The sequence below is a fragment of the Pseudoalteromonas maricaloris genome (genome assembly GCF_024746855.1).
Taxonomy (GTDB): Bacteria; Pseudomonadota; Gammaproteobacteria; order Enterobacterales; family Alteromonadaceae; genus Pseudoalteromonas; species Pseudoalteromonas maricaloris.
In genome coordinates this window covers 2,519,117-2,634,459 of the sequence record NZ_CP024625.1, presented here as the reverse complement: position 1 = coordinate 2,634,459, position 115,343 = coordinate 2,519,117, and the positions used below count along the sequence as shown (strand labels likewise).

The window sequence follows — 115,343 nt, the reverse complement described above, 5'->3', positions numbered from 1 at the left end:
GTTACAATTCTATTGGTAAACCTTGGCTAAAGCCCTTCATTGAGCAGTTCTTTAAAACAATCAATGATATGTTGCTTTCGCCATTTCCGGGTAAAACATTCTCAAACATGCTTGCCAAGTATGAATACAACCCAAAAAAAGACGCTATATTGCGTTTCAAAACTTTTAATATGCTGTTTCATAAATGGATTGTAGATGTTTATCATCAATCAGCAGATGCAAGGTTTAGATATATACCTTACCTTGATTGGAGGAAAGGTTACACTGAGCTACCTCCAACTAAACTGGTAGACGAAGATCTTGATAAATTAGATGTAGTTATGTGTATGGCGAAAAGGGTTACTTTGCGTAAAGGCGGAATTATCTATCTCCATATTAGATATGATAGTAATGAACTATCCTTATATCGTAAACAATATAGCCCTAAGAAAAGTATCAAGATAAAGGCAAAAATTAACCAAGATGACCTGTCTTATGTTTACCTCTATCTAGATTCACTAGAGCATTATATTAAAGTGCCAAGCGTTGACCCAGAAGGTTATACGACTGGCTTGTCCCTTATCAGGCATAAAATTCATCTTAAGTTTCTCAAAATGTATGTGAAAGGTAAGGTGGATTTAGTTGGGTTAGCCAAGGCGCGGCAATTTATTGATGAGCGAGTGAAAGAAGAAGCGCGACAGCTTAAAAACGTAGGGTCAAAAAGCAAAGTCACTGGCACCAAAGCAATTGCTCGGGCGCAGGGCGTAGATAATACTCAAGTCAAATCCATTGCTAAAACGTCTGAAACAAAGCAAGCTGAACCAATCCCCGCTGAAACTAAGCCTAAACAAGACGATGATAGTTGGGATGATTTTGTCTCAGATCTTGAGGCGTTTTAGTTATGCTGACCGAGGCTAAAAAGGCAAAACTCAATCAATTCAAAGCGGTGTTTATTGAATACACCATACCAAAGACCATCATAAATGATTTCGACAAACTGCGTTTGCATCACGACCTTGCAGGTGAAAAGCCATGCATGATGCTAAGTGGTGATACTGGCTGTGGTAAATCGGCATTGATTAAACATTATTACGATAACAATCCACCGCACTTTGCGGATGGTCGGCGAAAAGTCCCTGTACTGCTGAGCCGAATACCGAGTAACCCATCAATTGAATCCACCTTAAAGCAGTTGCTACACGACCTTGGACAGTTAGGTGCTAAATCTAGCAAGCGAGTTAGAAATGGTAATGAGATAGCGCTGGCTGAAAGTTTAGTTGAGCAATTAAAGCGCTCTGGTACAGAGTTAATTATTATTGATGAGTTTCAAGAGCTTGTTGAAAACAATCTCGGTAAAAAGCGCCGAGACATTGCGAATCAGTTTAAATACATCAATGAAAAAGCGGGGATCTCCATTGTATTAGTCGGTATGCCTTGGATAGATCAAATAGCCGATGAGCCTCAGTGGTCATCACGTATTTTTATTCGCCGCTTTATTCCTTACTTTAAAATTTCAAAAAAAGAAGAGCTTCAACTTTTTATTCGTGTGCTTAAAGGGTTTGCAAATCGATTGCCATTTTCAGACAAACCCCGCTTTGAGGATTTGGATATTGCATTATCACTTTTTGCCATTTCAAATGGCTGCCTTCGAAAGCTGAAAAACTTCTTAGACTCAGCACTTACCGAAGCGCTAATATGCGATGCTGTAACACTAAACAAGCAATGTTTAAGTTCTGCGTTTAAGGCTTGGCGGCCAGAACTCGACAATGTATTTGAGATGAGTGTTAATGAAATTGAGGGATGTGAGGTGGAACAGTATTCCACGTTTAAACCTGATGGGCCTCAAGATGAAGACCCATTTATAGATACCCAGTTTTGTAAGAAAGTACCGTTGGTGCAGTTGTTGAAGAAGTGAATTAAGTTTGAGAGGTAGTACTACAGAATATAACCTTGTCAACTTGACCCTTTTTGTTTTCTTAGCTGTTTTTTGAGTAATAAGCTACATTGTTTTGAATTAAAACTATACTAATCTGGTATTTCTAGAAGTATATAAGGGGCCTCTCAAGCTTTTAGCGCTACCAAAAGGAACTAAGTTGAATATTTGGGATGAGAATAAACTACTAATTTTTATAGCATTTGTAGTACCTGGGTTTGTTGCTATGAAGGCTTATGGGCTGCTATCACAAGCAAAACAACTTGACACTTCAAAGCAAATTGTCGATGCGATAGCGTACAGCTGTATAAACTATGCTCTGTTATTTTTTCCAATAAGTCTGGTTGAAAACGCTGGATTAGCTAAAAAGTGCCCGAGTTTATATGCTCTTTTTTATTTTTTTGTACTTCTTTTATTTCCAATTATTACTGTTCTGACTTGGTGGAAAGCTAGACAAAGTGAAGTTATACAAAGGTTTATACCTCACCCTGTTGATAAGCCATGGGATTTTGTATTTTCACAAAAGAAGACTAGTTGGATTATTGTTACTCTGAAAAATGGTGAAAAAATAGCGGGTATGTATGGGCTTAATTCTTTCGCGTCTAGCGCTCCAGCTGAAGAACAAATCTATTTAGAGGAGCAGTGGCTATTAAATGAGGAAGGGGGTTTTGAAAGAAGAGTGGCTCAAAGCTCTGGAGTAATTATTTTATCTTCAGAAATATTATCAGTTGAATTTATGCACAGTGGAGAAAATCAAGATGAGTGATAATAACAGTAAAAGCGATAATAGTAGGGGCTATGTACCCGTAGAAAAAGGCTACCAACCAGGGAAAGAAGATGCTCAGAATGGGCATAAACCTGAACGTTTAGAGTTACAGCCGACGAACCCGCCAAATAAAAGGTAGTTTATTCAAAAAGAAAAATAATAATGGTTCGTCATGCTATTCAGCTTGGCGAATCTGCGTTAATAATGTGAATAAGTCCCAAGTTGATTTGCCAGAGTCGATTGATAGGTATTCATCGAATTTGAAAATTACTCATGTACCACTTTCGGATATGATACTTAACTCGTTCATGCTCCGTTTCTAGTTGTGAATGCACAAATCACACTTGTTAAAGTTACTGATAGCTTAGGCTTTGCGTGATAGAATTTGATAAGTTATTAACCTAGTTCACTTTTGGCGAACTCGTTAACAAGGATTTTTAGAGGGCGATGAAGGTATTAGACGATATTTTTTCTGCAATTTCAGGACCTGCAAAAACACGAGTCTCTGACCCGATTGTAGGTACATTTATATGTTCATGGCTAATATGTAATTGGAACTACCTTGCTCTACTCGCTTGGGGAGAAGGTAATGTAACGGAAAGAGTGAGTGCTTTTTATATCTACCTATCACACACTTCGATCTTTGCGTGGAATAGTCTTTTTACTTTCCCATTTATCATTACTCTGTTTTACTTGTTTGTTTTTCCTTGGTTATCTCTTATTGTTAAATTTATTCAAAAATCGGTGAATGAGATGCTTCATCAACAGGCTGTCGATGTTGATTTAACTAGAATAACTCAGCAAGAACAGCTTAATAAAGCAAAGCTTAGAGCCAATCCAGATAAACAATTTTTGGAGCAAGTTGTTCAGCAAGATATCGATAAAAAGAATGAAATATTACAGCATATTCGTCAACGTACGATAAGACTTGAATCAAAAGCTAATGAAGCTCTAAGCCAAGAAAAAGAGCAAGAGGCTAAAACAAAAGAAGCTGAAAACAAAGCCAAAATAGCAAAGGTGGAGTCAGATAAAAAGGCACATCAGTCAGAGCTGGACAAGCTTAAATTTGAAAGCAACAGTGCAAAAGCTAGAGCTTCACTAGCATCACATCGTTTTCCATCGGCTTATTTTTTTATGACTCAGGTGGAAGAAAGCTTGAAACAAGACGGTGTCCAACTTTCTATAAAAGCGTATGGAGAAATCATTGCATTGCTATTTGGTTATGAAAGTTTTGAAGGGCTTCTTGCTGATGAAGACTTTAGTAATGAGATATTAGCTGAAGTTAAGTATGTGTACTACGATGCTGGCTTGGCAAGCGGCTTAGAGAAAATTGTTTTAGAGGAAGATTCAGAAAATGAAGACCTTACAGCAGACCTTATTTTTGATCACCTACAAATGCTTTTTGAAGGCGAGCCATTTGAGCTAGTTACGATAGATAGTCTTGAAGAATATAGTAAAGGCGAAATAGAGAACGACCCTTATGGTCTTCTAAGCGGAGATGGAACATCGGGCGCTATTGCAGAATCAGACACAATTTTTGAGGATATCGATGACATCCATGTGGAAAGTTCAAATTTTGATAATGGTTTTACTGCGAAGATTGGGGCATCAGCCAGTGGAAGCCATCGAAGGGAAAGTGATGTGCCAGGACGTACGATGAGCCTATCTATTGAAATGAAAAGTAATGTTGTAGTTGGGAGATATGGATTAAGTTCGATAGAGAAAGGTGAAGTTACGGCAGAATTAGACGAATATTATTAACTTTAGTAGCAATACGCTTGAAGCCATAAAAATATTACTAGAATAGTATTAAGCAATGTTATCTGGCTAAGCTACTACAAATAACGAATGCTGGGTCTAACTAGATAGTTGGCTGTACATGTATTCTCAGGTTGTAGTTGCGACTTAACTCTATTTTGTTTGAGTAAATAGCACCTTTAGCGGTGAAAGAATTTAACGTGCCATATATTATTTCTATTGGGTCCATCAGCCTTTTGACCTCGTCGAGTAAGCCTACAGATTCAGCTAGATTACGAAGCTCATAATACTCGTTAGTCAATGGGTACTTAGCTACGAGTTTTTCAAAAACCCAATTTGGGTTTATTGGGCTTCCAATATTTGTTTGGTCAACTATCTCCGCTATTTCGGCTAGTAGTAATATATGCCAACGACCAAAACACCACAGCTGGCATTGTGCCCCGAAGCTATTAGATAGTGATTTATATTTTGGGTAAGCCGTGACATCTAAACTAGGTGAGAGAACATTCTTGTTTTTACGTAACCAACTTTGCCATTGCGTGTAATCTTGATACGAGTAACCGGACCTAGCATGATTAGCGTAGTAGCTAGCTGCTAATTCAATTCTAGCTTTCACTTCATGTTTGCTGAATTCTTGCAGCTGTAGCTTAATCGCTTCATGTTCTGCCCAGTCATTTCGATGTTCATCAGTAGGTACGGATAGCCACTCATAGTCGAACGTAATCTCATTAGGCTTGGCCCAGATAGCTTTTTCATGAGTTTTCAGCTTTATTCTGGGTTTTTTAGAAGTTAGGCTGAATATTATGCTGAATTCTCTCGTTTCGTTGTTCTTTTTTATCAGATCACAGTTAGCTCTTACATAGGTCTTTGCTATCTTAGAGACTCGAATATTTTGCACTCTCGCGAACTTACCCTCATAAGGGACTGCTTTTAAAGTAAAACGTTGTCCATTGATTGAAGCTTTAAACATATATGAATAGCTTGGAAGCTTAATATGGCCGTGTAACTCAGTCGTTTTGAGGTTGTTTTCAATTGCATGAATAAGTTTATCGCGGCGGTCCTTACACTCTTGTTCATCACGTTTTTTTCTTTCTTCTGCGGCTTTGAGTGCTGTGGCAGCTTCTTGCTCTTGTTTGAGGCGCTCAGCCCTTCTTTGGCGTTCTTCGGCTTCTTTTTGTGCTTCTATGGCTTTAAGTGTCGCTCTTACAAACTCGGTATCGATCCAAGGGTAAATCCACTCAGCAATTGTTTCAGGGGTTAATAAAGCTTCTTCTACCACCTCAAAACTGGTGCCAATGTATGGAGCTAAATCATACTCCATTGACATCAGTCCATTTGATTTGAAGAAGTTTAGTTTTTCTTCGGTGCAGGGACTTTTCACTTTAACTTCGATGTAAATTGGGCCAATTTCAGTGAATAAGGCAACATCAATTCTAAATTTATCTAAGCTCAGCTCTATTTCGGCGCTGTTTACTTTGATGCTTTTAGGTGGTTGTATAAATTTTTGATTTTGAATAACAACTTCGTGACTAGGTAGAAGAATTGATGACTGCGCTTTAACAAACCGTTGAGCAAACAGGTGCAGAGCCGTCATACGGCATTCTCTTGTTTCTAATTCCTTAACTTCATGAGCAAAAGAATGCGCTTTTACACGTCCTGCATTACGGGCAATAAGATTGTTTTCGCACTCAGGGCATACACAATTACAAGCCTTGCCATTTTTCACATCACTAATATGGACCAACTGTTTATTTTCGTTGAGTGCATATACGAGCATTATTCATTCCTTGTGCCCACTATAATTTGATGAAAAATATAGCAAAAAAAGTATATGAAAGTACATGAGCTAAAACTAAGTATTCCTTAGTACCAAAGTGGGCGCTATACTAAGAGAATCTTAGCTATTGAAGTTAGTAGCTAAGGTACTCATGGAATCACCAACGCCTTTACGCCTAAAAGAAGCCCGCAAAGCAGCTGGCTACACACAACAGCAGCTAGGCATTGCTTTAGGTATGGAGCCCAACACGGCCAGCGCAAGAATGAACCAGTACGAAAAAGGTAAGCATGCACCAGACTTTACTACGATGAAGCGTATTGCTGATGAGTTGGGCGTGCCTGTGGCTTATTTTTATTGTGAAGAAGATGATTTGGCTGAATTGATTATCAAATTTAGCCAATTAGAAAAGCGCGATAGAGATGCTATTATTGAGCACCTAGAAAAGATACGCTCAACGGCATAGGGAAACATAAAACTTAAATTCATATTCGTTTTAAAAGTTGGGATTAAAGGAAATGAGTAGTCAGGAAAACTTATTGGATAGCTTATATGCTCTTCGCGAAGATGCATTTACACAAGATATTTTGATGCCCATATTTAAAGCGTTGGGATATACATATGTTAGTTTTAATGGCGGGCCATATGAATTTGGTGTAGATCTTGTAGCGGCTAAAAAAGATGACTTATTTGGTAAGTACGAGCTAACAGTAATACAGTCCAAAAAGCTAAACTCTGACAAAGGAACAAAAGAAAAAGTTGATATTAACAATTTACTACTGCAACTAAGTCAGTGTAAACATCGAGAATTGGAAATACCTGAAGCCGGTAGGAAAAGACCTGACAAAGTAATATTAGCTACACCAGGGCAATTAAATAGCCGTTTGAGGGAAGAGATACAGCAAGTTGCGCAAGGCCATGGGGTTGATATTCTGGAAGGCCCTCAAATTATCAAGCTATTAATGTCTCATTGTCCACATTTGATAAAGAACCTAAACGGTATTGAATGCATTATTACCGACAATACAAGAGCTGAACAGGGGAATGCAGCTCTAAAAAAAGCTCTCTTTATAAACAAAACTCAAGCATTGTCGGATTATGCGTGTGATCTTGAATTCTTTTTTGGTTCGCGAAAAGAAAATTCATTGCTCCTCTCTAATTTGGATTTTCTAGTAAGAGATTTGACGTTTACAGAAGGAACGTTCGAGAACTTTAAGTCTTTTAACGATTGTATGGAAAAAAAGTTAGGGTTTAGTCTTGCTGAACAAAACCTTTCAGCCTATTACAAAGCTTATTTGAATCAACAGCAGCTTTATCTATCTCCAGAAAATCAAGATTTGATGAAAGACCTTAAAAAGAGTCAGCAGGAGTTAGCTGAATTAATAGAAGATATATTTGATGCAAGTAATGATGCTTACTACTCAAAAAGAATTGATTCTGAGACGCGGGATGAAATCCAAAGTATTTTAAATCGTTCCGACTTTGCTAATGCGAATAATTTGTGGAGCGTTGAGATAGATGAGCTGTTACGGAAATCATCATCGAAGAACTTGCCGCCTAAACTTAGTACATTGATAGCCAAAAAGTTCAATGAGGTTGCTTCTACTGAGCATAAGACTGTCAGCAAGCCTGAAATAAAAATTGCCATATCAAAAGAGATAATAGAAGAAAGAGTGACGTATCCCATTTCGCAGTATAAATCTGCGCTTGAATCGGTTAATGAAGGTGGTACAGATGACTTTAAGGTTCGAGAGTTACTTGTTCAAGCGAAAAAAGTCGGGTTAATACAAAAAGTTCTTTTTGGCCAGGGCAGCCCTTTCACTCAGGTTGCAGAAAACAGACGGCTTGCTGAAAGAGAAGGTACTATTTCGATCTCTCCGTCAGTAGTTATCGACTCTGGTGAAAACATTGCAATATTTGGTGGTGCTGGGTTTGGAAAGACCACTTTATTGCAGTTGTATGCTAGCAAATGTGAAACACTACAGGCTAAGAAATGTATTCTTATAGAACTAGCAGAAAACGTAAATATATTAAAAAAACACCTTAAAAAAGATTTCAGTGATGAAGAATTAGCTGAAGGATTGTTAAAAGCAATTCTTGAGTACAAAGGTGTAATTTCTTCTGTTGAGAATATTAAGATTCTAAAGACATTTCTTAATGATAGGGCACCTTTATTGTTAGATGGACTTGATGAAGTTTATAGCGAAGTACCAGTACTCATCAAATCAATAAAAGCCTTCTCAAGTGTTTATTCTCGTTTTCAAATAGTAGTTACGAGTAGACCCAATATGAGCTACTTAGATGAGATTGAATTTATAGGAATTAGCCTTTTACCATTTACGAAAGAACAGTTATATCAGTTCTTTAGATCATGGTGTTCAGATCGGAAAATAGCGGATAAATTAATAAAAAAGGTTGAGTCAAGTAGTTCACTTCAATCTACAGTTACTAATCCTTTGTTAGCCACAATTGTGTGTCATTTGGCTGAAAGCGGGATAAACATACCACAAAGCGAAAGTAAAATTTATGAAGAGCGCATTAAGTTACTAACAGGTACTTATGATCAAGCTAAAGGTATTAGCAGACAACAAAATTTACCTGATAACTTAATGTTAGTGGCTGAAAAGCTAGCTTTTCTTTTTCATGTACATTCAACGAGGCAGTTGGGGTTTCAACAGGCTTTAGCTGGGTTAGTAAAGGAGTTGAATCATTACCTCAATACCAAAACACTCCAATCTTGCTTGGAAGAGTTAATTGAGCCTTGTGATATTTTACAATTTAATACTGCCACGGAAGAGTTAACATTTGGGCATTTTAGGTTTCAAGAAAGTCTAGTAGCGCAGCATTTAAGAAGATTAAATCACTATCAGTTCATGGAGTATTTAGGCCTTGACTTTTGGAAAGGAGCTTTTGGTTTATTTGCTGAGCAAAATGACATTAATGCTTTTTTTGATATTTTTGCGCGTTCGGAGGATATGTTCAAACCAACATACTACTCGACTCTTGAGGCTATGATAGATATCAATACGACTGACCGTGAGAAACGACAAGGAATGAAGCAGCTTTTACAAATGACGGCAATGGCAGTTGAAACCATTGGGTTCAATGACAATATTGATTATGACTACTGATTTTATTTTTTCTCTTCTTTTTTGACTGATGAAGCTTCGTCAACTAAACCTAAACTAAGTTTTCCTTAGTTTGGGTTTTAAATGCAATTCCTTTCTCAAACAACTCCTTACCCAGATGAAACCATTGAAAGCTATTTGCTTCGTTTGTCACAAGACAATGGGTACCTTAGCTTTGCTGATATGGCTGATATTTTGTGGGATTGGCTGGCAACGCAAGATCATGAGCTTGAAGGAGCTTTTCCAAACGAGTTGCAATCGGTTGATGTGTATAAGGCATCGCAATCGAGTAACTTTCGGGTTCGGGCGTTGCGGTTGGTTGCGCAGTTAGCTGGGGTTGAAGCGTCAGAGCTGCTTAACTTATGTTGGCTTCGCAGTAATACACAGTTTGGTGCTATCACGGCGGTTTCTCGTGGTGAGTTATTGGTGCCTCGTCAGTTGCTTCGCAAGTCTGGGATTCCTGTTTGCACGGAATGTTTAAATCAAGATGCGTACATACCTTATCTTTGGCATTTAAGAGCCTATAAAGCCTGTCATAAGCATAATCAGCAGTTAACTAGAATATGTGGGCAATGTAATACTGAAATTGATTACAGAGCGCCTGAGGCGTTTTTAGAGTGTGGATGTGGTGCTGCAATCAAGCCAGCAGCAAAGGCAAATCAAGCAGATTTAAAATTGGCAAATGCCCTTGCAACAAATGCCCTTGCAAAACTTGTCGGGCTTCTGGCTTGGTTTAGCCAGTGGCGAGCTATCAGCTATGATGACCATGAGTTTAGCGAGTTGTTTGTCAACTACTTTTCTAACTGGCCCAGCGGATTTGAGGATGAACTAAGTAACACCGCTGAACTTGCGAAAGTAAAGCAGCTTAGGCCGTTTAACCACACACCATTTAATGATGTATTTGGTTGCTTGCTTAAAGACAGCAAATTGGCCTGCGCTGGCTCGCAAGGCTACAACACGGTGCAGTTGGCCATCATTACATTTTTAACCAAGCTCGTTGAGCAAAACCCAAAGAAAAAACACCCAAACTTAGGTGATCTACTACTCTCTATGCTCGATGCCGCAGTCATTCTTGGCACAAGTACTGAGCAAGTATTTAGGTTGTACGAAGAGGGCTTTTTGGCTGCTGCTCAGCTACCTAAAAAGAATACGTTTTTAAAGCCTAGCGATAACGTGTTTTACCTCAGACAGGTCATTGAACTACAACAGTCTTTTGCACCGAGCATGCCTAATAATCAACAACAATTTGTACCACCATGGTGATCAATGGAACTGCACACTCTACTTCAAAATACCTCAAGCAAAGAGCTTACCCAAACGCTACGAGCCGCATTTGCACCGTACTCTGAACATGTTGATATTACAGGGAATGAACCTCAAGCATTGGTGATTTTAATTAACCTCACCTACAAGCGAAAAGACATCAAAGACTTAACGAGCGTGAGTGCCGCCAAAGCCGCGCTACGCGATGAGCAACACCTTAAAACCTGTATCGATGAAGTGAAGTGGTATCACACCCATAATTTAAAATACCCTGATATTCGAGTCAGCCACCAAAGGCTATTGGCGCAAGTAGTTGATGATGGGCATAGGGTAATCAGTAGTGCCAGTTACCCAGCGCAATTTGGCTGGTCGCACGACAGCGCTAAGATCAATCATGCTAAGTTGTTTTTAACAGGCTTTGTTTGGCGTGGTGAATATGTGTGTTTGGCACAGCTGCTTGCAAAGCAAGAGGTTTTTTGGGTAGCACAGTTTAGAGAGCTAGGATTACTAAAAAGAGATGTGATTGCAGTGTGTGAGCAAATAGCTGCGCAGCTCCCAAGTGAAGACTTGCCCGAGCAAATTAGTAATTACACCCCTCAGTTACTTATTCCAATAGAGCAAGACTATTTGAGTGTATCGCCCGTTGTGAGCCATGCCGTTTTAGCTGCGCTGCAAATGGCAACGCGCAGCGGTTTGCTTAAACGCGGGATCATTGAGCACAATCGCCCTGCAAATGTGGGAGAATTGCCTAGCGCACTGGGCGGCAGAGTGAACGTGCTTAAGTATTTCGCCAAAACTTACAGTGCGACAACCGTTAACGACTACTACAGCCAAGATGAGCAACGGCTTTTTAATGTGGCGGCATTAAATAGCAAAACAGTGAGTGAGGCTTTGCTGGTGCTATCAAAGTCAAAGCCATTTAATACGCTTAGGCAAAAGCGTTTGGCACGTATTGCGGCAACTAAGGCGTTACGAACAGCGCTTTACGGATGGTTAGAAAAGCTTATCAAACTAGCGCAAAACGAAGCGATAAATGAATCAGACCCTGAGCCAGTAAAGCTTTTAGCCACGCAAGAATACAAGCAATTAGAACTTGTTTTAAGCCAAGAGTTAAACAGGCAAATGAGTGGGCTTAAATACTTGAAGCGTTACGCTTATCACCCAGAACTAATGCCTATCTTAAAAGCACAACTTAGCTATGTGCTATCGCATCAAAGTAACCAAGAGGATGAATTTGAGGCGGAGCACATTCAATACGTGCATTGTCAGAATCTGCGAGTCTATAACGCCGAGGCAATGCCGAATGCTTACTTAATGGGTATGCCGTCAATCACCGCGCTTGAAGGTTTGGGGCATCAATTTCAACGCAAGCTGCAAAAGTTGTTAGGCGGTGGCGTAAATGTGATTGGTGTGGCTGTGTATGTTCGCTCGTACCAATTGCACAACAATAAGCAGTTGCCAGAGCCCAACAAACTCAAAAAAGACGGTCAAAAGCGTGTGCCGCTGCGTTCGGCAATTATGCAAGTACCTAAGTGCGATATATGTTTTGATTTGGTGTTTAGGGTGCAAACCAACAATCAAGCCGTTGCTAACGACTTGTCTGAAAACCTGCTAAAAGCGTCATTTCCATCACGCTATGCGGGCGGCACGCTCCATCCACCATCGTTATATGATCAAGTTGATTGGTGCCAAGTCTATGCAAAACCACAGGCATTGTTTGAGCGTATCCGCTCGTTGCCTAAAGGTGGTTCGTGGCTTTATCCAACCTCGGTCGAGGTAAGCAGTTTTGAGGAACTGGCTGAGCAGTTAACGCTGCGACCCACTATGCGGCCAGCTGCACTGGGTTACTTAGCCCTTGAAGAACCAAAGCCAAGGCAAGGCTCAATTACCCAGTTACATTGCTATGTTGAGCCTGCTATTGGGTTGCTTGAATGTGTAGATGCAGTCACAGTTCGGCTATCTGGCGCTCGGCATTTTTTTAATCAAGGGTTTTGGGCCATGCATTGCAAAAAAGCATCTATGCTTATGAAAAAAGCCAAGTTTGAGTACGACTAATGAAACTCCCGCGCCAGCTCTCATACACCCGCTCGCTCTCGCCTGGTAAGGCGGTATTTTTTTATAAAACGACTGAAAGCGATTTTGAACCATTACAAATTGAACGACAAAAGATCCGTGGTCAAAAGTCAGGGTTCGCCGAAGCCTACAAAAATGAAGCCACCCCTAAAGAGCTTGCTCCGCAAGACTTAGCCTTTGGTAATCCGCACACCATAGAGCTTTGCTATGTGCCACCCACAGTGCAAAAACTCTATTGCCGGTTTTCACTCAGAGTAGAAGCAAACAGCCTAGAACCAAATGTATGTGGTGAACCAAAAGTAAGTTATTGGCTCACACGTTTTATGAACACCTACAAGCAGCATGGTGGCTTTGGGGAGCTGGCAAAGCGCTATGCTAAAAATATTCTCATGTGCGAGTGGTTATGGCGAAACAAAACATCACCCAATGTGGATTTAGAGATAATTGGCGAAGGGTTTGATCCTATCAGCATCAGCAAAGCCAACCGTTTACGCTGGGATGGCAAATGGCGCGAGGCTGAAGACGCGTTGTATACACTCACAGAAGTGATCCATACAGGTCTAGAAGACCCATATAGCTTTTGCTTTTTAGAAGTAACCGCCAAGCTCGACACCTACTTTGGGCAAGAGATTTACCCAAGCCAATCATTTACAGAAAACGATGACGTAGCAAGAACTTATGCCTACACCCAAGTAGCGGGTAAAGACGCAGCCTGCTTTCATTCTCAAAAGGTAGGGGCTGCCATTCAAATGATTGACGACTGGCACGATGAAGACGCAAACAAGCGGTTAAGAATTCACGAATACGGCGCAGACTACAAAAACGTGATTGCCAGACGCGCACCAAGCAACCGACTAGACTTTTATTCACTGCTACAAAAAGTGGCGCTATACGTAAAAGAAATGGAGCAAAACGGCCTAAAAAACCAAGAGCAAGCCAGCCATATTCACTACATAGCGGCAGTTCTAATCAAAGGCGGGTTATTCCAAAGGACCAAAGAATGAGCCGAGCATATTTTACCATTACTTACCTACCAACAAATTGTGATGTAACCCTATTAGCAGGCCGCTGCATTGGCATATTGCACGGTTTTATGAACAAACGAAGTTGCAACCACATTGGCGTAAGCTTCCCTAAATGGACCGACAAACACCTAGGCAATCAGATAGCTTTTGTGAGTGACGATAGAGCCGCACTTAAAAACCTAAGTAAGCAAAACTACTTTGCAATGATGGCCCACGACAAACTATTTGAAATATCGGTCATAAAACCAGTACCAGTCGATGCCACTGAAGTACGCATTATCCGCGACCAAAGCTTAGGTAAGTTATCTATGGGTGAAAAACGCCGAAGGATGGAACGCGCAAAACGCAGAGCCGAAGCTCGCTGTGAAGAATACATCCCACAGTACGTGCCGACCGACACAGAAATTAGCGCATTTCATAAAATCCCCATCGCCAGTAAAAGCAATCAAAACGACTTTGTACTGCACTTAAGGTTAGAGCCAACAGACTCAATACAAAACACCTATAACAGCTATGGCTTTGCAACAAATGAAGAGCACAAAGGCAGTGTTCCGTTATTAGCCTTTTAAATCTGTATAGCTTTAGGAATGCTGTATATCAAAGGGTTGCAGAGGGGGATGTAAGAAAAGATTATTTGCCGAAAGTAGGTTTAATGGTATGGAATTTATAGAGTTTAAAGCTAACTTTAATAGTGACCTGCCGAATAGGCAGCTGGAAATGGATGAATTCTTAGACCTTGTTGAACGGGTTGGTGATCTGCCGAATAGGCAGTTGGAAATATCGATAAGGCAGTTGAGTTGGCACTGTCAGTGTGACCTGCCGCATAGGTAGCTAAAAATCTATGAAATTTGGTCAACAGATTGTTGACCTATTAACCTGCCGAATAGGCAGCTGAAATTAGGCCAGGAAGTAAACAACCACATCGTATGACATATAACTGCCGAAAAGGCAGAGGCCAATTCAAAAGCCCCAGAGTTTACTGGGGCTTTTTACCAAACAGCCTCGACGCAGCCAAGCACATCTGATAAACAATATTTAATGTGTAGGGTTTTTATACTTCGTTCAATGCTCTAGAATAAAAATCGTGCGCTACAGTATTGAATTGCATTACCTTTTCAGGTGTTTTCAACAGTTAGCTTCAATACTACGGAAAATAGATTATGCGTTACGTTTCAGAAAACATCGGTGAAATAAGTAGGCTATTAAGAGAACATAAAGTTGAACGTAAATCGGCTTATATCTCAAACTTCGACGCAACTGTTAAAGATAAAGCGATAGCTGAACTGCTCATTAACGCACAATTGGCTACTCCTGAACTTACCAAAAAAAATGTGGTTAAGTTGTTATCTGGCCAGTTATCTTGGCCAAAATGCAATGATGAAACCTACCAAAAAGTGATTAATGTTGACTTGTCAACACTGGAAAAGTTGGGACTTGTCACTTTCTATGGAAACTATTGCCAAATAAATGCTTATAGCATCCCTGATAAAGATGAACTTCATGAGTCTTGTCACTCTTTACATGAAGCTTTTGAATTACTCAAAAATATCGTCAGCGGAAGAGAAGGTTTTGTTAAACCTTACTTTAAAATAGATAAAGAGGTGGCAAAATCAGTTTTAAAGGCAAAGTCACTGCCTTTTATAATATCAGAGTTTACTGATGAACGCGGCTTTTATCATTTACAAGCACTTAAATTTGAATTAGATAGCTTAATTGCAGAGTTCTTATGGAATGCAGCGGTAGATAAACTTGGCTTTAAAGAAAGTAAAACCGATCCCTATAAACTAGATTTTGAACATGATGAAATAGAACCACTAGAAAAGTGGTTTTTAATCAGTAATGTATATTCTAGTGGGCACTTCGTGAACATAAATTTTCAATTTGTGAATGACTTCAACCAGCAAGTCTACACGGCTTTTTTGGGACATATGATCTCTAAGGATGAACAGCTAAAGCAACCCCAGTATGTTCTTGTTAATAAGTGGGCCTGTGAGTTAGATGTACGAGGCCTTTTTTTAAATATTCAGGGTACAAGTTATATCCAGATCAATATTTCCGATGCATCAAGAGATCAAAGCTCATATAAAGAAGTGATAAAGAAAAGGTCTATCGAAGAAATAGAAAGCTTGTTCTTTACTGTGTCAGGTCTTACCGCCTCGACTGGGTGCAGCATTTTTTTTGAACCACTTTTGAGACAAAGCTCGTTTCGTGGGCGCCCAAACTATTATTTTTCAGCCTTAAAAATAATTATTGAGGCGGATATTTATACAGACACAATAACAATTGATAGTCGTGGGCAACTAGAACAGCTATTTGAAGCTTCAAAAAGCAGTTATGAGCTTCGAGATATGCTGATGAAAGACATGGTCGATTTTTGCTCGGTGGAATACTTATTGTATCTTTTATCTCAAAAAGAAACGGCTACTTCTGCTTTATATATTTTTTCAAAATATCCACGGCTTCAAGCATTAGACCTAAGTCATGATGAGAGAGCGCGCTATCACCTAAAGTACTTTCCGGTTGTTTGTAACGAGTTCTTAAATATGCATCACAAAACATATTTCAATATTAACTCTGAACACGAAAGTATTGGGAAAGGTTATGTGGTTGAACTGCTCACTTTAATGGCAAAACGTTTTATTAACCTAAATTACAGAGGTGAGCCAAATGCAGGAAAAGACTGCCTAGATATCTTGTTAAATAAAATGACATTGGAGCAGGTTTCATTAATTTCAGAACCACTTATTGATGACATTGAAGAAGACGGGGAGAGTGACCTATACAAGCAAGCGTGGAAATATTATTTGCTTTTTTGGTTATTAGAAAAGGCCGAAAATTATAACTTTCCAAACAGAAAGCAAATTGTAACTAGGTCACAGAAGCTAATATTGGCGCTTTATTGCAAGCAATTTAATTCGTCAGTTGACAATAAAGACCATAGCTTTAACGCGTATATGTTTTTTGACCTACTTCCTTGGTGGCGTATTCAGGATTGTTATGTTGCAGAATATTTAGATCTTGTGGGCCAACCGCACAGGTGGTTCACTAAATTGGTCGTAACGAATGATTTCTGTTGGCAAAACAAAAGTTTATTGAGAGGGTACTATCAGCTATTGATGGCCTTGTATTCTGAAAACAGAGAGCAAGCTTTAAACAATAGCATCATATCAAAAATTCTAGCTTTACTTGAGACTTTTGGATTTGCAGATGAACCCAGGGAAATATACAGTATTTTTGACGATGACTGGAATGACGATTACAGACTATGGCGAAAGTTTAGCACATTTGTTGAAAATCTAAATGATTATGAGTTTAGTAGAGTAATAGAAACACTTAGGGCGGGAGCACCACCCCTAAAAACGCTAGAGTTGTGCCACCAGTTGAATCGAAAATCTCGTAAGACAACTTTGCTAGAATTTATTAAGGATTTATCAACTAAAGAAGCCTTTGGTAATCAGGGTATTAATGATTTAGAAGCTTCACTGGATTACGCTTGTAGAGTTGGCTTAGTTGACACTGCAGAGCATATATTGAAGCAAGGGTTGCTACTACTGAATGATAAGAAAAGTTATATAAATCAGCGACTTCCTGAGATGGAAATCTTGCATGTTAGAAACAAATGGGAAGTTTATAAATATAAAATTAGTTTGCTACTTATTTATAACGATGAACAGCTATGTGATAAAGCGAAGCTGAAAAAGGTTCAAGAGCTTAGCACGCCCTTTGATGGAGAAGTCATCTCTCATAACAAACAAGATTTAATAACAGATTGTGATTGCTTTAGAAGGAATATATGCGCACTTATTTTTTTCAATGAAGAGCCAGAAACCGCGTACAATTACTTTGATGGTTTGTATAAACAATTGAGGCATCTCAGTTACGCAGGCAATAGGTTCAGTTCTAAATTAAATTACTTAGAGCGTCGAGATGCTTCAATTAGTGAGTACAGAGCGGCGTTAGATGAGTGGTTAGACTCTATTCAAGGAGCTGATATACAAAAAATTGAATCAGTAATAATCTCCAGGTGGTTTAATTGCTTGTGTAAAGTTGCTGATTACAAAGAGGCTGACTCCGTTTGGGCGAAGCTATCAACAAATCAATGCAAGAATATTGCTATCGTAACTTCATATTGCAATCTGCTTAAGGAGCGAGGAGAGCACTATTCCGCACAAACTATTTTCGAAGACCTTAGAAGGTATCACAAGGTATCTTCATTAGGAGAAGATGCCGATGAGCAACTGCGAGAATTAGAACAACTGATTATTGGTGATATGGAACCCAAACAGATTTTGGCTCTGACCAAGAATACGACCTATTCAATAGTCAATAGGCCTAAATCTGTCGACGAACTACGACGCGCGCTTCATGAAATACAAAGCAAAGACTTACCAGATCTAGCAAGTATAATAGGAGAGCCCAATTCAACACCTGAATTGTTTTTATATAATCAGATCAGCAAAATAATTGGTGAGCTGCTTGTGAGGAAAAACAACTTAAACGTAAAACTCGGCGAAAAATCAAACAAATCACATCGAATCGTAAAAGAAGACTTAATTAATGATTGGGTTACTTCATTATTCGATCACAGAATGTCATATTTGGGTTTAAGTTGTAGAGATCAAAAGCGGGGTGGTCGTTCTAGCCGCCAAAATAGTGATGGCGTTGGTGAAATAGACTTTTTCTTATGTGATAAGAACAATGAGCGTATTGCCATAATGGAAGCATTTAGGCTCTTTTCGCACAATACGACGGTTATAGACGAGCATTTAAATAAAATTGCAGGTTATGATCAAGAGTGCTTGAGTCCTGTATTTATTCTCGCATATTGTGATGTGGCTGGATTCTCAGAGCTTTGTGACAAATATTATGAGAGAAATAAAAATCGAGACTATCTTGGGTTTAACAAGTCACGTTTGCAAAATGAGCAAATCGAAAATACTAAAAGTGATAGCTCTGTAAGTTTCTATAAAGAAATACGGTATCGAGATAAAAAACCAGTAGTTATCTACCATATGATGGTTAATTTAAGGTTTGATAGTTAGCTTTTGTGTAAGTTATTACTTAGAAGAACATTTGATTATTGGTCGCAGAAATCAACTGCATTAGCAGCGCTAGCAAAGCAGTACAGGGATAATATGAAGTACAAAAAGAAGATGAAAGCAAAAGATGTTGGTATCGTAGATAATGATGTATATAAATTTACTTGGCGACAGCATTTTCTACCGTACTCATCCATGAGGCGCTTTTCAGGCGAGAATGAGCGGCTATACGTTGTAAATAAGCTGAATTTAAAAGTTAATTTCAGAAAGCTAGACCGCTATGAGCCTGGTGCAGTGGTGGCTAGAGCGTGGACTCAAAAAGCGGAAAAACAATTTTTCCCCCGTATTGAAACTTCGTTCTTTGACCTGTCAGAGAGAATATGCAATGGGCAAGACAATCTAACTCACACAGATCATCAAACATTGACGAATTATATTAGTCTTTGGGACGCGAGATTCAGATTCAGAATTAATGATATGAAAAAGGAGAGCTTAAACGGTATTCCCGATCCCCAACTTACTCAACATCAAGTACAAAATTTAGAGCAAATCGGCGCATCGGGAGGTGGTGTTGTCCGAGCGCATGAATCCAACAGTTTCCAAGTTCAACGTATGTACGATTACAGCAGGGCAATGCTCAAGAATATAGAATGGCAAGTTTACCGTTTAATAATTTTAGATTGTATTCTTCCCGACACGATTAATAGACAGCTAATTATACCAATTGCACCTAACGTAGTGGTTTTGCCTAAAGGCTCAGATTTAGACATAATGTCTAAGGAATCAGTTTCTTCACTAAACTTAAAGCTAATATCGGGATGTGAGGAATATTATTATGCCAGAGATATATCGCGCATAATTTACTGCTGATGAAGCATTTAAAAGTGTAATATTACTATGCGAAAGTCAAATATTTAATCGAACTAGTCTGAATAAAACCTATAAAGTAAACGTCACGCGTTAACTTTTGGTCACTTTTTGCATACTTTCACTTCACTTTTATGCCAAGTTATACTTCCATCAAAATGCTAAGTCATTGAAGTAACGATGACGTCTTTATGCAAACTTATACTACAAACTCCACATATTTGTTGTTTGAAGTGTAAGTCTTATTAATAGTATTCAAAACTATACTAATTCCTTTATAAATCCAACTAAATGCTAGATCTCAGTTAACTAGATCAAATGGTACTTTCTCTACTAATCTTCTAAAACTCATACGTACAAGTTGCTTTTGCTATCGCGAAGTGTACCACGTAGAGAGAAGCTCATCGATCGCTCAAGTTTTAATAAAGAAGATAGTTGGCCATTACCTGATTATTAGTACTTCAACTAACGGGTTTGATAGCTTTTGTTGGAGCAAATATCTCCGCTATTTTTACTGAACTATATTCAATGATCACTTCTTGCTCATTGTCAGAAGCATCAAAATAGATAACTTTGTTTCTTGGAACAATCGCTTTAACAACTATGCCTTGAATCTTATCTTTATATATTTCATGAGCAAATCGTCTAGCTGTTTCATAGTCTATAGTCCAAGACTGTGCGAAATTTTTACTTTCAAACTCGTCGGGTGATAAACCACGGTATATAGTTACTTCATCTTCAAGTTGCTCAATATCTGAGTTCGTTGGTACGTCTTCGCGTTTAATTCTGATTGGTGGTGCTCCCCACTCGACTTGCTTGGTTTTGAATAGCTCAAATACACCTCCTGAGTAAAACCGTTTTAAATTGTTAAAAAGCTCAAAAGCCCAATTACACAGTTCTGATTCTATGGGGTAAGAAGCGTATTTTTGCTGCCAAAAATCTCTAAAAGCGAATTCGGGCTGCGTTTTTGTATTGCGATTGAAGCTATCCAAAACATCTGCAAATACTCTGTAATCATCATTAAACCTTTTATATAAGCTTTCAAAGTATTCATCAGCGTCAATTCTCATTTGCTCAAGTAGGGCTTTTGATTTGTCGTTAATCATGTCGTTTGCCTTAACCTATTCTGATTAGGTGATCGCAAGATGGGCACGGTGTTTCATCAACAGAATAAGGAATATCTATACTTGAGCGTTGCCAAATATTCGTACAGTAGCCACACCTAAACCACCTTGTTTCGTATTGTTTTGGTGCGGGGTTTAGGTCAATAATATCCCTAAAAGCCCGTGTCGGTTTTCTTTTATAGCGTGGGTTTTGCTGAGATCCATAAACTGGGTCATATAACGGCTCGGTCTCTTCTGCCAATTGCTGTTGTTCCTCCCACTTACTCGTTTTTGTCCTAGAATAAGATTGTAGAGTGAATGTAAACATTGTAATAGTAATTATTTAGAGCAAATGGTAGAGGTATAAGATGGATGGAAACAAGACGATTTAAAGATAGATAATAGCCCAATAGCTCGTTGATTACGGTTGTTATGCAATCAAAAACACTTCTCAATAGTAGCTTTGGAGCTACAACAGGTGAATAGGAATTTATGGGACCATCATGAAAAAATCACTCGCAATTGTTGTTTTTATAACCGCAGTAGTTGGCATTGCTGTTTTCGTTATTGGAGATATACAAAAGAAAACATTAAAGGAAGCAATTGCCTCTGCTGTAAATGTCGAACCAAGCAAATTATTGTTAAATCTCCCTCCAAAACATGCTCGCTTTCCGGGCTCAATACTATCCCCAAGCAATTCATCATTTATGGTTTACAGCTCGGGTGATGCTGATGATGAATCTATTTTGAGAGGTGAACAATTTACTATAGAAGCAGTTGTTAACGATATGTCCAATGTTCAGGCTGGTGGAAAAAGCAGCTTGTTTAATAATGCGTTTTCTAATGATGGACAATTGGAAGTAACTCTTAATATTAAAGATGCATTTATTGCAGAATTACCAATTGGTGCATTGAAGGAGAAAATTGCAAAAAATGTTTTAGTGCAGGCGGCTATGGAAAATAATATAGAGCCAATTATTGTAAGTCGCGCGTATGTTGGTGTCGTTGAGTACGTGGTTCGCGCGCTAAATGAATCTGGTGTCAAAACGCTAGTTGATATGTCTAAAACTGGATATAAAGTTGAGAAAGCAAGACTTGGCTCATTTAACTTTTCAGATAATATTGAAGATAGAAAAGAAATATCATTTTCTATTAATTCGCCTATCGTATTTGCCTATGAAGTGATGGAAGCAAGTTATGTTGCTACTGATTTATCTGACAAAGGTGCGTTAGTATTAAATGAATTGAGCTCTAGAAGAGTGGCAGAGATCGGTAATGAAAACCCTGTTCAAGAACGAAAAACGAACAATTCATTTGGAGTGGTTACAATTGCCAATGCACATTACGCTAACTTTCGGTCATTAGATATACCGCAATCTACAGAAGCTTCTTTTTTGATGCGGCAATTCTTTGAATCTTATGACCCAGTTTTTGTAAAGCAACTGAATAGCACCAAACAAATGCCGATCAGTGATGATAAGTTATTGGATTGGACGGTGGATCTGACACTAGAGCTTCTTGAGAATCCTGTAGAGCACCTAGTGGTATATTACACAGGGCATGCCCTTTCTTTACCTAATGGAGAAATCGTACTACTTCAAGGTAATGTAAATAAAGACTACGCGGAACGAGCTGCACAGAGCTATAGCCCTTCACTTAGTGAGTCGGGAGATGGCCTTATTCTTGTAGAGCAGCTATACAATGCGCTGTCAATGGCAAACGTACCTTTCACACTAATGATCGATGCATGTTACCCAAATGATGAGATGGCTGATGCCCTTACTAGGGTTAGCATGCTATTAGGGGATAAGGAAGGAACTGAACTTTACTATATTGGTGATAGTGCGCTGATCACAAATGAGCTGTCAGATATTGGGAAGGTCATGCGGCAAATTGGGAGCAGATTTGAGTACCGCCAACAAAACAATGCTGTGATATTTTCATCGAAACCTGGTGCCAAGTCCGTATTTAAGTCTAACCCAGTTAACCCATATGGCTTTGAGTTGCCACCACTAGCTGCACGAATATTAAAATTTAGTGACTTAGTTGATTCTAATAATAGAAAAGAAAAACTATCTAAAATTGTAAGAATGAATATAGATTCATTGAATGGTGTCGGAGAAATTAGTCTAAGTGGTTCAATTACATGGAGTAATCTTGAAACCATGATGAATTCATTGTAACAAGTAAAGCATTGTCGTGGATCATTTAGCTAATATCCAATGTAAATTTAGAACTCAATGGCCCAGAGTATATAGCATTCAATGGGACTAACAGGTCGTTGTTTCGGGCAATTTTCAGTCAGCCTATTTATGTATTTCGCGTTGTGGCATTGTTGTACAAATTTGTTATACGCTTATCATTGGGTAAAAATATGGCAAATCCCATCAGTACTTTTTGTAATGCGCTGTAATGTCCTTACTCATTTTTCGTTTCTATACTTTGTGCGCAGCTTGAGGGAAGGCCTTCAAGCACAAGTTCGAAAGAAGGAGTTTGTTTATGTCCAGTCCAGCGAATGTCACAATTAAGAATAGAACAAATCAATCAATTACTACGAAAGTCACTCGAGACTCTTGGGTTGAGGGTGATGGCAGTTCAATTGATGGTAAAGTAATCCCTCGAGGTGAACATGGCGTCTTTAAGGTGGTCGCTAAAACAGGCCACCATGGTGAGTTAGATATTGACTTTATTGGCGGAGACAGCGGTAACGTACTCGGTACTTTGGAAATTTTGAGTATTAAAGATCCTCAGGAAGGTGTAAAGAGCCTTGCAGTAAATGCTAACCAAAGCGAAATAGATGTGTCAGCAATGGGATATAGAAGTTCGCCTAATGATGACGAATTACGAAGAATTAATTTCTTAATTGTCTAGCCGTTAATATTGAAAAGAGTAAGGCAGTTTTTTGTCACCAAAATCTGGTTTGTGTAGTGAAAATATCATTGCTGACCTATACCTTAACTTCCTCATTAAAGTGGCATAGAGTTAACTTTCTCTATGCCAATATGTCTTATACAATATTTTAGTCTTTTAAAAGCGGTTACAAATGTTGTTTTCTTTTCTCCTTGAGAAAATCAGCACAAATGTTAATGTTTTCTACATTAAGTTACCACTATCAAGGACTGAAACAGTGAACACCAATTCACCACTAGTTAATTCGCAGGTCAATTTAGCCAGTAACCTAACCGCTAAAAAGGTGGCTAAGGCGCATAACATCGAACCTCAAGCACCAGAGAAGGAGATGAACGCTGCGGCATTGTCAGCCGAAAATACGCCAGTATTAACTGAAGAAGAAATCCAAAAATTAAAACAAGAAACGTTTGAGATTAGTAAACAAAATTATAAAGTGATGGCAGAGACGCAAGAGGCGTTTGCAACCACCTTAAGCGAGTTTGAAAAATTTAAAAAAGAACAAAGTAGCTTAAATCCAGGAATTGATTTGAGTTCTTTAGATTTATCGCAAGAGGAAGATGGCACACTAAAGCTCGTTGGTGGAAGTGTAGACGATAAATTGCGTGAGGATCTTGAGTCTATAATTAACGAAAACAATAAGCTAAAAAATGCCTATGAACAGGTACATGAAGGACTTGCACAAATTGTTCGATTCTCTAGTGCAGATCGGCAAGGCATCGAAGCAAAGGACCTTTATGGCAATATTAGGTTGAATGAGTTAAGTAAAAGCTTCGAAAACCAATTCCATGATACGGGCTTTGGTCAGGATTATCATACACTTGAGGACAAAGTGAATAGCCACCCAATGCTGTTTGCAATGAAAATGAACGAGGCAATATATCCTAGAATTAACATAAATGTGTAATTGAGTATTGATAGCGTGGGTAAGTCTCACATTTTGCATGACGCTCAAAAGTTGAAGATAGTGATGAGCGGACGCACACTACAATACTTAAGAGTCTAAAATATCAGAGACTGCTTGTTTAAAGTCAATCGGCAAAAATTCGTTAAAATGAAATTCACTTATAAACTATGACGTTAATAAACTTTGTAGCAGAATCTAAAGCTCTATAACCATGCTTTTGCGCAGCACTAAACTTGGTTTTCTGATCAGTTTTAAGGAGATGCCAAACACCGTCATAAAAAACTTCAAGTTGACCCTCTAGAACATGAACAAGTTCTTCGGCAACATTATCATGCGGCTCTCTTAAGTGTTCATCATTTGGAATGAGAGAAATGACAAACACCTCGGTATTTTTGCACCCGTTAGATGAATAAACAGGAGCAAATATAGAGCCTTCTTGGTTGATAGAGTTATTCGAATTCTGCGGGTCGCTCGGATCAAGTAACACTGTGTACTCTATGCCAATACCCTGCGCCAACTTCCACAATAATTCAACTGTTGGACTAGACTCAAACCTTTCAATTTGTCCTAACATCGCCTTGGAGATGCCGGTCATGTTGGCCAATTTATCTAGGCTTAGGCCTCTCTCTTTTCTGATGTCTTTTAATCTAACACCTAGGTTTTTGGAAATTTCCGATTTAACTTTCATTATGTTGTGCGTTATTGCGTACAGTGATATTGTGTACACTATAACGCACAATGCAGCACTTATCTATTCAGAAGGGAATTACATGCCTAGTAAAACTTTTGTTTGCTTCGTTTATTTACTTTGTTTCATCAGCTCTGTCAGTGTAGCGTCAGAATATACGCATTTAGACAACTTTATCGTTAAAGCTAAATCCTTGACTAAGTCGGCTTCAGGCACATCCGTTGTATTGATTAAAGATGGTCAAATTACTCACGAAGTTCACGTTGGTATGGCGAATGTTGAAAAGCAGATCCCTGTCGATACAAATTCGGTTTACTATTTCGCCTCGACAACTAAAGCGATAATGGGGCTGGCGACATTACAGGCTGAAAAAGAAGGTTTGCTTTCTAAGGACTCTACTTTGAGGCAGTTATTTCCAAACGTTAAGTTTTCTTTTATCAATCCTGACAACTACTCAGTCAGAGATTTATTGTCTCATCGCTCCGGGTTAACAAATGACGCGATGACATGGACTTTTTCTTACACTGGAAACCATGACAAAAAGCAACGACTTCATTTTGTTTCCTCGCTAAAACCGCACCCGAAAATTAAAAAAGGTAAGTTTGGTTACACAAACCTTGGATACAATCTTTTAGCAATATGGTTTGATGAGAACTATGAAGGGGGATGGACAAATGCGATTAAAGAGCTAGTGCTTTTACCTGCAGGAATGAAAAATTCAACAGCAGATGTTGACCAAGCGAGATTGCAAAATTGGCCTATTCCAAGCCCATATTCATATAAATTTCGAAGTGGTCAATCTGAGATTTATATGAATAAAAACAATGCGACTTTGTATTCAGTGGGTATCTTTGCCAGACCAAATGATTGGGGTAAGTTGATAACCCACTTGCTACCAATAAATGCAGAGCGCTCAGCGTTTCCCAAGTCGGTTGTAAGAGCGTCTCAACAACTACTAGTCAGTGATATCGATAGCTATTTTTCCGGCTATGGATGGGGATGGATGCACTCAAAAGTCGCTGGTGAAAGTGTGTTAATGCACACAGGGGGATTTGATGGCGCTTCTGTTCAAGTATCTTACGCTCCCGAAAAAAACCTTGGTGTCGTTGTTGTTCATAACGAAAGTGGGCTCATTGCAAATGAGTTAAATGGCAGAATAACTGAAATCGCTTATAAAATGTTAACTAATCAAGATGTGAGTAAGCTTATTGAATTCCATCAAGAGGAGATGACTGATCTTGCTGTTTATGTCGAGAAAGCAAAGGCAGAAATTGCCGCTAAAAGAGAAGACTTGTCAAAACGCCGGAGCATATCACCTTCGCTTAAGTCATTACTTGAAGGTGTATACGAAAACACGGATGTTGGACGGTTGACCATTAAACAGAGAGACAGCGATTTACATCTTGCTTGGGGGAATTTACAGAGCAAGATTTACAGTGGACAAGCAGATAATGAATTTATAGTAGAACTTAGACCGGGTAAGTTCTACGAACTAACCGCTGATAAAAGCATGTCCGTTATCGAATTAAAGGATTGGCAATTCCAAAAAGTTAGGTAATTCAGAGGCAAGGTTGGTTGCAATCTAAATGCAAATTGGTGTGACAACGTCGAAGTTGTGTAGCGGATATGCTGACGGCCCCTTTTGGGGCTCGCATTAGCGTAACAGCAGATCCAATTTCAATTCAAAAGCTAGTCATAAAACTAGTGTATATAGTCATCAATTAGCTTGCGCCAAGCATCGGGCTTACCGTAATAGGCAGTATGCGGAAGCTTTACCTGTTTCTCATGCTTTTCAAGGATAAGGGTTGGGAAGCCAGTAACTTGAAGCTTTTGCATTAATAGACGGCTTTGCACGATTTTTGTTTGCTCAGCACCTTGATTTGCCAGCATAGCTCGTTGCCAGTGGTTTTTATCTAGCCCAAGCTCAACGGCTAGCTCCTCTATAGCCTCAGCTCGGTTAACCTGTTTGCCCTCTACATAGTGTGCGTGCTGAATAGTTTTAAGCATGTTAAGTGGCGCTATGCCCAATTGCTCAGCGGTTATGATGGCACGAGCGGTGATGTATGAGTCAAGGATCATCGACTCGTTACTATTCACCCTTTGGATGTAACCTTTGCCAAACTGCGCGCCTGTTATGCTGGCTATACGCGCATCGCTTGTGAGAATGTGGTTGCGGAACGCTTTCTCTATAGATTGATTAGCAATCATACCTCCAGGATGCAGTTCAAGCTTGAGGTCACTGTTGGCTGCAATTGCATCCAACAGTGAAGTCGCACCGTAACACCAGCCACACATGGGGTCGAAGAAGTAGTGCACTTTTACCATTTCATCTCTCCCATATGTACCTTAGCACCAATACCCAACGCCATGGGTAATCCTGCATCAGGGTAGCGTGCAGACATACTATTAATCAGTTCAGCGCTATTTTTGCTGCTGCTTTTTGCCTGACTAAAGTCGCTTAAATACTGCTGCGAGTAGCTTATGGTACTTGCATCAAGTTTGGTGCCTGCTTTCATGTGACCAGGTATTACAACCTCTGGCTTGAGTGCTTTTAACTCTTTTAATTGGCGACTCCACGCTTGTTGACTGCGTTGGGATTGCGCATCGGCCATCCATAAGTGCACATTACCGTAGACTGCAACATTGCCCAGAACCGCTTTACTTGACGGGATCCATAAGTAGGGGCGGTGTGCCAGCTCAGATTGCGTGCCGTGGATCTCTATTTTGTGTCCATCTACAAAGAGTGTATTTCCCTCTACAACTGTGGGGATGTATGGCTTAACAGGTGCATTTTCCCCCATTTTTGGTGTCCAAAATGCTAATTTACCCGCGAGCTTTTCTTCAATCACCGCTTTTACGGCCGCTGTGGTTAGGATATTAGCTTCTGGGAACAAAGTGTGTAGCACTTCCGCGCCAAAATAATAGTCCGGATCAGCTTGGCTGATAAAAATCGTCTTTAGGGTTTTGCCGCTGTCGAGTACTTTGGCTGCTATGCGTAGAGCATCCGCTTTGGTAAAACCTGTATCTACGACCATCACTTCACTCTCACCAATCACCAGTGTTGAGTTAACGTGGAAGCTGTTTTTGTCAGCGTTATAAACATCCAGTGTAAGTGGGGCGGTGTTTGCTGCCATCGCATTGCTCGCTAATAAAATCGATGCTGCTATCAACGTTAGGTATTTCATATCTTTTGCCTCAATAGGTTTAGTACGGAGCAGATGATATGAAATTGATAGGCTCAGAAAAACATGCCAAACTAAACATCATTGTTTCATAAATCGAGCAAATAAATGGATAGACTCATCGCTGCTAGGGTCTTTGCCGACGTTGCAATCACGGGTAGCTTTACCGCGACGGCTGACAGGCTAGATATGTCTCGCCCTATGGTAACTCGATACATTGAAGCAATGGAGAGCTGGCTAAACATTCGTTTATTACATCGCACCACGAGAAGAGTGTCTTTAACTACAGCTGGGGAGTCCTGCTTGGAAGAAGTGAGACAGTGGCTGAGGCAAGCCGACACCATAACCGGCTTGGCGAATACCAGCGGCAAACTGTCTGGTTCGGTTCGACTAGCAACCAGTATGTCTTTCGGCTTTTCTCAACTTGTGCCCGCTATTCAACAGTTTATGTCAGCACATCCTGACGTAAATATTGACATTGATTTGCAAGATTCTGTGGCCGATCTCACTGAAAGTCAGATAGATCTTGCTATTCGTATTGCCTCTGCACCGGACCCTTCTTTGATTGGTAAATCAATTGCAGTATGTAGCTCAGTTATCGTGGCGTCGCCGCAATACCTTGCGAATACAAGTGAAATCAAAAAGCCAGATGATCTAGCTGAGCACTTGTGCCTCGGGTATAAGAACTTTCAGCAGCATATCTGGCATTTGCGCAAAGGTAACTCACAACAGTCGGTAGCCGTAAACTGCCGTTTAACTGCGAACGAAGCAACGGCCTTATTGCACGCAGCGTTAAATGGCGCTGGTCTGGCAATTCAACCCACTTATTTGGTTAACCGCTACATCAAATCTGGCGAGCTTAAGCAGGTATTGCCTGATTGGAAGCCAAGCGATATGAATATATATGTGCTCTATTCTTCGAGAAAGTATATGTCTCCAACCGTGAGGGCATTGATAGACTATTTGTCTCACTATTTTGCCAGCACGCCATGGTGAAGTGTTGTACGGGATTACCACGGGCTTCTATATGGCAATTAACGTTGAAATAAGCACTCTCTCAAATTTGATAACGCGCTACACTGAAAACAGCGATTTGTTTCGTTTATGTGCTCTGCCATTACTCTGCTAAGATAAATTAACATTACACGGTGTTAATTGTGAGGTTTAGGAATGAGCCGAGGAAGAATTTTAGAAATATTAAACCAGCCTTTTGTACTTTGGTTTTTGTCCTCTGTAGTGATCGGTTTTGTATCTTGGCAATATGCTGAGATTCAGAAAAGTTCCGCTGAAGAAAAAGTTCAAAAGCAGACCCTGCGAAAAGCAAATCTTGAACTCAATCTACTTCTTCAAGATATTAAATTTGGTGCTGAACAAGGTGAAAATATTAACATTAGTCATTTAAGTGGAATATTACTCAAGATGCAGTACAACGCAGTTCATCCCGGTAATCAATTATATTTTCCTTCTCTGCAAAATGTGATGTTAGAGATTGATTCGAGATCAGGAACTGATGGACTGGAGAAATTCCAAGTCAGAGTGTTTGACCACCTTAAGATAATATCAAATTCAATAAATAGGATAGTGACCCCATACTTGCCGGCAAACCGACCTATTTGGTCTTCTCTCACAGATCAAGAAAAGAGTAATCTACAAAGCCTATCCTTACTCACCGAAGAAGTTGGTGTGTATTATAAAAAGGCAGCGACCACTAAGTAGCCTGAAAATGAAGAGCTTGGGACGGATGAATGAACTTAGAATATTTACTGGCTCCCCATTAGTTCAGAAAATTAAAAATCCAAGTTAAACATAACTATTATTCTGGTTATTCTCACGAGTTCAGCTTTGATGACTGTGTTCGCTATCAGTGCTCCTTGGGCATTAAAGGCTTTTATAGTTATTCGAAGCAGGAAATATGCGAATAACAATAGCTAATATTCCGATCCATAACTCTCAGTTATCGCTATTTCTCAATTACTTTTTACTTAAAACTAAGCCCAGCTAGTTGCTGGGCTTGGCATACTTAGCAGATATAAACCGTTGGGCAAAATTCAGGAGTGGTATAGCATGCGCCGTAGTCTTTACTGTAAGCGCCGGTTCCGCCTGCTATTTCTTTCGTTTGTTTAGAATCTAGCGCTTTATTTGCGTTAAGGTTTTTTAATTTTACTTTTTTCAGTTTCATGTTGTATCCAGTTATTTTTTATCTTTGATTATTCGGTAATGTAGATAAATACCTATTTCTAAGTACTTATCTGTTAAATAATCTGTTTAATTTTTCAACATATTTCAAGCGGGGATGGCAAATAACTTCAGTAGATCTTTTAGTTGTTTGTTTTTTAAGTTGTTTATTATATTGAATTTTTATCAAGTAAATAAAAATGACAGCGCTAGACTTTTGTGCATGTCAATCTTGTTGATTGTGCAACCTATATCCAATCAATTGTTGCAGCAAATAGCTGCGTACGCCTTACACATTAAAATAAGCAATGCTAGTATCCTAGTTAGGATAACAATCGAGTTGATAAAAAGTAGGGAGCTAATGGCATTATCATTTCAGACCTTAAGGTTGCATATTATAGAGGTTAACGACGATTTTCCGGCACTCGATCGTGAACGGCTGATAGAGCAAATCCCCCATATCCTGAGTTCTAATGTGGTTGAAAACCTTCCCCCTTATTTTCATGGTATTAATTCAACAAAACAGGCCGAAAACTGGTTTCAGCGTATGTGTTCAGAGAGCCGCTTACTGCAAGTTAAGCTTGGGCAGCATGAGACAATTGGCTTTTTGTTTGTTTACGTTGAAAACGAAAGTGATGCGCATATCGGTTATTTATTGGCTGAAAAATACTGGGGCAAAGGTTACGCCAGTGAATTGCTGCAAGGGTTTATCCATGCCGTTACCAATGTAGAGCTTTGGAGTACCCTCATTGCGGGAGTGGAGCAATCCAACCATGCGTCCATTCAGTTGCTCAAAAAGCTGGGGTTTTCACAGCAAGTGCATGATGAAAACAGTCCACTTTTCTTTGAATATGAGATCCATCGCGTCTGTTGACCTCAGCGGTTTGACCTTTATTTCCCTGAGTGTGCTTTGATCACAGCGCTTGATTTGTCGTTAGTCTATCAATTGATAAAAGTAAAAAATATAACAATTGTTGTTATTTTCTTGTTAATGTAAGCGCTTACATGTTAGGTTTAACATTCAACATACGATTACACCGCGCTGAAAAGTGTCTAGTAAAGCTCGTGTGTTTGAAAAGCGCTATATTTTTCAATTGTTCGGGGTTGTTATGGATTGAAATGTAAGCGCTTTCATTTCTGCGGTTTATGAAGTGATTAAAAGGATCCGTGTTTTAGTGGTTGATCACTAAAGCAGTTTTATACATTACATTTGGAGACATAAAGTGAAAACGAGTAGCAAGTTAATCGCAAAGCTCGCAAACATTAGCGTTATCAGTCTAATTGTTTGTGCGTCTTCGCAAAGTAACGCGGCTGTGGGGAATTTACTTTGGGAAGATAATTTTAATAATTTAGATACCAACACATGGAACATAGATGTCGGGGATGGTTGTGACCAAGGAATATGTGGTTGGGGTAATCAAGAATTACAGTGGTACAGTGAAAATAATGTCTATATTAGCGACATTGTAGGCGAAGCGGGAAACAAAGGCCTTGTTCTTGAAGCAAAAAATCAAGCGATAGGCGGCAAGGCATTTACCTCAGGTAAGATCCAGAGTAAGAATAAGCTTGCCGTGCAATATGGCATGATAGAGATCAGAATGAAGGTATCTGATGTCGACACGGGGCTTTGGCCTGCACTTTGGATGCTAGGGACGAGTACAGCTAGCTGGCCGGCAAAAGGCGAAATCGACATCATGGAGATGGGCCAATCTCAAGCCGCTCGTAATGATGCAGGCTTTCCCGGTGCGCCAAGCAATAACTATACAGGTTCAAACTTAATTTTTTATGCAGATGCCGCCTGCAATGAAGGTAATCCAACCTGTGCAGCAAGTGTGGCATACAAAACCGATAATGCACATTTGTCCTCAACCCCCTTAACCAATCGCTTTGTTATCTATCGTACTTATTGGACCGAAGAAACGATCCGTTTCACAGTTGAGGATAATGGGGTCGAATATGATATGTTCGATAGCCCGTTTGCTATCAGTGAAGAGTCAAATGAATTCAACGCGCCATTTTATCTATTGATGAATTTGGCTGTCGGCGGGTTATTTACGGACGCGCTTAGCAATGAACAGGTGAGCGCGCCACTTCCTGGGAAAATGGTGGTGGATTATGTGCGTATTTATGAGCTAGATGGTCAAGGTGAAGTGTTCAGCGGCAATGTCACTGCGCCCGAAGTTGGCACCTTTGGTGTTTTTAGTGAGGGGTCAAGCGATAATCAGTTAGTGCCGGGAAGCAACGCGGATATTTATGTGTGGAACCAAAACTCACTCACTCAGGGTAATACCCCTGCCTATGAAGGCAATGAAGTGATTGCATGGCAGTATTCGCCAACGCAGTGGTTTGGAGCCGGTATTCAAAGCCGTCAAGCGCGAGATATGAGCAACTTTAGGGATGGTTACTTAAATTTTAAGATTAAAATTCCTGTGGATGTGAGTTTCAGAATTGGCATTGCTGACACTTATACTAATGAGAACTGGATCACATTCCCCGCGAACACCAATCAGTATGGCCTTGTTCGTGATGGTCAATGGGGTGAAGTGCGTATTCCAATCACTGAGTTAGCGGGTAGCTTAGTGGCATTACAATCAATTAAAAATCACTTCAATATTGTCTCTGTCGCTGGGCAAGAACCTAACTATTCTTTTCAAATGGCAATTGACGATATTACCTGGACAGGGGGCGGTAGTGCGCCTGTTGATAGCGATCAAGATGGTGTTGCGGATAGCGTCGATCAGTGCCCAAATACTCAACCAAATGAAGAAGTTGATGCGAATGGCTGTCCACTGAATAATTTACCCGATGGATTGGAACAGGTCTCTCTGGATACCTTAACTTTCTATGTCAACACTACCGGTTGGGCGGATGTTCATTATCGAGTCAACGGCGGTGTGCAGCAAAATGTCCGCATGCAAGTGATTAATGGTCGCAATGAGCTGACAATATCTGGGCTAGCAGTGGGGGATGTGGTTAGTTTTTGGTTTACTTACCTACAGGAGGACGGAACGGTCGTAGATACCGCAGAGCAGGCCTATATACTTTCAGAATCCTCAGCTGGTAACGATAGCGATGGTGATGGCGTCAATGATGGTATCGATCAGTGCCCAGATACGCCTGTAGGGGATGTGGTAAACTCCGATGGATGTAGCATTTTAATCACTGAACAACTTCGTATCGAAGCGGAAGACTACAGCAACTATTTTGATAATGATGCAGGCAATACAGGTGGCGAATATCGCAATGATGATGTTGATATTGAGCTGACCAGCGACAACGGCGGTGGTTACAACGTAGGTTGGACGTCGGCGGGAGAGTGGCTCGAATATCAGGCTAATTTAGGCGCGGGAAGCTATAACTTGACTGCACGCGTTGCCTCCCAAGTTGGTAATGGAGCATATAATGTTGTTGTTAATGGTAATCTAGTTGCCAGTACCGTTGTGCCTGCTACGGGTGGCTGGCAAACCTTTATTAGTCAAAATATTGCGTCGATTACGTTAAATGAGGGCGTGCATACCGTTCGTGTTGAAATGGCGGGCGGCGAGTTAAATCTAAACTGGCTTGAGTTCAATATCGCTGGTTCATCTAACAATGATAGCGATAACGATGGTGTGCCAGATAATCTAGATCAATGTCCCAATACCCCAACGGGGCGCCAAGTTGACAGCCAAGGTTGTGAGATCAGCTTTGGCACTATTGTTCCACTTTATGATGCAACAACACCTTTAGAGCAAGCTGTGAGTTATGACCGTGGAGATGCGCTAATTACGCGTTTTGCTGATCGCGGCCGAGACCGCCATGCAAAAGAAGATCAGTTTCAAATCTATGATCACTATTTATCGCATTATTGGACGCATCGAACTGCGCAATTTGAAATCGCTGACTTTGTAGCTAAAGGCGGCTCACGTATTGAAGTGACCTTTATTACAGAATGGAAACTCGGTGCGCGCGAATTTCGTGCTTGGTATCGTGGGTTAGGCACAGTTGCTGAGTACCATGGTAATTACTTTGGTGGCGGTGCGGTCGTTGAGCTTGATAACGGTAGTTATGATACGAACTTTAATAAGATAAGTGATTCAGGTGATCAATATCGTTACAGAGTGATCATTGATGACTACAGACCGCTAAATTGGGACCCTGCGGCAGGCTTTTTGCCTCTTGAAGTTGGTCAGCGCATGGAGTTTGAAGTTAGCCAATTTCTTGATGCGCCACCAGAAGGACGAGAAAATTATTATGGTACAACGTATTTATACATGGTAGGTGAAGGGCTTGTCCCATGGCAAACCGTTGGCGACTTTGCTGATCCATCATCGCAACGCGAAGATTCTTACCCGATTGCAGAAGCGGGGTGGTTAGGAGGCAAAACCACATTGCCATACAATTACACTAATGAGCCTGATAATCACTTTATGCAAATGGCGACCAATTTATCGAGCCAAAATGGACAGGCATTTGTTCAGGGGCGACGTGTTCACCACAGTAGTTTTGTTAATGGTGAGCACGATGAACGCAACGGAGAAAATGGCGTGTTTAGTGCGGTGGTTGGAAAGTCAGGCCCACACTATATCAACGACAGTTGCGCAGCTTGCCATGTCCGCAATGGTCGAGCGGCGCCACCAGCTATTGGCGGCTCATTGGCAAAATGGGTGTTTAAAGTGGCCGATATCAATGGCAACACCCATCCCTTATTGGGGAATGTGTTACAGCCTAAAAACACAGGCATAGATACCGAGACGCAAGGCGAGGGAGATGTAACGATTGCTTCGTGGACTGAAAATAATGGTTTGCGTTCACCCAATTACCAATTTAATAAAACCACTCCAGCACGCTATTCAGCCCGTATCGCGCCTCAGCTGGTGGGCTTGGGCTTACTTGAAGCGATACCAGAGAGTGCGGTGTTAGCCTTGGCGGATGAAAACGACAGTAACGGCGACGGTATTTCGGGCAAAGTGCAGCGCGTGAACGATCCTATTACCGGTCAAACACGGTTGGGACGCTTTGGCTACAAAGCTGCGGCGGCATCAATTAAACACCAAGTCGCTAGTGCATTTAATACGGATATGGGGGTAACTAACTCGGTATTTCCAAATCCTGACTGTGGGGCATCACAATCAAGCTGCGGAGGTGGCGGTGTAGAAGTGTCTGATCAACATCTCACTGCGCTAAGCAAATATATCGCTTTATTGGGTGTAAGAGCGCAGCGTGGGCTTGACGACCCTGAGGTGCAATTAGGAAAGGCGCGCTTTACCTCAATTGGCTGTGAAGGTTGCCATACAGCAACATTTGAAACTAGTGAGTATCATCCATTTGCGGAGTTACGTGCGCAAACGATCCATCCGTATACCGATTTATTACTGCATGATATGGGCCCAGGCCTTGCGGATAACTTAGGTGAAGGCATCGCGAACGGTGCTGAGTGGCGAACAGCGCCATTATGGGGATTGGTTTGTCTGCTTGTGTGACAGGTGGTGTTGATAATGTGTTAGGTGGGCAAGGCAATGAGTTTTGTACCGCTGAGCCAAGCTATCTGCACGATGGTCGTGCGCGAACGATTGAAGAAGCCATTTTATGGCATGATGGTGAAGCGCAAGCGGCGAGGGTCGCTTACGAAAGTTTGTCGGCAAATGATAAATCAGCCGTGTTGGCATTTTTAAACTCACTGTAAATTTGTAAGTTTTCAATATCGTATATTTTGGCCAGATACAGCCACAGGCAGAATGTTGAAATCAATTAGTGCATCAAAGCTCATGAAAGTTATGAGCTTTGATGCACTTGAAGTTATTATTACAGTGCTTAGTCTTAAAGCGTGTAATGGAAACCGATGGCGATACCGTCATCTTCGGTTTGTGACATTTGTGCTTCTTGCGCGGCATCGGCGCTTGAGAAGTCACTAAAGTCCTTACGCGCTTCAATGTACAAAATGGTGTCTTCAGACATAAAGTAGTGTGCGCCTATCACGGCAAACTGACGCTTAAAAACATCATTAGGATCAGCATTAAAATTTGGTTGGATCACATAGTCATCGCCCGCATCAAATACGTTGTAAGCGATAAATGTACGCACGTCATTGTCAAAACGGTAGCTAACAAGCGACTCTAATCCAACGGCATCTTTGATTAAGCGGCCTAGGTTATCGGTATCGTGGTTTTCGTTTTTATTGATGTTTGCAGCTGCATACCAACCTGGCTTATAGAAATCGCCGTAGGTAATACCGACACCATAAATTAAATCTTTAACCGATTGATTTCGACCAGCAGCATACACAATATCAAACTCGCCGCGGTTAACACCGGCTGTGAGGGTTAAGTTTTCGGTTGCTGCATAGGTGAGTGAAGCGCCGTAGGTTGAATTAAACTCTACCATTTGTGCTGCACTATCCCCTTGATTAAATAGGGTTTCACATGAGCTGCTGGAAATATCAACGACGTCACAAGTATAAAAATCATCAGATTTTAGCTGAGCTTGTACCGCAAAGCTCAGCTTGCCAAATTGATTACGGTATTGCAGCACTTTATCACCACGACCAGTACCATTGATCGCGCCGTCGTCTTTGTTATAGGTGTAAACACCTGCGGCATTACCATCCCAAACTAAGCTGTAGTTGGTGCTGTATACCACGTCGTACCAAGCGCCCCATTGTTTTCCTAAGGTAATTTGGCCGTATTCATCGTGCTTAATACCAACATAACCTAATCGGTTATATAAAAACTCGTCTTGTATTGATTCGAAGCGGTTGCTGTAAACAATATCACTACTACCAACAGGGTTTACACCCCATTCAAGTAGTGCGAAAGCCTGCCAGTTGTTTTTCAATTGGCGTTTAAAGTCAAAGTTAATACGCGATGCGCCGTTTACCAACTCAGTCTCGCCTTGAGTGTTAATAACTCGAGCATCGATAAAGCCGCCAATCGTGACACTATTCTTTTCATCTTTGAATATCTCGATAGCGTTTACTGTTGGAATAGTAGTCACGCTAGCGATAAGAGTGGCAGCAAGTGTTCTTTTCATGAATTACCTTGTTTCAATGTTGTTGCTAAATAGGGTTAAATTAGCTAAAAAATGGAGATTATCAAAGCTAAAATACAGGCAAAAGTGAAAAAATATCAAGAAAATAACGTGGTTTTTGGTAAATTTATTCATTTCCTGTTCATTGAGTCTAAATATCAATGAGTTAGGGAAAGCTGCGTTCAGAGGTTATTGATTGATTTTACGCAATAAATGTAAGGGTTTATAGCAATATCTGCGTTTTGTGACAGTAAAATAGCACGAAACGGTGTAATTCAGCGAAAAATCAATAAAACATCATGTTTTTGGTAGATAGACTTCTGTAGTCTTCCAATTAGATACACAACTACAAAAGGGAGATTGAGTAATGCTTGTTAAAAAAATTGGTATCTCAAAACTGGCTTGTTTTTCCACCATTATGTTGTTTTTTATCCATGAAGTTCAATCATATAGCGAACCATCAACAGAGTCGTATGGTATTATATATGGTTTTAAAGACGGTAATAGCAAAGCGATTTACTTAAGTGACCAAGATGGTAAATCGCCAGTAAAGATCGTGAAAGCCACGTCAAGTGACGGCTATCCTGCTGTCTCACCATCAGGAGAAAAAGTCACCTTTTACGGTAAATACGATAACTTCAAAACATGGTCAATTCATACCGTTGATATTACTGGCCGCAATATGAAAAGATTAACCAGTAAAAAATATGTGTGGGATAGTGCACCTGCTTGGTCTTTGGATGGAATGACGATAGCGTTTGGCAGAGAATATGAAAATAAGGAAGGCGTTTGGCAAGAAGAAATTTGGTTAATGAATGCTGATGGCAGTGAACAGCGCCAAATTAAAAATCTTGAAGGTCGTGCTCCAGAATTTATGCCAGATGGTCGATTACTATATCAATCTAAAGCCAGCCCAAGCCAAATTAGCATTGCCAATTTGGATGGTAGTGAGGCTATTCAACTCACTCAAGATGGCACTGATAACATGTCTCCTCAGATTTCCCCAGATGGCAAAAAAATAGCCTATCTATCTAATAGAGATGGCAATCAGGAGGTCTATGTCATGGATATTGATGGAGCCAATAACAAGCGGCTTACTCGTAATGACATTCAAGAATGGGATCCATCTTGGTCTCCAGACGGCACAAAGGTGTATTTCGCTTCAGAGAATGTATATGGCTTTTATGATGTCTTTTCTATAAATGTGGATGGCACATCTATCAAAAAAATACTTCAAAACAGCTCGCAAGCGACAGTTGTGCCAGGTCTTGACCAAGAAACGCTACAAAAGTTAAAGAAAACAAGTGAGCGCCAGTAGACCTGTGCGCTGACCGCAGCTTAAGTTATTTACTTTTGCTGTTGTTGGAGACGACCTAAAAAAGGAAAAGAAGCATCGCGATATTGTGACTAAATCTGGTAATGTTCTACAAAATATTAATAACAACTACGACCAATTAAGAGACCGTTATAATTTTACTATATTGCTAAGATCAACGCGTTGGAATAGTGTTAATAGGCTCGGCTTCAGTAGTACGAATTTGATTAGACTAGGTCGAGTCTTAGAAGCGATAGAAGTCGCGAAACGTTACACCCAATATCAACCTAAGTCTTGGCAAGCCTATGAGTCTTTAGCAAAGGCGTTTGAGGCGAATGAGGATAACTTGCAAGCGCTGCAAAACGTCAAAATAGCCGTGCGGCTAGTTGATAATAAAGTAAATAAAAGCCTTCTATTGGCATACATTAATCAAGGCGATAGAGTAAATATGCAGCTACGTTCAGTGAAATCATTAACCCTAATTTGTTTGATGCTCTTTTTGATGGTTTTAAACGCCTGCAACAACGATAGCAAACTAGACTTTGACGCATTTGTTGAGAAAAAACTAACAGATTTTCTGATTGAGGAAAATGCACAAGTTGCCTCCATCGCCATTGTGAATGACAAGCTTAACTATCAAAAACAGTTTGGCGAGTTTCCTGATGGTACAAAGCCACACCATGACACCGTGTATGAAATTGCATCCATCACTAAAACTTATACCGGGTTGTTGCTTGCCAAGGCGGTAGTAGATAAAAAAGTACAACTAGATGAAGATATTAGGGTGTACTTGCAGGATGGTGATTATCAAAACCTGCAGCATCTAGGCAAACCTATCACTTTGCGTCACCTCGCGACTCACAGAAGTGGGTTACCGCAAGATTTTGCATATACAAGCGCAGATATAAAGTCTGGCAAGGCTTTTGAGCTGTTCTCTAACTATTCAAAAGCGAAGTTTTTTGAAGATTTAGCTCAGTACCAACTTACCTCAATGCCTGGTGAGACATTTCAATACTCCAATGTTGGCGCAAACCTGACCGGGTATATTTTGGAAAACGTGTATAACCAACCATTATCTACACTTGTTGCGCAATTGATCACGGAACAATCGGGTGAAGAACACACAAGGTTTCGTTTAGAGCCCAGTGAGATAAGTAAAATAACGAGAGGGGTAGATAGAAACGGCAAAATTGCACCGTTACTCAGTCCACACTCGTTCGCTGAAGGCGGACTGACATCCACTGCAGCTTCGATTGCCGATTATATGCAGTATTTACTCAGCACCCAAGCAGAAGAAGTGCTGTTGTCGCGCACCTTATTAACAGAAACCAGCAGTGAACATGGCCACGCATTTTTTTGGAATACATACGAGTATCACTCAGCTAATCCTATGTTCTATCACAGCGGAGGTTCTATGGGTACTTCCACTTGGCTTGCGCTTTATCCAAAGCAGAAGTTAGGAATATTTATTGCCACGAATGTTTCAGCGAACAACACGCAAGGGAAATTAAATGATATTGCCAATGCGATTGTTGAAAAGTATGAGCAAGTTGGACAGTCAAAATGACAAGCGAATGTAGTTTCAAAGTATGGCAGACCCTATTGAATTTCTTGAGCGTCGCCTTTGCAGATTTAAGCATATACTAGGAGGTATCATGAGTTGGAAATGCAAAAATTGTAGTACTGAGATTGAAGAAACAAGTTTTGAAGTTTGTTGGAACTGTGGTTGTGAGAAAGGAAAAGAGAGCTTACCAGAATTAAAAAGTCCGTCATTACAATGCCTTCGTTGTGACTCGTCTATGGTGAAATTGGGCTCCAAAGAGTTTCATGAAGGCTCACGATGGGGGGCTTTAGGTAACTTGGGTGAATTACTTGTTAGTAGACAAGCACTTGATATGTTTGCCTGTAAAGCTTGTGGTAAAGTTGAGTTTTTCATCCCGAGTGAGGAAGAAAACAAATAACCAAAATTACTATTGGTAGCTTTCGCAGTGGGTTGTGCGCTAAGTTACTGATTTTGGCCTTAGGGTTAGTAGTTGGATAAGATATGAGTTTACTCGCATGGATACTTTCTCATGTCACACTTGCGGCATTTTGGCTTTGGATTTTAAATTTTGGTGGGGCTGAAAAAATAGAAGGGTGGAAGTCGTTCTTTATCATAGGATGGTTTGCTGCGCTATGGACTGCTGAGCAGTTGCGTTTGTATGCACTGTGTATTCTCGTACTACAAGTTCCTTGGTTTATTGCAGGCCTTTTGATACCACAATGGCGCGGCTTTGCAGTGTAACATCAATTTGCTTAATTAAGTGCTCTACTTTGAGGCGAGAAAATCTTGTTGATAACAAGACAAAGATTTTGCTATTTAGTTATTCTAAATAAGAAATCTTTAACGCAGTTAGCGTCAGATTTACTCCTTCAAATTGAGCAAGTATTAAGACAAACTGGTGTCATTGTCAGGTTTTGTAAAGGTGCTTGGATTTGTCTGTTTCCTAGTGCAATTATAATTACTTGAAACTAAAGGCTCTAATAAAAGGATAGTTTATGAAGCAGATGAGCATTCTAATTGCTATGTTTTGTAGTTTAATAATTTGCGATAAAAGTTATGCCCAAAACAATTACGGTTTAGGACAAAAGCCACCGGGATTAACACCCGAATTATTTGCTCCAGGTGTCGTTTCTACGGGTGAGCACCGTGAGACTGAAGTGTTGTTTTTGCCAGATATGTCAGAGCTTTCTTTTACTCGCTCTGGTGGAGAATATCAAAAACCAACATGGATTGTGATGCAATATAAAAACAATCAATGGATTGAAAAATCAATACCTGAAGCAGATAAAAAAGCATATCAGGAGCAATTTAGCCCACCGGTTTCACACATACAAAACATCGAGCCTTTTAAAGATATTCCAATCAGAGGTTATACTACCTCAGCAAAAGGGACACACTACTTTTATGTCTTAGATTTGAAAGACGGCAGTGGGCATTTGAGTTATTCACGGCTTGTTGATGGCAAATATGAAACACCGCACAAAATGAGTAAAGCAATTAATCAAGGAAAGTACATTGCTCATCCCTACATCGCGCCAGATGAGTCTTACATTATGTGGGATGCTGAAAAGGAAGGTGAAAACACGCCTGATATCTACATTAGTTTTCGTAACCAAGATGGCACATGGACAAACGCAATAAACATGGGAGATGCGATTAATACGGCTGCGTACGAGCAACGTCCTAAAGTATCACCAGACGGAAAGTATTTATTCTTTTGGCGAGGTGACAAAAAAGTCAGAAAAGACGGCTCCAGTTACTGGGAAGGTAATCCATACTGGATGGATGCGAAGGTTATTGAAACGCTGAGACCAACACGCTAGCACTCAATTATTCTTGGTTATACGACCACTAAAAACCTAGACTAAACGGCATGCAAGCATACCTTTTTCCACGTCACTGAATTTTTTATTAATGGTCTAATAAAATTACCTTGAAAAAAGGAACAAAGGTGATTTAATAAAAAAGCATGGATACTTGCAGGGATTGCTGAGAATAGTATGGTATTTAGATAGCATGATATGGATATCGCAAAATAAATTCAAAAATCTAGTGCGTCTATTTATCTCCCTTACAACTGTCAGCATAAGCACGAACACATTCGAACCGACAATTGCGCAGTACGTCTTACTTGACTGAGGCTTAAATTTTTATGAAGGTCTTTTTAATACTGTTATTGGTAGCTGCGTTTTCGGGAAATGTTGTTGCAGACATGCCAATAGAAACTACTTTACCAAACAACTTAGCTAAGGAAATAGCAATGGACTTAAAGGATAGAACAATATACCCCATTATTAAGGCTGGAGATTGGCCTGGTATTCAATACGGTGCGGTTTATTCAGTATTAATTGGCCCAGAAGATGACCCAGAAGTCGTGATTGGTTTTGGTTATGATACGCCAGATAACTTCGTTTTTTTAACACACCAAGATGGTCAAGAGATCGATTTAAATGTGGTAGTTCCACAGGCTTTTCAAAATATTGATGCTTTAGATGTAACCTTTGTCCCGTCCGCAGTGCTAAACAACCAAGTATTAACTGCCAGCGGAGAGTCTTTTAGTAGTGAAGCGATTTTATCTCAAACGCAAATGCTGAAAGCGCACGACATGCTAGATGCCGAACAGCTACTTGTCTCAATAGCGAGACGTACCGGATTAATGGTGGTATCCAGAGACGCATCGCACGATTTATTGGATAAGTTTATTTATTTACATAGCGAAGCTTGGAACGATGATAGTTACGGCAACGCACCTATCGCAAATAGGCTCTTTTTAATCGAAAATGGCAAAATAGTTGGGTCGATGTCATTAGCAGATAAATAAGCCTGCGGATCTGTTTGGTGTGTTATCCAGAGTGTAGTGTATGGAGGTTGTGCCATGTCAGATTTGATTGACTTTGATAAGTTGAAAAGTCTCGTCAAAGATGCCGTAAAAACTACTTTTACAAACCTCCAAGGTATACACCAGCCAGGTGAGCTGCTCGGTTATGCCTTATGTACTGATGACAGTGTAATGACGCTCTATCACGTTGCCATGACACAGCAATGGCTTTCACAAGATGATAATACTGAGTTTGAGTTCTCTCCCGTTGAGTGGGATTTAAGCGATAGGGATGTGCATTTTAAAGGTGTTGCTACTTTACTCGCAGCTCGCCTTGAACTGGAAGATGCAAAGCTCTATGAAAATTATCTTGAAGAAATTATCAACCCCACTTTCAACGCTTTTGTATTGGCGCTTTTAGAGTTGAGGCAAGAAGGCGTCTTTGCCAAAAATGTTTTTCTGTCAGTGCTAAGTACAGATCCAAGCGAGCATATGTTGGAACTTGAAAGCGCAGCAAATTATAAGCTAAATAGCGCAGAGTTGCTGAACCGATTCAATGATTGGCATGCTCGGTTTGGTTGAAGGCGGATGATTTAGATATCAATGGAATTAACTCTTAGATTTAAGTGATAAGGAAGTAATTAAAATGAACTTGATGGAATGGGTACAGGCAGCATTGCCTGAGCTTATGTGTGATCTTAATCAGCCGGCGACAGCGAGTGAAATAGCAAGTCTAGAGAATAAGCTCGGTGTTGAACTGCCTGAGCGATTGAAAGCGATGTATCTCGAACATAACGGCCAGAAAGATGAGATCAATACTGGTTTATTTTACGGACTCAATTTTTTACCTTTGAACAGAGTTTATGAAGAATGGTGTTCGTGGGCTGAAATCATCGATTCACAAGGTGAAGAGGGAATGAAAGAGCTGAGCATGTTTTCAACTTCTCATGTTCCTGGGTTTATCAAAGAAGTTTATGCCCATAAAAAGTGGGTACCGTTTGCCCATGATTGGGCAGGCAACTACCTTGGTTTAGATTTTGATCCGGCCGAAAATGGCACTGTTGGACAAGTGATAAACTTTGGTCGTGATGAAGACGAAAAGTTTGTGATAGCTAAGTCGTTCTCTGAGTTTATGCAGTGGTATACCGCTGAACTTGAGTCAGGTAATTACAGTATTGTGGTTGAAGACGATGGTGGTAGAAGTTTTAATACTAAAAAGCCGCAATCTGGTCATTTTTTAGATGCAGTCAAAGTGCTATTTCGCGCAGTATAAATAACCTTCACCATACTACTTTATAGTGGGGCGAAATTATCTCAGTGTCGGGCCTCGAATGTTAGGGAGAACAAAATGCAGCAAGTGATTTATGTGCTCGAGCCTCTATTTACCATGTATGATCATGAAGTTAAACCCGCTTCAGATGAGTCTTTGGCGATTTTTACAGCGAAAGCAACAGTGCAATTAGTACCCAACGAAGTGATAGCGCAATTAGTTAGCTTCTATGCTCATCTTGCTGAAGTGCCATGTTTAGATTCCCTTGTCGTGCATCATTGTAACGACCCCATTATTTTTGAATGGTGGGACGATAAAGAGCTGTGGTTAGGCTCCAAAGATTTTTACGTTTTACGTTGGTCGGCAGAAAAAGCGTGTTTTTGTATTGGAGATGCGAGCAATGTGAGTTTCGGCGAAGACGAAGAATTCACCGATTTTAACGATGCCGTTATTTATTTGGCAGCGTTATAAACTATTAGCTTACTCTTGTTCGAACTTGTTTTCGTTATTTGCTGAGTAAGAAAAATACAGAACCGCTATTGCGAGTAAGTGAAGCGGGTTAATACAAACGGTAACATATTTAGTTTATACCAATAACAACACGTGGTAAGGAAGTTTATGATTTTTAAAGGTTTGATTGTCTCTCTGTGTATGCTTTTGCTCACATCATGCAGTGCGCTTGTCAGCCAAAATACAGGCACAAAAACCCAATCTAGCAGCTTAATGCGCTTTTTATACCCAAATGAAAGTAGCCGGACAGCGCATCAACCAGAAATACCAGTGTTAACATTGCCGGTGAAAGTTGGTGTGGCGTTTGTGCCATCTTCACAGTGGCAACATGCTGGTATCCACAACAAAGATCAGTTTGAGTTGCTCGAGAAAGTTAAGCGCGCCTTTGCTCAGTATGAATATATCGATCGTATCGAAGTGATACCGAGCAGCTACCTACAAGGAGGTGAAGGATTTACGACTCTAGAGCAAGTGGGAAGGTTGTATGACGTTGATGTCATGGCACTGATTTCGTACGATCAAGTAACCCAGTCTTTAGAAAATAATGCAGCGTTTCTCTATTGGACCATCGTGGGAATGTACATGGTGCCTGGGAATGAAAACACGATTCAAACATTTCTAGATACAGCCGTTTTCGATATAAAGAGCAAAAAGATGTTATTTAGGGCGCCTGGATTAAGCAAGCTAGAAAAAAGAACGACAGCAGTTGGAGTAGACTCGGCGATTACTGAAAAATCTTTAAAGGGCTTTAGCTTGGCCGTCGAAGATATGATACCTAACTTGGAGGCTGAGCTCTCAAACTTCAAAAAGCGAATAAAGGAAGAAAAAGTCGCCAAAGTTGAGCATAGAAATGGCAGTAGCGGCTCGATAAGTTTATTTATGCTTGCTTTATTAGTGCTCACTGTGTTCTGTAGAGCGAGACCGCACTCGTTAACTAAATAAGTCTTTGGTCGTGAGCTGTATCTAAGGCGGTGGTTTAGTAAACCTAAATTGGTTAAACGTTTTAATCGTGCATGTGCTTCATTTTTAGTGCTATCTGGCGGCAACTTACTGTTGAGTAGACAATAGCAATGCCAAAGTTAGTGACTCGCTTGACCACAAAGTGATGCTACTTCTCAATTCACTCATCTGGCCTTGCGCGTGCTTGACAATAATTAGGGCCTGTTGACCTTTGCTGTTTGACTTTTGTTCTCCTGAGTGTGTTTTGGTCGCGACGCTCGACTTGCCGCCTAGTAATCTAGGCAAAAGTTGAGCAACAATGAACAAAGCGCACTCAGGTGAACCCGAAGGGCAGCGCTTGATTGGCATTTCTACTGTGTTATCGCCTGACTCACATAGAATGACTATGCTACGCCGGCTCTGCCTTGTATAAATACCAATCAAACTGCTGCAAAAACAAACTTGAAAGATAAACAGGCCCTAATCATTGCGTGAAAGTATCGTTATGAATACAGAACTATTTCTCACAAGTACACGAATTATTACCATTCCTTAGGAGTGGTGGTTTTGTGTGCTTTTTTAATGAACCCACCAAAGTAAGGTGGGTTTTTTTGTATCTGCCTTGTGGGGCCACAGCAAGGAGGTTACATGAAGAAAGTAGCAGTTTTTGGTAAACCGGGAAGCGGCAAGTCTACGGTGAGTAAAGGACTGGCCGCGGCAATACGCATCCCGTTATATCAATTAGACTCGATGCTCTACCAAGCAAATGGCGAGTTTGTTGACAGAGCCGCTTTTGATAAAGCACATCAAAACATATTAAATACTGATGCGTGGATCATTGACGGCTTTGGTCCGTTAGATGCGTTTAAACAGCGCTTAGATGCAGCAGATACCTTAGTCTACATCGACTTACCATATCGAGTGAGTTATTGGTTTGTGATAAAACGTCTTTTAAAAAGCATGATCACTAAGCCTGAAGGCTGGCCAGATGGTAGCTCAGTGTTTAAAGGGACGATTGCCAGTATTAAAACGTTAAGGCGCTGCCCGCAATTTTGGAATGAAGAATTCTTATCGCAGTTAGAGCAAAGCACGCAAACCAAAACACTCTATGTGATTAAGTCGGTTGCGGCGCTTGATAGCTTTGTACGTCAACATGCGAAATAATATCACCTAAGGGTAAACGTGAGTAATGTATTGATTTGCAGCCTTTGGTGTTACGTCTTTTGCGCTGGACATGATGAATAATAAAACTTGTAGCGGTCTTACCCACACTAATACGGTGATAAATCATCATATAATCGTAACCATTATTTGCCTTTGTACCTTTTTTGTTGTGCTGTATACTTAGCCGGTTTGATAATTGCGCATGGAGAGGTGCATGAGAAGAGTTGTAATATTTAATAAGAAAAAGCATTTTTTTTGGCCACGACCAGACGTTAACTCACTCAACCAAGAGATTGAGCAGATAGAGCAAGATGGTTGGAAGGTGCTGTCTGTCACGGCTAACTGCGATTTTTTAGGTATTAGGGCCTGTTGATCTTTCAAGTTTGTTTTTGCAGCAGTTTGATTGGTATTTATACAAGGCAGAGTCTGCGTAGCATAGTCATTCTATGTAAGTCAGGCGATAACACAGTAGAAATGCCAATCAAGCGCTGCCCTTCGGGTTCACCTGAGTGCGCTTTGTTCATTGTTGCTCAACTTTTGCCTAGATTACTAGGCGACAAGTCGAGCGTCGCGACCAAAACACACTCAGGAGAACAAAAATCAAACAGCAAAGGTCAACAGGCCCTCGCTCTTTTACAATCTTAATTGAGTCTTAATTTGTCTGCCGTGAAGCTTGAATTAGCTTCACGGGCGTGCTAATTTGCTTTCGCTCTGGTGGACGACCTCCAGAGCTTTCTTTTACTGGCGGGGACGACCCCATTTTGGAGTTGTCATGAGCTGGTTGCTACTTGTTTTTGCAGGTTTATTGGAAGTCGTTTGGGCTATTGGTTTGAAATTTACCAACGGTTTTACGAAGCCTGTTCCCTCAATTATTACTTTAGTGGCGATGGCCGCAAGTTTCTACTTTCTCAGTGTTGCACTACGAACTTTACCGCTTAGCGTTGCTTATTCTGTCTGGGTTGGAATTGGTATGCTAGGGTCGATTATTGTTGGCTTTGTCTATTTTAAAGAGCCGTTGTCATCACTTAAGCTACTCAGTTTGCTGTTGATAGTGATTGGAATTATTGGTCTGAAATTATCCTCTCAGGGTTAAATTACAGCTATAGTTAATCGGAGCTTAGGTTAGATAATTCCACTTCAGATGAAAAGGAAATTCGATGACGATTGAACTGAATATGGCGGGCTTACAAACGCTTGTCGAGACTACCCTCACACCACTTAAAGACTATCATGGTGATTTGTTACCTTGGCACGGGGAAATAGTAGAAAGCCGTAGCTTCGCATTGGAGGGGATAACCGCAAGTGTTACCGGTGAAAGTAAGATAGAGCTTATCAACGCGAGCACAGTTATCGATGAAGACGGTATTATTGGTAAGCAAAAAGAGGTTAATGCAGATCTCGAACCTACCACAACACTTACCTATAGTGATGAGGTGTGCTGGATAAAATACAGCACACACATTGACTTTGATCTCACCGGTGCCTCCAAAGCGGAGCTGCTTGGTATCAATACAGATGGGCAGGCACAATGTAAACTAGCAGCCTACCTTTGCCATCAACCACATGAAGCTGTGGGTCTTGCCTTAGGGCGCGACGTTGCAACTATGCCGGTTATTTTCGATGTTGAGGATATTAAGTCACTTGCACCTAGCAATGCATTAATGATGGAAACGGCAGGAGCGTTAACGGTGAGCGCCAATTTTAGGTGGTCAGATATAATCGCGCAAAATCTCGATATGTTTAGTCGTTGGTTGGATCAAGGAGAATTACTTGATATTAACCTTGATTCGGCTTTGAATGCGGACCTTAATATCGAGATCCGTGGTGGCTTTCGTGTTGTCTTTTCTAAACGCTTGGATAAACCACACCATACTTTCCTCGCAATTAAAAAGTCAACATTGTCGAATACCGCTTTAACAATCACTGGGGGAGTGAACGCCAAATTTGCCGACCAAGCCGGATTTAAGCAAGCTTATTCGAGTATTTTGACAGGGATATTCAATGCACCTCTGGATAAGGTTGAAGAAGTCCTTTCACTCGTCGCAACAGAATCACCCGATGAAGCGCAAAACGACCTGATCTTAAGATTAAAAGATCGCTTACAGCTTGATCCACTAATGGACAGTTTAGAACGACTCCAAAGCGAGCTGCTGACCATTAAAAAAACGGTGTTAGCAAATATTGAAACGGCTGCAAAGCTGAAAGCCGAGTTAAGTGTTAAGTTTGAATATACGCGTTTATCCAGTCATCAATCGCTGCTTGAAGCGAAATTAACTACCAAAGGCCTAGAGCAGGTGCATCTTGATGCGCTATTTGGGCGGGTTGGTACTATCACTCAGCCTAGTTACCAAGATGAAATCGAGATAGAGCGCTTCTTCTTTCAAACCAGTACTGAAATCAAGCAAGCCTATGGGTTCAATTTAGGCTTTGGAGCTTGGTCGGCCATGAGCCGTAACAGCTATTCATTTAAAACCATTGAAACGAGAGACAAGCTAGATAGAGTGCAACTTGCTACGCTTGGAATGCGTGGTTATCAAGATGATATTAATGGCGATAAACGTCATTACTATCTCAGCTTTGATGCTCAGATGGTGGCCTTTTCAACATCAACGCCGCCTAAGCTACGCGAGTTTACGTTGGGTCTGACGCTCGTACATGAACAGCAAGAGGCGAGTGTGACCAGTAACGAGCTGGACCACTTGGTCGATGATTTATCGGTATGGGGTATGATCCCAGAGTTTGAATATGAGGATACAAAACACCGATTGAGCGAGATACTCAAAGATGCCGATAATGTGCGGATCGTTAAGTCCTTACATCTTGACCATGACGTGTTTGTTCAGTTACTACCTTTATTAGGTCAGTTTGATAGTCGAAGACTGGCCATCTCGCTTGCCGCTGCATTACCCATCAATCACAAAATACTTCCTGAGCGGGCAACTATAGAAAATCGAGTGAAATTATATGATGCGATTTTTGAGGCATTGTTAAATTCGCAACTTAACTCTCATAACGAAGTGGCTCTGGCGACATATCAATATCTCAAAGCAAAGGGATGTCGAAAACTTGCAAGTAAAGAGCGGGATTGGCGCAGGCTAGGTGCGAGCAAATTCCAAACCCTTGCAGGAATAGTCGAGTTACATCCGCGGATTTTGCAGGATATTAAAAACCTATGCGATGGCTTTGCACAACTTAACTTCGCTTATCACCAAGAAGGGGATTATTCTGTGCTTGAACAAGCATTTAATCTTTTTGATGACATGGGCGAACATGGATTCTATAACCGCTTTTTCGCTCATTATGTATTGCAATGTACGCGCACTTTTCCTCAGGCACAAAATGGTACCAAAGTGACGGTGAAGCTAGAGTTTGTTAAAGGCGGTAAAGAAATTGATGTGCTTTGGGGCAAACGCTAGGGGGTTATTGCTCTCGCTTCGCTATGAATTTGAACAGCCATCACTCTTCTTTAAGATCATTGCTTAATTTTCTCTTCAGTTTTGCTACTGCATCATGTTGGCAATCTAAGCCCATATACAAGTAACACATTGTAATTGTGGGTGACTTTTATTTTTTGGACTTACGGTCGGTTAAATAAAACGAGATCAGTCCATGTAAAGGCGGTTTGTATCCATATGAATGATGTAGTCACTGATAAAGTACGGTTTACTTTTAAAAACCATCCCCAAGGATGTGCTGAAGAATTTATTGTTGCGACGGCAGTGAGCGATAATATTTATCAAATAAAAGGCGCTCCGCTTTTTGCTTTTGGTGTTAACTACGGCGACCACGTTTTGGTTGCATCAGATAGCGAAGGTTCTTTAGAAGTTATCGAGGTTGTGGCTCGAAGTGAGTATCACTCTTTGCGGATCCGCTTTACAAACGAGTTAGAAAATGCCAAAAACATAGAGCTACTTCAAGAGCTTACTCTATCTGGCGTGGAGAGCGAGCAATTGGATGATGAGTGCTTTGCGTTGACGGTTTCACCGCAAAGAGAATACGAATCTTTTATCGATATCTTGCATTATTATCAGGAGCTTGGAGTATTGAAGTATGAACTTGCCGGCGAGCCCCACGATAACTTTGATGGTAACCGTGCGTAACTACGAGATACCTAACTAATGCATCACAAATTCAGTGGCTTAGTGTTCAGTTTTGTGTTTCACTTGGAACTTTAATAGGCACGGTAATTTACTATCGTACTTAATTTAGGATAATGGCGAAATACTAAGGAAACACAAGGATGGCTGTCAATTTTGTTGGAGGGTGTTTATGTGGACATATCCGTTTTACTGCAACCGGAGTACCTCATAACCCCCATACCTGCTCCTGTAAAATGTGCCAACGGCACAGTGGTGCACTAACCGTTGCATGGGGAGAGTTCGCAAGTGAAGAGGTTAGCTGGGATGGGCCTGGCGGTGCGCCTAAGGTGTGGCGTTCTTCGGATTATTCATCGCGCGCCTTTTGCCCTGAGTGTGGTAGCACATTAGGTGCAATAGATGACGCGCCTGTCATTGCATTAGTGCTCGGCGTTTTTGATGCCAATAGTCGTAAAACCCTAGAACCTAAATCCCATTCTTATATTTCAAGAAGGCCAAAATGGTGGTGTATAGGATGCAATTAGTCTCTGTGCTGTATGTGAGTAAATTATGACTTATTACGCTATCGAAGATGCGTCGTGGCCTGAGATCTTAACGCTACAAAATCAGGCGTATCATGATGTTGCGCCGGAAACTGTGGATATCCTAAAAAGTAAATGGATGCGTTCGCCAAAGAGTTGTTTTGTTTTTAAACAACATCGAGCTGTGGATGCCTATTTACTGGCGCACCTTGGCACGATGAAAAGCCGCCGAGTCTGTTTACATTATACCAATCTACCTAAATACTTGCTCAATTTGAAGGAGCTAATCTGACGCTAACTGTGTTAAAAATTTCTTATTTAGAACAACTAAATAGCAAAATTTTTGCCTTGTTATCGACAAGATTTTCTTGCCTCAAAATAGAGCACTTAATTCAGCAAATTGGTATTACTTCCTGAACAACCGCCTAGTTCGTCGTTGTTTCTACATGACCTAGTTGTTTCACAAGCCGTATCTGGGCAGGGAATAGGTGCCTTGATGATTAGACGTTTAGTTGAGTTGGCGACCCAAATGGGGTACTGTCGCATTCGGCTCGTGGCTGTACAAAATAGCGTGGGGTTTTGGTTGAAACTAGGGCCTGTAGACCTTTGCTGTTTGATTTTTGTTCTTCTGAGTGTGTTTTGGTCGCGGCGCTCGACTTGCCGCCTAGTAATCTAGGCAAAAGTTGAGCAACAATGAACAAAGCGCACTCAGGTGAACCCAAAGGGCAGCGCTTGATTGGCATTTCTACTGTGTTATCGCCAGACTTACATAGAGTGACTATGCTACGCAGGCTCTGCCTTGTATAAATACCAATCAAACTGCTGCAAAAACAAACTTGAAAGATCAACAGGCCCTAGGCTTTGTCCCAAAGCCAATTAAGGTATGCAAAAGTTATGGTGAAGATGCGCAGCTGATGGAAATGAAAGTGTAAGGTGCGCCAGCTAAGCTTGGAAGTTATGAAAGTAGCCATACGGTAATTTACGATGATAAAAAAAATAGTAATTATATTCTCGCTGCTGTTTGCAGCTAGTCACGGCAGTGCCGATGAGTTAAAGCCATTTACAAGTGATGGCTGTAGTGCATTTCCTGATGGTACTTTGGCGCAAAATGAACTGTGGTTGAGCTGTTGTACGGCGCACGACCTTGCCTACTGGAAAGGTGGTACCGCTATAGAGCGCGAAAATGCCGACATTGCCTTGCAAAAATGTGTTGCTGCGGTAGGCCAAAAAGAAGTGGCAACCCTGATGTTAGCGGGTGTGCGACTTGGTGGGTTGCCTTATTTACCGACGCCATTTCGTTGGGGGTACGGGTGGTCTTACCCTAGACGCTACGCCGAATTGACCGCTGAAGAGATAGAGCAAGTAAATAAGCACATGGCAAAACTAGCATTAGACAAAAAATAAATTGACGCAAAGTCAAATTCTGTATATTTTCTCCGCGATGTTTCAATGAGGGCCATACAGTCAACTCGTCAACCCAATATTAGGCAGATCCTCACACGCATTAAGTGCTTGTGATTTTAACCTTTTGTTCTGAATTTGGGAAACGGATAAGACTGCATCAGCCGCTGTTTATAGCCGACGTTGCGTCCCTTTTTTCCGCTGCTCAAATTCCTTTGATTTGGGAAATTCGCATGGCTGAGCCAAGTGCAATTAGCATCATTCCCCCAGTCGTCGTATTGACGCTTGCAATTATCTTACGTCGTCCTATCTTGTCCCTTGTTTTAGGGGCGCTTGTAGGACTCGCATTGTTAGACCCCGCCACCGTATTGGCAAATTTTGCTGATGCTTCGCTAAAAGTGATGGGCGATGAAACCATCGGCTGGCTTATTCTGGTATGTGGTACGTTTGGTGCTTTGATAGCGCTGTTGGTGCACACGGGCGGTGCCTTAGCATTTGGACGTAATGCCCTGAAAATGGCAAAAGGGCCAAAGTCGTCTTTGCTTATGACCTATTTTTTAGGTGTGATCATTTTTATTGATGATTATCTCAATGCGCTGACGGTTGGTGAGACGATGCGCCGCGTTACCGATAAGTTTAAGATTTCTAGGGAAATGCTTGCCTATGTTGTGGATTCAACCGCTGCGCCTATCTGTGTTTTAGTACCACTTTCGACTTGGGCTGTGTTCTTTGGCGGTTTGTTGGTTGATAACGGTGTCGCGGGAGAAGGACAGGGGATCAGCACGTATATTCAGGCCATTCCTTACATGCTGTATGCTTGGGTGGCTGTAATTATGGTGCCACTGGTGATATTTGGTGTTGTGCCACTATTCGGCCCAATGAAAAAAGCAGAGCTTGCAGCTAAACAAGGGCAGCCTGCGCTTGAGCAGGTTGATTTGGAAGAAGTACATACACCGGATCACTATGCTGCAAAAGCCATTGAGCAGGAATTTGAACAAGCCGACACTCAAGGCAAACTGGTTAACTTTTTGGTGCCCATTGGTTTGTTGGTGGCGTTTACGGTGTATTTTGACATTGATGTATGGAAAGGCTTGTTAGCGACTTTGGCGGTGACTATCCCATTTTATATGGTGCAAAGGTTGATGCCGCTTGCAGACATGCTTGAGCAAATGATCAATGGTTTTAAATGCATGCTACCTGCAATAGGAACAGTTATCGCCGCATTTATCTTTAAGGATGTGTGCGATCAACTGTTATTGCCACAATATGTGATAAATGCGCTGAGTCCTTATATGACAGCTGGTTTACTGCCTGCGATGGTGTTTTTATCTATGGCTATTTTGGCTTTTGCAACAGGCTCTAGTTGGGGGATCTTCGCTGTGACTATTCCTATCGTGATGCCATTGGCCGTTGCTGTAGATGCTAATATTCCTCTGGTGATAGGCGCATTGTTGTCGGCATCATCATTTGGAAGTCAAGCGTGTTTCTACTCGGATTCTACGGTATTAGCAGCCCAAGGCTCAGATTGTAACTTAGTCAGTCACGCCATCACTCAGCTACCTTATGCGTTGATTGCGGCTGCAATTGCGTTTGTTGGCTTCTTGATTATTGCATAATCGCAAGTAAGTTTTAGGGTTAGTTCTGCTAGCCCTTCAAAGCTAACTTCCCAAAATACTTACTCTATTGCTCAAGTCTTGCTAGGCTATATAACCAGACCCTAAAAGTGTAAGGATAGCAATGTTCACACCTCGCAAGTTGGCCGAAAATTATCGCGAACTGATAAGTAGTATCGGTTTCTATCCCTCCTTACTTGCAGTTGCATTTTTTATTTTCGCGCTCATAACCACGGCACTTGAATATGCAGCTCCTATCAATAGCTTTAAGGAGCTTATAGCGATTGTACTTGTCGACAGTGAAGAGAACGCACGAACCATTTTAAGCACGCTCGTGGGAAGTATCATCTCATTGACGGTATTTAGCTTTTCAATGGTGATGATTGTGCTGAATAATGCCAGCGCTGGGTTATCACCTAGAGTACTGCCAGGTCTTATCACCAGAAAGTCGCACCAGCTGGTATTGGGGTTTTATCTCGGCAGTATCATTTATGCCATCATTATGCTGATAAACATTCGTGGCGTGGGCAATGGTGAAACTGGGATCCCGGCGTTAGGGGTTTTATTTTCGCTGGTGTTTGGACTGATCTCTTTAGGCTTTTTTGTGTTTTTTATCCATTCAATCTCCCGCGCCATACAGGTCGATAATGTGCTAAATGACCTGTTTAACAACACCAAAAATGAGATGAAGAATATTATCACTAAACAGCAAGAGCAGCCTTTTAATAACTTTCCTGACTTCTCGAGTTGGCATAACCTACCCAGCACAGAAGAGGGGTATTTTAAGGGAGTACACAGTGACAAACTGTGCGGGTTGTGTGAGCAACATGACTTAAAAATATATATTGCAGTTAAACAAGGGTTTTTTACCGTTAAAGGCTACCCGTTTCTTAAGTGCAACAAGGACCTTAGTGAAGATGAGGCGCTACATGATGCGTTACTTAGCTGTTTTATTTTTTATGTTGAAGAGTATATCAGCGACCATTATCGCTATGGCTTAACACAAATCTCGGAGATTGCAGTGAAGGCCATGAGCCCAGGGATTAATGACCCCGGTACTGCGGTAAAGGCGATTGATATGCTGAGTATTTTACTTATCCAGCGTTTGGATATTTGCGATGTGAACTACTCCTTTAAACACGCTAAAAATGAGCCGCTTTTATATATTCACGAAGCGTCTTTTGATGAATTACTGCATGATAATTTTACTCCGATAAGAAACTATGCAAAGACCGATGGCTATGTCATGGTCAATGTGTTGGAAGCGTTTAAAAATATACTGTTTCGCTCAAGTGCGGATCAACACGCGACGGAAAGCTTATTTAATTACTTAGAGGCCATCATCGACGATGTGCGCAATACCATCACTAATCCGTTTGACCGTCAACGGATCATTGAAATGCTCGAGGCCATTGAGAAAATCAATGGCGACAAAGGAGAAGCGCTTATTACACAATTTACACGAGAATAAGCGTGAACCTTTTTAATTCAGCGCAAGCTTAGCAAGACCGGCGGCAATGGCAGAAAGAGAGAGTAGTCTCAGTAAAATGATAGCAATATCAGAGCTGCCGCCTGCAGACGTATTTCGATAAACTAAGGGATAGTCAAAGAATATAAGCAAGTAGAGTAAGTCAAAAAAGCCGATCCGGGTGCCATTGAGTTCTACTTTTGTACCATCTTTTAATAAGATTTCGGCAAAGCATAAATTGGCCGTGGTTTTTATTCTTCCGCCTTTGCGGTCGTTCAATAGCAAGTAATGAAAGGTGATTTCAGTAATGTCTTCTCTAGCAATTTTTTGCGTACCAGTTACTTTTGTTTTTATTGCTTTGGGCGAAATGGTTAATTGGTTTTTCGACACGTCCATCACCCATTGAGAGCCAAAGCCAAATTTTTTGTACAGCATGACTCTTTTAGTAAAAAAGATAATTAAAAATGCGATTAAACAAGCAGGGAAAGCAATATAGCGTGGGTACTCACCATCAATAAAGGATGCTGTGATAGCCAAGGCGAAGACGAGTAATGCAAATAAAAATTCAGTGCCACCGGAAAGCATGCCCAGCGCAGCGATAGATTTGAGTGATACTTGAGAGTTATCGTTCAATTCATTTTTGCTTTTTAGAGTCACATATTTGAACCACACTTTATCCGTGAGTGATAAATCGAGTGTGTGTTTGGCTAATGACATAGGGCACTTCCTTGGTATTAATAAAAGCAATGATCCTGGTCCATTTATATCGCATTTCCATGAAACTTGGAAATTTTTCAACTGGTTGCGTTGTGTTTTGACCAATAGATTGGTACTTTTTTGAGTACCAATTGGTAAAGTTATGGGAACATTTGGGAAGCGGAATATATGATCCAAAAATTAAACAATCGCGATGCGTCGGTGGCGAGAGAGATTTTCAATGTATTTCAACGGTCATACAAAATAGAAGCTGAGTTAATTGGGGCGAGTTATTTTCCGCCTTTATCTCGAACGATAGAAGATATATGCGGTGCGACGAGTCACTTTTATGGATATTTTGAAAATCAAAATCTTGCCGCAGTCATTGAAATTGTCATTTTTGAGAAAACGCTAGAAATAGATAGCCTGACTGTCGATCCCAGTTATTTTCGCAAAGGGATTGCGGGTAAATTACTGAATTTTGCTTTAACGGAGTTTGATGCTGCAAAAGTGATTGTTGAAACTGCGACCGCAAATGCACCTGCGATAAAATTGTATAATAAGCATGGTTTTGTTGAGTACAAACGCTGGCTGCCCGCACATGGTATTGAGAAATTAGCGCTGGCGGTGGATGTTTGTAGCTAATCGGATTATTAATGCCTTTCTAGCAGCCAGTTTTAGCGCTAACTGCTTTGAATTTACTTCCAATAGCCAGCTAAGTATAAATTGTCATGTAAACTTGATGTTACCCAGTAATTGGTATGTTATATTGTATCTAAATTGGTGCAAGGTTTATTTTATGATCACAATAACGGATGGACCACTTCATCTTTACCAAGTGGAGCAAGGTGATATTTTGGTTACCGGCATTTTGGCCGAGCTCGACGTTTCAGCGTTACCTGAGCAAGCAATTCTGCCTCACGAGTCGGTTTCGGTTTCTCATGCTATGGCGCTGAAAAAGCGTGTTCAGAGCGAGAAGTTGCTGTTACCCCCTTGTCTTTTGGTCGGAAAACTTGACTTGGATGAGGTGCGATGGCAAGCGGAATGTGTTGAAACTGCGCAGTGGTACAGTGATTGCGGTGAGTGTACTCATCGCCTCTATGCTGTTGAAAGCCCTTACGTGCTACAAGAATTCAGGCAGCAGATCACAATGCATCAGCAATGGCTAATTGCAGATGGACATCACAGGATGTTTGCAGCAAGCCAACGTCATGCGCCTCAATCTCGGATGATGGCATGGTTAGTTCCACAGCAAGATGCGGTGATAACGAGTTTCGCGGTGCAGGCATCTTACACACAAGCTGTAGATGTTACCAAATTCAAACAGCACCTAAGCAATTTTGATATCTGTGAATCCTCGGAGACTGAGGCCGATTATACTATTTGGTTGGGGAAAGCTGCTCTATATTTTGTCCTACGACGCGCGACAAGCGATTCTTATCTTATTCAGACCCAGTTGCGTAGAGCACTGCAGTCACTGCCAGCGTTTGAGGAGCTGTGGTCTAAAAATAAAGTTGAGCTGAGTGATGACGCTCATGTTGTAACTACCATCTGTCGTGCTCCCCAAATTGAAGACATCTTTGCTGCTGCTAAAGCAGGCAAGTACTTTCCAGAAAAGTCGACCTTATTTACGCATAAGGCCGACAGCCAAGTACTTTACCATTTAAATCAGCAGGCAGCTTGTGCTTAAAAGCCCTCGTAGAGGGAGATACTTACAACTGTTTAAAGGCTTCAAGCACCCTAAGGTTTTGCTCTGGCAGCCCGATGCTTACTCTCACAAAATGATCAAAACCTGATTCTAGCCAAGGTTTTATCATTATTCCTTGTTGCAGCAGCAAAGATGCGACATGCGCAGACGGCTGCTTGACATCAATAAATAAAAAGTTGGCTAGACTTGGCGCGACAAAATAACCCTGCTCGGTGAGGGAGGCGCTGAGTTTTTCCCTTTCGCGATTCGTTTGCGTGACCGTGTCTGCCAAATATGAGGGGTCTTGTAGTAACGCGATCGCTGCAAGTTGTGCTAGTCGATTTACATTGTAAGGTGTACGTACGCGGTGCAGATAATCCGCCAATTGTGCATTTGCCATTACGCCGTAGCCCACTCTAAGCCCTGCAAGACCATAGGCTTTGGAAAAAGTCCGTAATACCGCGTAGGGACGAGGCTGTGTTTGAAGTAGTGTTAAGCTATCGACAAACTGTTTGTGGCCTTGGGCATATTCGCAGTATGCTTCATCAATGACGATAACCGTATTGAGCGGACAGGCATCAATAAGGCGCTGCAAATTATTGGCATCAAACGTACAACCTATGGGGTTGGATGGGTTTGCAAGCATCAGCATTTTTAAATCTGGGTGATGTGCGATAGCATCGAGCCAATCATCAATTCGATAGGACAAATCGCTTTGCATCGGCACCTCCAGTACCTTTGCCCCCATCATATTGGCGTAAATCCCATGAAGCGCAAAGGTAGGCTTAGCCACTAACACTTTATCGCCTTGACTGAGAAAGGCTTTGCAGAGCATTGAGAGTACATCCTCAGAGCCATTGCCGAGTACAATTTGTTCTCTGGCAACGTTAAGTTTAGTGGACAGGCACTCACTTAGCTCTGTGCATTGGCTGTCTGGATAGCAGCTAGCGGTATGCAGCTGCGCTTTAAAAGCATCAAGCGCTGCAGGGCTCGGCCCTAAAGGGTTTTCATTCACCGAGAGGTTTATCATATTGGGGTGGAGATTGCGCGCTGTTGCTTGCTCAATGGTTTGTCCTGCACCATAGGGCGGCAGTGCAATGACTTCTTTGCGGGCTGGGCTTGGCATTGTCGTTGTCATTGTCATGCGTTTTGCTCCTTGAGTGATGTGGGCTCAAGCAAACGGTTAGCCCTATGATTAAAAAGCCAGATCTCAGATAGCGCTGTGACCGCAAGTCCTAACATTAAGGCGTACCAAACGCCCAAAATCCCCAAAGAGAAAAATTCTTGAAATAACCACGCACCGGGAAGACCAATGCACCAATAACCAATTAAAGATAGCATTAAGGTGCTTTTAACATCGCCAAGTCCACGCAGGATACCGAGCCCGATATTTTGCCACGCGTCAAAAAACTGCAAAAAGGCGGCAATAACGAGTAGCTCTATAGCGATAACAACGACGTCGGAGTTTTGTAATTCTTCTGCACTTAAAAATGGCAGCAGCACAAATTCGGGTGTGAATAAATAGATTAAGGCGAAAACAGACATGACCGCTGCACCGCAAATAATCCCCAAATTGCCGATGCGTTTCGCATGGTGAAAGTCCCCCGCAGCATTGGCTTCGCTGATGTAAATAGAACAAGCAGATGAAATGCCGGCAGATACCATAAATACGATGTACACCATTTGGCTTACCACGTTGTGGGCGGCTAACGCGTTAACGCCGAGTGTTGCCACAAATAACGCAAGCACGGTGAAAAACCCAGCTTCAAGTCCGTAAGTTGCGCCAATTGGCACGCCCATTTTCCATGTTTTGCTAAGTGCTTCGCGGTCGGTTTGCCAAAACTTTATAGTGAGGTAGGGGCTGAGTACGTTATCGCGCTTGGCAAATAGTATAAACAGCAAAAACGATAAATACAGCACGATGCACGTGGCGGCCGCAACCCCGACAAAACCGAGTTGTGGTAGACCAAACTGACCAAAAATTAGGCCATAGTTGAGCACGATAGTGAGGACAACAGATACACCCGTTATTAACATCAATGGCCCTGGTCTTTTCAATCCAACGCTAAAATGCCGTACGCTTTGAAACCAAAAACAGGGTAATAAGCCCAGAGCGACAACGGTTAAATATTGGGTCGTCAAATTGGCAATTGCCTCGGATGTACCGATAAACCTTAAAAATGGCTCTATGGCAAACATCATGGCAGCGAATGTCAGACCCAAAAATGTTCCGATAAGCATGCTGGCGTTAAAAAGAGGAGTGATCTGATCTAGTTTAGCCTTGCCGATTGCATCAGACACCAAATTACCCGTTGCCGTGACTACGCCCGTTCCCATGGTTCTAAATTGATTAAAAATACCAATGGCGAGGCCGCCAGCAGCCAGCTCTAACGGGCTCAACATCCCGAGCATGATAAGATCTATCGTTGCAATTGCCACGTAGAGTAGATTGGTCAGAATAAGTGGCCCTGCGAGCTGGCTTACTTTAAAAATATCGGTGCGTGCTGAAGCTACCATAGCGTTACTTCCTCCACGCTTTCTTGTGTGATGGCAAAGTCTGCAACCGCTCGTCCGAGCGCCACGTCAGTAATGATCATGCCGCTGTTATAGACAAAGATAATTTCATCAGGGTGGGTGCGTGCTGGCTTTTCACCATTTAGTATGTCCGTTAATGTCGCATCAACGGCAGGTAGTTTACCGTTCTCGTCTAATAAATCGTCTCCGGTGACCTTCATTTGTTCTGCATCCGTTGTGAGCAATCTATCAGCTCGGTGTAGCACTGGTTTTTCGATTCCATAGCCAACTAAAATCACCACAGCGCCGGGTTTTAACCATTCATATTTAATGTTCTCTTTGGCGGACAACCCAGTAACGGCAAGGATCACATCGGCTTGTCTTACTGAAGCTTCTAAGTCTTGTGATACCGCAACTTGTCGCTGTGGGTGATGCTCCTTTAGTTTTTGCTGAACTGCTTCCAAACCTGTTTGATAGCTGCCGTGGACGGTTAGATGTGTGAGTTGTGGTAATGCCGTGACGAGCATAGGTAAAGCGATTTGCCCTTGAACACCTGTGCCTACAACCAACGCATTTTTAGCATCTGAATGAACGGCATATTTTGCAAACAAAGCGGAGGTGGCTGACGTGCGCATAGGACCTAGTTCTTTTACATCCATGAGGGCCACAGGGTGGCCTGTGGCATCATCGCAAAGGAAGATAAAAGAGTAAAACTGATATTGATTACGGCTTCTGTCAGGATCGTATTCGTAGACCACCTTAAACCCTACGGTATTACTTGCAGCATCGCGGCCAGCCATACTATAGGCAATGGAGCGGCCATCTTGTGGCGTCATAATCACTTTGAGTGGGTTGGCAGAGTCAGGGTGATGCAGTGAGCGAAAGGCATTTTCCACCACCTCAATGACTTTACTATAGGGAAAATCAAGTTGCGCCAATCGGGCTTCATTTAGTATCGGCAGAACAGTTTGTTGGGTCATGGTTAGGCTCTCGCGGCAGGTTTATATTGCGTTAATAGGTCATCGAGCTCTTGTTCGATGTTAATGTCGATAAGGTCGTGTTTTGCCATCCAATCATCATTGAATACCGTATCGAGATATTTCTCGCCACCGTCACAAACGAGCACTACAAATAAGCTGTCGGCGGGGGCGGTTTTTAACGTCTGTAGCGCTTCGTATATCACCCCACCTGCCGAGCCACCGATCATTAGGGCGTAGTGCTTTGCAAGGTATCTGGCGGTATTAAACGCTTGTTTGTCAGACACCTTCACGCCTTTGTCGATAAGTTCATACTCAATTACAGGGCCTATCTCAGCGCCTTCAGGCGTCCCCGTTCCTGATTGATGATAATTCAGTCCAGGTCCACCGAAGATCACAGAACCCACAGGTTCAACCCCAATCGTTGTGAGTTGATGACAACCTAAATCCCGCAGAGCCCTTGTTGTGCCGCATAGCGACCCACCTGTGCCAACCGCACCGACAAGGTGGGTAATGTGTTCACCAAGTTCATAAAAGACCTCTTGCGCAAGTCCTGTATAACCGCGACTATTGGCAAAATTATTGTGCTGGGCGGTCCAAAATGCGCCTTGCTCTTTTGCCAGCTTTGCGGCCATCGCATCGCGAATATCAGTCGATAAGCTGTCGTCTCCGGCTTCGCTAACACAGATCACTTCCGCGCCAAAAGCTTTCATATTGCTGATTTTCTCTTTTGCCGCATGGTTATCCACAAGAGCGGTAAAGCGATAGCCACGCTCCGCTGCAAGCAGCGCAAGACCAACGCCGGTATTGCCAGAGGTTGACTCAACGACCCAGCCCCCCGGCTTCAGTTGGCCGTTGGCTTCTGCTTCATCTAACATAGACTTCGCCATTCGGATCTTAGCGCTACCGGTGGGGTTAAACTGCTCAAGCTTAAGATACAGTTTGCTACCGTTTGGTAGGCTTAAAAACTGCATTAGCGGGGTATTACCAATGCTTTGCGATACCCTTAAATAAGGGGTTAGGTGTAATGTCGAGGCGAGCGAATGCTGCGCATTTATGTTCATAAATAGGCTCCTTTACGTTGTGTTGTTGGGTAACTTTTAGCTAAGTAGCTGCCAAGAAAGTGTATTGTTCTCCCACGTTACGGCGATTTTTCGTGGCAATGGCATAGAGTGAAACTCGGATTCATTTGAATCCATTTGATATCCTGCGGTGTTGAGGTAAATCATTAGGTCATCGCGCTTCGGTAGTTGCGACAAGGGAATAAACCGCCAGCTTAGCATGTCGCTATCTAGGCAGGTTGCTCCGCCAAAGGCCACGCGATACGCTCCTTGCTTGCGGTTTGAATGTGCAGTGAGTAACAGCGGGCTCGGCAAGTATTCGCTTTCAAACCACTGTTCTGACAGCGATAAGCTTGAGCCCGAAAGTGTAGCGATATGACAGTCTGATGTGCCTAGGTGCGGCTTTGTCCCTTGCACTTTAAACAAGCTAATGCCAGCCTCATCGAGCAGTGCCCGGCCAGGCTCGAGCATCAGTGTTAGGCTCTTTTGGCGTAATGCCGCTAATGCGGTTTGTCCATGCGCGTTCTTCACTGCCAAAATAGCGTGTAAGGTGTCCGCAGGGCTTTGCTCATTATGGTAGGGATAAAACCCTGCAAAGGTTTTACCTGCAAAAAAGCATTCGAAGTCCAAGGCTTGTTGCCACTGCTCATTTTGTAGATAGGAGACGGGCAGGCCACCGCCAATATTCACTTTTGATGGCGACAGTCCTATTTGCCTAGCTTCGTCTATCGCATCGATTAAAGTATGGATGCTCTGGCCACGTGCTTGTGGGCAGTATCCGCTTAAGTGGCAGCTAAATCCTTCTAAGCTTACCCACTCCTCGTATTCTCGGCACTGAGCTAATAATGGCGTAAGCTGACACAGTGAACTGCCAAAGCGTGAGGCTTTAGTTGGTTGTGTTTGTAAACGCAGTAGCACTCGCGCTGGGCGCTTTCGCTGGCGGGCCAGTGTAATGACCGAGCTTAACTCAGCACTTGAGTCAATGGCGATAAGCGCTTGATGTACAAGTGCTAAGCTAAGTAAGGCATCTGATTTATGCGGACCAGATACACCAATTTTTACCCCTTGAATACCACCGCTTAGGGCAAGTTCAAACTCTTGCACACTAGCCACGTCTATCCCTATATCGTGATTAGACGCGACTAGAGTAAAGCATTGGGCTTTGTTGGCTTTTTTGGCAAAATAAATCTCATGCTCAAGCCCGAGCGTTATAAAGTAGGCTTGCAGGGTTTCGATATTTTCCGCAAAACGCTGAGGAAACACTAAATGTAGCGGCGCTCCCAATGCTGCCGCCCATTCAAATAATTTGGCTTGGTGCTCCGTTAGCAGGCTTTGTGTTTGCGGATGCAATTTTGCAGTGAAGGCATCACTCATACGACTAACACCTCTTTGTTATTTGCACTGTCTAACTTGTTGACGTGGCGTTTTGCTATAACGAGCAGGCCAACGGCTAGTAGCAGCAACCAGATTAATGGCGTGTAGTTGTTCACGGGTGTGGCAAAGTCATTGCTAAATTGAGGAATATCCGCAAGATCTGTGAGCGTTGGCTTTGCGCTACAACCCTCACAAGGTGCAAAATCGCCTCTTTGATTGGCATTGGCAATTTCGCTGGCAAAGAAACCTTGTAGTGCTTGATGATGAGCTTCAACTTCTTCCATAAAGGCGTGATGACGTGCTAACCCATTGCCCGCTAAATCAACCAACAGTGTTTGTACGATGAGTGCGGGGGAAAGGTATTGTAGCTTTTGCGCGTTATGTTGCTGTGCTTGTTGCGCCGTTAAAAATAGTACATCTTGGGCTGCCATTGCGCGTTCGACAGAATTAATAGTAGCAATTTTTTTGGTGGCGTAATCGCTGGCACCACTGCCATTTTTGGCAAGCTCTGGATGATCTTGAAAATACTGAGCTAAAGTCTTTTCACTCGCTTTTTGGGCATCGTCACTGGCGGCACGCAGGCTATCTATGTAGTGAATTCGTGAAGGCGTTGGGTCGAGTAAAGCGATACTGGTATTGACCAAAGCTGGAACCACAATCACCAAGGCAAGCCAACAGGTGACCAAGGTAGCTGCGTTATTTGCCGCACTTTTAGCTCTGCTATTTACCCAAGCGGTTAAGGCAATCCAAAACCCAGAATAACATAGTGCGATAAGGTTATAACTCAGCAGTTCAATCACCCCTAGCTGCTCTCGTATTGTTATTAAAAGTAGGCTACTAACACTTAAAAATGGCAGCACAATTAACGTGCTTCGTAGCAATAATTGATAGGTCAGAAGGAGGGTTGCACTGCCTCCTTGAAGGATCAGTAGTCTTAGCTGTCCACCTTGGCGTTCACTCGCTAACGCATTAAAGCAAATGCCTATAATGAGCAATGGCAGTAAGTAGACAATCACAAAACTTAAATCGAACTGGCCTAACAGCAGAGATAGTGGGTGAACATAGTCATATTGATGAACGATGTGCTGTTTTTCTTTGATTAGCATCTTAAAATAGTAAGGTAATACGTCGGCTTGCCCTGTTGCGATTGGTGACGTTGCAAGCGGGGCTTTAGTGGCGTAATTTTGCATCAAGTAAAAAGCCTGCCCGCGCAGGTCGTACGGGTCTTCCCACCACTTATAGTCTGCTGTACTGGCGAGTCTTTCGGGTAATCCAGCTTTGGCATCTTGGATGGCCTGTTGCTGCATTTGCTGCGCGGCAAGCACCACATCATGCTGTTTTTTAGCAAAGTAATGGGCGTTAAAAAATGCCACTAGTGCAAGCACGCTGGTGGTCAAGAACAGCGCGAGTACGAGCTTTTCTCGCCAGAGGTTTTTAAACTCAGTAGCTAACATTAAACGTTTCATCTTTGCTCCTCCAAACGCAGCTTTTTAATCGCGAAGAAACTCAATAACACCAGAGCGATTAGCCAAAAGCTCAGGCTAAACAGGCTGATAACGTAGTGAGGCAGGTAACGAATAAAATTGGGATATTGGAATGCGAACTTTGGGATCTGTTGCCATAATTCCTCGCCCGCAGTGTAATGGCCGCCCGCCTTGTGACCGTGATCTCTTTGATTAAAGTTAAGCACTTCTTGCATCATACGGCGGTGCTGCTCTGCTGCATTTTCAAATGCTTGCTGGTGGGCAAAGTCGCTGGCAGCGGTGGCCATCGACAGCGTTTGTATCGCGATAAACGGCGTTAGCATCCCTGCAAGTTGATAGCTTTGTGATTGCGCTTCTAATTGAGCTAAACGCGCTGAAAATAAGCGGTCAAAAATTTTATCAGCGTATTGTTCACCAAATTGGAGTTGTGCTCCGGCATAATCAAAAGGTAAGTCTTCTACATTGCTAACACCATATTGAGTCAATGTTTGCTGTTTGAACTTTGCGATTGCTTCAACTCGTGCTTCGGTATAAACCTCACTTTCAAGCTTTGCTTGAAACGTTTGACCTGAACCTTGCGGATGAATGGTGGTCGCGATATTCATCGCCAGTTTTGGTAGTAAAAGTGTTGTAAAGGCCCAAATGGTTAATAGCGCTACCAATGCGCGCCTTGCCGTTGGAAGTAAACTTGAAAACGTGGTGGTGAGTAACGACCAAAGCAATAGGTAAACCAAATAAAATAGTAAAAATAACCCACTTCTGAGTGTATGAGACTCCGCGCTTGTTACTTGGCTATAAAGTAAAAAGAGCGCAACAGGCAATAAAAATAAGCAAGAAATAGCAAAAAGCAGCGCACATTTGGCGATAAACAGCTTTGCAGGGCTTGCACCCGATGCGAGCAGTTGTTTTAAGGTGCCTTGCTCACGCTCTCGGGCAAGTAGTGGGTAGCCAATTAATATAATCAATAGCGGTAGTAACACTTGCAGCACAAAGGCGGGCGATAAGCTGCCAAAACGTGACATTGGTAAGTTATCTTGCGCACTTCGAAACATGCTATCGTTACGAATATGGGCCTCAAGCCTCAACACATTCCCTTGATATGCTTGTAATCCCGCGTCGAGTGCGGCCAGTGGGGTAGTGGGTTTGACCACGTAAATACCGTAGTGGGCGGCGGAGTGAGGGCCTTTTTCACCTTGATTTAACCAGCGAAATTGCTCTGATTGAGACACCTCAATAACTGCTTGCTGATAGCTTTGGTGGCTTTTAAAACCAGTTAAGCAGGCAAGCAAGAGCAGCAATACTGCAATGCCTCCAAGCCAAAGCGCTTGTCCCTGCCGCTTGGTATCGAGCCATTCCTTTTTGAATGTCGTTTGAAACATCAGACACCCACCTTGATATGTTTGAGGTAAACGGATTCAAGTTGGACTTCTTGCAGTTGTTCATAGACTAAGGTATCGACTAATTGCCCTTGATTGATAATTGCCACGCGATGGGCATCTTCTTGAGCACGGTATAAGTCGTGGGTCGCCATTAAAATCGCGACGCCTTGCTTTGCTAGTGACTGAATGAGCTGGCTAAATTCATGGCTGGCTGAAGGATCAAGACCTGATGTGGGCTCATCTAAGATCAATGCCTTGGCTTGCTTAGCAATGGCAATAGCTATGCCCACTTTTTGTCGCATCCCTTTTGAATAGGTTGCAACGGGTTTGTCTACAGCGTGACTTGGCAGTTTTACTTCACTGAGCAGTGTGCGAAAGGCTTCGTCGGTCTTTTCTATGCTGGCCATTTTGCTGAAATACGCTAGATTCTCAAGTCCGCTAAGTCGTGGATAGAGCGCGACTTGTTCAGGAATATAGGCCAGTTGCTGCCTTGCCGTTACTACGTCATGTTGTGGATTAATTCCAGCGATGGTGATTTCCCCGGCATCCGGTTGTAAAAAGCCCAGTAAGCAATTAATCGTGGTGGTTTTACCTGCCCCATTTGGGCCTAGCAGCGCTAGAATTTCACCTTGATGTACGCTCAAGTTTAATCCCTGTAACGCTTGGTATTCACCAAAGCGCTTTTGCAGGTTGTCGATTTGAATAACAGGTGTAGTCATGAATTATCCTTAAAAGCTCACGCTTAATGAGGCGATAAAGGTGCGGCCACGACCGGGAGCGACTCCCCAGTCTATGCCTTTGGCACCGCCAGATAGCCAATATTCTTTGTCGAACAGGTTTTCGGCCTTGAGTCGTAGCGTGGTGTTAATGTCAGTAAAGTGGTATTTAGCGCCCAAGTCGAAGCGCGTGTAGGCTGGTAGCTTTAGCGTGTTATTGACGTTTTGTTCGCGCTCACCAACATGGAAAATACCCGCATTGATGCTTAACGCCTCCCAAAATGGCAGCTGATAGTCGACATAAAGATTTGCTTGAAATTTAGGCACATTGGCTGGGGTGTTGCCATTAAGTGCGGGCTCGCCGTCAAGCTTATCTAAGCTCGGGTCCATCAAGGTAATGGATGCTACGGTTGCAAGGCCGTGAGTAAATGAACCACTGGCATTGAGCTCAATACCTTGATGTGACTGGACACCGTCTTGCACGAAATAGTTAGTAATGTGATTGTGGTACTCCAACATCTTTTCTATTTCGAAGACGGCTATCGAGTAGTTCATGGTGTCCGTTTGGTATTTTATGCCAGCTTCAATTTGTTCGCTTTCTTGTGGGCCGAGTGATTCGCCCTCGTTTATTGCACCGCTGCCGATGACTGCAACGCCGCCTTCTCCCGCGCCTTCTGAGTAACTGGCGTAAAACGCGAGCTGATCGCTTGGGTTGTAGTTAAGACCTATGATGGGAGTATTAAAAGTTCGGTCGTCTAGCGTGGTTTTAGTTTGGCCAGGTAGAGTTTGCTCTTTTTTGTATTGAATATGACGCAGCCCTAAGGTGGCATAAAATACATCGTTAAAGTGCAAGGTATCTGTGATAAATAATGCGCTTTCAGAGGCTTCAGTTTTGGTTGGTTCTGGATAATCAGGGAACTGCGGTTTACTGCTATGAATTGGATTGAAAATATTGCCAACGGGGTTGGTTAGCTCAAACCAACGGCCATCCTTCGACTCATAGTCACGAATACTGACGCCGATAACTAGCTCATGTTCAATTGCCGCGGTGGTAAGCTGACCGCTGATAAAACTATGTGCGGAGAGTGTGTCATACGTTTCGTCTGGAGTAATGTGGATAGCGGCAGACAGCACATTACCTTGTGTATCAACTGAGTAGATATCAGGAAAAACGGTAAACCTATCATTACCAGAAAGCGCAGCTTGGTTTACCCATTGCCACGTGTCGTTCAACCAAAAATCAGCACGTGCGGCAAGGTTATATGACTCGGTTTGATACTTTGCCCAAGGTTGTCCGAGCAATACATCACTGGTGTTGACATAGGGCGGTAATATTTTACGGTCAGGATCATAGGGGTCGCTGGCCAGTCCTATCAAAGGCTGTGATACGGTGCTTTTGTCTTGGTAATCGCCGTCTAATCGGATAAATAGGCGGTCTGAGACTTGCCAATCTAGTGCTGCACTAAAGAAATAGCGCTCTAAGTCATCACCACCGGTAAAGTCACCGTTTTTCTCTGCTGCTGCATTTATACGATAGCCGAGTGTTTGCTCGTCGGAAATTGGCCCACCGATATCGATGTGTAAATACTTTCCTCCACGACTACGTACTTCTGTTGTGACATCCAAAAAGGCGTCCATGGTTGGGCGCTTTGTCACATAGTTGATGGTACCGCCGGGGTTGTTAAAGCCTGATACGAGACTTGACGGGCCTTTAACGATATCAATGCGCTGAATATTCTCTAGCGGTACATCTTGGTAGGGGGCAAGCGCTAAACCGTCGCGTCTTAGACCATTAGTCCAATCTAGTTGAAAGCCACGCAGACTCACAAAGTCGAAAACCGTACCAATTGAGGTATTTTGAACAGAAGCATCGTTGGCAAGGACTTCGCCTAGCGTTTTTACTCTTTGATTGCTGATCAGTTCTTCAGAAAATGATTGAATGGAAATAGGAAGAAGCTGCGGATCTTTCATCCCCAATGCCGAAGCGTTCACGTCTCTCGTGCTGTAAAGAGGCACGCGAGTGCCATGTACGTTAATTGTTTCAATGGATTGTTCGGCAACACTAAGTGAAGAATATAAGCTACTAAGCACGCTAACTGTCAGGAGTGACCTTGTCATTTTGTTATTCCAACTGCAAAAACGAATGTGAAAAGAACCATCATTTATTTGATACAAATGATTATTTTAAAAATGTTATAACGTAACGATCTTAATCATGTTTTTGTGTGCTTGAAAAGAGGTAAGTTATTGCTAAAAGGTTATCCCTGTATCTTTTTTTTGCAAAAAACAAAACAAAGGTGAATCGTTCAAAGTAACAGCTTTGCGTATTGATAAAAGTATAAGTCTCAACGAATATTATTTTTACAAATAAAAATCGTTCTCATTAATTTGTTTTTAAAGTGGGTGAATTGATTTTTTTGTTGTGAATTTTTGTATAAAAAACAATGTGAAAGTTTGTAAATGGTTTGCGTGTTATTCAGTACATCGAGCTTAATCTCACTGAATAACGCCGAGCATTTACTTAGAGAAGTGTTTGCTGCTTAATAAAGGTAACGAGTTTCTCAGCAATGTATTGGTGTTCAGAAGCGGTTGGATGCCACACACAGCCTTCTAATGGTGAGTCGAATGTATGACTGTATAGTTTACTGATATCTTGCTGATTAAGCCTTGCAATTGCATCTTGAGTTGCTGGAATAATAAAGTTATATGGATATGCTGGACGAGGCATATAAATAATGGGAACCGCAGGATATCTTGCACGCAACTGTTTGGTGAAAACGACCATTGTTTCTACCCACTGCGTTTTGACTTCATCAATAGTTTGCCAAGGCTCTGCAGGGGTTGGATCGGTACTAAAGTCATTGGTGCCTACTTCAATGACGATAAGCTGTGGAAACTTATCTTCAAAGTCAGTGTTGTCGGTAAATACGGCTGACATTTTATCGTAGTAACTACGCAACGTATGATGTGGTTGATTGCCGCCCCAATTTCGAATTAAGCCTAAACCTGAGTATGAAACTTGGGTAAAACTGGCACCCAACTGTTGTGCGCTCATGTATGGAAATGCTTTACGGGCGTTACTTAAATCAAGAATTTCACTCCATTCACACTGTCTTTGGGTGGACTCACTGCCAAAGCCTGCGCTAATTGAATCGCCAATAAATAAGATATGGGGCTGTGGCTGCTGGATTGAGTCTAATTTTCCGTCCACATCAACACTTAGGATCTGGGTATTGTGTTCGTAGTGCTCCCAGCGTTTAACGAGTTCAATTGTGACGGTTTCTGCCTTTGCGCTCTCAAATAGTGTGAAGGTCTCAGCGACTCCATTGGCGTTAGTCTTTAGCTTTTTTGTGAATTTGCCATCGATCAGTACATCGAATTGATCGCCGTAGCCCATCAACTCGATATGAAAGGAACGGCCAGTGAGCTTAGTATGCAGCTGGGTACCCGGCCAATTAAAATTCACACTGCCATCGGCATAGTTTTTACTGACGCGTCCTTCATAATGAATCGCATGATGGGTCGCTGCGTGATTTGCGGCACTGGCTACACTTCCAGAAGCTAATAAAGCCACCGTAACTAACGTTTTTAACATGTTGTATTCCTTGTAGGGTTATTCATTGAATAATGTAACTGGTTTAAATGGGTTGTGAGTGAATTTAGGCTTGAAAATTATTCACTTAAGAAAGGAGAAAATAGAATATATCACTGGCAGGAAGAGGGTTGCTCAGGTACATTACGCTATGTAATCAGGTTAAGGAGAGGTAGCTGATGACGATTGTAGAACAGATAGTTGCTCGGAATATAGAAGCGGTTATCGTATATGAATCAGAACAGGTGATTGCGTTTGCCGATCATGACCCCATAAATTTTGGCCATATCTTAATTTGCCCCAAATCCCCTTATGAAACGCTTCTTCAAGTCCCAGAATCCATACTGGCTGAAATCCACCGCGTTGCGCGTGACCTTTATGTGCGAATTGAGCGTAAATTTTCCCCAGATGGGATTACGCTGGTGCAAAACAATGGGCACTTTAACGAATTAAGCCACTATCACTTGCATATTTTCCCCCGCTATAAGCGAGATAGTTTTGCGTTTGGACGTGATGAACTCAATATTAAACCTCAAGATGTTTTGCGTACCTCACTTGAGGGACTATAGATGCTAGGAGAAGTATTAATCAAACTGTTAGTGACTATGTTATTAATCATGTCTTTGGTTTGGACATTTTTTCCATGGGCGTTTGGATTACTAAACTTTCAGCAAAAACATAATGACTTTCTATATAGAGTGGGCCGAGTGAGTTGGTGGTTGCTTATCGTTATACACCCGATATTTGCAATATGGTTTTGGGCCTTTGAGCTTGATCTCAGTACGTTAGTGTGTAGTTTGTTAGCGATGCACTGTTTATTCGGTGCAACCTTTGCCAGAAATGTAAGCACGCGATAAACCAAAAGGGTCGTAAGTGAAAGTAACAATTAAGGCTATTCAGGGCGAGGATGCTGATACTATTGAAAGGTTAATGCGCGAAGTTTCAGAGGCTGACGTCTTACCCCATTTTTCGCAGCTTGGAAAAGATACTTATTTAAACGAAATATTACCTGAAGTGACTCAGGTGATGTGCAACGTCAACTTTGTCGGTGCCAAGGCGTTATTAAACGGTGAGCTGATTGGATTTGCTTTATTAAGAGATGGTAACTATCTCACCCATTTATTTGTTGCCAAGTCAGCCCAAGGTAAAGGGGTTGGTCGGCAACTATTAGATACTGTACTAGCGAGTACATCCGCAGCTCAAGTCTCATTGTGCTCATCGCTAAATGCAGCATCTTTTTATACTGCGCTAGGTTTTCAGGCGACAGGGCAAGAAGCACAGAAAAACGGTATTAGATTTATTCCAATGAAGTTAGACAGAACTTAAGCAAGGATATTTTATGACATTTCCAATTAACGGCTCGTGCCAATGTGGTGAAGTAAGCTACACGTTAAAAGCAGCACCTAGAATGGTGGTCGCCTGTCACTGTAAGGCTTGCCAAAAACTGTCAACCAGCGCATTTAGCATTACTGCCATTGTTGATAAAGACGATATTGAATTTTCGGGTCTGATGAAAGAATGGCGGCGCCCAGCTGACAGCGGTAACGTTAGCGGAGCTAAGTTTTGCCCAACTTGCGGCAATCGCATTTACCACTTTAATCCCGCAGAGCCAAATTCAATTAAACTCAAACCAAGTAATTTGGACGATACTCGCCTTATTCAACCGACAGTTCATGCATGGGTTAGTGAAAAGCAAGACTGGTATACCATCCCAGAGGGCGTCATTGTATTTGATAAACAGCCTTAGCCTGCTCTGATGTGTTCAACGTCAATTATTGAGCAAGTCATCGCGAAGGAGTGTGCGCTTCATCGCAAAGAAAATAGGCATAATATGGCGTTGTGTCGCGAACTCCTTCACCCTCAATTTATTGAGGTTGGACGCTCTGGAAGCCAATATAACTTGAGCCAGATCCTATGCTTAATGAATGAAGAAGAATGGCCAGATGGGGAGGTGGTAGCAGAGCAGTTTCACTGTGCTTATATGAATAGTGACGCTTTGCTTCTTACTTATCGCTCTGCATGGAGAAAGACTGATGGCACGCTTTCAGAGCATGCTTATCGGTCATCTTTATGGGTTGAGCAAAATGGTAAGTGGCAGTTGTTACATCATCAGGGTACGCCCACCAGTTTATTTTCGTGCTGTTTTTATGACATGGGGTGGGTTATAAAAAATCACAAAAGTAAATTTTAAGTAATTTAAAATGCGACTACACTAAATCGACATAAGAAGAATATCTGCTAGATCAAGATCTAAGGAACGAGTATGCCAACACCTCAACCAGGCACTGTAGTGAGCAATGCTCAAACCAGGGCCGCTAATTTAACGACGACAAACAGCAATGAAGTGCCAGCGACTAAACAATTTGTCGTGAATGCCACCGGCAACTTATTTATCGCAAGTACACTAAACAGTACCGCAGGTGGAAGCGTATTGCCGCAAGAAGCTGAAAATGCGTTTGGTGAAGTCAGCGTATTTTTTGCCGCACTCACAAAAGCGATGGCAGAAGCTGGGACAAGTCTGTACGACTACGATGCACTCAATAAATTAGTGTCAAGCTCAGGATTGTTTGTCAAAGTGACAGATAGCAATATTCAATTTGAAAGTAAGCAAAGTGGCGTCACTTTATCAAGCCAATTGATCCAGACTTTACTAGGGCTCAGTGGTAATTTAGCCTCCATAGGTAAATCATTGATGGATATGATCGCTGGTATGGGGCAAGCCTCGCTAAGTATCAGTGCGAGTTCCGACAGCCAAGACAAAAAGGTCGGGACGATTATTTTTGTTTGCGAATATCTGCTTGGTGCAATTTCTATTGCGCCCATTGTCATTTCAGCGGATGCCAATGATGTAAAAGCCATTTGGCAAGCGGGCCCTTGCTTACAAGGCGGGCATACAGACGTGCAGTTAAGTCTGTGCAAATCAGTATACTTATTTGTGCCACCTGCATTTGTTAAGCAAGCTGCATCGCTCAATGAGGCGATGTCAGACCCTGAATTTAATAATCTGATTGAATCAATGCGAAGTGTCATAGCCGCATCGCCGCAAACCACTGCAGCCAGTAAAACGACTAAAAAGGACAGTTAATGTTGGGAGTAAATAATGTTCTCAACTTGGTTTAGCAAGCAAGATAAACCGTCAAAACCGCAGTCACAGCCAATGTATACCCCAATTACTAAACATTATGTGTTTAATGAAACGGGTAATATCATGTTGTGTGCCACGGCGGATAGCATTCAGAGCTTTGACACTGACTTAAAAAGTGCATTCGTTGATATCAGTGTGTTTTTTGCCGCAATGACAAAAGCGGTGACGTCGACAACAAATCCGGTGACGGGGAAGCCGTTTTCAATATTTAACTACCAAGCTGTGAAAAATATTTTGGTAGAGTCAGGGCTTTTCATTGAAACCAATGTGGAAGAAGGCACTTTTAGTCACGATGGCGTAGGTAATGCGCTCGGCAAAGCGCTGTTTCAGCATGTCTTAAATCGAGAGTTTTCTGAAAAGCAGCTGCCTTTTGCCAAGTCCATGTTTAATGGTATGCAATATCAAAGGGCGAAGATGGCAGAGCAATCTGAGATGACGGAAGCGCAGCAGCAGTTTTGCCGCAGTGGTAGCATCTTTTTTATTGGTGAGCTGTTGATGGGCGTGCCACAAACGTCGGCAATTTTGCTTAGTATCGAACCACAAAGTATTGCCCAGTCGACCGGCGATACCGAGAGTGACTGGCAAGACTTATTTTCGTTGGCTGGGTTAGATGAAGACAAGCATCAGCCCAAGCACATCGTGCGTCATTGGAAATTTAAAAAACGTACTTATCTATTTGTACCACCGCAGTTTATTTCTCATGCGGTGGCTGGACTTGGTGAGCAAAGCAATATCGATTTTGAGGAATACAGTCGCAAATTGGCGCAAAGTATTACTCCTAATCACAGCGTTAGCTAACTTCAAATATTATAATGTTAAAGCGCCTTAGCTAATTCGGTTAATGCGCTTTTTGCTATGTCTAAATCGACTTGCTCCGTTTGCCAATTACTGAGCGCAGCACGGATCACCTTCTGTCCTTGCCAACTCCCTGGGCTGACAAATATACGGCCGTCTGCATTAATGGCATGAAGAAGGGCGGTTGTTGCTGCGTCGTCTTTGCCACTTGGCTTAAAAAGCACCACGTTCAGCTCTCCGTAGTAGACTAATTCATAGTCTGGAGAATCAGCAAACCAGTCAGCAAGCTGTTTAGTTTGCGCAATATTTTTACTTACCCATTGACGGATCCCGTCTTTACCATAGGCAAGTAATGACATCCAAACGGGCAGTGCCCTAAATCGACGAGAGTTCTCTACACCCATCGAAAAAAAGTCGGGGTCGGCTTTTGATGTGACCAAGTAAGGAGCTGGAACGTCGCAGCTTTCAACCAAGTAGTGCAAATGACGAGTGAGAAAGATCCCACAGTCGTATGGCACATTGAGCCACTTGTGTGCATCCAAGGTAATACTATCGGCTAACTCTAGCCCCTTAGTGCGACCTTCTGAGCCAGAGACCAGCCGGTCGAAAATGCCAAATGCAGCATCAACATGCAGCCAAGCTTGGTGTTTATCGCATAAATGGCGGATCTGAATTAAATCGTCAAAATTAGTACCAGTAACCGTGGCGGCACTGGCGATGACAACCTTTCCTTTGGCGTTACTTGTTGCAAGCGCTGACTCAAGCGCTGCAATATCCGTAGCCTCATTGCCTACTTGCGTTGCGACTCTAGTGATTTGGTTACGGCCAAGGCCTGCAAGACCAAGCGCCTTAATCATACTCGCGTGGGGCGTCGCGCAAAAAACGTCAATTTCTAAACCGAAGGCTCCATCCTCTGCCACATTGATCCCTTGTTGATGGCCTGCAAATTGGCGTGCTATGACTGCACCTAAGTAATTTGCCGCTGTCGCCCCTGTAGTAAAAAGACCATCAAAGCTTGCAGGCAGGTCGAATAATTCGGTTAGCCAACGAATGGCCTGCCGCTCTATATTGGTGGCAATGGAGCCATCGCCCTTTGAGACATTTTGGTCATAGGTTGACACTAGCCAATCGGCAAAGGTGGCAACAGGTGTTGCGCCGCCAGTGACGAATCCCCAATACCTAGGCCCAATGCTGGTGCTTAAGTTTGGCACCACTTGTTTACTAAAAATCTCTATCAGTGATTCAAATGCAATTCCAGACTCTGTGAGTGTTAGGTCGGGCGGAGCAATATCTTGACCTGCGACTGGACGGCTATTGTTAGACTGTATAAATGCCTCGGTAAGTTTAGAAAACTCAGTGAGCAATTGGGGTAATGCTTGCCATTGGTTGTGTGTCATCGTCATGTGTCAATCCTATTTGTGATCGAATACTGGAATTACAGTGTAACTTCGATAAAAATGCAGTACAGATACAGAATTCTTGGTTATTAAGGGTACAGATGGCGAGGAAGTTTATTACATTAAGTGAGCAGGTGATTGCAGAGATAAATGCTGGTGAGCGTCAATGCGGTGAAAAAATGACTTCGCTTCGGATCTTTGCCAAGCAGCATGGCGTGAGCATGAGTACCGCAATTAGAACCTATGAGGAATTACAGGATAATGGCTTCTTAGCTTCTCAAGAGAAATCTGGTTTTTATATTTGTAAACCGAAAGCAAAAAATAGTGACATTGACTTTGCCACGTTTACGAGTGAAGTGAAATCTCCTAAAAGTGCGTTAAGACCCTCTGTCGTAGGGCTCAATACAATGTTATCGACGGTGCAAGTAGCACCTGAATTGATGCCCATAAATCGCCTGACTAAGTTTATAAAGCAAGCGTTCGACTCTCCTCAGTATCACCATTTTCATTATCCCAATGCGATGGGGCTGACGTCGCTTAGAGAGAATCTAACTAAGCACTTTAAACAAAAGGGGTTGGCGCTGAATCCTGATAATCTCGTGGTGACTGGCGGCTGTATTCAAGCCGTGATGGCGGGACTGCAGGCTGTTACAAAAGCGGGGGATTGTGTGGTGGTGCCGTCACCTTGTTATCAAGGTTTATTGCAACTGCTTGCAACGCTACAGCTCAAGGTGATTGAGATCCCAACGACGCCCGAAGGACTCGACCTAGAAGCCTTGGAACAGGTAGTGACAACGCAAAGGGTGTCAGTGTGTTTGCTTACGGCAAACCACCAAAACCCAACAGGGCACAGTCTATCTGTGCAACAAAAAGCGTGGCTTGCGGATTTTGCTGCGCAGTATCAAGTAGCGATTATTGAAGACGATGTCTTTGGGGAGCTGAGCCATAATCAAACAATGCCTTTACCGATAAAGGCGTGGGATAAAGCCGGATATGTAATTTGGTGTAGCTCAGTGTCTAAGACGTTAGCGCCGGGCTTGCAAGTTGGATGGTGTGAAGCTGGGCGTTATCAAAGCCAAGTGGCCGCGCTCATGCAGGCATTTCACGGCATGCCAAATCAATGTTTACAAATGGCGGTATCACGCTTTATTGAGACAGGACATTATCAGCGCCATTTACGGACGCTTAATCGTACCTTAGCGGCACACTGCTTCGCTTACCAAAGCTATTTGAAATCGCGTTTACCAAAGAGCTGTAAAATATCTTCCCCTCAGGGCGGAATGGCATTATGGCTGAAACTGCCTAATATTGACTGTGATGCACTCGCTTTACGGCTCGCTGAACTTGGGATTGAGATTCGCCAAGGCAGCTTATTTACAAGTCGTGAGTTGTATCAAGATCATCTGCGGATCAATTGCGGTTGGCCGCTAGATGCGGCAAAACCTTGGTTAGATAAGCTATGTGATTGGGTACTTCATAATTGCGCCAAGTTATAGTGTTATGCTCGGTTCATATAATACAACAAGGAATAAAAAAATGACTGTATTACTCAACGCAGAAACCCAAGTAAATAGCGAAGCGCTCAATGCTATTGCACATATGCCAACCAAGAGTCTTGGCATATTACTCGATAGCAACTTTACGCGTAAGCTTTGCGATAAAGACTTTATGCGCATTGCTGTTTTGCTAGCAAAAAAGGGTTATGAAGAGGGCGGTTGCCCAATTGGTGCGGTTATTGTTGATAATGAGACCAATCAAATTGTAGGTAAAGGACATAATACGTTAGTACAAGAGAGTCACCCATATAATCACGGTGAAACCTCGGCAATTCGAGATGCGGGACGGATTGATTTTAGTAAAACCACTTTGTATACCAGCCTAAGTCCTTGTGACGTATGCGCAACATTACTCTACATGCGTGGTTTTCAGCGAGTCGTGGTGGGGGATATCACGAATGCTTCAGGCAATGAGCCGCTACTTGAAAGCAAGGGCGTACAAGTCGATATTTTAGAAGATGAGCAAGGTATCGTATTGTATCAACAATTTCGTGCTGAAAAGCCAGAACAAGATTTAGAAGATTGGCAAGGTCTGGCAGCGGTAAACGCAGGTCATAAGTAGCTAACTGTGCCCATGGCGAGGTAAAACCATTACTACATGATGTACTGGATTATCAAATGAAATACTTTCTGAAGTAATATAGCCATTGCTGCGGATTGAATTGCAATGTAAATACGGGCACACTGACCGAATGATTATTTAATTTATTGAGATAAAATGATCCGGAAAACTTTATTCCTTATGGCGCTACTTGCATCAACCAAAATAATTGCTTCGCTGCAAGAAACTGTGCATTTTGTTGCGGAAGATTTGCCTCCCTATCATTTTATTAATGGCCAAGGAGAAGTGGATGGTGGCCTGGTTGAGCTTGCTCAAGCGGTAGCAGATAAAGCAAATGTTACTGCTAAAATTGAAATAATGCCGATGGCACGTGTGTTACACGAATTAGAAACTAAACCTAATGTGGTGCTGTTATCTTGGCTAAAAACACCAACTCGAGAAGTCTATTTCCGCTTTTTGGGTACTATGTGCCATACGTCCGCATCACTTATTGGCCTGAAACAATCTCAAACGCCAATAAACGATCTTGATGCTGCAAAGCGGTATCGTACCGGAACCATACGCGGTTATTATAGTGAAACCTTTCTCAAACAAGCTGGCTTTTCTGAAGGCTATGAGTTGGTATTAGTGTCAAATTACCAAAGTCTTTGGAATTTATTGTTTAAGGGCCGGATTGATTTTGTACTAACCAACACACTAACACTCGAGAAAGAACTAAACGCCCTTAAGCTGGACCCAAAAGCAATTGAGCATAAGTTACTTCTTGAGCATTTCCCAAGTGAGTTGGCTCTAGCGGTGAATGCAGAGTTTCCCAATGAGCTTGCGAACCGCTTGCAGCACGCACTAGCGGAATTAAGTCAAAGTGGTCAACAACAAGCTATTTTGGAGCGCTGGAAAATTCACTAAATTGAATGCAGCCGCTTGGTTTCGTATGTTCCTAAATTAGTATAAAGTGTGTAGATATAAATTTAGCGCATTAAGGATAGGCGTGATGTTGCAAGAGTTGGTGAGTTATTTTGGCATACTAGCAAGTATATGGATGCTAGTAGGGGTGTATGGCGTTGCCAAGCGTTACCCAAATTATAGTCACAAAAATCAATTTTGTAGTGAGTTAGGTGCCAGTGGCAGCCCAACAGAGCGATTGTCTCCTGCAGTTAATAATTACCCCTTAGCCTTTTTATTTTGTTGTTTTGGTTTTTATATCATCTTGGTACCCGAAGGGAGCTGGGCGTTAGGTGTTATTGGCGGTTTGATTGTTTGTCATGGCCTAGCAACCGCTGTTGCAGGTTTCTTTCCTATGGATCGGGATCCATACACAACCTCGCCAAGTCGAGCGTGTAATATTCATTCTTTCGCGGGCATGGTAATGCTATTAAGCTTACTCATTGCACCTTTATTGGTTTGGTTTGTAAGCCCGTTAAACTCGCTATTTGCTTGGTTTTCTACCGTTTGTGTACTTGTTTGTGTCGGCTTTAGCTATCAGCTTGCCAATGCTTACAAGCAAAAACGTAATAGTGGGCTCTATCAGCGATTAAGTTATGGCACTCAGCTAGTTTGGCTGAGTGCGCTGTGTTTTATAGTGTAAGGTGTTGATAAGCCGATAAAATGGCTTGCGCTTCGGGTTTGCCTTTGGCAACTCGTGCATAATGATCCAGCGTTTTCTCTAAATAGCGTTTGGAAAGCGTGCCTTGTTGCCAAATCGCTTCGCCCAATGGAGTTATGGTAGCGCCAGTCTTTCCTGAAGTGAGATAGAGCACTTCGTAAATACGTCGATTTTCTTCAACCAGTGATTCATGGATCACCTTAAGTGGTAAAGATTGTAAGGTTTGCCTCAGGGTATAGTGATGATGAACTGGGCAAAGCAAGAAATCGACATCGCCACGCAAATTGCAACAAAGACTTGTCATCAGTTCCGCGGTTAAGTCGCCGCCAACGCCTGCGATGATCACTAACTGCCTGCCTGAGTATTGTGCAAGAGGGAGCTTCGCAACGTCTTGGGTGTAAAGGCTATAGCGTGTTTCAGCTTCTGGAAAGAAGCGCGCGAGATCCAATTTTACTTTCGCGATAAGCGCTGGGACTACATCAACAAAGTGTATGTGTGCTTGGCTCGAATGTAAAAATTGTGCGCCAAGCTGGCCATGATCGCAGCAGCAGTCCCAAATATGTTGATAGTCTTCAGTAACAACATCATGCAAAGTCTGTAAGCGTTTTCCAAGCTTCAAGTGGATTCCTTTTATTCAGGCGTAGGTATGGTGGCGCGTTGCACTAAAGTGGTTAAGTAGGCGATGAATAAGGTAGATTGCACAGAGACTTACCGTAATTGCAACGCTCACTGAACTGAAGCGATACAGTGCGCTGTAGATTAAATCTTGATTTGGTGCGAGAGATTGACCAAACAAGATCCCAAAAGTGGTAATAATACCAAAGCCAATCCCAGGAGCACCACCACTTAACAAGTGGTAGCGACTAAAAATGAAGACTAAGATCCATAAAATCAAAATTGGAAAAAGCAAAATTTGGCTATAGGTTTGCAGTAGAATTTGCGCTGCTAACGCCAAGTTACAGCCTATTAGCGTGCCAACTGCGCGTTGCCAGCCCGCAGTGCCCGCCGCTTTCCAACTCAGTGGAAAGAGGATTAATATTGATGCCGCTTGGGCGGAAACGGAATCTTGTAAATCTAGGATTTGGAATATCATAAATGAGAGTGTGGCTACGGTGGCGCACAGTAAGACTTCATGGCGAATACTTGCCGCGTCTTTCGCTGGCCGTGGCGGTAATTGACGCACAGTAACATCCGGAAATAACCAATGCATTACATATGCGGTTGCGATACTAATGATAATAGCCAGAGAGTTACTGGCTATGAGTGAATATAAGCCACCACTGGTTGATGCATAACTGGCAAAATGAAGTTGGATTGACAGTCCCACCACACTCATTGCACCAAATAAGAAGTTAACGCCTTTGCTCATTTGCAAAAATAAAAAGGCAAATAAGGCAAAGGTGAGTAAGGACATTAACGCAGGGTGAAAGCCAAATAGCCCTTGTAGCACCAATACCGAAAAGGCACAGACCAACCCACTTAAGATAAACTGGCGCACTATGTGTGCGTTTAACATTGGTACTAAGCCAAGCAGCAGCATGGGATATACGGTAAAAAAGATACCGTACGGCCAGTTGAGCAGTTTGCTTAGTGCAAAGCCTAGCGTACTCCCAGTTGCAATACGCAGCATTTGTCTCAGGTCATTGGCGTTCAGTGCAACTTTCATATCAATAAACGTAGTGAAGTAGACTGACGAATTTGATTTGCGCTTGTGCAAGCGTTGCAAGCAAAGTGCTTTCAGGCAGGACTTGAACCGTCGCTCTGGCACCACTTGCTAGTAAAGGTAATGGCTCATCAAATGCTAAATGAACGCGTTGACGCTGCGCATCTCGCACCCAGCGGTTGGAGGTCTCAACGGCAGCCAATTGGCCGTCGGCATTGAGTTGTCCATCACTGACGCCTGCAGAAAATTCATGGATCACGGCGGGATAGACTTTGCCCGGTAACGCATCAAAGCTCACTAGCGCTTGTTCGCCAAGTTTAACGTGGTAAAGCGATTTTTCTCTGAAATCCGCAGCTAAGTCAACATTGTCCGAAACTAAACTGGTTAGACTTACCCCCGTTCGAGCATAGGTTCCCGTGGTGATCTGTAAGTTACTAATGATGCCATCATGGGGCGCGCGGACTTCGGTATAGCTGAGTTGCAATTTAGCCTGCTCTACGGCATTTCGTGCTTGCATTAGTGCAATATTTTGTTCGTCGGTTGCACCACGCTTTACTTCAAGCGCATGTAGATTAGCTCTGAGTGCACTAAGCTGTGACTTAGCCGTCGCAAAATTTGCTTGAATTTGATCTGATTCCTGCGTTGAAATTGCGTGTTGTGACAGCAAAGATTGGCTGCGTTTATAAAGTCGCTGTTGCTCATCATACTTGGCTACAGCAGCCTCTATTTGTGCTTGCTGGGCAACCATCTGTGCGTCTAATAGTTTGTTCTGCTGATTAACCTCAGCCAAAGCGAGCTCAGCCTTAGCTAATGCTAAACGATATGGCGCTTCATCAATAGTAAGTAGTAGTTGCCCTTGCTGAACTCTTTGATTATTGCTGACATTTACTGCAAGCACTTCACCACTGACTTTAGGCGTCACTTTGGTTACTTGATGATACACACGTGCCTGAGGCGTCATTGGTATGTAGAGATCAGCAAAGATAAAATAGCTAAAGCAGAGTGCAAAAAGGGCGATTGAAACCTTTACGTAGCGGGAAAATTGCTGATCTGGACTAAGTTTACTCACTGGTACTCCCATTTTCAGAAATATTGTCACAACATTGCTGAGCATTGTTCTCAAGTTTGACCAACGCATGTGCAATAGCATTGAGCTCGTCATCACTAAGCCCATGATATAAAAGTGCCTTAACTTCACTGATCCGCATCTTTAGCTGCGCTAACTGGGCTTGCCCGTGTTCGGTGAAGTAGATTTTACGACAGCGTTTGTCTTGCTTATCAATGCGGCGCTCAATGACGTTATTCTCTTCTAACTGTTTCATCGTGCGAGTAAGGCTCGGCATTTCGATATCTAAACTGCACGCCAATTGGTGTTGTGTGCAGCCTTCACCCAAATGATGAATATGCATCATGGCGGTCCAGCGTGGCTGGGTAAAACCGAGTGGCTCCACAGCTTGGGTTACAGCTTGACGGCAAATTCTATGGACTCGGCCTAACTTGCCACAGAGACTAAGATCGAGCGTTTCATGAAATGGAAGTGACGACATAACTTAAGATATATTTACTTAGCATGCTAAGTATTCTAGATTAGTTAGCATGCTAAGTAAATGGTGTGTGTTTAGGTTATTGCAATATTAGCTTTAACTCTCTGAATTGGCGGCGCTTATTTTTAGTAAGAATCGCGTATAGTGAATACAAACGTGGCTAATTACAGCGATCGCAACAACAAGTTCAAACCAAACTAGGTACTGCAACACACTTAACCAGCCTAAGCTTAAGTGTTCGCTGCCGGGCCAAGTGACGACCTTACTAATGGCGGTGACGCCGATGACTAATGGAAAGGTATATGCTGCAAAAGCGGGACTAAATGGCAGCCGTAGAAGCTGAATAAAAGCAATGTATATCGCTAAGGTCATAACAATAGCAATGCTCAATAGGGCAAACACCACGCCAGCCGCTGGCATTGGATGGACACTTAAATATCCTGCCAAACATAGACTTGCAGGCGCTGCCATGACTGCAATTGTGGGCTGGGTTTGCTGTGGTATGGCACTGCCTCTACACAAACGGTAAATCATGAACGGTAGCAGCAGCAGATAAAATATCACTCCCAAGTACCAAAGCCCCATCGCCAAAGGTTGCAACGCTGCCATGCCGTTAAAGGTGACATCGGCAACGACAAACCCCACAGGGGGAATAAACCAACTTGGCACTAGTTGGTTAAGCTCAAAATTGCGGCTGCGAAAATACACAAAGCTGGTTAGCAACCCTAGGTGAAGCACAATGGCGAGTAGCCAAACCACAGTTGCAATAAGATGTGAATAGGCCGCGATGCTATGCGAAATCACCATGATTGTCATGGCACTGGTTGGTAATACACTCCCAACTATTGGATCTGCGAGATCTGCTCTTAATAGAGCTGGTTGATGAATAAACTTAAGCACTAACAACAATAAAATAAAGCCAGCCAGCAGTGCACTTAAAGGTTTTAACACAAAAAATGTGGGAAAGAGGTTACTGATACACCAGCCTAAACTAGCTAGCCCAAGAGCAAGACCAGACATCGGGGTGGGGATATTGGCGGTGAGTTTTTTACCATAAGAAAGAAGAGTAGCCATGCGTAATTTCACAACAATTGTTCGGTGCAGGGATAATACGCTTGCGCTTTAATTAAGAATATCTGAATATATTTAAATTAGTGTTCAATAATTCTTAACTTTAATGATAACCCTTAAGCAACTCAATGTATTTACGGTAATCGTGCAAGAGCGTTCGATCACGGCCGCAGCGGATAAGCTATGTTTAACTAAAGCTGCTGTTAGTATGGCACTGGCGGAGTTAGAGCGTCACCTCGAACAACCATTATTCGATCGTGTAAATAATCGATTAATGATAAATCCTGCCGGAGAGTTATTACTACCGCATGCGCATCAAGTGCTTGATAGATGTCGCTTCTTAGAGTCCCTATTTAAAGAAAGCGAGAGGCTATATGGCGAAATTAAAATTGGTGCCAGCGATACTTTAGGCAATCATTTGCTGCCTCCCATGTTAGCGGCTTTTCAGCAGCAAACAGGGCATACGCAGCAGCAGTTGTTTATCACCAATACGGCGAAGGTGTGTGCCATGCTTCGTGATTACGAATTAGATATTGGTTTTGTTGAAGGTCGAGTGATAGGCGAAGATTTAGACATCATGCCTTGGTTTGAAGATGAAATGTGTATCGTGAGTGCAATGGACTTTGCGGTAACTGACTTTCAAACGCTGATACAAAGTCAATCTCGTTGGTTGTTGCGGGAACAAGGCTCCGGCAGTCGAGAATTTTTCTTAGCGAACATTGCAGCGCAGCTTACGTCGTGGCGAACCGCGTTTGAGTTAAACTCCACCGAGGCGATTATAAATGGTGTTGCGGCAGGGCTCGGTGTAGCATGTATCTCACAATACTCCGCTGAACATGCCATAGCACAGCAACGAATTAAGGCGCTTTCTGGTTTAAAAACCGTACCGAGGCAGTTTTGGTTGGTGACGCGTAAAGATAAATTTCAAAGCCCAATATTAACGCGACTCATTGACTTTGCGGCGCACTGGCGTTGAACTGGGCTGTCGACCTAACGACTTAACACAGCTTGCAATGGGTATAAACTTCACAAACACTGAATGAACTTTCTCAAACCTCGGGTCTTATAGACAATAGCATATTAAGAGGTTAGATATGTCGTTCAGAACTATCGATTATTCTATTTCAGGCGTGTTAGCAGTGAGCTTATTACTGCTTGGCATTTCATTTTTGTTTGGCGCTGGGCCAAGTACCATTTCAGGTACCTTTAGCTTTTACGGGTTAACGGAGTGGGTGCCTGTTGCCACGCTTGGCATTGTATTTGGCTTTGCATTAATGGTCGCCGCGGGTCTAGTCATTTTACAGCAATGTAAGATTATTCCTGCGGCGTGGCCGCTTGCCTTAATCGCCATCATTAGTTTATTTACGTTGTTGACGTTGTTTGCCGAAAATCGCTGGATAGCAGCTCATGGCGGCTTTCCCGTTATTGGTTCTGGGCAAGGGATCATCAAGTATTTTGCGTTAGTACCCATCGCACTATTTCTCTACTGCCGTCATCATATCAACACGCGAACGCTCGTATGGGCGAACTATTTCCCCGTGGCATTGGTTTTAGTCTGGATAGGTGGAATGAAATTTCTCGAACTTGAAGCAAAGGCAATCGTGCCGCTAGTGGAAACTTCACCGTTTATGTCTTGGATGTATGAGTTGTTTACCGTGCAAGAAGCCTCAAACGTGATAGGCGCCTATGACATGTTGATGGCAGGCTTGCTCGGCATTGGCATTTGGTTCAAACAGCGAGTCTTGATTGGTGTTGCAAGCCTTGGGTGTCTTGCGGTATTTGTTATGACACAAAGCTTTTTGTTTACCGCAGCCGGTGCGTTTAGCGACATGAGTTTGCTTGGTGGTTTGGGACAATTTGTGATTAAAGACTTGTGGTTTATCGCCAATATCATGGTGTTGGTGTTTTTGACATTGGAGTCCAGCTCGGCTGAGTCTATAGAGCCAGCTGTCGCGTAAATTTCATTGTGATGCAGCCCCGCTGCCAAAAGAGCGTGACCTAAGTTGCGCTCTTTTTATTTTTATCACATATGCCAGATGTGCCAAGTGAAGTTTTTTCCGAAAATCGCCCTGTCGGCAGTGAAAATTAAATGTGAATAAGTTAAGGTCATAAAAAGTTGATATCAGTGGTCTAAGCTAGATTATCAAACGTATACAGCAAGATGCCATTGGTATTAAGTGGCAAAGTGAGCAAAGTTTAAAAGCTGCATGCATTGAAATGGTGTATGTATCGAAGTAGCAAGTTTAAAGAAGATAATTGTATGGAAAGACCAAATACATTAAAGCCAATCTGGCTTTCGGGTGGCGATGTAGAGAAAAAGCGCGCTAAGATCAAAGCATACTTCAACAATAGCTGGCAGCAGTACGAATCATTATTTAGCAATATCAACAATGACGACGCCTATTTTGTGAAGGCTGAGCGGTTACGGCATCCTCTCATTTTCTATTTCGGTCATACAGCTTGTTTTTACGTTAATAAGTTGATGTTAGGGAAATACATCACTCAACGCGTTAATCCTCATATTGAATCTACCTGCGCTGTCGGTGTAGATGAAATGTCTTGGGACGACCTTGATAGCAATAATTACGATTGGCCAACAGTGCCAGAAGTGCGTGCTTATCGCCAACAAGTGAATGCGCTTATTAACGGGTTAATCGATGAGATGGATATTACCCTACCAATCACTCAAGATAGCCTTGCGTGGGTTGTCCTAATGGGTATTGAACACGAACGTATCCACCTAGAAACCTCTTCTGTAATAATGCGGATGCTGCCGCTGGCTGACTTGACTTTACAACCCGGTTGGGAAGCGTGTGATGAGTACGGTGATACACCTGACAACAACCTAATCTCAGTAAGCGGTTGTAATGTTCGCCTCGGTAAACCTGAATCAAATCAAACCTACGGCTGGGATAACGAATATGGTGTACAAGACGTCAAAGTGGCGCCATTCAAGGCCAGTAAATATGTGGTCTCAAACCAAGAGTTTTTAACCTTTGTCGAAGCTGGTGGCTACAATCAGCCTGAGTTTTGGACGGCTGAAGGTCAAGCTTGGCTGGCTTCAACTAAATCAACCATGCCGCGCTTTTGGGTAAAAAAAGACACAGGCTTTTGGCAGCGAAACTTAGCCGAGGAAATTCCATTACCACTCAATTGGCCAGTTGAGGTTAATTACCTCGAAGCTAAGGCTTTTTGTAATTGGAAGTCTGAGCAAAGTGAGCTCTTTGTACGCTTACCAACAGAAGCAGAGTGGCAAGTACTACGCGATAAGCTCGATGTTGATCTGCCGACATGGAGTGAAGCGCCAGGAAACATTAACCTTGAGGTATGTGCTTCAAGCTGTCCGGTTAACCGTTTTGAAACTGAAGGCTTATTCGACATCATCGGCAATGTTTGGCAATGGACGGAAAGTCCGATTGACGCATATAGCGGCTTTAAAGTGCACCCTTTATACGATGATTTCTCGACACCCACTTTTGACGGTAAACACAATCTGATAAAAGGTGGTTCTTGGATTTCTACAGGCAACGAAGCCGTGCGAGATTCTCGTTATGCCTTTAGACGCCACTTCTTCCAACATGCCGGATTCAGATACATCGAAAGTGAGAGCCCACAAGTGCCAGTGCAAAAGGTCAACTTGTGTGAAATGGATGCGGACGTCGCCAATGCGCTACATAGCCACTACGGCAAGCCTGTTATGCATTTTGGCAACCCATTGCAAAGTGTTGTTTCACAGCTAATGGTGCATTATCAAGGTAATACAGATAAAGCGCTGGACTTGGGGTGCTCGGTCGGTCGTGCAAGTTTTGAATTAGCGAAACACTTTGCTCAAGTAGATGGCATTGATTTTACTGCGCGCAATATTCAACACGCGTTGGCCTTAAAAGAAGGCACGCCGGTACGCTTTGCTACCGAGATTGAAGGTGAAATCGTGGACTTCCACGAAGTGTCTACTTCGCAATTGGGATTTAATGAACTCAGTGAGCGTATTCATTTTTGCCAAGGGGATGGGCATAACCTTAAACCACAATTCGCCGAGTATGACTTAATCTTGTGTCATCGTGTTGTGGAATACTTATATTCACCAAAAACCTTTTTAAACCAAATTAAATCGCGCTTGAATGCAGGCGGGATCCTTGCGATAAGCTCAGCCTATCAGTGGGACAAGGCGCTAACCCAAGCACAAAACTGGTTGGGCGGTTATAAGGTCAGTGGTGAGAATGTCACGGGCCGTGATGGTTTAGAAATTTTACTGGGACGAGATTTTGAACTATTGGCTGAAGATGAAGTAATGTCCGCCATAAGCAAAAACGCACGTAAAGTTGAACTAGAGCGATGCCAACTTACGCTTTGGCGTCTTAAATAGTCGTTGATACCCATGCCAGCCAAAGTGCTGGCATGATTTTTTTAGGTTAAAGAATGGAATTAGTATTACCCGATCACATTAAGTTTAGTCAAAGCTTGGCTGCTCCCATCGATATCAACTTGAGTGATTCCTGCGCTCAAGGCGTCACGCTTGGTGAACTTATTGAGCTTGGTGGCGGCAAAATGCCAGATATTGAACTGGGTTATAACCCGATTGCGGGCAGTGAAAGGCTAAAAGCGGCGATTAAAGCTTATCATCTGCCGACGACTGCATGTGTGGATCTTAATCAAATTGTGACGTTTAGCGGTGCTCAAGAAGCTATTTTCACTACGATGGCGCAATTACTAGACCCACAAGATGAGGTGGTGGTCTGTACGCCAAGTTACCCATCGCTTGCAAAACTCCCCAAACAGTTTGGCGCTATCGTCAACACGGTGCCATTGCGAGAAGAGGACAACTGGCAGGTTGATATAGAAAGACTCAAAAACGCAGTGACGACAAAAACCAAACTCATTATCGTCAATGCCCCTCATAATCCAACGGGCACAGGCTTGACTGACAAAGAAGTTGGACAAATACAGCAGCTAGCAGAGCAGTGTGGTGCTTACATTTTAAGTGATGAAGTATCAGCACAGAGGCATGGCGATGACCGCGCAGTAAGTGGGCGCTTTTCGGCTTATCCGCGGTCGATTACGTTAGGTGTATTATCCAAAAGCATGGGCTTGCCTGGCGTCCGAGTAGGGTGGGCAATTTGCGGTTCGAAAGCACTAGCGGATGCGCTGTTGGCTGGTAAAAGCTACTTAAGCATTTGTGGCAGTAAAGTGGATGATTTATTGGCGACGACCGCATTACTGCATAGTGAAACTATCTTAGCGTATAATGCGAAAATCATTGCAAACAACGTCCAATTGATGCGTGAATTTGTCAGTTTATACTCGCAAAAAGTAACTTGGGTTGAGCCGCATGGCGGTGTGTTGTCATTGCTGAAGATTAATTCAGTAAAGGATCCTGAAAAGTGGTCACGTCAATTTGCAGAGACCTCGAACACGCTATTGTTACCCGCAAAGTTATTTCTATTGGAGAGTGAGTGCCACTTCCGTTTAGGTACGGGTAAGCGCAACTTTGCCGCTGGTTTGGCAAGACTCGAAACATACCTCTAAATTAATCCAGCATTCAAACTAAGCGTCTATGATAGGTAGTGTTATTTTCACAATTAATGCAGGAAAGGAAAAACCTATGGTAAACGTTAAACATTTAATGGCTGGCTTTTTGGCCGTCATGCTTAGTGCATGTGCTTCAATGGGCGATGGTGACAAGGTTGAAAAGCAACGTGCCATCCTAGATATGAAAAACGATGTACTTACTCAGCTTTACAGCAAAAAGCCAGATACGCGTTCGCAAATTGCGGCAGCGCCGGGCTATGCTGTTTTTTCTAATGCCAATATTAATCTGCTATTTGTTGCAGCTGGAACAGGTTACGGTGTCGTACACGATAAAGCGGTAGGAAGTAACACTTATATGAACATGGCTGAAGGTGGTGTAGGCCTTGGTCTAGGTGTAAAAGATTATCGTATTGTGATGGTATTCCATACTCCTGAAGCAATGAATAAGTTTGTTACTTCAGGCTGGACGTTTGGCGGAAATGCAGATGCTGCAGCGAAAGCGGCTAAAAAAGGTGCGTCGGTAGAAGGCGAAGCCTATTATGGCGATGTTACAGTGTACACCTTTACTGAAAGTGGTTTGGCACTGCAAGCAACAGTAAAAGGTACCAAGTTCTGGAAAGATAAAGAACTAAATTAACCTGATCTAATAACAATTTTAGAGAAAAGCCCCGCAAGTCGGGGCTTTTTGTGTATTATTTTTTGATTTCTGTAGCGTTGACACTTTTCTCAAAACGCCTGTTTAACAATTGGCAGACGATAGTCAGCACAATGGCAGCGAACATAAAGCTTGAGAATGGCAAAGGTGACTCAGGAACCGCGAGTGCAAGTAAAGGGCCGACCAAAGCGCCACTACCAAATCGTAGCGTGCCTATCACCGCGGTAGCGGTACCGGTTTGATGTTCAAAACTCAGTAATATCAGTGCATCAGCGTTGCTGGCAATGATCCCCAAACTCATCATCAAAGGTGCAATGGCAGAAGCTAGCACCCAAACCGAGACTGATTGGCTACTGAGTATGACTAAGATCGTGGAGCAGACGACACCAATCGCAAGACCGATATTGAGCATTCTCCTAGAACCAAGCCTTGGCACTAAACGCGTGTTGGCAAAGTTACCGAGCATCAATGCAATCACATTCATGGCGAATAACACTCCAAACAGCTGCTCCGACACGCCATAATACTCAAGATAAATAAATGAAACTGAGGTTAAAAAACAAAAGAATGCGAATGATGCCAGCATCGAAGAAAGAATATCGTAGCGGGCCTTCTTTTGTGTTAACACAATACGATAGCTTTTTAAGAAAAACGATAAGCTAAGCGGTACATCGGCTTTGGTCGGAATTGCAATACAGAAAAACTGTAATGCGATGATAACGAGTACAGCATAAACCGCTAAAAACCAAAAAATGGCGTGCCAATCAAAGTACAACAAGATCAGCGCACCAAGTGAGGGAGCAATTAGTGGCGCGATCATCATGATCATTGAAACATAAGACATCCCTTTGGCTGTATGCTCTTTGTAATAATAGCGGATCACGCCTGGTACAACGACTGTTGCTGCGGCACCACAAAATGCTTGAACGACCCGTAAGAAGCAAAACATATCTATGTCATTCGTTAGCGCAAGCCCAATTGACGATGCGGTAAAGCCGACCAAGCCCCAAATAGCTAACGTCTGTCTTGAGAATCTATCTGCAAGGGGGCCAAACACCATCATGCCGACAGCATAACCTGCTAAATAGCTACTAAGAGAAACCTGTACTTGCTCAAGCGGGCTATTCAAGCTGTCTGCAATCGCAAGCATCGCGGGGAGATACAAGTCGATAGCCAAAGGCGTTATCGCGACAATACTAGCCAGTAATGGCAAGAGTATTGCTGGGAGTGTTGATGACTTCATAGGTTGGTATTGTTACCTTATTAATGTTAAGCAGAATAAATACACCAATCAGAGACGCTTTATATGGAGATGGAACTCGGTGCACTAGAGTAGAGCAACGAAAAGACGGCGTTTTGATCAGCAGAAGTTCATGAAAAATTTTTTATATTGTACTAAGTTAGTCTCGTTAAGTGACGAAATTGCGGTAAACTTAGAGAAACTTAAGTTATAAAATAAGAAAAGGAACAAGTTATGAAAAAACTGGTTCTCGCGATAGCTGTGGCAGCAACGCTTGCTGGCTGCAAAACATCGCCTACCGGACGCACTCAGTTAGCACTCTATTCCGAGCAGCAAATGGACCAAATGGGTGTTGCAAGCTTTGAACAAATGAAGCAAGAGCAAAAAGTCGATACTGATGCTAAAACCAATCGCTATGTTAAGTGTATTGCAAATGCCTTGATAGCACAACTCCCAACAAACTACGCAAACCAGCAATGGGAAGTTGTGGTCTTTGAAGATGACTCTGCCAATGCATTTGCGCTACCCGGCGGTAAAATCGGGGTTCATACGGGGATTCTCAAAGTTGCAGAAAACCAAGATCAACTTGCGGCGGTGATGGGTCATGAAGTAGGGCACGTTATTGCTGAACACGCTAATGAGCGCGTATCGCAAAACAGTGTGTTGCAGTTTGGTCTGCAAGCAGGTGCGGCGGTGCTTGAAATGAATAATATCGAATATCGCAATGCCATTATGCAGGGATTAGGTCTTGGTGCGCAGTATGGTGTGGCACTGCCATTTAGCCGCTCTCATGAAAGCGAAGCGGACGTTATCGGCTTAGATCTAATGGCTAAGGCTGGCTTTAATCCTGAAGGCTCGGTTGCGCTTTGGCAAAATATGGCGAAAATGAGCGAACAGCGTCCACCAGAATTTATGTCGACGCACCCTGCGCCTGAAAATCGAATTAAGCAATTACAAGCAAACATGACAACTGCCCAAGCAACCGCTAACAAAGCGCGTACGGGTGGTTTTGCACCAAGCTGTAAACGCTAATTTCTCAAAACACCAATTACCCTTCAGTTAAGTGTAATTGGTGTTGCCTTCCGTTTCACACATCAGCATAAATAGCCGTAACTCTAGCTCAAGTTGATGATAGTGGGGCTCCATATGCTTGAATCAAGGCTGCTTGCTAAACAGTTGTACTAGAGTGAGATTCAGTAATAGCTATCGAGTACTCCGCTATTTAACTTCGATGAGTCAAGTTTGGTAGCGCATTCTTTATGAAGGATGAGAGTTTTAAAGTGAGCCATCACGTTTATAAATTGAGCTAAATTGGGCGTAAATTCGGCTCAGGTAATAAGCGTTATGTAGTTATAACCCTCAGTTTGCGACAGTCAAACTTATCTAGTTCTTGGTAATCACACTCATTCAAATAAATATCAAAATTTGATTTTTATTTGTAAATTTGACCTTTTAATTCTAGTTGAGTTAGGTATACACGCATTTCAAACTCTAGCTGATGGTAGTTAGGGAGCATATGCTGGCACAATTGATAAAATGCCTTATCGTGTTGCTTTATTCTGATGTGGGCTAACTCATGAACAACAATCATCTCTAAAAACACCTCAGGTGCTGTTTTGAAAATATCACTAATTCGTATTTCATTTTTACTCTTTAACTTATTTCCCTGAACTCTTGAAATAAATGTATGCAAGCCCAGAGCGTTATTTACAGCATGGATTTTTTTATCGTAAATAACTTTACTTAATGGAGAGGACTTCCGTAAGTGAGTGTTCTTTAAATTTATGACATATTCACGAAGCAATTTATCGTTTTTAATATCATGCACTTTGGGGTGCTTCTTAAGTAAAAATTGACCTAGTGTATCTTGCTCAATCATCGTTCTGACTTGATCTTGCACTTCAAGTGAGTATGACGATAGATACTTTAACGGAGCTAATTTTACTTTTGAAGATGGCATTCTTTGTGTTTTTAAGCTTAGAAAGATGAATAAAGAAAATTGTACCTTACTTATTTTTATTCTGATAGTGACAACAGCTAATCGCTGAGCTCTCGATAGCGTTATCTTATTGTTGAGTATAAGGTCAAAAAATTTAATCTTTATTTTTATTTCAGACACAAACGAAAGTTCATGATTTTATTTCTTATGAGCTAAACAGTTAGTGATGTTGACCCACAATCGTTATACATAAGTTGACAACATTTAGCTGAAAAGTCGGTTGTTAGGAATGTCGCACATCCTTTTCTTTGAAATGTGCAAGCTCATGTACAACCAGTACTTCCAGTAGCGCTTAAAGCGCTTGCTTTAGCTGATTGGTGAAACTCATATAAGGCTTTTTCGTTTTGTAATTGATGGCCGAGAGGATACTTACGTTCGAGTACGATTTAATTTGCCCCGAGGTAATAAGTTGTTCAACTTACGATTGAATGGTGTCTGGGTAATGAAAAAAATAGCGAGTGAAATCCCATGTGGTTACTTCTAGAACAAATCATGTCGAGCAGTATAATGTATTAAAAAACAAACACGAATAGTTTCAAGAAGAGCTTGATGTATCAGGCAGGTTGTTTATGTGGCCAACTTGAGCTGCAAATTATCGGTAAAATTAACGATATTATCCACTGCCACTGTTCATTGTGTCGTAAGCCTATCGTTACTGCATATGCGACTAATGGATTTGTAAATACCTATGAATTGAACGTGGTAAAAGAGGCTGAAAACATGAAGTATTTTAAATTGGACGTAAACGTGATTTTTGTGCGCACTGTGCATCACCTCTGTTTAGTTCCAATGACGACTTACCAGACAAATTCAGATTACGATTAGGTATATCAGACTCGGATATCGACCTATGTCTCACAACTTTGTTACCAGCAAAGCGAATTTGGAAGGTCTCGATGCGAGCTTACCTCACTACGAAGAATTTGAGCCAAGTCGTGCTAAATAGCTAACTGAAAAATGTACGTATTGAGTGTTAAAAGTGGCGCAAGAGACACGCTTGCGCCACTTTTAGAAGGCATTATTACGCAATGAGTTAGTTACCAGCAGGTACAACAGCAATTTGGTCTTGACAGCCTTCTGAAAAACAACAAACATGATCACCAGATATTCCACCAGCAATTTTTCGAGTAGCGTTGTTAGGTAATGTTTGCTTGTTTTCTGAAAGCGCTTTTAATTTCTTTTTGTTTAATTTTATCATTTATAATTTCCTTTTTGTAAATAAGCAGGGTTGCTTGTATGTGTTTCTATTCACTGAACAAGCTAGTATATTTTACACTTGGTTGCAAGCTATTGTGAAAGTTCACAAAAAACTATTTTGTTGAGGTTGTTGTTCAGCGGGGAATAAACCCAATGTGATGTCCTTCCTTTGTAGGTCATTTATAAATTGCTTGGCTAGTATGGGGGCATCATAATTATCCGCGGTATGGAAAAACACATAGGGTGTTTTCCCTTCATCCAACCAGTGATTTATCTTGGCGAGCCAAGGGCGGTAAAAGGCGCGATTGGCTTCTAAGTCTGAACAACCAACATAACGTATCATTGGTGAGTTACTAGTTGCTATCACATGTAATGGCACTCTCGGCTTTTTTTGTTGAGCATCAATGATCGCTTGGGTGTTTGCAGGTTCGCTGAATAAAGGTCGTGTGTCCATCATGATGCGGTTGTAACTATTTGCCATTAAAAATTGGTTAAAACGTCGTTCGTTATCCGACTTGTCGAAAAACCCTAAATGACGTACCTCGATGCCTAGTTGCAGCTCTTTAGGTAATAATGAACAAAAGTCGATTATTTTTGGCAAATGTTCTGGACCGCATGCTTTAGGCAGCTGTAGCATCACCATCCCCAGTTTGTCGAAAATAGGTTCAAATAGCTGCAACCAATGGCTTATGCCTTGCTGACAGTTTTGCAGCGCCATTTCATGGGAAAAGCGCTTAGGAATTTTAAAGGTGAAACGAAAGTGCTCAGGCACATCATTTCGCCACTTTTCAATGGTGTTAGGTTTGGGATCAGCATAAAAGCTGGTGTTGCCTTCAACAGAGTTGAATATTTGCCCATATTCTTGGAGCATTCTATTGCTTTGGCAGTGAGTCGTAAAAAAGCGTCCTTTCCAGTGAGCTGAACTCCACTGTGGGCAGCCAAGGTATAACATAATTGAGCTTGTTTCGTTTAAATGGTGGTGTCAGTGTAATAAAGTTCACGAAATTTAGAAACAAAACGGGATCAAGGATGACATCAAGTCGGGTATTTTTATATAATCGCCGATAATTTTTCATATTAATGCCAGTTACCGCTTGGTGTAACTGAGAGACAGGAAAACTATGCGCTCAATATATTGCGGAAACTTAAACAAAAGCCACGTTGATCAAGAAGTAGAACTATGCGGTTGGATCAATAAACGTCGTGACCTTGGCGGCCTAATCTTTGTCGATTTAAGAGATAGAGAAGGACTTGTGCAAGTGGTATTCGATCCTGAAGTGGAAGGCTTAATGGATAAAGCGAATACGTTGCGCCAAGAGTTCTGTGTTCAGATCAAAGGTGTTGTCCGTGCGCGTCCTGAAAGCCAAGTTAACAAAGACATGGCAACGGGTGAAGTTGAGATCTTAGGTACTGGCTTAACCATTATCAACCGTTCAGAACCATTACCGCTTGACTTCAATCAGCAAAACTCTGAAGAGCGTCGTCTTAAATACCGTTATTTAGACCTACGCCGTCTAGAAATGAGCGATCGCATTAAGATGCGTGCTAAAGCGAGTAGCTTTGTGCGTCGTTTCTTGGATGAAAATGCATTCTTAGACATTGAAACGCCAGTACTAACTAAAGCAACACCTGAAGGCGCGCGCGACTATCTAGTACCAAGTCGTGTTCACAAAGGCAGTTTCTATGCGCTACCGCAGTCGCCGCAGCTATTTAAGCAGCTACTAATGATGTCTGGTTTTGACCGTTACTATCAAATCGTAAAGTGTTTCCGTGATGAAGACTTACGTGCCGATCGCCAGCCAGAGTTCACTCAAATAGATATCGAAACCTCATTTATGAGCTCAGATCAAGTTCGTGGCGTGACAGAAAAAATGATCCGTGAAATGTGGCAGTCTTTCCTAGACGTTGATTTGGGTGAGTTCCCTGTGATGCCATACAGCGAAGCGATGAGCAAATATGGTTCAGATAAACCAGACCTACGTAACCCGCTTGAGCTTATCGACGTTGCAGACATCGTAAAAGATGTTGAATTTAAAGTACTAAGCGGCCCTGCGAACGACGAAAAAGGTCGTGTTGCAGTACTGTCAGTACCAGGTGGCGCACAACTTTCACGTAAGCAAATCGATGAATACACTAAGTTTGTAGGTATTTACGGTGCGAAAGGCCTTGCATGGATGAAAGTGAATGACCGTGAGGCGGGTATCGAAGGCGTACAGTCACCAATCGCTAAGTTCTTGAATGAAGAAGTGATCAATGCACTGCTTGAACGCACAGGTGCAAACACAGGTGACATTATTCTATTCGGCGCAGACAAGCGTAATACTGTAAACGAAGCCATGGGCGCGCTACGTCTGAAGATTGGTCTTGATTTAGAAATCACTGATCTAACTAAATGGGCACCACTTTGGGTTGTTGACTTCCCGATGTTTGAAGAAGACGACGAAGGTAACTTACACGCGGTACACCACCCGTTTACTGCGCCTAAAGGCGTAAGTGCTGCGGACCTTGAAGCAAATCCAGCAGGTACACTTTCTGATGCATACGATATGGTACTTAACGGCTACGAAGTCGGTGGCGGTTCGGTTCGTATTCACAACAACGAAATGCAACAAGCGGCGTTCAGGATCCTAGGTATTGAAGAGTCTGAGCAGCAAGAGAAGTTTGGTTTCTTACTCGATGCTCTGAAGTATGGCACGCCTCCGCACGCAGGTTTGGCATTCGGTCTTGACCGTTTAGTGATGCTACTGTGTGGCACTGACAACATCCGTGACGTTATTGCGTTCCCGAAAACAACGCAAGCGTCGTGCTTGATGACTGATGCGCCAAGCCCTGCAAACCCAGATGCGCTAAAAGAGCTTGCTATCTCAATAGAAAAGCAGTTAGCAGAGCAAGGTGAAGGCGAGTAAGTTCGTCAACCAGATATAAAAGAGGCGACTTAGGTCGCCTTTTTTGATCAGATGAACTAGCTTATAACTGGTAATCTATACAGTATTTTGGCATTATAACCAAAAAACCAAGAGACGATGCGTTTGGCTGTCATTTTAGGAATTGATCCAGGGTCAAGATTTACAGGCTATGGTGTGATTGCTCACCAAGGTGCAAAGTTCCAATATTTGGGGAGCGGTTGCATTAAAGTTGGTGAACATGACTTTCCCACTCGATTAAAAATGATCTATCAAGGGATCACACAGCTCATAGAGCAGTTTTCGCCGAGCGACTTTGCGATTGAGCAAGTGTTCGTTGCGCATAATCCAAGTTCAGCCTTAAAACTTGGTCAAGCGCGAGGTGCGGCTATAGTTGCCGCGACCATGCAGTCAGTGGTTGTGAGTGAATATTCGGCAAGGCAAGTTAAACAAGCCGTTGCGGGTACCGGTGGTGCAGACAAAGCCCAAGTACAGGAAATGGTAAAGCGCATATTAAAGCTGCCTGGCACACCCCAAGCTGATGCTGCAGATGCGTTGGCGGTGGCGATTTGTCACGCGCACTCAAGGCAAAACTTAATAAATATGGCAGGCGCAGCGCGTAAAACCGTAAGAGGAAGGTTGAGATAACCATGATAGGAAAATTAAGCGGAACACTGTTAGAAAAGCAGCCACCAGAGATATTAATTGATGTTGCAGGTGTAGGTTATGAAGTGCAAATGCCTATGACTTGTTTTTATGAATTACCGAGCGTGGGCGAGCCGGTTTCAGTATTTACTCACTTTGTAGTACGTGAAGATGCGCAGTTACTGTTTGGTTTTAATACCAAGATCGCACGTGCATTGTTTAGAACGTTAATTAAAGCGAACGGAGTCGGTCCAAAACTCGGACTTGCGATTTTGTCGGGCATGTCGGCAGAGCAATTTGTTAGCTGCGTGAATCATGGCGATGCAACGACTTTGGTTAAGATCCCAGGAGTTGGTAAAAAGACCGCTGAGCGCCTAGTGCTTGAAATGAAAGATAAGCTAAAAGACTTTGGCAATGACTTACTCACACCGTTTAGCGATGCCGCTGTACTTGCGCCGCAAGAGCATCCGACGGTAAGTGATACCCCAGCAGATGAAGCGATTGCAGCCTTAATGGCATTAGGGTATAAACAAGTTCAAGCACAAAAAGCGGTAAAAGCCGTAAACAGAGAAGGCATGACGACCGAGAGTATCATTAAAGACGCTCTTAAATCGATGATGTAACTATGATTGAAGCAGATAGATTAATTGAACCTGAGATCCAAGGTAATGAAGATTTAGTTGATAGGGCGATTAGACCTAAATTACTAAATGATTATACTGGTCAGCCACATGTCAAAAAGCAAATGGAAATTTTTATTGCGGCGGCACGTTCAAGACAGGAAGCCTTAGATCACTTGCTGATATTTGGTCCGCCAGGTTTAGGTAAAACCACGCTTGCAAACATTGTCGCAAACGAGCTTGAGGTTAATATTAAAACTACCTCAGGACCTGTGCTTGAAAAAGCAGGGGATTTAGCCGCATTACTCACTAACCTTGAAGAAGGGGATGTGTTATTTATTGATGAGATCCATCGTTTAAGCCCTCAGGTGGAAGAAATTCTCTATCCTGCTATGGAAGACTACCAATTAGACATCATGATTGGTGAAGGCCCAGCTGCACGCTCAATTAAATTGGACTTACCGCCTTTTACTTTAGTTGGCGCAACGACACGTGCCGGCTCATTAACCTCACCATTGAGAGATCGTTTTGGTATTGTGCAGCGCTTGGAGTTTTACTCGGTTGCGGATTTGTCTTCGATTGTGACTCGCTCAGCGTATCATTTAAATCTAGAGATCAGCGAGTCGGGCGCAACTGAAGTGGCGCGTCGAGCGCGCGGTACACCACGAATAGCAAACCGTTTGCTACGCAGGGTAAGAGACTTTGCTGAAGTGAAGGGCGATGGCTCTATAACTGAAGAGATTGCGCACTTAGCGCTGGATATGGTCGATGTTGATAAATGTGGCTTCGATTATATGGACCGCAAATATCTGCTGGCAATCATAGAAAAGTTTACTGGTGGCCCGGTTGGTCTGGATAACCTTGCTGCGGCAATTGGAGAAGAAAAAGAAACCATCGAAGATGTGATAGAACCATTTTTGATCCAACAAGGCTTTATTCAACGCACGCCAAGAGGACGTATTGTCTCTGACAAAGCCTATATGCATTTTGAGCTAAGCAAGCCAGAATGATCTAAGTTGGGTAATAAACACCTTTATTCTTCATAATAGCCGAGTATTCACTCGGCTATTTCATTTCTACACTTGCGCATTGCAAATTACGTGTGCATAAATCCATCATTTTGTGTCAGCTAAATTCAGGCAAGATCCATCACTGCTGAAGTAATTTACCTGAGCTTCGGATAATTAATGCCTTTCTAGCTAGACAAGGAGGTAAATTAAGTTGCCCCTTAACAACAAGGAGTGAGAACCTTTCTTATCTAAACCTTAGGTAAATTTATCTCGACCTGTGTGGGTTATACGTTGCTTAAACTATTTGTAGATTGTCTCGTCCTTTAAACCAAGCGCTAAATAAAAACCGCAAAAAGACCGAGTGTCAAAGAAAACGTGGAGCGTAATAAGGAGCTTGCACCAAATTTCAGGTAAAAAAAAGCCCGCAAATAATGCGGGCAAAACAACAAGTTGAAGGAAGTAATCCAGGGAACAAGATGAGTTACTTTGGGTTTTATCCACAAAATGCGTCATCTAAGCAATACGAAAAATCAGAATCCTATTGCAAGTAACTGTGCTTTGCTGAAACTTCAGCTGCTCGCTCAGTACAGGGTGTATATTAAAGAGGTTTTGGTGTTTCATCAAACTAGAAAAATTCTTTTTTCAGATAAAAAAAACTAATATCAGAATTTTCATTGAGGTTAAAAAGTGAGCTTAAATGTGGTGATGTATTTATGTAAGTTTATGTAAAATATGGTTTTGTATGTTAAATGCGCAAAATGTAAATATTAGATAATCTGTTGTTAATTGGTAAGACCAATCTGTTTTTTGAAGTTTTATTCTCTATTTGTGCATAAAACTCCTATTTTATGCAGTTTTGGGTCATATTTAGAGACTGTGATGGAGATTGTCGAATTTGCTTAAGTTTGGGTAAAGCAAAGGGAGTTACACTGTTTAGCTCTATTTATCGTCAAATACAATGAATTCGCAGTATTGAGATTGTAAGGTATTTATAGTGTGGTTAAACTAGCTGAACCTTTTGGTAGTAAATCTAGTCTATCTCTAGATATTGCTCGGTAGAGCGCAAGAATATAAATGGCTACCATTGCCGAAACACTTTTGGGAGTATAATAACGTGGAATCGGGACTAAATTTTGTCGATCTAATTTTAAAAGCCAGCTTTTTGGTACAACTTGTTATGTTGACCCTGGTGGGATTGTCTATTGCTTCTTGGGCAATTATTTTTCAACGTAAAACTGTCATTTCTCAAGCCCAAAGCCAATCAAAGAATTTCGAGCAAAAATTTTGGTCCGGTATGGATCTTAGCAAACTCTATAATGAAATAGCTGCAAGGACTGGTAGCGCGTCAGGACTAGAAGCGCTATTTGTATCCGGCTTTAAAGAGTTTGCAAAGCATAAAAAAGGCAATATCCAATCTCCTTCAATTGTTGTTGAAGGTACTCACCGTTCAATGCGTGTCGCGCTTTCTCGTGAAATTGAAAAGTTAGAATCAAGCCTTTCTTTTTTAGCAACAGTTGGCTCTATCAGTCCTTACATCGGTCTATTTGGTACCGTTTGGGGGATCATGAATGCTTTCATCGCGCTTGGCGAAGTGAAACAAGCGACACTGCAAATGGTTGCACCAGGTATTGCTGAGGCGTTGATAGCAACAGCCATGGGTCTGTTTGCGGCAATTCCAGCGGTTATGGCGTATAACCGATTTGCCAAAAATGTAGAAAAGCTAGAAACTCAGTACATTAACTTTATGGAAGAGTTCGCTAATATTCTTTATCGTCAGGCTGCAACACAAGTAGAGGCAAAACAAAATGTATCAGCGTAAGAGACGTCGTCCCGTTGCGGAGATCAACGTCGTTCCTTATATTGATGTTATGTTGGTGCTGTTAATCATTTTTATGGCAACGGCTCCACTTATCCAGCACGGCGTAAAAGTAGACTTACCTCAGATGGAAGAGTCTGAATTGGTTGAAACTAAAGACTCGCCACCGATTATTGCCACCATTGATGCTGAAGGTCGCTATTTTGTGACTGTTGGTACGGACCCTGAAGCACCAATGGATGCAGTAGAAGTAGCTGCGGTGATTAAACTTAAGTTAGAACAAAATCCAGATACCCCTGTAATGATTAAAGGTTCAGGCAGAGTGTCGTATCAAGAAGTACTTTATTTAATGGACTTCTTGAAAAAAGCGGGTGTTCCTTCTGTTGGCCTAATGACTAAATCATTTGAGGATGAGTAATGAGTTCATTATCTAGCAGCGTAGTTAAGTCAGTATTGCTTCATGGCGCGATTGGCGGTCTGCTATTTGCTACGGCAAATTTTCAAGTTGATACACCTACTGTGATGGAAGTCACCTTAAATCCACAGCAAAAAGATCAAAAGCCTGAAAGGGCGGTTTCTGCGGTGTCGGTTGATCAGCAAGCAGTTGAGAAAAAGATTGCTGATTTAAAAAAGCGTGAAGAAGAAAAGCAAGCTGCTGAAGATCGCCGTATTCGCGATCTTGAACAGCGTGCGCAGCAAGCCAGAAAAGACCGCGAAGCCGAAGCACGGCGCATTAAAAAGCTGGAGCAAGAGCGTCAAGCTAAGTTGGAAGAGACTCGCCAAGCTGAGGCGCAAGCCAAACGCGCTCGCGAAATTGAGAAAAAACAACGTGAGCAGGCTGATAAAGCGAGAGCTGAAAAAGCCGCTGCGGAAGAAGCTGCTAAAAAGGCTGCAGCCCAGCGTCAAGCTGAGGAAGATCGCTTAAGAAAAGCCGAAGAGGCGAGGAAACGTCGCGAAGCTGAGGAAAAACGAAAAGCGGAAGAAGCGGAGCGTCAACGTCAAAAGGCACTTGAAGAACAAATGCTGCGTGACCAGCTTGCGAAAGAGCAGGCAGCAAGAGCGAAGATCCGTCAACAGCAAGTATTGAGCGAAGTGGATAAGTTTAAAGCACTTATCATGCAACGCATTCAAGCAAACTTGCTTATCGATGAAACAATGAAAGGTAAGCAATGCCGAGTAAACATTCGTCTAGCCTTTAATGGCCTTGTGACGCATGTAGAGTCATTGGGCGGCGACAAGCTAGTTTGTGAAGCTGCTATCCGTGCTGTGAAAATGGCCGATACTTTACCTGTTTCTAAAGATAAAGACGTGTTTGAACAGCTTAAGAATATCAATTTAACAATTAAACCAAATTTTTAAAGGACGAACATGCTAAAGAAGTTCACAACCTTATTGCTGGTTTTTACTCTGGGTGTATCACAGTTTGCGCAAGCCGCACTTGAAATTGTGATAACAGAAGGGGTAGACAGTGCCAGACCCATCGCAATTGTACCATTTAAATATAATGGCACTGGTGAAATGCCGTCGAGTTTAAGTGACGTTATTTCTGCAGACTTGATGCGCAGCGGTAAATTTAAGCCCGTTGCTGAGGCTGACATGCCTCAATTACCTACAACTGACTCAGAAATCGACTACGCTGCATGGGTCGATGCGGGGGTTGAAGCGGTAGTTGTAGGCACAGTGACCCAGCAATCTGCTGGACGCTACTTGGTAAAGTATGAACTGATTGACGTGATCAGAGCACAGCTTACTGGTGGTGAAACTCGCATTATGTCAAATGGTCGCTTAATGCAAAGCGACGACCATGTGCTTGAAGGACGCCAAAGTATTGTTAGCAGTACGGGCTTTAGAAACTATGCGCACCAAATCAGCGATGTAGTATATGAAGCCTTAACGGGTGAAAGAGGCGCATTTAGAACTAAGATTGCCTACGTCATCGTACGTGATGGCCAAGATAAGCCATACCAGTTAGTTGTTGCCGATTATGACGGTTACAACGAGCAGGTGTTATTGCGCTCCAAAGAGCCGTTAATGTCTCCTGCATGGTCGCCGGATGCAAACAAACTTGCGTACGTGACTTTTGAAAATCGCCAATCGCAAATTTACATTCAAGATATTTACACTGGAAAACGCGAACTTGTCACAAGTCACCCTGGTATTAATGGCGCACCACAGTTTTCTCCTGATGGAACTAAATTACTTGCAGTACTCTCTAAGGACTCAGGTGGTGCGACAGAAGTATATCTAATTGACCTGAAAACTCGTCAAGAAACACGCTTAACTCGTCATCGTAGTATAGATACTGAGCCTTCTTGGCATCCAAACGGTCAAGAAATTGTGTATACATCTGAAAGGGGTGGTAATGCTCAGATTTATAAGTTAAATTTAAAAACTGGTAGGTCTAAGCGAGTTACGTTCGACGGCGACATGAACTTAGCAGGTTCGATCACGCCAGATGGTAAACGTCTGATTATGGTTAACCGTACGCTGGGCCGTTACCACATTGCGAAAAAAGAATTAGATTCCGGGCTGTTTCAAGTGCTAACTCGTACGAGACTAGATGAGTCTCCGAGCATTGCACCAAATGGTTCGATGATAATATACAGCACCTTGCACAATAATAAGCAGGTATTGGCATTGGTGTCTATGGATGGTCGTTTCAAGGCAAGGTTACCTGTCTTGGACGGTCAAGTTAAGGCACCAGCCTGGTCGCCGTTTTTACAGTAATTTTGCTGGTTAGATTTATAAAGATATAGGAATATACTCGATGCAACTTAACAAAACTCTAAAAGCCTTAATGGTCGCGTTGCCAGTGATGACACTTGCAGCATGTAGCTCATCTTCAAGTGTTGATGAGGGCGCGGCTAGCGAAAGCAACCAAGCGGCAACCACACAAGACAACACTGTTGATGTAAACACTATGTCTCGCGAGAAATCTGCTGAAGAAAAACTACGTGAGAAATATGAAGCCCTACGTCAAGAACAGATCGTTTACTTCGATTTTGATAAATCTACTATTCAGAGCAAATATGCTGAACTACTTCAAGCGCACGCTGATTTCCTAGTGAAAAACCCAAGCGTGAAAGTACTTGTTGAAGGTCACGCTGATGAGCGTGGTACGCCAGAGTACAACATCGCACTAGGTGAGAGCCGTGGTAAATCAGTTGCTAAATACCTTCAAAGCCTTGGTGTTTCTGACAGCCAAATCTCTGTAGTGAGCTATGGTGAAGAAAAACCAATGATTAAGTCACGTACAGAAGAAGCGTTCGCTAAGAACCGTCGCGCGGTATTAGTGTACTAAGAAAGAGTTATTATGAAGCCGAATACTATTTTGGCAGCATTCTTACTCATGAGCGGGAGCGCCCAAGTTTGGGCTGCTCCCGCTCCTGTTTCAGAAGCTGCAAATTCAAATCAAACACTAGAAGAACGTGTCTCTCAACTTGAGAGTATGATGAGAACCCGCAATTTGCTACAGGCTGAGTTACAGCAACAGCTTAATCTTTTGCAAGAAGAAGTAAGCCAAGTGCGTGGTGTGACAGAAGAGCAGAGCTATAAGCTTGAAAAAGTGCTACAACGTCAACGTGAGTTGTATCAAGAGATTGAAAATCGCGTCAGTCAAGCTTATGACCAGTCACAATCCACTGCAGCTGCGGTAACGCCTGATGTTACGCCTGAGCAAGCATTCAGCAGTAATCTGTCTGAGAATGAAGCGTATGACCGTACAGTAAACATGATAATGAAGGATAAGCGCTACGATGCGGCGATCCCTGAGTTTCAAAGTTTCTTACAGCAGTATCCAAATTCAGTGTATGTGCCGAACGCGCATTACTGGTTAGGTCAGCTATTCTTAATAAAATCTGACGATAGTAAAGCCAAGTCTCATTTTGCAACCGTTGTTGATAATTTCCCTGAATCGAATAAACGTCCAGAAGCGATGTTAAAGCTGGGTACTATTTTACATAAACAGGGACAAGCCGCTGAAGCGAAGACACTCCTTAATAAATTGATTAAAGAGTATCCAAGTACGACTCCTGCAAAATTGGCAACAGAGCGTTTAGCGAAGATGTAATTATCACTTTTTGAGCTGAGTGCCTTAAAATTAGGCGCTTAGTCATAAAAAGTGAAAAAAACTAGCTATTTCAGTTGCACTCAAAATTTAAATAAGTATTATAAGCGCCCGCAGCAGGCGATTGGTAACAAAAAACTGCTGCGTTAAGTGGGTCATTAGCTCAGTTGGTAGAGCAGTGGACTTTTAATCCATTGGTCGATGGTTCGAGTCCATCATGACCCACCACTTTACAAGCTTTAGAATTCATATTTGAGCGGGTCATTAGCTCAGTTGGTAGAGCAGTGGACTTTTAATCCATTGGTCGATGGTTCGAGTCCATCATGACCCACCACTTTATAAGCTTGCGAATTCGATTTTGAGCGGGTCATTAGCTCAGTTGGTAGAGCAGTGGACTTTTAATCCATTGGTCGATGGTTCGAGTCCATCATGACCCACCACTTACAAGCATACGAATTCGATTTTGAGCGGGTCATTAGCTCAGTTGGTAGAGCAGTGGACTTTTAATCCATTGGTCGATGGTTCGAGTCCATCATGACCCACCACTTACAAGCACATGAATTCAATTTTGAGCGGGTCATTAGCTCAGTTGGTAGAGCAGTGGACTTTTAATCCATTGGTCGATGGTTCGAGTCCATCATGACCCACCATCTATAAGCTTGTGAATTCGATTTTGAGCGGGTCATTAGCTCAGTTGGTAGAGCAGTGGACTTTTAATCCATTGGTCGATGGTTCGAGTCCATCATGACCCACCACTTACAAGCATACGAATTCAATTTTGAGCAAGTCATTAGCTCAGCTGGGTGAAAAAAGAACGAAGCAAGGCTTCGCCGCTTTTTGAACGCGAGTCAGGACGACGAGCCGGAACACCTCTTCAGGATGAATCAATGGCACTTTTAATGCTTGAGCGGGTCATTAGCTCAGTTGGTAGAGCAGTGGACTTTTAATCCATTGGTCGATGGTTCGAGTCCATCATGACCCACCACTTACAAGCATGCGAATTCAATTTTGAGCAAGTCATTAGCTCAGTTGGGTGAAAAAGACCGAAGCGAGGCTTCTACGCTTTTTGAACGCGAGTCAGGACGACTAAGCGGAACATCTCTTCAGGATGAATTAATGGCACTTATAATGCTTGAGCGGGTCATTAGCTCAGTTGGTAGAGCAGTGGACTTTTAATCCATTGGTCGATGGTTCGAGTCCATCATGACCCACCATCCTCTTATTCTTCATATATTATTCAAAATACTTTCTTAAACTCGCCATTTTGAGCTAAACATTCGCTAGGATTACCCCTGTATTTTTCGTATAATTCTACCTAATTATGCAATGTGGACTAGTGGTCGAGAAATGAGTCTAGCTGAACGTATTATGCCGGAAGATTACATCTTCCCTCCAAAACCTGCCCCTCTTACCGTTGAAGAAAAAGCAGAGTATAAAGCGCGTATCAAAGCGCTATTAGTTGAAAAAAATGCGGTACTGGTTGCCCATTATTATACTGATCCTGAGATCCAAGCACTTGCTGAAGAAACTGGCGGTTGTGTTGCTGATTCATTAGAAATGGCACGATTTGGCGCTAAGCAAGAAGACAAAGACATGATCATCGTCGCCGGCGTGCGCTTTATGGGCGAAACGGCAAAAATATTAACACCGCACAAAACCGTTGTGATGCCAACACTCGAAGCAACTTGCTCGTTGGACGTAGGCTGCCCTATCGACGAGTTTTCTGCGTTTTGCGATCAACATCCAGACAGAAAAGTGGTGGTATACGCCAATACCTCAACTGCGGTAAAGGCCAGAGCGGATTGGATCGTCACCTCTTCTTGTGCGCTTGAGATTGTTGAGCACCTTGATGAGCAAGGCGAAAAAATCATCTGGGGTCCGGATAAGCACTTAGGTTCTTATATCCAAAAGAAAACGGGCGCCGATATGATCATGTGGAACGGTGCGTGTATCGTTCATGATGAATTTAAAACCAAAGCCCTTAAAGACATGAAGCAGCTACATCCTGACGCTGCGGTACTGGTTCACCCTGAATCTCCTGCGGAAATCGTAGACTTAGCAGATGCAGTAGGCTCAACGAGTCAGTTAATTAAAGCTGCGCAAGAAATGGATAATCAGAAGTTTATCGTTGCCACCGATCGCGGTATCTTCTATAAAATGCAGCAACTTTGCCCTGAGAAAGAGTTCTTCGAAGCACCAACCGCTGGTGAAGGCGCCACATGCCGTAGCTGTGCCCATTGCCCTTGGATGGCAATGAACGGCCTACAAGCAATTGAAGAAGCGCTTATCAGCCCACAAGGCAAAGAAGTCTTCGTTGATATGGAATTGCGTGAAGGCGCACTACGTTCGCTCAATCGCATGCTAGATTTTTCTGCATCCTTGCAGAAATAGTAGGATTAATAGGCAAATAGATCCTAAAAGCAAAAAACTGCTTGATAAACTGCGAGGCTTTTCATAGTATTAGCCCCGCAATTCAGTGCGGAGAGATGGCTGAGTGGCTTAAGGCGCACGACTGGAACTCGTGTATACGTTTATAGCGTATCGAGGGTTCGACTCCCTCTCTCTCCGCCATTCCTTCTTTATTCAAATCAATTACCTACTAAAAGCTGCTCGTACTTTTGGGGACATTCTGGGGCTATGATAACCCTAAACTTTATTTTTATTTCCTAAATACAGCGCATCTTCAAAAACCCTTCTGGTTTACGTCATTTCTATTTAAAAATATCTTTGTTTGTGCAATTTAGCTTTAGATTATCGGCTGGAGCCGCAAACGGCATAGTCGTACGAATTTGAGTTCAGTACCCGTGATTTATCTCGACTTAAATGTCTCAGCGATATAAAGCTAAACAAACATGAGGTTGAGCGAGTTTGGCTATCTTCTTTACAAAAATACGAAACGCCCACTTTAAGTTTAAAAATTACTTTTCTAAAAGCCATTCGAACCAGACTGATTTCTGAGTATCGGGGTCGGTTTGTAGGTGGAGTAGGGTATCAAATTGAGCAGGCTTGAACTCAATAGGCGGTGCTAGCACTTGAGTATTTTGCGTTAAGGTTACGCCATTTTTCCGTCCTTTTTCGGTTACCTCACAGACCCCGTTTTTGCATGTCACATCCGGTTCTGGGAGGGAAATACTTTCTTCAGATTGGGTCATGACATAGCGCTCGTTGATGCTACTTGCCTCGGTGAACGTTTTAAATTGCGTTGCTGAGTCACTGGTCGCAATACCGGCTGTTACTTCTGCTATATGTGCCAGAAACTGGTAGCTGCCTTGGTGAGAGAGTGCGCCAAGGCCAGGGTCTGTGATAAAAGATACAAAGCCCGCGTCCAGAGCACTGGAAGATAGTGCACCATTATTCATCAGGCGATCTATAGAGGCTTGATCTCTTTGCGTAAATCCGACAGTGAGCTTTTGGCCTTCGGTATTAAAATGCCCCTCGTTGAAATTACTGAGTAATTTGCCGTCATCATGTCGTCGGTAGTTTCCTATGTCACTAGCAAGTTTTTGAATATACTCGAAATCTATGCCACTTTTCTCTGCATATTCATACATATCAGCCAGCATAAATCTGTCTTTATGAGTCAAGAAGTCATAGTTGCTGCGTTCTAAGTTATGTGAAGACATCCCTTCAGCGCCATTGTGCACTTTAGGTTCATTGCCAGCAAACAGATCTGTAACCATTAGGCTATAGTAATGCTCAGCTTGATTGCTCATTGTATGCGCTGATAAGTTCATGTCTTGGAGCGCTGACTCGAAGTGTGACTGTGCTTGCGAAAGATAATCATCAGGGAGCATAGCTTTACCGAGTTCTGAGAATGTCTGGCTATGTGTGTATAGCGCAGCTTCAAATGATGTCATTGCATTATCATCATTGAGGGCGTTCCGCTTCAGCTCAGACAACGCTCGTTGATCAAGTGCATGCCACTTTTCGTAAGCAGCAGCCTTCTCTGCTTTTGAAAAGGTATTACTGGGATCCATGGCGATAGTCTCCAGTTGAGGTTTGGACAGTTGCTCAAACTCCCACTTAGCCGAATTAACCTCTTCTTGATTGCTTTGCGCTTGCCACGTTAAAACGTTGTTATTCTGTAGAAATGATTGCTGATTTAAACGGGCTGAGTCAATTGCCTGTTGTGCTTCTTTTAGTCTCACCGCCAATGAAGAAACAGACACCTGTGTAGTAAGTGTATTGCTCTGCTTGGTGACCGTATTCAAACGATATGAGGTAGCAGGTGAAGCTTTGGTTTTAGTGCGCCATCGGGTATCTGATATATCCATATTGTCTGTCCCTGTGGTTTGTTAACCCTTTCTTATATAGGTGTTAAGTAAGAGTTTGTTGGTAAAATAGTAGAAATAAATACTGTTCTTCCTGTTTGCTTCTATAATAGTTGGGACTAACTGATATATTAGCGGTGCTAAAACATTCGCTCTTAGGCATTAGACATAGCCAAATCCCTCGAAGCATTAGGAGAAGTTTCTGCATTTTTGTTAAGGTTTTACTATAAGCTCGATAGTAGCATAGTTCAGCTGCTCTGGAAGTTTATTCTGAAAAGCTCGCAGACGTGGCGATACCAAAGTAAGTCTGCCAGCTGAGCTGATGGAATATGAAACCCATCACTATTTCCAACTACGGGGGATAGCTTTATGATCATTGGCTTGGTTTGATGTCTTTACATGATACCGATACTCCCCAAAATGCCAATTGGCAATAATAGAATCCATTGCGGTAATTTAATAAACGTTTGTAACTTAAAAAAATACCAGCCAACTGATATAAAAACGATAAAAAATATAATGAAGCAAATCGAGATCCCGATGACTAAATGGTGAAATGAGTTTAAGTCGTACCAGCCAATAATAGTTAAGGAGACTCCGGAAAGGACCAAAATAGTTGACACTAGATGCCAGCAACTTAAGAGAGTAGCTTTACCTATATCAGGTAGGTCACTTTTAAGAAGTGGCCTAATAGGGTCTAGTTGACCTGCAAAGATATGTATAAGTGACGTCAATAGCGCGATGATACCTGCAAAAAATATCCAACTGTTCATCATGTTTTCCATGTAAATTTGATTAGATAGCAGCATAGAGTTGTCGCTTTAGTTTCTTTGCATCGGCTAATGCTGCTTTGTTCAAAATATTAGACAAAATGTTACATTGGGCTCTATATGCAATTTGACAGTGATCAAATATTCAATTATTTACTAATTTTATAACCTAGTTCATGTCAAATATTAGCTTACATAACGAGCCACATTTTATAGTCTTATAAATTTTACTTAAAAAGTAGCTTAGTGTTCCTCAAACGATTCTTGGGGATAACTAAACTTCTATCTTGTTAAAATACTTAATATTAGGTGGTGCACTGAGAAATGAACTCAGTTTTTCCAATACACCGTTATTATTAATGAAATTCAAATATGCTAGATGACTTTCTATCGTTAGCCACTCCTCATCTAAAAGCATTTCATCATTTTTTTCATCATATAAAACGCTAACCTGCAAATTTCCTTTAAAACCTCTAACGTTGGGCAAGTTGTGTTCTAAAAAGGGAAGTAGGGCTTGAAATTGCTCAGGCTTTACTTGGCAGTTTAGGGTAACTCTTACACTCATCTGTTTTACTCCTTATGGTTATCTTCACTCAGACTATCTAACCTGCCGAGCACCAACTACCCAAGGAATGTCAAAACTAACGATTTTCCGTCATTTACATCGTTTTATTTGTTTTGGAGTTATACCATACTGAAGCTTGAATGCTTTGATAAAGGCTGACACATTTTCATAGCCCATTGTCAAAGCAACTTGCGTCACAGACAGCTCTTTTTCTACTAACAATATTTTAGCCTGAGATAGTTTTTTTTCTCGCAACCATTTTTGTGGTGTAACTTTGTAAGTCGCTTTGAAATCACGATTAAAGCTAGAAAGACTTCTCCCTGATAAATGCGCTAAATCACCAACAGTGAGATGAAGTACATCAAGCGTTTCTAGTAGTCGAATAAGGTTTCGCCGAGGAGGGATGCACCTTTTTGAGGATAGTACGGAATGAAAAATGGCTTGGTTGTCTTTCCAAGAAATAAGGTGGAGTAGCTCTTGCAGCTTAATGTTTAAATAAGAAGGTGATTTTATATCACCTATAATGGAATCAAAAAAAGTGCTGAATTCATTACAACCTTCCAACAAGCAAAAGGTTGGCGCGCTACTGGGGCAATCTAAGGGCTTTTTAAGTTTACTCAAATAATCCACAACAACACTGTCATCAAAAAATACCAAGTAAGCTTTTAAGGACTCCGTTTCTTTAACAAAATCAGATTGTAGTTTTAGCCCTTGAGGGAGAAATATTGCGCTTCCTGCCTTCAACTCAATCGTGTCGTTGTCACGGTTTGTAATTACCTCACGTCCGCTTTCAATATATATCAAACATGGTGTATTGATGTAAAACTCAACGTTTACCAAGTCCCGCTCAAGACTTTTATAAAAAATAACAGAGTTTTTATGATGACTAACAACAGCCACATCTTTGATCGCAAATAGAGCTTGAGGAAGCACTAAAACACTAGATTGAGTATGTTCAAAAATTGTTTTCATTTTTATAAAAGCCGCTAAGTTTTCAGATAGGCTTAAAGTTTACGTCTGCATAATTGACAGATAAAAGTTAGCTAAAATTGTAGCGAAAAGTGTTAAAGGGTCGCTTTGATGCACTTTATTTAAGTATCGCTTAGCTTTACTTTGCAAACACGGCATCAAAGCTTTCACCTGAATTTAATCTATCTATGCCTTCGTAGAGTTTTTTAGGATCAATTTTTTCAAATGCGACTCTTGATGCTTGATAAGCCCAAATTTCTCGAGGAGAAAAGTCTGATAATTCCATTACTTGATTTACTTTTGAACTATCAATATTTATGTTCTCTAGTAGTAGTGGATGCCTGTAGTCTACATAAGTACCCGAGCCTTCAAGTAGCCAAGGTTTCATTTTAAAATTTTTAGTAAAAAAGTTAGCTCTATGGAACACCTCTGCATGTGCTGTCTCGTGTGCAATCACATCAATATTAATGCCTTTGGGGCCAATAAACACACACTCCCTAAATAATGAACTTCGCGCCATCCCTGTTGGGTTGAAACCAAATTTCCAGTATGTTGAGTTTTTGGACACAATATACCTTGGATTGGAGCTCATTTTACCAAAAGCTTCATCAACTCTTTTTTTTGCTTTTTGCACCAATTCAATAAAATTTCCTTGCTCTGTTTTTTTCATGGAGTCATCAGCATAAATTTCTGGGTAAGTTTCTTTAAATCCCATAAGCGGTGTAATTTCACATGCAAGTGCCTCCTTGTTAAAAATGAAAATAGATAAAAAAGTGGTAATGCACAAAAGGATCAAAATAAATTTAAGTATTTTCACCTAGTCTCCTTGTAAAACTAACGCGTATTAATTTTTTCTGTATAAAAAGTAGGTCGGTGCTAACATTTTCACCAAAAGCGAAATAACATTCCTCGTATGTTGCGACTAATGCTAACAAATGAAAGGTGGTCATTACTATCAAGAATTATGAGCGACTTTAGTTGACCATTTATATAACTTGATGTGTGATAGAGCAAATGACAACTGGTTTTGGCAAAGGGAGTACCACGTGTTTGGCAGCTAAGCCTTAAAGGAGCAGTAATACCAGAGCAAAGCGTAATACAGGCTATTTTAATTAGTGCAGACAAATACAACTCTGGGCTATGGATGGTTGTAACTAATTGTTTTTAATTTAATTTTAGTAGAGCCTATGCGGCACTCGGTATTTTTTGAAAAAACTCAGGAAAAGTTGAGTTATGAAATCTCGAAACTACAATGAAGCGCTCAATAACTCACCTCCAACATAGAGAAAAAAGATGGAGCTCAACAAAATATCAAATAAGGAATTGAAGTTGGCTCTTAAGGCCAGTGCGGCATTAGATATTGAAATCTCAGATGATGAGTATTTGCGCTGTTTTACTTATACCGAAAATTGGGTTGCTGGTATTGATATCGCGACTTACGAAAATGGGGGCGGCGACAATATTGTTGTCGTGATCAAAGGCGAGTCGATCCTTATCAAGGGATTCGATCATGAGTCAGAAGTTAGCCCTCATGCTCAAGAAGAGTACGGTGTATGGCCGGGGATGTACGAGGGAGCGCCAACTGAGCTGTTGGAAGTACTGAATGACGAGGTTTCGAAATAGAAGAGTTCACGTTTTGCATTTGGCGACTTGATAATGAAGCAACTTGGTCTCAAGGAGCAGTAGAGTTTAATAATGATGAAAGTGACGGTATGAGCTGGCTTCTGTCAGCTATTACTACCACTCCAAGCGCCTTTATTGAATATGTCGAAAGCTATCATGACGGTGATTTCAACCTGCTAACGCCAGAGAAAATACATGACGTATTTGCGGCGCAAATGTAGAGTATGTCAACTAAGCTGCTGAAGGCTTTTCTCCGGCAGCAAATTCTCAAAAAATGTGATGTTAGTGGATAAGGAAAGTTTAATGAGGCGAGTTAAAGTCTATTACCAACATCGTGACGGTGGCACTGAGCTCATCAATTATGAAAAAGAATTACAGTCTTATCGTGAGGCTTGGGATGTTATTGATCATTACCCTT

General features: G+C 42.2%; 107 protein-coding genes, 9 tRNA genes and 1 pseudogene (2 of these 117 running past the window's edge). 85 read left to right on the top strand and 32 right to left on the bottom strand.

Annotated features, from left to right (window positions below; all coding sequences use genetic code 11):
• The 4 genes from CTT31_RS11500 to CTT31_RS11485 all read left to right on the top strand — a co-directional run.
• Window positions 1-878, top strand: partial view of an integrase catalytic domain-containing protein gene (locus CTT31_RS11500; protein WP_260491305.1) — the end only. The gene continues 964 nt to the left of window position 1, outside the view; the window shows 878 of its 1,842 coding nt (coding positions 965-1,842); its start codon lies off the left edge, out of view; its stop codon occupies window positions 876-878.
• Between the two features lie 2 nt (window positions 879-880).
• Window positions 881-1,894, top strand: a complete 1,014-nt coding sequence (locus tag CTT31_RS11495; RefSeq protein WP_260491304.1) for a TniB family NTP-binding protein — start codon at window positions 881-883, stop codon at window positions 1,892-1,894.
• A gap of 178 nt (window positions 1,895-2,072) precedes the next feature.
• On the top strand, window positions 2,073-2,678 hold the full coding sequence (locus CTT31_RS11490) for a DUF6338 family protein (RefSeq protein ID WP_260491303.1): 606 nt from the start codon (window positions 2,073-2,075) through the stop codon (window positions 2,676-2,678).
• A gap of 447 nt (window positions 2,679-3,125) precedes the next feature.
• Window positions 3,126-4,439 carry a cell envelope integrity TolA family protein gene (locus CTT31_RS11485; protein WP_260491302.1) on the top strand — a complete coding sequence of 438 codons (1,314 nt, stop codon included), beginning with the start codon at window positions 3,126-3,128 and terminating at the stop codon, window positions 4,437-4,439.
• Between the two features lie 100 nt (window positions 4,440-4,539).
• On the opposite strand, the gene CTT31_RS11480 is transcribed toward CTT31_RS11485, so the two are convergent.
• A complete protein-coding gene (locus CTT31_RS11480; protein ID WP_260491301.1) occupies window positions 4,540-6,213 on the bottom strand; it encodes a hypothetical protein in 1,674 nt (557 codons plus the stop codon).
• Window positions 6,214-6,364: 151 nt separating this feature from the next.
• On the opposite strand from CTT31_RS11480, the gene CTT31_RS11475 reads away from it, so the two are divergent.
• The 8 genes from CTT31_RS11475 (at window position 6,365) to CTT31_RS11440 (ending at window position 19,608) form a co-directional block, all read left to right on the top strand.
• The gene (locus CTT31_RS11475; protein ID WP_128726486.1) at window positions 6,365-6,676 is read left to right on the top strand and encodes a helix-turn-helix domain-containing protein; all 312 of its coding nucleotides are present in this window, start codon (window positions 6,365-6,367) and stop codon (window positions 6,674-6,676) included.
• Between the two features lie 52 nt (window positions 6,677-6,728).
• Window positions 6,729-9,341 (top strand): NACHT domain-containing protein, encoded by a 2,613-nt coding sequence (locus tag CTT31_RS11470; RefSeq protein WP_260491300.1) that lies wholly within the window; start codon window positions 6,729-6,731, stop codon window positions 9,339-9,341.
• Window positions 9,342-9,422: 81 nt separating this feature from the next.
• Window positions 9,423-10,601 (top strand): TniQ family protein, encoded by a 1,179-nt coding sequence (locus CTT31_RS11465; protein ID WP_260491299.1) that lies wholly within the window; start codon window positions 9,423-9,425, stop codon window positions 10,599-10,601.
• 3 nt (window positions 10,602-10,604) lie between these two features.
• Window positions 10,605-12,656: a type I-F CRISPR-associated protein Csy2 gene (locus CTT31_RS11460; RefSeq protein WP_260491298.1), complete on the top strand. Its 2,052-nt coding sequence runs from the start codon at window positions 10,605-10,607 to the stop codon at window positions 12,654-12,656.
• Window positions 12,656-13,678 carry a type I-F CRISPR-associated protein Csy3 gene (gene csy3 / locus CTT31_RS11455; protein WP_260491297.1) on the top strand — a complete coding sequence of 341 codons (1,023 nt, stop codon included), beginning with the start codon at window positions 12,656-12,658 and terminating at the stop codon, window positions 13,676-13,678. The genes CTT31_RS11460 and csy3 overlap by 1 nt, the downstream gene beginning before the upstream one ends.
• Window positions 13,675-14,268, top strand: a complete 594-nt coding sequence (gene cas6f, locus CTT31_RS11450; RefSeq protein WP_260491296.1) for a type I-F CRISPR-associated endoribonuclease Cas6/Csy4 — start codon at window positions 13,675-13,677, stop codon at window positions 14,266-14,268. The genes csy3 and cas6f overlap by 4 nt, the downstream gene beginning before the upstream one ends.
• 591 nt (window positions 14,269-14,859) lie before the next feature.
• Window positions 14,860-18,741 (top strand): hypothetical protein, encoded by a 3,882-nt coding sequence (locus CTT31_RS11445; protein WP_260491295.1) that lies wholly within the window; start codon window positions 14,860-14,862, stop codon window positions 18,739-18,741.
• A 93-nt stretch (window positions 18,742-18,834) separates the two neighbouring features.
• The gene (locus tag CTT31_RS11440; RefSeq protein ID WP_260491294.1) at window positions 18,835-19,608 is read left to right on the top strand and encodes a hypothetical protein; all 774 of its coding nucleotides are present in this window, start codon (window positions 18,835-18,837) and stop codon (window positions 19,606-19,608) included.
• 458 nt (window positions 19,609-20,066) lie between these two features.
• On the opposite strand, the gene CTT31_RS11435 is transcribed toward CTT31_RS11440, so the two are convergent.
• Complete coding sequence (locus CTT31_RS11435) at window positions 20,067-20,711, bottom strand: hypothetical protein (RefSeq protein ID WP_211857932.1); 645 nt, start codon at window positions 20,709-20,711, stop codon at window positions 20,067-20,069.
• A 500-nt stretch (window positions 20,712-21,211) separates the two neighbouring features.
• Between CTT31_RS11435 and CTT31_RS11430 the strand changes: the two genes are divergently transcribed.
• The 3 genes from CTT31_RS11430 to CTT31_RS11420 all read left to right on the top strand — a co-directional run bounded on the left by CTT31_RS11430 (window position 21,212) and on the right by CTT31_RS11420 (window position 24,522).
• Window positions 21,212-22,891, top strand: coding sequence for a hypothetical protein (locus CTT31_RS11430; protein WP_260491293.1), 1,680 nt, complete (start codon window positions 21,212-21,214; stop codon window positions 22,889-22,891).
• Window positions 22,892-23,207: 316 nt separating this feature from the next.
• The gene (locus tag CTT31_RS11425; RefSeq protein WP_039497169.1) at window positions 23,208-23,579 is read left to right on the top strand and encodes a hypothetical protein; all 372 of its coding nucleotides are present in this window, start codon (window positions 23,208-23,210) and stop codon (window positions 23,577-23,579) included.
• A 172-nt stretch (window positions 23,580-23,751) separates the two neighbouring features.
• Window positions 23,752-24,522: a hypothetical protein gene (locus CTT31_RS11420; RefSeq protein WP_249122405.1), complete on the top strand. Its 771-nt coding sequence runs from the start codon at window positions 23,752-23,754 to the stop codon at window positions 24,520-24,522.
• 154 nt (window positions 24,523-24,676) lie between these two features.
• Here CTT31_RS11420 and CTT31_RS11415 read toward each other — a convergent pair whose 3' ends face one another.
• Complete coding sequence (locus CTT31_RS11415) at window positions 24,677-25,210, bottom strand: helix-turn-helix domain-containing protein (protein ID WP_084204354.1); 534 nt, start codon at window positions 25,208-25,210, stop codon at window positions 24,677-24,679.
• An 82-nt stretch (window positions 25,211-25,292) separates the two neighbouring features.
• Between CTT31_RS11415 and CTT31_RS11410 the strand changes: the two genes are divergently transcribed.
• A complete protein-coding gene (locus CTT31_RS11410; RefSeq protein WP_260491292.1) occupies window positions 25,293-26,768 on the top strand; it encodes a serine hydrolase domain-containing protein in 1,476 nt (491 codons plus the stop codon).
• 143 nt (window positions 26,769-26,911) lie between these two features.
• Here CTT31_RS11410 and CTT31_RS11405 read toward each other — a convergent pair whose 3' ends face one another.
• Both CTT31_RS11405 and CTT31_RS11400 read right to left on the bottom strand, forming a co-directional pair.
• Window positions 26,912-27,535: a DsbA family protein gene (locus CTT31_RS11405; RefSeq protein ID WP_260491291.1), complete on the bottom strand. Its 624-nt coding sequence runs from the start codon at window positions 27,533-27,535 to the stop codon at window positions 26,912-26,914.
• A complete protein-coding gene (locus CTT31_RS11400; protein ID WP_260491290.1) occupies window positions 27,529-28,395 on the bottom strand; it encodes an MBL fold metallo-hydrolase in 867 nt (288 codons plus the stop codon). Before CTT31_RS11400 ends, CTT31_RS11405 begins: the two co-directional genes overlap by 7 nt.
• Before the next feature lie 105 nt (window positions 28,396-28,500).
• Here CTT31_RS11400 and CTT31_RS11395 point away from each other — a divergent pair, with 105 nt between their 5' ends.
• Both CTT31_RS11395 and CTT31_RS11390 read left to right on the top strand, forming a co-directional pair.
• A complete protein-coding gene (locus CTT31_RS11395; protein ID WP_130163803.1) occupies window positions 28,501-29,388 on the top strand; it encodes a LysR family transcriptional regulator in 888 nt (295 codons plus the stop codon).
• Between the two features lie 174 nt (window positions 29,389-29,562).
• Complete coding sequence (locus CTT31_RS11390) at window positions 29,563-30,108, top strand: hypothetical protein (protein WP_069018636.1); 546 nt, start codon at window positions 29,563-29,565, stop codon at window positions 30,106-30,108.
• A gap of 304 nt (window positions 30,109-30,412) precedes the next feature.
• Here CTT31_RS11390 and CTT31_RS11385 read toward each other — a convergent pair whose 3' ends face one another.
• Window positions 30,413-30,571, bottom strand: a complete 159-nt coding sequence (locus tag CTT31_RS11385) for a hypothetical protein (protein ID WP_211857920.1) — start codon at window positions 30,569-30,571, stop codon at window positions 30,413-30,415.
• 357 nt (window positions 30,572-30,928) lie between these two features.
• Here CTT31_RS11385 and CTT31_RS11380 point away from each other — a divergent pair, with 357 nt between their 5' ends.
• The 3 genes from CTT31_RS11380 to CTT31_RS11370 all read left to right on the top strand — a co-directional run bounded on the left by CTT31_RS11380 (window position 30,929) and on the right by CTT31_RS11370 (window position 36,232).
• On the top strand, window positions 30,929-31,441 hold the full coding sequence (locus CTT31_RS11380) for a GNAT family N-acetyltransferase (protein WP_260491289.1): 513 nt from the start codon (window positions 30,929-30,931) through the stop codon (window positions 31,439-31,441).
• 349 nt (window positions 31,442-31,790) lie between these two features.
• Window positions 31,791-36,029, top strand: a complete 4,239-nt coding sequence (locus tag CTT31_RS11375) for a di-heme oxidoredictase family protein (protein WP_260491288.1) — start codon at window positions 31,791-31,793, stop codon at window positions 36,027-36,029.
• Window positions 35,984-36,232: a di-heme oxidoredictase family protein gene (locus CTT31_RS11370; RefSeq protein ID WP_260491287.1), complete on the top strand. Its 249-nt coding sequence runs from the start codon at window positions 35,984-35,986 to the stop codon at window positions 36,230-36,232. The genes CTT31_RS11375 and CTT31_RS11370 overlap by 46 nt, the downstream gene beginning before the upstream one ends.
• 134 nt (window positions 36,233-36,366) lie before the next feature.
• Here CTT31_RS11370 and CTT31_RS11365 read toward each other — a convergent pair whose 3' ends face one another.
• A complete protein-coding gene (locus CTT31_RS11365) occupies window positions 36,367-37,575 on the bottom strand; it encodes a porin (protein ID WP_239359882.1) in 1,209 nt (402 codons plus the stop codon).
• Window positions 37,576-37,939: 364 nt separating this feature from the next.
• Here CTT31_RS11365 and CTT31_RS11360 point away from each other — a divergent pair, with 364 nt between their 5' ends.
• From CTT31_RS11360 to CTT31_RS11255, 21 genes are all read left to right on the top strand, one after another.
• Window positions 37,940-38,890, top strand: coding sequence for a TolB family protein (locus CTT31_RS11360; protein ID WP_260491286.1), 951 nt, complete (start codon window positions 37,940-37,942; stop codon window positions 38,888-38,890).
• Window positions 38,891-39,110: 220 nt separating this feature from the next.
• Entirely contained in the window at window positions 39,111-40,454 is a 1,344-nt protein-coding gene (locus CTT31_RS11355) for a serine hydrolase domain-containing protein (RefSeq protein WP_260491285.1), read from the top strand.
• Between the two features lie 88 nt (window positions 40,455-40,542).
• Entirely contained in the window at window positions 40,543-40,848 is a 306-nt protein-coding gene (locus CTT31_RS11350; RefSeq protein ID WP_211857914.1) for a hypothetical protein, read from the top strand.
• A gap of 83 nt (window positions 40,849-40,931) precedes the next feature.
• The gene (locus CTT31_RS11345) at window positions 40,932-41,171 is read left to right on the top strand and encodes a hypothetical protein (protein ID WP_010377465.1); all 240 of its coding nucleotides are present in this window, start codon (window positions 40,932-40,934) and stop codon (window positions 41,169-41,171) included.
• A gap of 254 nt (window positions 41,172-41,425) precedes the next feature.
• Window positions 41,426-42,253, top strand: a complete 828-nt coding sequence (locus CTT31_RS11340) for a TolB-like translocation protein (RefSeq protein ID WP_211857913.1) — start codon at window positions 41,426-41,428, stop codon at window positions 42,251-42,253.
• Window positions 42,254-42,582: 329 nt separating this feature from the next.
• On the top strand, window positions 42,583-43,251 hold the full coding sequence (locus CTT31_RS11335; RefSeq protein WP_249122403.1) for a hypothetical protein: 669 nt from the start codon (window positions 42,583-42,585) through the stop codon (window positions 43,249-43,251).
• 54 nt (window positions 43,252-43,305) lie between these two features.
• Window positions 43,306-43,830: a DUF4303 domain-containing protein gene (locus CTT31_RS11330; protein WP_260491284.1), complete on the top strand. Its 525-nt coding sequence runs from the start codon at window positions 43,306-43,308 to the stop codon at window positions 43,828-43,830.
• A gap of 64 nt (window positions 43,831-43,894) precedes the next feature.
• Window positions 43,895-44,521, top strand: coding sequence for an SMI1/KNR4 family protein (locus tag CTT31_RS11325; protein WP_260491283.1), 627 nt, complete (start codon window positions 43,895-43,897; stop codon window positions 44,519-44,521).
• Between the two features lie 75 nt (window positions 44,522-44,596).
• Complete coding sequence (locus CTT31_RS11320; RefSeq protein WP_260491282.1) at window positions 44,597-44,989, top strand: hypothetical protein; 393 nt, start codon at window positions 44,597-44,599, stop codon at window positions 44,987-44,989.
• Window positions 44,990-45,136: 147 nt separating this feature from the next.
• Window positions 45,137-45,970: a rhombotarget lipoprotein gene (gene rhlP / locus CTT31_RS11315; protein ID WP_260491281.1), complete on the top strand. Its 834-nt coding sequence runs from the start codon at window positions 45,137-45,139 to the stop codon at window positions 45,968-45,970.
• 645 nt (window positions 45,971-46,615) lie between these two features.
• Window positions 46,616-47,131: a P-loop NTPase family protein gene (locus tag CTT31_RS11310; RefSeq protein ID WP_211857909.1), complete on the top strand. Its 516-nt coding sequence runs from the start codon at window positions 46,616-46,618 to the stop codon at window positions 47,129-47,131.
• Window positions 47,132-47,345: 214 nt separating this feature from the next.
• Entirely contained in the window at window positions 47,346-47,504 is a 159-nt protein-coding gene (locus CTT31_RS11305) for a hypothetical protein (RefSeq protein WP_260491280.1), read from the top strand.
• Between the two features lie 399 nt (window positions 47,505-47,903).
• Window positions 47,904-48,224: a DMT family transporter gene (locus tag CTT31_RS11300; protein ID WP_017216036.1), complete on the top strand. Its 321-nt coding sequence runs from the start codon at window positions 47,904-47,906 to the stop codon at window positions 48,222-48,224.
• A 64-nt stretch (window positions 48,225-48,288) separates the two neighbouring features.
• Window positions 48,289-50,547 (top strand): hypothetical protein, encoded by a 2,259-nt coding sequence (locus CTT31_RS11295; protein WP_260491279.1) that lies wholly within the window; start codon window positions 48,289-48,291, stop codon window positions 50,545-50,547.
• 216 nt (window positions 50,548-50,763) lie between these two features.
• Entirely contained in the window at window positions 50,764-51,231 is a 468-nt protein-coding gene (locus CTT31_RS11290) for a DUF4265 domain-containing protein (protein WP_211857907.1), read from the top strand.
• A 140-nt stretch (window positions 51,232-51,371) separates the two neighbouring features.
• Window positions 51,372-51,752 (top strand): GFA family protein, encoded by a 381-nt coding sequence (locus CTT31_RS11285; RefSeq protein ID WP_260491278.1) that lies wholly within the window; start codon window positions 51,372-51,374, stop codon window positions 51,750-51,752.
• 25 nt (window positions 51,753-51,777) lie between these two features.
• Entirely contained in the window at window positions 51,778-52,041 is a 264-nt protein-coding gene (locus CTT31_RS11280; protein WP_260491277.1) for a hypothetical protein, read from the top strand.
• 108 nt (window positions 52,042-52,149) lie between these two features.
• Window positions 52,150-52,425 (top strand): GNAT family N-acetyltransferase, encoded by a 276-nt coding sequence (locus CTT31_RS11275; protein WP_312026949.1) that lies wholly within the window; start codon window positions 52,150-52,152, stop codon window positions 52,423-52,425.
• Between the two features lie 308 nt (window positions 52,426-52,733).
• The gene (locus tag CTT31_RS11265) at window positions 52,734-53,153 is read left to right on the top strand and encodes a hypothetical protein (RefSeq protein ID WP_039497219.1); all 420 of its coding nucleotides are present in this window, start codon (window positions 52,734-52,736) and stop codon (window positions 53,151-53,153) included.
• Between the two features lie 230 nt (window positions 53,154-53,383).
• Window positions 53,384-54,766 carry a Na+/H+ antiporter NhaC family protein gene (locus CTT31_RS11260; RefSeq protein WP_039497221.1) on the top strand — a complete coding sequence of 461 codons (1,383 nt, stop codon included), beginning with the start codon at window positions 53,384-53,386 and terminating at the stop codon, window positions 54,764-54,766.
• Between the two features lie 121 nt (window positions 54,767-54,887).
• Complete coding sequence (locus CTT31_RS11255) at window positions 54,888-56,234, top strand: DUF2254 domain-containing protein (protein ID WP_260491276.1); 1,347 nt, start codon at window positions 54,888-54,890, stop codon at window positions 56,232-56,234.
• Between the two features lie 12 nt (window positions 56,235-56,246).
• On the opposite strand, the gene CTT31_RS11250 is transcribed toward CTT31_RS11255, so the two are convergent.
• A complete protein-coding gene (locus tag CTT31_RS11250) occupies window positions 56,247-57,053 on the bottom strand; it encodes a hypothetical protein (RefSeq protein WP_260491275.1) in 807 nt (268 codons plus the stop codon).
• Between the two features lie 63 nt (window positions 57,054-57,116).
• On the opposite strand from CTT31_RS11250, the gene CTT31_RS11245 reads away from it, so the two are divergent.
• Both CTT31_RS11245 and CTT31_RS11240 read left to right on the top strand, forming a co-directional pair.
• Window positions 57,117-57,572 carry a GNAT family N-acetyltransferase gene (locus CTT31_RS11245; protein WP_193521442.1) on the top strand — a complete coding sequence of 152 codons (456 nt, stop codon included), beginning with the start codon at window positions 57,117-57,119 and terminating at the stop codon, window positions 57,570-57,572.
• A gap of 154 nt (window positions 57,573-57,726) precedes the next feature.
• Window positions 57,727-58,617, top strand: a complete 891-nt coding sequence (locus CTT31_RS11240; RefSeq protein ID WP_130126083.1) for a DUF1015 family protein — start codon at window positions 57,727-57,729, stop codon at window positions 58,615-58,617.
• A 22-nt stretch (window positions 58,618-58,639) separates the two neighbouring features.
• Here the strand turns inward: CTT31_RS11240 and hisC are convergent, their stop codons facing one another.
• The 10 genes from hisC to CTT31_RS11190 all read right to left on the bottom strand — a co-directional run bounded on the left by hisC (window position 58,640) and on the right by CTT31_RS11190 (window position 71,714).
• Window positions 58,640-59,758, bottom strand: a complete 1,119-nt coding sequence (gene hisC / locus CTT31_RS11235; RefSeq protein WP_260491274.1) for a histidinol-phosphate transaminase — start codon at window positions 59,756-59,758, stop codon at window positions 58,640-58,642.
• Window positions 59,755-61,131 (bottom strand): MATE family efflux transporter, encoded by a 1,377-nt coding sequence (locus CTT31_RS11230; protein ID WP_260491273.1) that lies wholly within the window; start codon window positions 61,129-61,131, stop codon window positions 59,755-59,757. The genes hisC and CTT31_RS11230 overlap by 4 nt, the downstream gene beginning before the upstream one ends.
• Window positions 61,125-62,108 (bottom strand): ornithine cyclodeaminase, encoded by a 984-nt coding sequence (locus CTT31_RS11225; RefSeq protein ID WP_130163821.1) that lies wholly within the window; start codon window positions 62,106-62,108, stop codon window positions 61,125-61,127. Before CTT31_RS11225 ends, CTT31_RS11230 begins: the two co-directional genes overlap by 7 nt.
• 2 nt (window positions 62,109-62,110) lie before the next feature.
• Window positions 62,111-63,169 carry a cysteine synthase family protein gene (locus tag CTT31_RS11220; protein ID WP_260491272.1) on the bottom strand — a complete coding sequence of 353 codons (1,059 nt, stop codon included), beginning with the start codon at window positions 63,167-63,169 and terminating at the stop codon, window positions 62,111-62,113.
• Window positions 63,170-63,205: 36 nt separating this feature from the next.
• Window positions 63,206-64,540: an alanine racemase gene (locus CTT31_RS11215; protein ID WP_260491271.1), complete on the bottom strand. Its 1,335-nt coding sequence runs from the start codon at window positions 64,538-64,540 to the stop codon at window positions 63,206-63,208.
• Window positions 64,537-66,006 (bottom strand): DUF3526 domain-containing protein, encoded by a 1,470-nt coding sequence (locus CTT31_RS11210; RefSeq protein WP_211857894.1) that lies wholly within the window; start codon window positions 66,004-66,006, stop codon window positions 64,537-64,539. Before CTT31_RS11210 ends, CTT31_RS11215 begins: the two co-directional genes overlap by 4 nt.
• The gene (locus tag CTT31_RS11205; RefSeq protein WP_260491270.1) at window positions 66,003-67,403 is read right to left on the bottom strand and encodes a DUF3526 domain-containing protein; all 1,401 of its coding nucleotides are present in this window, start codon (window positions 67,401-67,403) and stop codon (window positions 66,003-66,005) included. Before CTT31_RS11205 ends, CTT31_RS11210 begins: the two co-directional genes overlap by 4 nt.
• A complete protein-coding gene (locus CTT31_RS11200) occupies window positions 67,403-68,122 on the bottom strand; it encodes an ABC transporter ATP-binding protein (RefSeq protein ID WP_211857890.1) in 720 nt (239 codons plus the stop codon). Before CTT31_RS11200 ends, CTT31_RS11205 begins: the two co-directional genes overlap by 1 nt.
• A gap of 9 nt (window positions 68,123-68,131) precedes the next feature.
• Window positions 68,132-70,237: a TonB-dependent siderophore receptor gene (locus tag CTT31_RS11195; RefSeq protein ID WP_260491269.1), complete on the bottom strand. Its 2,106-nt coding sequence runs from the start codon at window positions 70,235-70,237 to the stop codon at window positions 68,132-68,134.
• A 403-nt stretch (window positions 70,238-70,640) separates the two neighbouring features.
• Window positions 70,641-71,714 (bottom strand): SGNH/GDSL hydrolase family protein, encoded by a 1,074-nt coding sequence (locus tag CTT31_RS11190; RefSeq protein WP_260491268.1) that lies wholly within the window; start codon window positions 71,712-71,714, stop codon window positions 70,641-70,643.
• A gap of 176 nt (window positions 71,715-71,890) precedes the next feature.
• Here CTT31_RS11190 and CTT31_RS11185 point away from each other — a divergent pair, with 176 nt between their 5' ends.
• The 7 genes from CTT31_RS11185 to CTT31_RS11155 all read left to right on the top strand — a co-directional run bounded on the left by CTT31_RS11185 (window position 71,891) and on the right by CTT31_RS11155 (window position 75,654).
• The gene (locus tag CTT31_RS11185) at window positions 71,891-72,280 is read left to right on the top strand and encodes an HIT family protein (RefSeq protein ID WP_260491267.1); all 390 of its coding nucleotides are present in this window, start codon (window positions 71,891-71,893) and stop codon (window positions 72,278-72,280) included.
• Window positions 72,281-72,568: a hypothetical protein gene (locus tag CTT31_RS11180; protein WP_211857884.1), complete on the top strand. Its 288-nt coding sequence runs from the start codon at window positions 72,281-72,283 to the stop codon at window positions 72,566-72,568.
• 16 nt (window positions 72,569-72,584) lie between these two features.
• A complete protein-coding gene (locus tag CTT31_RS11175; RefSeq protein WP_211857881.1) occupies window positions 72,585-73,037 on the top strand; it encodes a GNAT family N-acetyltransferase in 453 nt (150 codons plus the stop codon).
• 13 nt (window positions 73,038-73,050) lie between these two features.
• Complete coding sequence (locus CTT31_RS11170) at window positions 73,051-73,458, top strand: GFA family protein (RefSeq protein ID WP_045989788.1); 408 nt, start codon at window positions 73,051-73,053, stop codon at window positions 73,456-73,458.
• Between the two features lie 9 nt (window positions 73,459-73,467).
• The gene (locus CTT31_RS11165) at window positions 73,468-73,902 is read left to right on the top strand and encodes a nuclear transport factor 2 family protein (protein ID WP_260491266.1); all 435 of its coding nucleotides are present in this window, start codon (window positions 73,468-73,470) and stop codon (window positions 73,900-73,902) included.
• Window positions 73,903-73,974: 72 nt separating this feature from the next.
• Window positions 73,975-74,796, top strand: a complete 822-nt coding sequence (locus CTT31_RS11160) for a hypothetical protein (protein ID WP_260491265.1) — start codon at window positions 73,975-73,977, stop codon at window positions 74,794-74,796.
• Between the two features lie 15 nt (window positions 74,797-74,811).
• Window positions 74,812-75,654: a hypothetical protein gene (locus CTT31_RS11155; RefSeq protein ID WP_211857875.1), complete on the top strand. Its 843-nt coding sequence runs from the start codon at window positions 74,812-74,814 to the stop codon at window positions 75,652-75,654.
• Window positions 75,655-75,671: 17 nt separating this feature from the next.
• Here the strand turns inward: CTT31_RS11155 and CTT31_RS11150 are convergent, their stop codons facing one another.
• Window positions 75,672-77,054: a pyridoxal phosphate-dependent decarboxylase family protein gene (locus tag CTT31_RS11150; RefSeq protein ID WP_211857873.1), complete on the bottom strand. Its 1,383-nt coding sequence runs from the start codon at window positions 77,052-77,054 to the stop codon at window positions 75,672-75,674.
• Between the two features lie 95 nt (window positions 77,055-77,149).
• On the opposite strand from CTT31_RS11150, the gene CTT31_RS11145 reads away from it, so the two are divergent.
• From CTT31_RS11145 to CTT31_RS11130, 4 genes are all read left to right on the top strand, one after another.
• On the top strand, window positions 77,150-78,544 hold the full coding sequence (locus CTT31_RS11145; RefSeq protein WP_211857871.1) for an aminotransferase-like domain-containing protein: 1,395 nt from the start codon (window positions 77,150-77,152) through the stop codon (window positions 78,542-78,544).
• Window positions 78,545-78,584: 40 nt separating this feature from the next.
• On the top strand, window positions 78,585-79,166 hold the full coding sequence (locus CTT31_RS11140; protein WP_211857869.1) for a nucleoside deaminase: 582 nt from the start codon (window positions 78,585-78,587) through the stop codon (window positions 79,164-79,166).
• 156 nt (window positions 79,167-79,322) lie between these two features.
• Window positions 79,323-80,072 (top strand): substrate-binding periplasmic protein, encoded by a 750-nt coding sequence (locus CTT31_RS11135; RefSeq protein ID WP_260491264.1) that lies wholly within the window; start codon window positions 79,323-79,325, stop codon window positions 80,070-80,072.
• A gap of 85 nt (window positions 80,073-80,157) precedes the next feature.
• Window positions 80,158-80,751 (top strand): DUF998 domain-containing protein, encoded by a 594-nt coding sequence (locus CTT31_RS11130; protein ID WP_260491263.1) that lies wholly within the window; start codon window positions 80,158-80,160, stop codon window positions 80,749-80,751.
• Here CTT31_RS11130 and CTT31_RS11125 read toward each other — a convergent pair.
• The 5 genes from CTT31_RS11125 to CTT31_RS11105 form a co-directional block, all read right to left on the bottom strand.
• A complete protein-coding gene (locus CTT31_RS11125; RefSeq protein ID WP_260491261.1) occupies window positions 80,741-81,388 on the bottom strand; it encodes a tRNA (adenine(22)-N(1))-methyltransferase in 648 nt (215 codons plus the stop codon). The genes CTT31_RS11130 and CTT31_RS11125 overlap by 11 nt on opposite strands.
• 15 nt (window positions 81,389-81,403) lie before the next feature.
• Window positions 81,404-82,435, bottom strand: a complete 1,032-nt coding sequence (locus CTT31_RS11120; protein WP_039497279.1) for a DUF2955 domain-containing protein — start codon at window positions 82,433-82,435, stop codon at window positions 81,404-81,406.
• 1 nt (window position 82,436) lies between these two features.
• Window positions 82,437-83,501 carry an HlyD family secretion protein gene (locus CTT31_RS11115; protein WP_260491260.1) on the bottom strand — a complete coding sequence of 355 codons (1,065 nt, stop codon included), beginning with the start codon at window positions 83,499-83,501 and terminating at the stop codon, window positions 82,437-82,439.
• Window positions 83,494-83,979, bottom strand: a complete 486-nt coding sequence (locus CTT31_RS11110; protein ID WP_039497284.1) for a MarR family transcriptional regulator — start codon at window positions 83,977-83,979, stop codon at window positions 83,494-83,496. Before CTT31_RS11110 ends, CTT31_RS11115 begins: the two co-directional genes overlap by 8 nt.
• A gap of 93 nt (window positions 83,980-84,072) precedes the next feature.
• The gene (locus CTT31_RS11105) at window positions 84,073-85,050 is read right to left on the bottom strand and encodes a TDT family transporter (RefSeq protein WP_211857864.1); all 978 of its coding nucleotides are present in this window, start codon (window positions 85,048-85,050) and stop codon (window positions 84,073-84,075) included.
• A gap of 103 nt (window positions 85,051-85,153) precedes the next feature.
• On the opposite strand from CTT31_RS11105, the gene CTT31_RS11100 reads away from it, so the two are divergent.
• From CTT31_RS11100 to CTT31_RS11080, 5 genes are all read left to right on the top strand, one after another.
• Window positions 85,154-86,023 carry a LysR family transcriptional regulator gene (locus tag CTT31_RS11100; protein ID WP_211857863.1) on the top strand — a complete coding sequence of 290 codons (870 nt, stop codon included), beginning with the start codon at window positions 85,154-85,156 and terminating at the stop codon, window positions 86,021-86,023.
• A gap of 118 nt (window positions 86,024-86,141) precedes the next feature.
• On the top strand, window positions 86,142-87,005 hold the full coding sequence (locus CTT31_RS11095) for a DUF417 family protein (RefSeq protein WP_211857862.1): 864 nt from the start codon (window positions 86,142-86,144) through the stop codon (window positions 87,003-87,005).
• Between the two features lie 302 nt (window positions 87,006-87,307).
• A complete protein-coding gene (ovoA, locus tag CTT31_RS11090; protein ID WP_211857861.1) occupies window positions 87,308-89,413 on the top strand; it encodes a 5-histidylcysteine sulfoxide synthase in 2,106 nt (701 codons plus the stop codon).
• 53 nt (window positions 89,414-89,466) lie between these two features.
• Window positions 89,467-90,573, top strand: a complete 1,107-nt coding sequence (locus CTT31_RS11085; protein ID WP_211857859.1) for an aminotransferase class I/II-fold pyridoxal phosphate-dependent enzyme — start codon at window positions 89,467-89,469, stop codon at window positions 90,571-90,573.
• A gap of 76 nt (window positions 90,574-90,649) precedes the next feature.
• Window positions 90,650-91,213, top strand: coding sequence for a lipid-binding SYLF domain-containing protein (locus CTT31_RS11080; protein WP_010377570.1), 564 nt, complete (start codon window positions 90,650-90,652; stop codon window positions 91,211-91,213).
• A gap of 55 nt (window positions 91,214-91,268) precedes the next feature.
• Here the strand turns inward: CTT31_RS11080 and CTT31_RS11075 are convergent, their stop codons facing one another.
• Window positions 91,269-92,474: a Bcr/CflA family multidrug efflux MFS transporter gene (locus CTT31_RS11075; RefSeq protein ID WP_211857857.1), complete on the bottom strand. Its 1,206-nt coding sequence runs from the start codon at window positions 92,472-92,474 to the stop codon at window positions 91,269-91,271.
• A 231-nt stretch (window positions 92,475-92,705) separates the two neighbouring features.
• On the opposite strand from CTT31_RS11075, the gene CTT31_RS11070 reads away from it, so the two are divergent.
• Complete coding sequence (locus CTT31_RS11070; RefSeq protein ID WP_039497298.1) at window positions 92,706-93,503, top strand: M48 family metallopeptidase; 798 nt, start codon at window positions 92,706-92,708, stop codon at window positions 93,501-93,503.
• Window positions 93,504-93,903: 400 nt separating this feature from the next.
• Here CTT31_RS11070 and CTT31_RS11065 read toward each other — a convergent pair whose 3' ends face one another.
• A complete protein-coding gene (locus tag CTT31_RS11065) occupies window positions 93,904-94,431 on the bottom strand; it encodes a YgjP-like metallopeptidase domain-containing protein (RefSeq protein WP_039497933.1) in 528 nt (175 codons plus the stop codon).
• Between the two features lie 588 nt (window positions 94,432-95,019).
• On the opposite strand from CTT31_RS11065, the pseudogene CTT31_RS11060 reads away from it, so the two are divergent.
• A pseudogene (locus CTT31_RS11060) lies at window positions 95,020-95,416 on the top strand (GFA family protein).
• A gap of 87 nt (window positions 95,417-95,503) precedes the next feature.
• Here CTT31_RS11060 and CTT31_RS11055 read toward each other — a convergent pair.
• Window positions 95,504-95,668 carry a hypothetical protein gene (locus CTT31_RS11055; protein WP_165383798.1) on the bottom strand — a complete coding sequence of 55 codons (165 nt, stop codon included), beginning with the start codon at window positions 95,666-95,668 and terminating at the stop codon, window positions 95,504-95,506.
• Window positions 95,669-95,770: 102 nt separating this feature from the next.
• The gene (locus CTT31_RS11050) at window positions 95,771-96,619 is read right to left on the bottom strand and encodes a DUF72 domain-containing protein (protein WP_039497299.1); all 849 of its coding nucleotides are present in this window, start codon (window positions 96,617-96,619) and stop codon (window positions 95,771-95,773) included.
• 169 nt (window positions 96,620-96,788) lie between these two features.
• On the opposite strand from CTT31_RS11050, the gene aspS reads away from it, so the two are divergent.
• From aspS to CTT31_RS10950, 20 genes are all read left to right on the top strand, one after another.
• Window positions 96,789-98,573, top strand: a complete 1,785-nt coding sequence (gene aspS, locus CTT31_RS11045) for an aspartate--tRNA ligase (RefSeq protein ID WP_260491259.1) — start codon at window positions 96,789-96,791, stop codon at window positions 98,571-98,573.
• 123 nt (window positions 98,574-98,696) lie between these two features.
• Window positions 98,697-99,218 carry a crossover junction endodeoxyribonuclease RuvC gene (gene ruvC / locus CTT31_RS11040; protein ID WP_260491258.1) on the top strand — a complete coding sequence of 174 codons (522 nt, stop codon included), beginning with the start codon at window positions 98,697-98,699 and terminating at the stop codon, window positions 99,216-99,218.
• A gap of 2 nt (window positions 99,219-99,220) precedes the next feature.
• Window positions 99,221-99,838 carry a Holliday junction branch migration protein RuvA gene (gene ruvA, locus CTT31_RS11035; protein ID WP_010377584.1) on the top strand — a complete coding sequence of 206 codons (618 nt, stop codon included), beginning with the start codon at window positions 99,221-99,223 and terminating at the stop codon, window positions 99,836-99,838.
• Between the two features lie 2 nt (window positions 99,839-99,840).
• Window positions 99,841-100,845 (top strand): Holliday junction branch migration DNA helicase RuvB, encoded by a 1,005-nt coding sequence (ruvB, locus tag CTT31_RS11030; protein ID WP_010377587.1) that lies wholly within the window; start codon window positions 99,841-99,843, stop codon window positions 100,843-100,845.
• A gap of 1,114 nt (window positions 100,846-101,959) precedes the next feature.
• Window positions 101,960-102,664, top strand: a complete 705-nt coding sequence (gene tolQ, locus CTT31_RS11025; protein WP_010377591.1) for a protein TolQ — start codon at window positions 101,960-101,962, stop codon at window positions 102,662-102,664.
• A complete protein-coding gene (tolR, locus tag CTT31_RS11020; protein ID WP_010377593.1) occupies window positions 102,651-103,079 on the top strand; it encodes a protein TolR in 429 nt (142 codons plus the stop codon). Before tolQ ends, tolR begins: the two co-directional genes overlap by 14 nt.
• Window positions 103,079-104,020: a cell envelope integrity protein TolA gene (gene tolA / locus CTT31_RS11015; RefSeq protein WP_010377595.1), complete on the top strand. Its 942-nt coding sequence runs from the start codon at window positions 103,079-103,081 to the stop codon at window positions 104,018-104,020. The genes tolR and tolA overlap by 1 nt, the downstream gene beginning before the upstream one ends.
• A gap of 9 nt (window positions 104,021-104,029) precedes the next feature.
• Complete coding sequence (tolB, locus tag CTT31_RS11010) at window positions 104,030-105,388, top strand: Tol-Pal system beta propeller repeat protein TolB (RefSeq protein WP_128727756.1); 1,359 nt, start codon at window positions 104,030-104,032, stop codon at window positions 105,386-105,388.
• A gap of 40 nt (window positions 105,389-105,428) precedes the next feature.
• A complete protein-coding gene (gene pal, locus CTT31_RS11005; RefSeq protein ID WP_017215988.1) occupies window positions 105,429-105,962 on the top strand; it encodes a peptidoglycan-associated lipoprotein Pal in 534 nt (177 codons plus the stop codon).
• Between the two features lie 12 nt (window positions 105,963-105,974).
• Window positions 105,975-106,730, top strand: a complete 756-nt coding sequence (ybgF, locus tag CTT31_RS11000; protein ID WP_260491254.1) for a tol-pal system protein YbgF — start codon at window positions 105,975-105,977, stop codon at window positions 106,728-106,730.
• A 149-nt stretch (window positions 106,731-106,879) separates the two neighbouring features.
• A tRNA-Lys gene (locus CTT31_RS10995) sits at window positions 106,880-106,955 on the top strand.
• 30 nt (window positions 106,956-106,985) lie between these two features.
• Window positions 106,986-107,061, top strand: a tRNA-Lys gene (locus CTT31_RS10990).
• Window positions 107,062-107,091: 30 nt separating this feature from the next.
• Window positions 107,092-107,167: transfer RNA gene (locus CTT31_RS10985), tRNA-Lys, on the top strand.
• Between the two features lie 29 nt (window positions 107,168-107,196).
• Window positions 107,197-107,272, top strand: a tRNA-Lys gene (locus tag CTT31_RS10980).
• Between the two features lie 29 nt (window positions 107,273-107,301).
• Window positions 107,302-107,377, top strand: a tRNA-Lys gene (locus CTT31_RS10975).
• Window positions 107,378-107,406: 29 nt separating this feature from the next.
• Window positions 107,407-107,482 (top strand) — tRNA-Lys (locus CTT31_RS10970).
• Between the two features lie 154 nt (window positions 107,483-107,636).
• Window positions 107,637-107,712, top strand: a tRNA-Lys gene (locus CTT31_RS10965).
• Window positions 107,713-107,865: 153 nt separating this feature from the next.
• Window positions 107,866-107,941: transfer RNA gene (locus tag CTT31_RS10960), tRNA-Lys, on the top strand.
• 133 nt (window positions 107,942-108,074) lie between these two features.
• A complete protein-coding gene (gene nadA, locus CTT31_RS10955; protein WP_026000839.1) occupies window positions 108,075-109,118 on the top strand; it encodes a quinolinate synthase NadA in 1,044 nt (347 codons plus the stop codon).
• Window positions 109,119-109,207: 89 nt separating this feature from the next.
• Window positions 109,208-109,298: transfer RNA gene (locus CTT31_RS10950), tRNA-Ser, on the top strand.
• 347 nt (window positions 109,299-109,645) lie between these two features.
• On the opposite strand, the gene CTT31_RS10945 is transcribed toward CTT31_RS10950, so the two are convergent.
• The 4 genes from CTT31_RS10945 to CTT31_RS10930 form a co-directional block, all read right to left on the bottom strand.
• A complete protein-coding gene (locus tag CTT31_RS10945; protein WP_260491253.1) occupies window positions 109,646-111,001 on the bottom strand; it encodes a hypothetical protein in 1,356 nt (451 codons plus the stop codon).
• Window positions 111,002-112,042: 1,041 nt separating this feature from the next.
• Window positions 112,043-112,333, bottom strand: coding sequence for a putative quinol monooxygenase (locus CTT31_RS10940; RefSeq protein WP_260491252.1), 291 nt, complete (start codon window positions 112,331-112,333; stop codon window positions 112,043-112,045).
• Between the two features lie 90 nt (window positions 112,334-112,423).
• A complete protein-coding gene (locus CTT31_RS10935; RefSeq protein WP_260491250.1) occupies window positions 112,424-113,305 on the bottom strand; it encodes an AraC family transcriptional regulator in 882 nt (293 codons plus the stop codon).
• Between the two features lie 136 nt (window positions 113,306-113,441).
• Entirely contained in the window at window positions 113,442-114,119 is a 678-nt protein-coding gene (locus CTT31_RS10930) for a hypothetical protein (protein WP_138583092.1), read from the bottom strand.
• 512 nt (window positions 114,120-114,631) lie between these two features.
• Between CTT31_RS10930 and CTT31_RS10925 the strand changes: the two genes are divergently transcribed.
• From CTT31_RS10925 to CTT31_RS10915, 3 genes are all read left to right on the top strand, one after another.
• Window positions 114,632-114,925, top strand: coding sequence for a hypothetical protein (locus tag CTT31_RS10925; RefSeq protein WP_260491248.1), 294 nt, complete (start codon window positions 114,632-114,634; stop codon window positions 114,923-114,925).
• A gap of 89 nt (window positions 114,926-115,014) precedes the next feature.
• Window positions 115,015-115,146, top strand: coding sequence for a hypothetical protein (locus CTT31_RS10920; protein ID WP_260491247.1), 132 nt, complete (start codon window positions 115,015-115,017; stop codon window positions 115,144-115,146).
• 82 nt (window positions 115,147-115,228) lie between these two features.
• Window positions 115,229-115,343 carry the 5' end (the start) of a hypothetical protein gene (locus tag CTT31_RS10915; protein WP_260491246.1) on the top strand. 287 nt of this gene lie beyond the right edge of the window, so the window shows 115 of its 402 coding nt (coding positions 1-115); the start codon lies at window positions 115,229-115,231; the stop codon falls past the right edge of the window.

Bases quoted from the DNA above. Each gene is read 5' to 3' on its own strand.
- CTT31_RS11420 (WP_249122405.1), top strand. From the start codon at position 23,752: ATGTTGTTTTCTTTTCTCCTTGAGAAAATCAGCACAAATGTTAATGTT.
- CTT31_RS11095 (WP_211857862.1), top strand. From the start codon at position 86,142: ATGTCGTTCAGAACTATCGATTATTCTATTTCAGGCGTGTTAGCAGTG.
- CTT31_RS11170 (WP_045989788.1), top strand. From the start codon at position 73,051: ATGACATTTCCAATTAACGGCTCGTGCCAATGTGGTGAAGTAAGCTAC.
- CTT31_RS11155 (WP_211857875.1), top strand. From the start codon at position 74,812: ATGTTCTCAACTTGGTTTAGCAAGCAAGATAAACCGTCAAAACCGCAG.
- CTT31_RS11100 (WP_211857863.1), top strand. From the start codon at position 85,154: ATGATAACCCTTAAGCAACTCAATGTATTTACGGTAATCGTGCAAGAG.
- CTT31_RS11345 (WP_010377465.1), top strand. From the start codon at position 40,932: ATGAGTTTACTCGCATGGATACTTTCTCATGTCACACTTGCGGCATTT.
- CTT31_RS11180 (WP_211857884.1), top strand. From the start codon at position 72,281: ATGCTAGGAGAAGTATTAATCAAACTGTTAGTGACTATGTTATTAATC.
- CTT31_RS11465 (WP_260491299.1), top strand. From the start codon at position 9,423: ATGCAATTCCTTTCTCAAACAACTCCTTACCCAGATGAAACCATTGAA.
- aspS (WP_260491259.1), top strand. From the start codon at position 96,789: ATGCGCTCAATATATTGCGGAAACTTAAACAAAAGCCACGTTGATCAA.
- CTT31_RS11310 (WP_211857909.1), top strand. From the start codon at position 46,616: ATGAAGAAAGTAGCAGTTTTTGGTAAACCGGGAAGCGGCAAGTCTACG.
- CTT31_RS11265 (WP_039497219.1), top strand. From the start codon at position 52,734: ATGATAAAAAAAATAGTAATTATATTCTCGCTGCTGTTTGCAGCTAGT.
- tolB (WP_128727756.1), top strand. From the start codon at position 104,030: ATGCTAAAGAAGTTCACAACCTTATTGCTGGTTTTTACTCTGGGTGTA.
- CTT31_RS11130 (WP_260491263.1), top strand. From the start codon at position 80,158: ATGTTGCAAGAGTTGGTGAGTTATTTTGGCATACTAGCAAGTATATGG.
- CTT31_RS11320 (WP_260491282.1), top strand. From the start codon at position 44,597: ATGCAGCAAGTGATTTATGTGCTCGAGCCTCTATTTACCATGTATGAT.
- CTT31_RS11460 (WP_260491298.1), top strand. From the start codon at position 10,605: ATGGAACTGCACACTCTACTTCAAAATACCTCAAGCAAAGAGCTTACC.
- CTT31_RS11215 (WP_260491271.1), bottom strand. From the start codon at position 64,540: ATGAGTGATGCCTTCACTGCAAAATTGCATCCGCAAACACAAAGCCTG.
- CTT31_RS11065 (WP_039497933.1), bottom strand. From the start codon at position 94,431: ATGCCATCTTCAAAAGTAAAATTAGCTCCGTTAAAGTATCTATCGTCA.
- CTT31_RS11205 (WP_260491270.1), bottom strand. From the start codon at position 67,403: ATGTTTCAAACGACATTCAAAAAGGAATGGCTCGATACCAAGCGGCAG.
- CTT31_RS11140 (WP_211857869.1), top strand. From the start codon at position 78,585: ATGACTGTATTACTCAACGCAGAAACCCAAGTAAATAGCGAAGCGCTC.
- CTT31_RS11385 (WP_211857920.1), bottom strand. From the start codon at position 30,571: ATGAAACTGAAAAAAGTAAAATTAAAAAACCTTAACGCAAATAAAGCG.
- CTT31_RS11365 (WP_239359882.1), bottom strand. From the start codon at position 37,575: ATGAAAAGAACACTTGCTGCCACTCTTATCGCTAGCGTGACTACTATT.
- CTT31_RS11290 (WP_211857907.1), top strand. From the start codon at position 50,764: ATGAATGATGTAGTCACTGATAAAGTACGGTTTACTTTTAAAAACCAT.
- CTT31_RS11185 (WP_260491267.1), top strand. From the start codon at position 71,891: ATGACGATTGTAGAACAGATAGTTGCTCGGAATATAGAAGCGGTTATC.
- CTT31_RS11160 (WP_260491265.1), top strand. From the start codon at position 73,975: ATGCCAACACCTCAACCAGGCACTGTAGTGAGCAATGCTCAAACCAGG.
- CTT31_RS11105 (WP_211857864.1), bottom strand. From the start codon at position 85,050: ATGGCTACTCTTCTTTCTTATGGTAAAAAACTCACCGCCAATATCCCC.
- CTT31_RS11280 (WP_260491277.1), top strand. From the start codon at position 51,778: ATGACTTATTACGCTATCGAAGATGCGTCGTGGCCTGAGATCTTAACG.
- CTT31_RS11300 (WP_017216036.1), top strand. From the start codon at position 47,904: ATGAGCTGGTTGCTACTTGTTTTTGCAGGTTTATTGGAAGTCGTTTGG.
- CTT31_RS11480 (WP_260491301.1), bottom strand. From the start codon at position 6,213: ATGCTCGTATATGCACTCAACGAAAATAAACAGTTGGTCCATATTAGT.
- tolR (WP_010377593.1), top strand. From the start codon at position 102,651: ATGTATCAGCGTAAGAGACGTCGTCCCGTTGCGGAGATCAACGTCGTT.
- CTT31_RS11445 (WP_260491295.1), top strand. From the start codon at position 14,860: ATGCGTTACGTTTCAGAAAACATCGGTGAAATAAGTAGGCTATTAAGA.
- CTT31_RS10945 (WP_260491253.1), bottom strand. From the start codon at position 111,001: ATGGATATATCAGATACCCGATGGCGCACTAAAACCAAAGCTTCACCT.
- CTT31_RS10920 (WP_260491247.1), top strand. From the start codon at position 115,015: ATGAGCTGGCTTCTGTCAGCTATTACTACCACTCCAAGCGCCTTTATT.
- CTT31_RS11050 (WP_039497299.1), bottom strand. From the start codon at position 96,619: ATGTTATACCTTGGCTGCCCACAGTGGAGTTCAGCTCACTGGAAAGGA.
- tolA (WP_010377595.1), top strand. From the start codon at position 103,079: ATGAGTTCATTATCTAGCAGCGTAGTTAAGTCAGTATTGCTTCATGGC.
- ruvA (WP_010377584.1), top strand. From the start codon at position 99,221: ATGATAGGAAAATTAAGCGGAACACTGTTAGAAAAGCAGCCACCAGAG.
- CTT31_RS11495 (WP_260491304.1), top strand. From the start codon at position 881: ATGCTGACCGAGGCTAAAAAGGCAAAACTCAATCAATTCAAAGCGGTG.
- CTT31_RS11485 (WP_260491302.1), top strand. From the start codon at position 3,126: ATGAAGGTATTAGACGATATTTTTTCTGCAATTTCAGGACCTGCAAAA.
- CTT31_RS11120 (WP_039497279.1), bottom strand. From the start codon at position 82,435: ATGAAAGTTGCACTGAACGCCAATGACCTGAGACAAATGCTGCGTATT.
- hisC (WP_260491274.1), bottom strand. From the start codon at position 59,758: ATGACAATGACAACGACAATGCCAAGCCCAGCCCGCAAAGAAGTCATT.
- CTT31_RS11255 (WP_260491276.1), top strand. From the start codon at position 54,888: ATGTTCACACCTCGCAAGTTGGCCGAAAATTATCGCGAACTGATAAGT.
- CTT31_RS11230 (WP_260491273.1), bottom strand. From the start codon at position 61,131: ATGGTAGCTTCAGCACGCACCGATATTTTTAAAGTAAGCCAGCTCGCA.
- CTT31_RS11225 (WP_130163821.1), bottom strand. From the start codon at position 62,108: ATGACCCAACAAACTGTTCTGCCGATACTAAATGAAGCCCGATTGGCG.
- CTT31_RS11240 (WP_130126083.1), top strand. From the start codon at position 57,727: ATGATCACAATAACGGATGGACCACTTCATCTTTACCAAGTGGAGCAA.
- CTT31_RS11430 (WP_260491293.1), top strand. From the start codon at position 21,212: ATGAAAAAATCACTCGCAATTGTTGTTTTTATAACCGCAGTAGTTGGC.
- CTT31_RS11085 (WP_211857859.1), top strand. From the start codon at position 89,467: ATGGAATTAGTATTACCCGATCACATTAAGTTTAGTCAAAGCTTGGCT.
- CTT31_RS11335 (WP_249122403.1), top strand. From the start codon at position 42,583: ATGAAGGTCTTTTTAATACTGTTATTGGTAGCTGCGTTTTCGGGAAAT.
- CTT31_RS11070 (WP_039497298.1), top strand. From the start codon at position 92,706: ATGAAAAAACTGGTTCTCGCGATAGCTGTGGCAGCAACGCTTGCTGGC.
- rhlP (WP_260491281.1), top strand. From the start codon at position 45,137: ATGATTTTTAAAGGTTTGATTGTCTCTCTGTGTATGCTTTTGCTCACA.
- CTT31_RS11195 (WP_260491269.1), bottom strand. From the start codon at position 70,237: ATGACAAGGTCACTCCTGACAGTTAGCGTGCTTAGTAGCTTATATTCT.
- CTT31_RS11260 (WP_039497221.1), top strand. From the start codon at position 53,384: ATGGCTGAGCCAAGTGCAATTAGCATCATTCCCCCAGTCGTCGTATTG.
- CTT31_RS11425 (WP_039497169.1), top strand. From the start codon at position 23,208: ATGTCCAGTCCAGCGAATGTCACAATTAAGAATAGAACAAATCAATCA.
- CTT31_RS11415 (WP_084204354.1), bottom strand. From the start codon at position 25,210: ATGAAAGTTAAATCGGAAATTTCCAAAAACCTAGGTGTTAGATTAAAA.
- CTT31_RS11245 (WP_193521442.1), top strand. From the start codon at position 57,117: ATGATCCAAAAATTAAACAATCGCGATGCGTCGGTGGCGAGAGAGATT.
- CTT31_RS10940 (WP_260491252.1), bottom strand. From the start codon at position 112,333: ATGAGTGTAAGAGTTACCCTAAACTGCCAAGTAAAGCCTGAGCAATTT.
- csy3 (WP_260491297.1), top strand. From the start codon at position 12,656: ATGAAACTCCCGCGCCAGCTCTCATACACCCGCTCGCTCTCGCCTGGT.
- pal (WP_017215988.1), top strand. From the start codon at position 105,429: ATGCAACTTAACAAAACTCTAAAAGCCTTAATGGTCGCGTTGCCAGTG.
- CTT31_RS11135 (WP_260491264.1), top strand. From the start codon at position 79,323: ATGATCCGGAAAACTTTATTCCTTATGGCGCTACTTGCATCAACCAAA.
- nadA (WP_026000839.1), top strand. From the start codon at position 108,075: ATGAGTCTAGCTGAACGTATTATGCCGGAAGATTACATCTTCCCTCCA.
- CTT31_RS11305 (WP_260491280.1), top strand. From the start codon at position 47,346: ATGAGAAGAGTTGTAATATTTAATAAGAAAAAGCATTTTTTTTGGCCA.
- CTT31_RS11390 (WP_069018636.1), top strand. From the start codon at position 29,563: ATGAGCCGAGGAAGAATTTTAGAAATATTAAACCAGCCTTTTGTACTT.
- CTT31_RS11075 (WP_211857857.1), bottom strand. From the start codon at position 92,474: ATGAAGTCATCAACACTCCCAGCAATACTCTTGCCATTACTGGCTAGT.
- CTT31_RS11110 (WP_039497284.1), bottom strand. From the start codon at position 83,979: ATGTCGTCACTTCCATTTCATGAAACGCTCGATCTTAGTCTCTGTGGC.
- ybgF (WP_260491254.1), top strand. From the start codon at position 105,975: ATGAAGCCGAATACTATTTTGGCAGCATTCTTACTCATGAGCGGGAGC.
- CTT31_RS11395 (WP_130163803.1), top strand. From the start codon at position 28,501: ATGGATAGACTCATCGCTGCTAGGGTCTTTGCCGACGTTGCAATCACG.
- CTT31_RS11360 (WP_260491286.1), top strand. From the start codon at position 37,940: ATGCTTGTTAAAAAAATTGGTATCTCAAAACTGGCTTGTTTTTCCACC.
- CTT31_RS11330 (WP_260491284.1), top strand. From the start codon at position 43,306: ATGTCAGATTTGATTGACTTTGATAAGTTGAAAAGTCTCGTCAAAGAT.
- CTT31_RS11295 (WP_260491279.1), top strand. From the start codon at position 48,289: ATGACGATTGAACTGAATATGGCGGGCTTACAAACGCTTGTCGAGACT.
- CTT31_RS11190 (WP_260491268.1), bottom strand. From the start codon at position 71,714: ATGTTAAAAACGTTAGTTACGGTGGCTTTATTAGCTTCTGGAAGTGTA.
- CTT31_RS11165 (WP_260491266.1), top strand. From the start codon at position 73,468: ATGTGTTCAACGTCAATTATTGAGCAAGTCATCGCGAAGGAGTGTGCG.
- CTT31_RS10935 (WP_260491250.1), bottom strand. From the start codon at position 113,305: ATGAAAACAATTTTTGAACATACTCAATCTAGTGTTTTAGTGCTTCCT.
- CTT31_RS11475 (WP_128726486.1), top strand. From the start codon at position 6,365: ATGGAATCACCAACGCCTTTACGCCTAAAAGAAGCCCGCAAAGCAGCT.
- CTT31_RS11435 (WP_211857932.1), bottom strand. From the start codon at position 20,711: ATGATTAACGACAAATCAAAAGCCCTACTTGAGCAAATGAGAATTGAC.
- CTT31_RS11380 (WP_260491289.1), top strand. From the start codon at position 30,929: ATGGCATTATCATTTCAGACCTTAAGGTTGCATATTATAGAGGTTAAC.
- CTT31_RS11400 (WP_260491290.1), bottom strand. From the start codon at position 28,395: ATGAAATACCTAACGTTGATAGCAGCATCGATTTTATTAGCGAGCAAT.
- CTT31_RS11150 (WP_211857873.1), bottom strand. From the start codon at position 77,054: ATGACGATGACACACAACCAATGGCAAGCATTACCCCAATTGCTCACT.
- CTT31_RS11325 (WP_260491283.1), top strand. From the start codon at position 43,895: ATGAACTTGATGGAATGGGTACAGGCAGCATTGCCTGAGCTTATGTGT.
- cas6f (WP_260491296.1), top strand. From the start codon at position 13,675: ATGAGCCGAGCATATTTTACCATTACTTACCTACCAACAAATTGTGAT.
- CTT31_RS11340 (WP_211857913.1), top strand. From the start codon at position 41,426: ATGAAGCAGATGAGCATTCTAATTGCTATGTTTTGTAGTTTAATAATT.
- CTT31_RS11410 (WP_260491292.1), top strand. From the start codon at position 25,293: ATGCCTAGTAAAACTTTTGTTTGCTTCGTTTATTTACTTTGTTTCATC.
- CTT31_RS11470 (WP_260491300.1), top strand. From the start codon at position 6,729: ATGAGTAGTCAGGAAAACTTATTGGATAGCTTATATGCTCTTCGCGAA.
- CTT31_RS11055 (WP_165383798.1), bottom strand. From the start codon at position 95,668: ATGATAAAATTAAACAAAAAGAAATTAAAAGCGCTTTCAGAAAACAAG.
- ovoA (WP_211857861.1), top strand. From the start codon at position 87,308: ATGGAAAGACCAAATACATTAAAGCCAATCTGGCTTTCGGGTGGCGAT.
- CTT31_RS11080 (WP_010377570.1), top strand. From the start codon at position 90,650: ATGGTAAACGTTAAACATTTAATGGCTGGCTTTTTGGCCGTCATGCTT.
- ruvB (WP_010377587.1), top strand. From the start codon at position 99,841: ATGATTGAAGCAGATAGATTAATTGAACCTGAGATCCAAGGTAATGAA.
- CTT31_RS11220 (WP_260491272.1), bottom strand. From the start codon at position 63,169: ATGAACATAAATGCGCAGCATTCGCTCGCCTCGACATTACACCTAACC.
- CTT31_RS11200 (WP_211857890.1), bottom strand. From the start codon at position 68,122: ATGACTACACCTGTTATTCAAATCGACAACCTGCAAAAGCGCTTTGGT.
- CTT31_RS11350 (WP_211857914.1), top strand. From the start codon at position 40,543: ATGAGTTGGAAATGCAAAAATTGTAGTACTGAGATTGAAGAAACAAGT.
- CTT31_RS11210 (WP_211857894.1), bottom strand. From the start codon at position 66,006: ATGAAACGTTTAATGTTAGCTACTGAGTTTAAAAACCTCTGGCGAGAA.
- CTT31_RS11405 (WP_260491291.1), bottom strand. From the start codon at position 27,535: ATGGTAAAAGTGCACTACTTCTTCGACCCCATGTGTGGCTGGTGTTAC.
- CTT31_RS11285 (WP_260491278.1), top strand. From the start codon at position 51,372: ATGGCTGTCAATTTTGTTGGAGGGTGTTTATGTGGACATATCCGTTTT.
- CTT31_RS11440 (WP_260491294.1), top strand. From the start codon at position 18,835: ATGAAGTACAAAAAGAAGATGAAAGCAAAAGATGTTGGTATCGTAGAT.
- CTT31_RS11145 (WP_211857871.1), top strand. From the start codon at position 77,150: ATGGCGAGGAAGTTTATTACATTAAGTGAGCAGGTGATTGCAGAGATA.